Below are 115,343 nucleotides of genomic sequence, written 5' to 3'. Positions count from 1 at the left end.
CACCGTAACGAGCAACGTAAACCAGCGCAGCAGCGACTTGTTTTCCGAGGGGAAAAACAACAAGACGATCGCACCCACCACGGGCGTGAAGATCAGCGACGTCACCATGAAATTTGTCAGGTTATCCATACGTGTGCCTCAAGGGCAAAACATTAGCTGCTACCGAGCCAGGGAATAGGTCCAAAAACTCAGAATCAAAAACAACGCTACGGTACTGACAACGATCAGCATGACATACTGACGCAAACTTCCTGTCTGTAGCATCCGCAAGCTGCTGCCCAGTCGATAGGTCTGTCGCGAGAACCAGTTCACGAAACCATCGACACCACGGCGGTCGATCCAGTTATCGGAAAGCCGGGCAAAGCCCACTGCCAGCCACGCTGAACCATCGATCAGTCGGTCGATCACCTGTCGATCAAACCATGCCACACAGGCCGCCACCGCCAACGTCCCGCGAACGAAGACCGCCTGATAGACTTCATCGAAGTACCACTTATTCACTAGGACACGATACAGCGGATCGAACGAACGCCGCACGTCCGCTGGGTCCAAGGTCTTCCACAGATAAAACACCGATGCCAACAAGATGCCGCTGATCGCTGCTCCGAATGCCAAAACGCCAACCGGCCCTTTCACTGCGGCGACGTGACCTTTGGACTCTTCCGGCATCGTGACATCCCAGTGGCTGCCAACCATGTCTTGCCAGATACCTGCTGGCCGTGCCTGTTCGATCGTGCGGGAAAGCGTCGGCAGACCGACCCAATCATAGATCGGCCAGGCGACAACCACTGCTAGAATCGCCAGCAAGACGAGCGGTACCACCATCGTTTTAGGCGATTCGTGCGCGTGCTGGTGTTTGTGGTCAGAACGTGGCTCACCGAGAAACGTCAAGTACCACATTCGGAACATATAAAACGCTGTCAAACATGCTCCACCGCAAGCGGTCGCAAAGAAGAACGACCCCCAAACGGGATTGAGATACCGAAAGGAAAAGACCTGTTCCAGGATGGCGTCCTTCGAGTAGAAGCCACTCAGACCGATCGGCAGCCCTATGATCGAAGGGATTCCGATGCCGGAGATCGCCAGGCAGCCGACGAGCATCGTATACCCAGTCCACGGCATCTTGCGAATGAGTCCGCCCATGCGGGGCATTTCGTTGGTTTGCACTGCATGAATCACCGAGCCTGAGCACAGAAACAGCAAGCTTTTGAAACAGGCATGAGTTATCAAATGCATCACGCCAGCGGCCCAACCACCGACCCCCAGCGCCAACATCATGTAGCCCAACTGACTGACCGTCGAATAGGCAAGCACCCGTTTGATGTCGGTCGCGACCAAGGCAATCGTCGCTCCGAGGAATAACGTAATGCAGCCAACGCAGGCAATCACCAGCAAGACTTCTGGCAAGAAGATCGGATACGACCGGGCAACCAAGAACACGCCTGCTGCGACCATCGTGGCCGAGTGCACCAGAGCGGACACAGGCGTCGGACCTTCCATAGCATCAGGCAGCCAGACATGCAGCGGGAACTGAGCACTCTTGCCAACGCACCCACAGAAGATTCCGAGGCCGGCTACCATGAGCAGCGTATAGCCGTACTTCGTCGTGTCGCCATCAGCCGCACCATCGCGCCATGTTTCAATCGACGCATCGACCTTCGCCGTCAATTGCTCTTGGCTTAGCGGTTTACTTGAGGTCAGTGCGATCTCGTTGATTCGATCCGCAGCCGCCAGGCGGACCATGCCATCAGGCACCTCGAGTGCGTAGTGGTGTACTTCGCTCCGCATCTGCGAAAACACGCCATCACTCGAATCAGGCACATCGCCGAAATTGAGCGTTCCTAAGCTCGCCCACAAAGCCATCAGCCCGATCAGCATACCAAAGTCGCCGACTCGATTGACTATGAAGGCTTTATTGGCAGCGGTCGATGCGGACTGGCGTTCGACGTAGAAACCGATCAGAAACCAGGAGCAGAGCCCGACCAATTCCCAGAAGACAAACGTCATCAGGAAGTTTCCGGAAATCACCAGCCCCAGCATGCTAAAGCAGAACAGGGAAAACGCCTGAAAGAATCGAGCGTACCGACCAGGCCGATGCAGAGACTCGCCATCCGCCAGTAGCGCTTCGTTATCCACTACGTCATGCAGTTCTTCGTGCATGTAGCCGGTCGAGTAGAAATGAATGCAGGTAGCAATGAATGTCACCATGCAAAACATGAGGATCGTCAGCGCATCGATGTAGTAATTGATACTAACATCGGCTCCGGCGAAACTCGCGAGCGTGTAGCCGTTGCTCGTAATTACCGGTGGGGCGTGATGCTCGGCAACATGATGCAGGTCACCCATCGCGTGCGGGACAGGCGTCTGGTGAACAGCGAACCAGACACCAGCGGAGAAGAATGACAGGATCGTCGAGGCGAGAATCGCGCTGGTCGCAATCCATCCTGCAGGCTTCCCGCGATCACCCAGCCACCTACCGGCCAGGAGGATCACGCAGAACGACACCAACGGTAGCAAAACCGCGGTCGCCAGCAAGCTCGGGAGGTACGGCAGGAAAACTTCCATCAACCTTTCAGTTCATCTGCACGATCGACATCGATGGTCGCATGGTTGTTGTAAAAGTTCAGGGCAATCGCCAAAGCAACCGCCGCTTCTGCTGCCGCCAACACGATGACAAACAGCGCGATTAGATGTCCATCCAACCCCAGGTTCTCATCACGAAAGTAAGGACTCGCAAAGCCCACGAAGTTGACGATCGCTCCGTTGAGCACCAGTTCAATGCCCATCAAAATGCCCAAGGCATTCCGCTTGGTGGCCATACACACGATGCCGGTGACGAACAGAAATGCTCCGACCGCCAGGTAGTGCGATAATCCGATCGGTTCGCTCAGAAAGCTCATAGGTGGTCGCCTCCGTGATGATGCCGTTTCGCTCTGGCCAAGTACGCTGCCCCGACCAACACCACCAACAAATGCACCGAAATGATTTCAAAGGGAAGCAGGTAACCCGCCAATCCGGTTTCTTCACTTTCAATCTTGTCCGCCCGCACGCCGACCAGGGCCAAACCAATCTCTCCGGTTCGCTGCGGCATTCCTTCGCTGGCCTTCGCTGCCAACAGTTCCAGTTTGCGCCGCTGCTCTGGGGTAATCTCTTCTCCGCGATCTTGCTGACTCTTAAGCTCCTCTGCGAAAGCCAGCAACTGCTTATCGGCGACGGACTGATAATCTGAGCTTTGCCACTGTGGAATCAGAAAAACCAGTTGCACTAAAACGGCCAACAAGGTCCCGCCAACGAGCAAGCCCAGGATCCAGTCGCCTGCTTGGGTCCGCATTGTGATGAACGCCTTTTGCGCGGTGAGCATCACGCCGAATATCAACAGCACGACCGTTCCGCCCACGTAGATCATCAACTGCATAGCGCCGACGAAATAGGCTCCCGCGAGAAACAGCAAACCGCTGGTTGCCGCCAGGCTGACAATCAACGCGAATGCCATACGCACGATGTTGTTCGTCATCGCCACGATTACGGCAAATCCGCAAGCACACAACGAAATGACATAGAACATCACCGTGTGCCAGTTGATCGCCACTTCACTGGTCGCTGCGAGAAGGGGAGTCATTCAACGTCTCCTTCCTCGTCGGTGGAAGCCGAAAGCGACTCAAGGAGTGCATCGGCTTGCTTCTCGCCGGTTTTAAACCAGCCTTCGCGAACCAGTGACCGCTCTTGAGCCGGTAATAGATCGTTGAAGAAAGGAACGCCCAGTGCAGTCCAGAACATCACGCCCAATAAGCAGACGGCCGCGATCGGAACGCAGTACTTCAGACACATCGTGATCACCTGATCGACACGCAGGCGAGGAAACGTCCAACGCACCCACATCATGGCAATCACGCCGATAGATGCTTTTAATAAAAGGCAGAGAACACCAAACATATTGGCGATCGAGCTAAACCACCAGCAATTGCCGAGGTAGTCAGGGAACCAATCCATCAAGGCACTGAAGATGGGAATCGGGCCGTTCCACCCACCGAAGAACAGGATGGCGGCCAAAGCCGAAACCAGGATCATCGAGCCATACTCGGCCATGAAGAACAGGCTCCACCGCATACCGGAATACTCGGTGAGAAAACCGGCAACGAGTTCACTTTCAGCTTCGGCCAAGTCAAACGGGGCTCGATTCACGCTCGCAACGGCACAGGTGAAGTAAACCCAGAAGACGACGAAGATGAAAGGATCGTGGAAGATGAGCCAATTGGTAAACAAGCCACGCTGCTGATCACCGATGGCCACCAGGTCCATTGTTCCACAGATCATCAAGGGAACGATCACACAGATTCCCAGCGGCACTTCATAACTAACGACCTGGGCTGCCTGTCGCATGGCACCAAACAGTGACCACTTCGAACCGGATGAATAGCCTGCCAAGATCACGCCGAAGACTTCTAAGCCTAGAACAGCGATCAGGAAAAACAGGCCAATATTCAGATGCAAAGCCACCCAGCCGGAAGCGAAGGGGAGGGCCATGAACGCAGAAAAACTGGCAGCGAACGCCACGTAGGGAGCGAGCTTGAAGAGGATGGGATCAGCATCCTTCGGCATCAAGTCTTCCTTTGAGAGAAGCTTGATCCCGTCGGCCAGCGATTGAAGCCACCCAAATGCTCCGCCAGTGCGAGTTGGTCCCAGGCGATCTTGAATACGGCCAGAGACTTTTCGTTCAGCCCAGATGAATACGAACGCACCAAGAGCGATCACATTGACCAGCAAGAAAGCTTGAATCAGCGCGGCGACCGTGTACCCCAGGAATTCCCATCCTGCAGGAAACCAACCTGCGAAGAACTCTCCCACGTGCGCGCTTTCCTTGTGCGTAAAAAATCGGGGCAAAACACTGTCTTTTCCCGGTTCCTCATGATACCGGTCCAGGCCCCCGGCGAAAACTACTTAGCCGTCAATCTCGAACTTTCTCAGCGAGTCGCCGGCGAATCAGCGATCGATTTCCCCCATGACAATATCTAGCGATCCAACAATTGCCGGGATGTCGGCGATCAACCCGCCACGACAAAGCTCTTCCACCACGGAAAGATTACTGAAACAGCTGCTGCGAGCCCTGGCTCGGCGAGGAATCGAGTCGCCACCGTCGGAGACAACATAAAAACCCATCTGCCCCCGAGGACATTCCGTCTCGAGATAGGCCTCGCCTTGGGGCAATTTGGTCGCCAGCTTGATGGGCGTACCCCAGTCGCCGCTCGCCTTACGATAAAAGTCCATTCCCTGCCGGATCAGTTTGATAGCTTGAATCACCTCAAGCATCCGCACGTAGAAACGGTGCCAACAATCACCCAGCACGGCCTCATCTGGAACCGTCGGATAAACCTGGTCTTTGGGATAGCTGCCACTTTTCTCGACGATCACCTCGAATTCGTATCCCTCATACATCGATGTGTAGCGAGGCTCACCATCCCGACGCAGGTCGTGATCGACGCCGGAACCTCGTAGCACAGGCCCCGAGCAACCGTACGCAATTGCCATATCGGCCGACATGATTCCAATGCCTGTGGTTCGCTTGATGAAGATGGCATTGGTGGTCAGCAGCGTGTGATAGTCAGGAATCTGGGGCTCGAATTGATCCAGAAACTGGCTGCACTTATCAATCCAATCCGACGGCAAGTCCGCCGTCACGCCTCCTGGCGTGATATAGCTATAGGTAAGCCGCGCTCCGCAGACCCATTCCAACAGATCGAGAATCTTCTCTCGTTCGCGAAACGCATAGAGAAACGGACTAAACGTTCCAAGGTCTAATCCGTACGTCCCCATGCCTACCAAGTGACTAGCAATCCGGTTCAGTTCCGCGATCATCACGCGCGTGTGCCGAACTTTCTCAGGCAAGTCGTAGTTCAGCAGTTTCTCAACTGCCAGCGACCAACCGAGATTCATGTTCATACCGGCCAGGTAATCCATCCGATCGGTATAGGGAACAAATTGCCGCGGCGTGAGATTCTCGCCGATCTTCTCGGCACATCGGTGCAAGTACCCGATGTGTGGTACGGCTTCCGAAACAACCTCGCCATCGGTTCGCAACACGAGCCGCAGAACACCGTGGGTGCTCGGATGCTGCGGCCCCATGTTCACCAACATCTCGTCAGTGCGAACATCGAGTTCAATGATTTCGGAATGATTCGCGTTGGACATTCAACGGGCTTTCAACGAACTAGCGTCCACGGATTCCGTGATACTCGAGCGGCATTTCGTAGTCTTTGCGGAGAGGATGTCCGACCCAATCTTCCGGGCACAAGATCCTCCTCAGATTGTGATGCCCGACAAACAGCACGCCGGACAGGTCGTAAGCCTCGCGCTCGTGCCAATCGGCAGTTCTCCAAATGCTGGCAACCGAAGGGAGTTCCGGAATATTGCCTTCGACGTCATCCTTCCACCTTGGAAGCATCACTTTGATAACGCCGGTCGTCTTATGGCGAATACTGGAAACGTGATAAACGACTTCTAGGTGAGGTTGCCACTTTGCCTTGGCAGCTTTCTTCGGGTCTGTCTCACAATAGTCGACCACGCAAATCGAATTCAGGTAGTCGAACGCGATCGCAGGCTCCTCCTTGAGGTAACGGCACACTTCTACCAACCCAGCAGGTGAGACTTCGATCCAAGGATCGACATTTTCAAGATTCGCACCAGAAATCTTCTCTCCGAAACGCTGCTTGAGTTTCTCGATGAAGGTTTCGTCGATCATGCTTGCGTACTACTTTCCGGAACTATCACGGCGTTGTTGCCACTTGAGTCGAGTCTCGCCAGCTTGATTTAGATTTGGTGCGCGTGTGCGCATGCCCAGCCATCGATCGCACCCAATCGAGATCACCACGTTTCCAAACGTACGCAAACCCAACCATGAGGACTGCGAAAAAGACCATGATGTCCGCTACGCAGGTCCAAACTAATTTCGACGCGGCAGACTGGGCCTCGGCGTTACTTTGGGCAACGTCCTTCGATGCTAACAGCTGCTCATCACCGACCGGCAATCCGAGCTCGATCATCAGGCCTGCGTAACCAGGGCCGATCACACGTGTACCATCTTCCATCTCAACAATCGCAGGCGTTTCCGGCTTGGCCAGTTGAGTCGACTTCCCAAAGACAACGGCCCAAGGAAAAAAGAACGCCACTTCCACGTCGAAGATAATGAACAGCAACGCGACCACGTAGAAACGCAGATCGAACTGCACGAAGCTAGAACCGATGGTTGGTTCGCCGCACTCGTAAATCTCTAGCTTTTCCTCGTGCGGATTCTTCGGCCGCAGGATGCTTCCCAACAACAGGTTGATCAACACGAAACCGAAGCCTGCTACGGTGAACAGGATCAGATAGGCAACAATCGTGGTTGATAAGCTCATGGGCGATAGATGACTTGGAAGCGTGACCTACGATACGACCCAGCATTGCTGGCATGACCTCATTTAAGGGGCCACACGAAAACTATGCAACTAGTCCGATTGCTCGGACGGTCCGCCATGCACGGGACGAAGCACGGCTTTGGATTCGGCGACAGCCGTTGGATTCAACGTCGCTCGGCCCCAGGCAACATCAATCGGCAGGCGAGAGTAATCGACAAAGGCACCATCGCGGCTGTAAGAACTCAGGTCGAGTGTTCCCCCCATGAAGATACAGTCGACAGGGCAGGGCTCGACACACAAAGCACAGAACATGCACTTGGTGTAATCGATGGTGAAATGCGTCAGCTTGAAACCCTTGCCGTTCTCGACACGTTCTTTGCCGATGTAGATGCAGTCGACCGGGCAAGCCTTGGCACATTGATCACAACCAATGCAGGTCGTGACATCGAAGCGATGAAACCCTCGATAGCGGGGGGCCACTTGGGCGGGAAGTTCCGGATATTCGAAGTGCTCCGTAAATGTTTTTCGGCTTGGATCGTAAGTCGACTTCCAAACCCGGAGCGTCACTAAAAGGCCCTGAATGACCGTTGTGATTGCGCGAATCAGATTTTTCCACCAACTAAGCATGCCTTCCCTTTGCACGAATTCGGTTGGCTATCATTAGCTCGAAAGCGGCGTCGCTTTCCCTTACAGGACCTCAGTTTGCGTTAACGGTGAGCGACCTCATATTAACGACTCTCCCCCTCCTGACAAAGTGAGACCAAGTGGCCAATTAGCGGGGCAATCTACGCGAATATCAGGGACCTTAGATAACCTTGGTAGCCAAGGCAAATACTCCCGTTTTTTCGGCACATTCCTCGCGACTGGCTCCAGAATTCACTAAAGTCCGAGATTTGCTTGCTTGACGCGGCTAATTTAGCGCGTAGAGTGAAGTGAGAGTTTCCTCGCGCACAACAGGCTGTTCTTGTTGCGTTTGGGAGATTTTCGAGGATGTCGCTGTATTAGGTCGATTTGACTCGAACCTTTTGATTTCTGCTCAAGTCTACCGAAGGCTACAAGAAGGTTCAAGCATTCGACAAGGCAGTGCCGCCAAAATCATGAAAGAGTATTCCCCCTTGGCGGTTGCGTGGAGAGCATAAAATGCTGGTATTATCGAGGAAGAAAAACGAGAGCATTGTGATCAATAACGACATCACCATTGTCGTTGTTGAAATCCGTGGCGATAAGGTTCGACTTGGGGTCGAGGCCCCGAAGGAAGTACCTGTACACCGCCGCGAAGTTTACGATGCGATCAAACGCAATGAGAGCGGACAGTCGGCCACCGATGCGTCGACAAATTCTGAATAGTCGTTCGGATATTAATCTCGAAAACGCCTATCTCATTGAAACAACAAGCGTCAATTAAGTCCGCGAATTCATACCGTATTCTGCTGCGGTTGTCTGTTTCGAAGCTTTTCGGTTAGCCCTGAAAGGTTTTTCACTTCTCGGCGGCATACCCCCTTGAAGACATCGTGCGTCATTGGGTATATTTAAGCCCTTCAACAAACGGCCCCTTCGTCTAGTGGTCTAGGACACCGGCCTTTCACGCCGGTAACACGGGTTCGAGTCCCGTAGGGGTCACTTTAAAGCCTTTCGTCTTTTCGACGGAAGGCTTTTTTTGTGGACGTACCCAAGCCATGCCGTGGCGTGAAGCAAGAGCCTTCAACACGCAGCTGGCTTCCCAACACTTCCCTGGGTGAGTTGAACACTCGCTACGATTGCGGGTAGGCTTTCTTTCATCTACCGCCACGTACGCTAATAGCCAAGCAACATGACAAACTTACCTTACGACGCCGTACTCGTCCTCTCCTTCGGCGGCCCCGAGAAGCCGGACGATGTCATTCCTTTCCTCGAAAACGTGCTTCGCGGTCGCAATGTCCCCCGCGAGCGAATGCTGGAAGTCGCGGAGCACTATTATCACTTCGGCGGCAAAAGCCCCATCAACGATCAGAATCGAGCGTTGATCGAAGCCCTGAAGTCAGAACTGGCAGCCCACGACATTGCACTTCCTATTTACTGGGGAAATCGCAACTGGTATCCGCTGTTGCCAGATACCTTGAAGCAGATGCACGCTGACGGACACCGCAACGTGCTGGTCTTCGTGACCTCGATCTTCAGCTCCTACTCAGGCTGCCGCCAGTATCGCGAAGATATCCAGCGAGCACTCAAAGAGCTGAGCCTGGAAGAAGAGATGACGCTCGACAAGATCCGGACTTTCTATAATCATCCGGACTTTGTCGAGACGATGGCAGATCGAGTTCGTGATGCCATCAGCGAACTTCCTGAGGATGGCTCGGACCAGCGAAAAGTACTGTTCACAGCGCACAGCATTCCCAGCGCCATGGCGGTTAATTGCGCCTATGAGAAGCAGTTGCATGAAAGCTCGCGACTGATTTCCGAAGCGGTCGGAGTCGAAGACTGGTCGCTCGTTTATCAAAGTCGCAGTGGCCCTCCGCAACAACCATGGCTGGAACCAGACGTATGTGACGTTATTCAAGAGATCGCGGATCAAAAGTCGGCACGCCAAGTTGTGGTCGTTCCGGTCGGCTTTGTTTCCGATCACATGGAAGTTATCTATGATTTGGATGACGAAGCAGCCACACTTGCCGAGGAAGTTGGCATTGCGATGGCCCGCGCCAAGACTGCCGGGACCCATCCCAAGTTCGTTGGCATGATCCGCAAGCTGATCGAAGAACGCCTTGGCATCACTGACGAAAAGGAGGCGATCGGCAAGTTTGGCCCATCCCACGATGTCTGCCCGATCGACTGCTGCAAATACGAGCCGCGTCGACCGTCTCCTGTTCAACCTACTGAGTAAGCCTTTTGATGAAGCATCGGATTCTGATAACGGCCTTCGAGCCCTTCCTGCAGTACCCGACCAACGCATCGATGCAGATCCTTAGCCATTGGGCTGAGGATAGTCCCGGCTCGGAGCGAGTCGTGTTCACGACCGAAATACTGCCAGTCGACTATGAACTGGCCGAACCACGACTGGGTGACCTGCATGCTGATTCGTTCGACTTTGCCCTGCACCTGGGGCAGTCACCAAGGATCGATGAATATCAGCTCGAGATGGTGGCGCTCAACCTGAAGTCCGATCCCACGACACCGACTTCACCACTAAGTCCCCTCGGCCCGACCGCATTTACCAGTCAATTACCACTGGATACTTGGTGCCAGGACTTACGAGAGCACGACCTTCCTACCTCCGTGAGCTTTCACGCCGGGACCTATCTCTGCAATGCGACCTACTATTGGTCGACGGAAATCTATCGTCAACGCGGGCTGTCTGACCGTAGCCTGTTCGTCCATGTCCCACTAATCGACATGGAAGACACCAACGCCGAAAACCAAATACGCCGTGGATCGCGAATGCTGGCCCGGTTGGTACGTCTGATCGAGGGGCATCTTGACGTTAATCAAGCACCACTCGCCTGACGCGAGTGGATCTCCTGAAAGCCGCGGTAGGTCATAGAGGCCTTAAGACACGCGGTTCGAAAGCCTTCCGGGTAGGGAACTCCAGGCAGTGAGAAGACTTCCTCTTCCCCCTTGAAGAAGACAAGATCGGCGGATCGAAACCAGGCCTGGCCGGGCATTTGCCGCACTTCGATTTGATCGAACTGATCCAGCGCGATTTGCCGCTCCATGACGCCTTGAACGCCGCGCTCGACATTCACATGACGATTCGTAACTCGATACCGCGTTCCTACCACCGGGAGAACATTCCACAGATAGAGCGGAATCGCGATGGGGATCGAGAGCAACACGAAAAGGTTGCCAACGGTAAAGAACGAAACGCCTGCCTTCTTCTCGTACAAGCGACCGAGAAACTGCCCCATCGAGGTCGCAGAAACAGACGGCCAGACAATGAGTGCTGTCGACTCGCGTTCTGAACTTAATGAAAGCCCTGCGATGGCTTGTTTCATAAATGCGACCCCAACCTGGCGGCTGGCGAAACCAAAATTCTTATTCTTAGCCAGCCTGACCGTTCTCTGCCTGGGTGTGCATCTTACCGCTGCGGAATGCCTCGGCCATGGCCTTGGGAACCTCGGCTTCTGCAAAGACAAGCTTCGCGCGGTTCATCGCGACCTTGGCCTTGTTTTCCTGTTCCGATGCAATTGCCTCGGCACGCCGCTGCTCAGCTTTAGCCCGAGCCACACGCGTGTCCGCTTCGGCCTGGTCGTTTTGCAGACGAGCCCCGACGTTTTCGCCGACGTCGATATCGGCGATGTCGATCGAAACGATTTCGTATGCCGTATGAGCATCGAGACCACGTGCGAGCACTGCCCGGGTAATCACATCAGGATTCTCGAGCACATGGGTATGATGTTCCGACGAACCAATCGCGGAAATAATACTCTCGCCAACACGCGCGATCACGGTTTCTTCTGTGGCACCACCGATCAACTGTTCGAGCGAAGTTCGCACCGTCACCTTGGCACGAACGCGAAGCTCGACACCATTCTTGGCGATCGCGCTAAGCGTGCTCTTACCACTACGGCGAGGATCAGGGCACTCAATCACCTTGGGGAGCACGCTCGTCTTCACAGCGTCCACCACATCACGCCCGGCCAAGTCAATGGCGGCGGCGCGATCAAAGTCCAGGTCGATCCCGGCGCGCTGTGCCGCAATGATAGCGTGAATCACGTGCATCACATTACCGCCGGCCAGGTAGTGGGCCTCCAGCCGTTTGGTACTGATTCCACTGCGGCGGTCGATATCGAGGCCCGATTGCTTCGCCATAATCTTGGCTTTAACGATCAGCCGGCTGTTCACCTGACGCAAGCTCATGCCCACGAGGCTCCATAGCGAAACGTCGGCACTCGACATGTACGCTTGAAACCAGAGTTGGCCGTAGTTCAGCAAGACAATGAGAATCACAATGCCGAAAACGATCAGCATGAACGTCGCCAAAGCGTAGACGTACCACATGGATCCGCCTTCGTTGTCGAGTTGGGCAAACAGCAACAATGCGTCATTCATGGGTGGTATTCTCACTTGCAGACATTGCACAAGGGATGGAGCATCATCGAATCAGCTGACCGCAATCATAACGCATCCCTTAGCGCGACTCCAGCAATCACCAAGAAGTGCGATGGAATTTCGTCGCTAGGCACCAATGGCCTTAGCCGATGCTATCTTGCGTCCACGTTCCGTCCACAAAACGCCAAGTCTTGCCGGTAGGGTTCTCGTCTTGGAGTTCCCGCGGAAGGCGATTGGCTCGGACATTGTCGAAGCACTGCAGGGCCGCGAAACGATGAATCGAAGCCGGGATACCTACAGCAGTGAAGCCTGGATGCCCAGTCGCCGGGAAGGGACCACCGTGATTCATGGCGGCACTGACGGCTACCCCGGTCGGCATCTTATCGTTGATCAAACGACCGACCTTCGGACGCAAATGATGAGCGACTTGATCATAGGCAGGATCATCGCTACCGTCCGTATCCGAGTAGATCGTCCCGGTCAGATTGCCTTCCAATGAGTCGATCACCTCGCAGACTTCCGCCAGGTTCTTTGCCTTGACGAACAGGGAGCAGTTTCCGAAGGCCTCGGTTTGGAACGTTTCCGCGTTGGACAAGAACTTCTCGGCGCTGGTCGAAAGCAACGTGTTCGGACAGGTATATCCCTGCGATGAACCTTCGCCACTTCCACTCGCTTCAACATCCGCCCCGGCGTCGATCAGGACCTTCAGGTTTTGAGTCAGCCCTGCTTCAACACCTTTGGTCAGAAGCGTGCCGCTCGGAGCCTGGGCAAAGCCTGTCTTCACGGCTTCAACGAACTTGGTCGAGTGGTCATCTTCCAACAAAATGACCAGTCCGGGATTAGTGCAGAACTGACCGGCTGCCATCAGACAGCTCGTTTGGAATTCGCCGACGAGAGCATCGCCGCGTTCTGTCAATGCCCCTGGCAGGATCACGACCGGATTCACGCTCGACATTTCCAGGTAAATTGGCTTTCCAACCTTATCGGCAGCTTCCTTCAACTTCAGCCCAGCGGTCTTGCTGCCCGTGAAGCCGATCGCCCCGAGCCGAGGGTCGGCCACGAACTTCAAGCCATCTTCGTTGGCCATGTGATAGATCAACTGCACCGCAGCTGCCGGAAGTCCGGATTCGTCGGCGGCTTGCTGAGCAAGCTTCACAAGCTCGCGGGTGGTCCCTGGCTGAGCCGGGTTGGCCTTCACGATGACAGGATTACCAGCAGCGATGGCCGCAGCAAAGTCACCGCCAGAAGCACCACTGAATGCCAGCGGAAAGTTATTCGGGCCGAAGACAGCAACCGGACCGATACCTGCGAAGTACGAACGGATTCCACTTTTCGTATCTATCGTCGCCGCTCGCCAAGATCCATCGACGGCCGCAGCGGCGGCCAGGCGAAGCTGATTGATCGTTCGCGGCATCTCGACATCCAGCAGGCGAGGCGACACAGGCAAGCCACTTTCGGTGTTGGCCAGTTCGCAGATCGCTTGCTTGTTTTCGTCGAGTAGTTCCGCAAACCGATTCAGGAACAACTCCAGCTTCTCGACCGCCATTTGGCGCATTTCCTGAAACGCGCCGGCGGCGGCACTCAGCACCTGATCGACATCACTCCACGTGCTGATGGGATATTGTTCAGGTAGTGCCTGTTTGCTTGCGGGGTTCTCGGCTTGAAACGTTTCGTTATGCTCAGCGTCTCGCCATTTTCCGCCGATGAGAACCTTTTCTGCCGCCATGAAACCAATCACCTTTCCCGATGCGATACGGTCTATGTCACCCTTGAACAATCTCGCTGGTCAGGGTGCCAATACCTGAAATCTGTATGCTCACGATGTCTTGCGGCTGCAGAGTGAAATCATTGTCGGGAACAATTCCGGTTCCCGTCAGCAAAAATGCTCCGCGTGGGAAGTGCTGATCTCGGAAGAGATACTCGACCAGGCCTTCCAACGAGCGGGCCAATTGATCGAGGCTGGTATCTCCCTGAAAGACCTCGTTTCCAGCCCGGACGATACTCAACTGCACTTTCACCTGGGAAAGTTCTGAATGGTCCTTCCAATATTCGGAGGCCAGAACAACCCAAGGTCCTAATCCGCAACATTGGTCATAAACTTTTGCTTGCGGAAGATAAAGGGGGTTCTCTCCTTCGATGTCGCGACTGCTCATGTCGTTGCCGATCGTCACACCGACAATTTGCCCGCGAGAATTCAGAGCCAACGCGAATTCTGGCTCGGGAACATTCCACTTGGAATCTTTTCGAATTCGTAGTGTCTGCCCCGTTCCGGTAACTCGGCCAGGCGTCGCCTTGAAGAAAAGCTCGGGCCGATCCGACATGTACACCCGATCGTAGCAATCGGCCGCCGCTTCCGACTCTTCCATCCGCGCCGTTTGGCTTCGCTTGTAGGTTACACCGGCAGCCCAGACTTCCTGTTGATCGATGGGGGGCAGCAGGACCACTTGATCAAGAGCTACCGTATCCTGCGCGTTGTCAAGTAATGACTCGACCTTTTGCACAGGATCGTCCGCATCGAGAATCTCGAACAGGCTGGTCACATCCTGGCTGGAAAACTGGACGACTTCATTCTCACGCACCAAGCCAACCGCTGGGGTTCCGTGGGTTCCGATAAACTTTGCGAGGCGCATAGCTATTAATCTTTCGATGAATGGGGAGAATTCCTTTCGCCGCATTCTAACCCTCCAGGAGTAGCGAATGTAGATGACGGATAGCCCCGGGCCTGCTGCCCCGGAATTAAGCACAATAGGCGCGCATCCGTAGCATTGGTTATGAAGAAACCGTGCATTCCCCGCCTAGGACCAGGCACCTAGCGTCGCTAACTCTCGCTACAGTCAGTGCCTACGGCAGGTGGCCAAACTGTGACCACCTAAGGGTTTATGGTACGCGGCATGCAGTTTGCTTTTGTCTTTATGTCCGCGACTCAATGGTCACAGCCTCCTTTCCCGTTATCTGCACCATGGCTAATACGGCCACAGTTCCGCTTTTGCGAACTCCTTTGAGATAACCCCAACAAGGATCTTGCCGCCGTTGCCGTCGCGAGGAGCTATCTTGCGGCTGACGTGCGCACCGTTGCCGGCCGGTGATTTGGTTGTCGGGAGAGGGCACCTGGTTGCCGGATCGGCGCGGTGCGACGTAGCCTACCTTCGAGTCGACTCCGATTTCTTATCCCGAACCTTTCTACCCGGTTTGTGTATAATATTCGTAGCCGTTTTGTTGTCGACCAGAACGCTCTTTCCATTCAAACTCGTCGACTCGTCAGCGAAATAAGCTGGCCATCTCTATGACACAACCGTCGAAACTGCGTCGCCAGATTGCCCATCAGGCTGCGCGCATGCTGTACGACCGCCAGGAATCTGAGTACTACCACGCCAAGATGAAAGCAGCCCGTCGAGTCCAACGAGGCTGGGTCAAAGAAGCCGACCTTCCGACAAACGCCGAGATTCGCGACGAAGTGCAATCGATGGCGCGTATGTTCGAGGGGGACAACCGACTCGATAACTTGCTCACCATGCGGCTGGAAGCTCTTCGCATGATGAAAGTTCTCCAGCGTTTCCGTCCTAAGATCGTGGGAAGCGTTCTCACGGGGCATGTCCGCAAAGGGTCGGACATCGATCTGCATATTTTTAGTGACAGCATGTCGGCCGTAACCGCAACGCTGGAAGCCGAAGGAATACGCTACGACGTCCAGCGTAAGCACGTTAACAAACCTGGTGCCGCTGGCGTCTATACACACATCCACATTCGAGAAGAATATCCATTCGAGCTTACAGTTCGAGCCACGAAGGATGCCTCGGTCGTTTCCAAGAGTTCGATCACCGGCAAACCACAAGAGCGGATGACCATTGCCGAGTTCGAACAATTCCTGGCAGACACCTACAACGAGATTGAGTACGCCGAAGGACTCGCGGCGGTCGAGAACCAAGTCGATCGTTTCCTTCAGTACGAGGCACTGCTACTACCTCTGGAGAACGTCAAGCAAAGCCCCAAATGGCATCCTGAAGGAGACGCTCTTTACCATAGCCTCCAAGTCTTTGACCGAGCGCGCGACCACTTACCCTACGACGAAGAGTTCCTGCTGGCCGCGCTACTGCATGACGTGGGCAAGGGGATCGATCCTTACGATCACGTTCAAGCAGGCCTGGAAGCCCTCGGAGACGACATTACCCAGCGAACCCACTGGCTCATTGCCCATCACATGGAAGCTGCACTAGTCGTCGACGGTACGATTGGAGCCAGAGCGAAACGCCGCTTGAAAGAGTCGGAGGATTACGAAGAGCTAATCCTCCTAGCACGCTGCGACCGCGAGGGCCGGAAAGTTGGCGTTGAGACTTCGGAGCTCGAAGAAGCGATCGACTATCTGCGTCAGCTTTCCTACGAATGCGACGCCTGGTAGGCCGCTTTAGAAGGTAACCGGCTCGTCAATCCAATCCTTCAGCCCTGCGCAAGCACTCGACTTACGAAGCTTCCGCAGGGCAGCGATTTCGATTTGTCGGATTCGCTCACGCGTCAGTGAGAAAGCCTGGCTTACTTCTTCCAACGTTTGCGAACGACCATCCGGAATACCATATCGTCGGCAGAGGATCTCCTGCTCTCGTGGAGTCAGGACACTAAAGACGTTCGCTAATAGTTTTTGAACCGTCTCGCGATTACCTTCCGAGAGTCCGGAAAAGTCATCTTTGGCCGGCAGCATATCGGCGAATTCGTCGTCATCGTATGGCTTTGCATCAAGCGACATCGGCCCGCGCATCAACACATCGGCCTGCAGAACATCGCGTTCGGTTACCTTCGCTCGGCTCGCGGTCTCTTCGATCGTAGGATCGCGATTCTCTTCCTGACGGAACTGCGCCTTGGACGACTGAACGTTCTGGATCCGTTCCTGCATCCTTGCCGGCACGCGAATCAACTTCGCTTGGTCGGCAATGGCTTTTAGAATCGCCTGCCGAATCCACCACGTTCCGTAGGTAGCAAACTTGAAGCCGAGTGATTCATCGAATTTCTCGACCGCGCGAATCAGGCCGACATTTCCTTCCTGGATCAGATCCAGAAAACTCAATCCACGATTTCGATAGTTCTTGGCGATGGAGACCACCAGTCGCAAGTTCGCGGCGACGAGCTCTTTCTTAGCCCGCCCGTACACTTCATGAGCCTCGCAAACCTTCGGCCATTGAAACGCTAGAGTTCCTGGCGTCTCTTGATAAAGCTCGAATATCTCGAGTGCTTCCGGAGAGACCGGCATGTCGAACATCTGACCAGGCGCACTACCTGCCGGCAGATTAAGCGACTGAAGCAACTGCTCCACTTTGCGCTGCCAGTCTGGGAGAAACTTTTCTCGCAAGCCAAACGACTCGAGAAAACACGCCGTTGCATGACGGCGACGCATGAGGCGTTCAATCGCCCTTTCACGCCGCTGGGGTGTTTCCTCGTCAGTACGCATGGCCACAGAAATATCGTAGCGATTGCGGTGTGCGGACTCGGCAAGGTATTCGATGGCCTCACGGACCTTGCCTAGCAATTTGGCTTTCTGGCCCGGGCTACTGACAGTGACTTCCAAGGTACGATCCAGTCGCCGGTCGCCTTCTGCCACTTCCACAAGCAGATCACACACCATCTGTGTGACAATTCCACACCCGAACAATCGACGCAGGTAGCTGCGACGAGCCTGGGCGACATGCCGGGTCAGATGCCGCTCCTGCTCAATAGTCAGCCGAGGGATCTTTCCCATCTCGACGAGATAGGTACGAAGCGATTCAGAATCGGTGGCCGAACGCACTTCCGGTTCATCCGAGGAAGCTTCAGCAGACTTGGACCGAACTTTCGTCCGATTCAAAGCAAGCGAATCGGCAGTAGATGCGGAATCGGCATACGCGGACTCTTCCTGACTCTCCACGATGCTGCCGCTTCCCTCGTTCATCTTTGACGTTTCTCCCCTTCGGTTGGATAGACTGCCTGGATATTCGTCCGACGAACATCATTATCCAACGCGGTTTTCCGTAGTGTTGTGACAGGCAAGCTGGCGTGAGCTGCCACAACAACGTCATTCTACGCAGTCAGTCTCGCAAAGAAAGGTTTTTCACCCCCCGATATACCCAGATCACTACTTCCGCACGGCTTTCCGTACCAGATCCACGGGTAAACCCAGGAGCATACCCGAAGGGCTAGAGGTTTTCCGCTTCGACAATTAAGTAGAGCTCGTAGGCTGAGAGACCATCACGACCGACGTTCTCCATCCGCGGCGCGAGCGTTTCGTGCTTCTCTTTCAGTCGCATTAATTCACGACCTGCCAGCTGTCCGTTTCCGTCCCGATCAAATTCGCTGAGCAGCGACTTCGTTTGATCGTACGACTGAGGATTGAGAATCTTCTGTTCCCAATTCTTCAGCACAAGCTGAATCTGGTCTGACGAAAGTGCGAATTCCAGACGCGACACATTGCCATCGCGAGAACGGTCCAAGAGTGCATGCCACTGCACGAGCTGCTGCGAGAGCGGAGGAGTGCCCATCGTGGCAAAGCGAGCGTTGACAGGAAAATCTTCACGTGACCAGATACCGTCACCATTGGCATCCAACCGATACCAAGCCTTGCGAAGAGCTTCGCTGCCATTCCAACGAACTGACGCGACGGCCAAGTGGAACTCAGCAATCGAAATCTTCTGATTCATATCCTGATCGATCGCGATCAAGGCTTCTTCGCTTAGCGCGGGAACCGCACCTTCGGTCTGCATAAAGCGGAACCAGGATTGCTGGGCCTCGGAGTCAGAAACCTGACTATCCTGATTGAGATCTGCCCAAGTCGAAATCTCTTCGGCGACATCATCCCGCTTGAAATTCGTCAACTCGATACGATCCAACTCGGGATCTTCCTGAGGATCAAGATTGAAGACACTTCGAGCCAGCGAGCCAGGCCGTTTCATCGTCGATGGAGTCTTGGGATCTTCTCCTGGCTTCGTGCGGACATTGACCCGAATACCGATCGGACTTCGTGCCATTCCCGGGTCATCCATCGGGATAACTTCCATCGGCGGATTGTTCTGGCTGTTGGCCAGTTCGTCGACCGTGGGGAAGGGGGAGTGCTTCGGATCTTCAGGTGAATTATCGACAGCCGGCTTGATATCTGGTGTGGCCGGATTCCCAATTGGCTTCACATCGGAGGGAGCAACCGGATCGTTCTGGGCGATCATTGGATCGCTACCGGAACCGAACATTCCAACCTGATAAGCGATACCCAGGCCGGCCGCAATCAATAGGCAAGCCGCAACCGCAATCCAAGCCGATGCGTACGGAGAATCCTTCTGACGACGACGCTCGAGCATTGATCGATCGGACGAAGTTGCCAAGGTGACCTGAGAAGCAGCCGCCTCGTGCCCAGCCTGCCCCTCTTGCTGCTGACACTCTTCTTGTTGACGCTGTGCAATCTGGGAGAGAATATCCTGCGAGAAATCTCGTGGCAGCGGAATCTCGGGCATCGTGCGAACGGCGTTGACGGTTTCGATCAACTGGTGATACCGACTCCGCCACTCGGGGGACTTAGCCAGCAAAGACTCAATTTGCAAACGTTCTTCTTCTGAAACTTCCCCATCCAGGAAAGCCGAAAGAAGTTCGTCATTAAGTTGCAAATCCATGGGTCTGAGCCACCTAAACGGATGGAGCTATCAAACTAAATTTCCCTCAACCTGCTTCTATTTAAAGAGTTAGGTCGCGTGAAACGGTACCGCAACAATGTAAGAATCGTTGCCTGAAAACGTAGATGGCCTTGTAGCCACGAAAGTTCCCCAAATCCAGGTCAAAACTTCCGTCATTTTGAGGGATCTACGTGACAGCACTGAAATCGCGCGAACTACGCCAGCCCCCCAGCTTGCCTCTAACGTAAAGTCTCCAAGATCTCGCACAAGAACCAATGCAAGAATCCAAAGCACTTTTTCTTTCGTCTTACGTAATGGCACATACCCGGGGAATTCGACCCTACACCAATTTAGGGGAATTTTCTGGCAATTAGTTTGAACAGATTCGGTAGACGAAAGATAATGAGCTCGTCTTGATCACCCATCGGACGCCCATCCAGCGCCTCATCCCAACCGGAAGCCCCATGACTTTTCGGCCCCTAACTGCATTTCCATGCGCAGGGTTATGCTTCGTACTTGCCCTATTCACTTGGCTGCCTGAACTTGCCAGTGGCCAGGAAGAAGAAGCTCTCCAAATTCAGACGATCCCCGCACAAGGCCGCCCGGGAGGTTCGATGCGTGTTCGTGGTCCGCGTCCTTCCCCTAGCGGAGAACATCCCAAACCAGAAGAAGGCGAACCAGAGCCCCAAAACGGAGAGACCAAGCCCGACGAAAAGAAAGAGGACGCGAAACCTGGCGAAGCCCCCACCGAAGGCAACAAGGGACCGATCCAACGCAAAGATGAGCCAGATCAGCCTTCCGATCCCCAAGAGCTAAAAGTCCGTCCTGATGAGCGTGGGATGGTCCGGTTCAATTTCCGAGGCCAAGCTTGGCCCGACGTCTTAGACTGGCTGGCCGATATCTCGAATACCAGCCTGGATTGGCAGGAACTGCCTGGTGACTATCTCAACCTGACGACCCAGCGTGCTTACAGCGTCGATGAAGTCCGCGATCTTCTGAACGAACGCCTGATGACACGCGGCTACACCATTCTCCAACAGCGGGAAGGATTCGTCGTCGCCAAGCTGGAAGGCCTAAACCCTGCTCGCGTCCCGCGCGTGTATTCGGAAGACTTGCGTTATCGGGACGACCACGAATTCGTCAAGGTTTCCTTCCCGCTCAGCTGGCTCATAGCCGAAGATGCCGTGGAAGAATTGAAACCGATGCTGAGCAAACATGGTTCGATGTCGGCGCTGGCAACCTCGAACCGCTTGGAAGTCCTGGATGTGGTTTCCAACCTGCGCGAGATTCAGCATGTGCTGCAGGAAGAGCAGTCGTCCGAGGTTCGATCTTCCAAAGTCCACGAGTTCTTCCTTCGCTACACGCGCGCCGAAGATGTGGTGGCCCAGCTGCAATCGCTGCTGGGCATCAGTAAGCCGAGCGGTGGCGGGATGGCGATGAATCCGCAGATGATGCAGCAGATGCAACAAATGCAGCAGCAGATGATGCAGCAAATGCAACAGCAGCAGCCAGGCGGAAATAGCGGTGGTCGCCGACGTTCCAATTCTACGGACAATATTCACCTGGTCATCAACTCGCGACAAAACAGCATCATCGCGAATGCTCCGCCAGATAAGATTGTCGTCATCGCGGAAGCGGTGAAGATGTTCGACGTCCCGCCACAACCGGGTGCGACCATTGGTGCCAACTTCCAAAGGGTAAAAGTATTTCGGCTTGCCCAGTTAGATCCGAAAGCACTTCAATCCATGCTACTGCAAGCAGGTAATCTCGACCCCACAACGCAGCTAGTCGCCGACGACAAGAACAAAGCTCTGATCGCCTATGCAACGCCCGCCGACCAAATCACGATCGAAACGCTGATCAGCAAGCTGGACGGCACGGGCCGCCAATTCAAGGTGATTCGTCTGCGTCGACTTCAAGCCGACTACGTAGCCGGTTCGATCCAGTTCATGATGGGAAGCGAGGAAGAGGAAGACGACAGCAATTCACGCCGCGGATACTATTCGTTCTACAGCTACGGTCGCCAGCAAGAGGACACCAAGAGCAAGGACAAGTTCCGCGTCGATGCCGACGTCGTCAACAATCGCCTGTTGCTTTGGGCGAATGAGGTTGAGCTCGAGGCAGTTGAAAACCTGCTGGTCCAACTGGGCGAGATCCCCGCCGGTGGCGACTCGCAGCGAGGCCGATTACGCACACTTGATCTGGGCTCAAGCCAGTCAGCTCAAGAGTTAGTCAAGAAGCTGAAAGAAGTTTGGCCGCAAGTTTCTCCTGCCCCACTGAAAATCGAAGTCGCGGAACCGAAGAAGAAGCCTGAACCGGAGCCCACCAAGACCGAAGAGACCCAAGAAAAGAAACCGGATGCCGATAGCTCGGTAATGCATCAGCACGGTATTACCGTACCGGTCCACCTGGCGGTTGCCTCACAAAAAGAAGACGCCGCCTCTGACGAGCCAGTCTTGGAGGAAGTAGCAGCGGACGACAACCAGTTGGATGGGCTCTCGCAGGAAGAGCTTATGCGGAAGTACTTCCCGCAAGCCGCCGGTGCTGGCGAACAGAAGAAACCTGCTGCGGACCAACCCGTCGTCATTCAAGTGGACGAAAACGGCCGGATCACGTTGGCATCGGAGAACCCGGCAGTGCTCGATCTGTTGGAGGACGTCCTTCTCGAGATGACGCCACCTCCCAAAGACTACGAGGTATTTGAACTGAAACATGCACCGGCATTGTTTGTCTCTTGGAACCTGGAAGACTTCTTCGAGGAAGAAGAGGAAAAAGAGAGCAATTCCCGATCGCCTTGGTTTTGGGACTTCAACCAGCAGGATAAAAAAGATGACTCTCGGCGGCTGTCGCAGCGAGCACCGATCAAGTTCCTGGCAGACATCGACACGAATACAATTCTCGTTCAGAACGCGACCGCCGAGCAGCTAGAGACGGTTCGTGAATTGATCCAACTCTATGACAAGCCAGAGCCGGTTGTCGAAGAGTCAAAACGTCTCAACGCAACCTACGCAGTTCGTTACTCCCGGGCATCGGCCATCGCAGAATCGGTCAAGGAAGTCTTTCGCGATCTACTCTCGTCGAATGACAAATCGCTTCAGGCTCCTCCGCAACAATCAGGCGAACGCGGTCGCAATGAGGAGCGATCAGCGAGCGACTACATCTCTCGCAGCGGCTCCGCATTTCGCGGCAAGCTCTCGATTGGCGTTGATGACATTTCCAACACGCTGTTGATCTCCGCCGAAGGCGAGAGCCTGATGACGCTGGTGATGGACATGGTGAAGCGAATTGATGAGTCGGCGAAGCAGGTTTCCACGGTTCGCGTCGTCAACCTGAAGACAGGCGTTGGCGGAGACAAGTTTCGCGAGCTTCTCAACCGGTTGCTGGAAAAAGTCGATCCACAACAGCTTCAACAGCAGCAACAAATGCAAGACCAGAACGGCCAGCCTGGCGGTCCTCAGCCCAACCCAAACGGACAACGGGGACCACGCAACTGGCAGCAGAATCGCGGCCAATCTCAGGTCCTTGAGGTAGAAAACTAGAGCTCACGGCCTTCGGTTTTAGCAATCAGTTTTCGCACGTCATCGGGAATGACGATTGGCCGTTGATTCGCGTAGTCGAAGTACACGACGCCTGATTCACCATCCGCGACAGTGTTACCCTGTCCGGTGCTGTAGACGACGTGCTCGACCTTCATGCTCGTCCCGCCAAGCTTCACCATCCGGGCACCAATGAGCACCGTATCGGGATAACGAAGCTGCTTCCGATAATTGCAGTGCACTGAAGCCAGGATCGGCCCGCAACCGGTGGCTTCCATGATGGGATTCAGACCGGAGACCTCCAGGTAACGCACACGAGACGTCTCGAACCAGCGCAGATAGACCGTGTTGTTCACGTGCTGAAACGAGTCCATGTCTCCCCACTGCACGGGAACCTGGGCGACAGCAGCAAAATCTGCCAGCTCAGGGGGGAGGTCGCTTCGATCGATCATGCCTTCTCCGTTGGTCTCTGCGTTCCAATTTCTTCGAGCGAAAGACTAGTCCAGCCACGAACGTTCCGCCAAGCGGGCCGGGACATATTCTTCGGTCACGTAACTTACCCCTTGGCTGATCAGTGCTTCGACTTCCAACTTGAAGCCGTTGTCGAGCATCTTCTGGATTTCTTTTTGCCAGGTCTTCTTCTGCTCGAACCAGGGGTAGCTGGCGATCTGTTTGGCGCGTTTTCGATCCGAATCGTTCAGGGCGATCTGAACGCTGGGGGAAAGGTTGCAGCGTTCATAATCAATCGATCGCAGCCCGATGAACTTGGCATCGGGGACAGCCATACGCTTCGACTCGTAGGCCAGGTTGATCGAGCCTTGCTTGATAACGCTGTAGATGTAATACCCCCAAGGGTCATTATCGAGCACGCAATAGATTGGCAAGTTGAGCTCGTTGTTCAATCGCGAGAGCAGCCGCCGAACGCCACGCGATGGCTGCCCACCACCGTGCGTCAGGATACAGTTGTGCGTCTTCCAAAACTTGTCTTCGTTGAACCGCTGCCAGACCGTACCTTTTTCGACATGCAGGACGAAATCGGCTTCGCATTTCACGAACTCAATCGTTTCCGGCTCGACGATCGACGGAATCCCGTACCCACCGCTTCCCATGCGTGAGCAATCGATTTCATCCCCCTTATCACGGAGGACGATATTGCCGACCATGTCTCCCTTCTTTTGAGCGTACAAGTGCAGCTCTTCACGGAGCACGTTCAGCAACACTTCGACGTCTTCGATGATCGGGTCGCTCTCGGCCTGATCGGCAAAGGTTTCTTCCTTGGTACCGGCAATGGTGTGCTTGAGCAGATAGTAGAGACCTCGAATGCTGGTCGACTTGCCTTCGTCGATCAGCTTCTTGCAGCCACTGCCGACGAGCATCGTCTGCATATAGCTTTTGGCCTGATTCAGATTGAACAGTTGCCGCCCCGTTGTATTCTTGCCCATCTCGATAATACGCTGCGACTTGTTGTAGCGCACGTTCGAGAGACTGCGGGTCGGGATGTCCATCTTCGGATCGCGAACTCGCCCAGCAGCAGAGACCACACTGTCGGCCAGGCCCACCAATTGCTTCAGCGTGTGCTTATCCTTTTTCGATAGATCAACCTTCGCCTTGCTATCCGTCTTGGGTGCTACCTTTTTCTTGGGGGCTTTCTTCTTGGCCATCCGCTGCCGCCTGATCGTATAAAGTTACAGAGCTTAGAGAAAATATCCGTATCGCGAAGAATGGTACAGGATAACGCACTTTGAGCGATCCGAGAATGGGCTTCCCGGTTCAACTCAGTTGGCAGCCCGAAGTGCTTCGATCGGGTCGAGATCTGCCGCTCGGCTTGCAGGATACAGGCCGAAAATCACGCCAACGAGGACCGAAATCCCAAAAGCCAGAGGGATCGAAATTGGCACGATCTGGGGGCTCACGTCCCGAATAGAATCGGGCAACTGTGCTATCAATGCCGGGTCATACGTATTGGCCAGGAAGCGAGCCAATTCGACGGCTGGAATACAGAGTAGCCCGCCCAACACACCAGTGAGGCCACCGACGACCGAAAGAACAATCGTCTCGACCAGAAATTGTCGGATGATATCGCCCCGCTTCGCACCTAATGCCCGACGAATACCGATCTCGCGAGTACGTTCCGTCACCGTGGCCAGCATGATATTCATAATGCCGATACCGCCGACCAGCAGCGAGATGGCCGCGATCAGGCCCATAAAGACCATGAACATAAACTTTGTCTGCCGGGCCTGCTCCAGTAGCTCGAGCGGGACCACCACCGAGATGTCGCGTAGTGTATTGTGGTTCTCCAAGCTCTCGCGAACCAGGTCAGCCGTGTTCATGACCTGATCGGATTTGGCAATCTTCAATGTGACTTGGTTGAGCTCGACGATCTCGCTGGAGAACGTCCCCCCTTCGATCATCACGACATGATCGCCGATGCGTTGCCAGAGGGTGCTGATCGGAATGTAAACGTCCTTGTCGTATTGCTGCCCCGACAAGCTTCCGCCCACAGCAGCGGTCGCGGCCTTGGGTTTTAAAACACCGACCACGGTATAGATGTCGTCGTCGACGTGAATCGTCTTACCGACCGGCTTCTCAAAACCGAATAGCGAATCGGCGACTTCCGCAGCCAAGACGCAAACATTTGATTTATCCTGGACTTCCACGTCCGTCAGAAAGTGACCACGGCGTGGTTGCACTTCCAGGTGGTTCAATCGTGCGTAAGCTGGCGTACAGCCAACCAACCGACCATTGACCGAATTTGGACCGTGGCGGAACTGGCGTCTAATTTCACGAATGGGCGTTGCCGTCTCGACGGAATGAAGCGTTTCCTCCAGCAGTTTCCAGTCGTCTCGCTTCAGACCGTAAGTCAACGGACCACGTTGTTCCGCGATGGCCTCGGACGGGGGCTTCACAGTGCGAACGATGATGTTCTCGGCACCCAGTTTTTCGATTTGCTGTTGGGCTTTCGCACTGATCCCTTCGCTGATGGCCAGCAGCCAGATCACACTCGCTACGCCGATGAAAATACCAAGAATCGTCAGCAGCGACCGCATCGGATGCAGCAGCAAGCTTTTGATTCCAAGTTTCCAAATTCGTAGCCCAAGCATGGGACCAAATTCCTGTGCGTTACGCTAAGTTCAGTGCCGAAGTATCCATCGTACCGCGGGCGTTGGCCGAACGGCGATTCTCTACTATGTGATCCTCCTGAATCAGCCCGTCCATCAAGCGAATCGAACGTTTCGCATGATGCGAGACGTCATCTTCGTGGGTCACCAGAATAATCGTGCGTCCCTGATCGTTGAGGGTCTCGAACAACTGCAAGATCTCTTCGGTCGTTTTTGAATCCAAGTTACCGGTCGGTTCGTCGGCCAGGATGTAGTCAGGGTTATTGATCAGGCTGCGAGCGACGGCAACACGTTGCTGCTGTCCACCAGAAAGCTGAGTTGGCCGATGCCCCATGCGTTCGCCCAGGCCTACCATTCGAGCCAATTCCCGAGCACGCTTGTGGTCGGCTGAAGACACGCTACCTCGATAGAACAACGGAACTTCGATGTTCTCGATCACCGTCAGCTGCTGAATGAGATTATACGACTGGAAAACAAAACCGATCCGCGACGCTCGCAGCTGCGAGAGTTGATCGTCGGAAAGTTTGCTCGTGTCATTTCCCCCCAGAACGACCTGTCCGGATGAGGGTCGGTCCAGGCACCCCAACATATTCAGCAGCGTGCTTTTGCCACTACCGGATGTTCCCATGATGGATACATAGTCACCCTCAGGAACATCGAAGTTAATTCCTCGCAGTGCGTGAACGGTTTCGCCTTTGAGGTGGTAGATCTTCTTGAGGTCAACTACGCGCGTGGCGTAATTCACTGAGCGCCTCCCACTGGTTGCGGAGGCTGGTCTTCGGCAATCCTTACAGGGTCTTCCTCAAGAGCTTCTTCGGCATTGGTCGCCGCGATCAATTCGTGGCGTTCGATCTGACCGTCTCCGTCTTGATCGGCACTGGTGTACTTCTCGCCACCACTGGCAGCCAGTTCATCGGCAGACAAGATGCCGTCGTTGTTGGTGTCAAAGTTCTTTAGCACTCGGTCGACCAATTGTGTTTGCTCGCCTGAAGAATCCGTTTCGCCAGGGCTCTCTTCACGTGTCTCTTGTGCAGGCTTACCAGGACCTCGCCCCGGTGGTCCCTTCCGATTGCCACTACCTTTTGGCTTTGGATCAAGCTGCTCTGGAGAGAGTTCAGGCATCTCGACCGTATCGATCAAACGACGAGGGCTCATCGAAACATACTCACCCTCGCTCAGTCCATTCTTGACAACCACAAATCGATTATTGCTCGCTCCCAAGTCCACTTTTCTGGGTTCGACATCCTCGGCAGTCTTGCGAACCATGCAGAAGTATTCGTCACCGTGGGGGAATACTGACTGTACGGGCACCATTATGACATCGTCTTGACTATCGACGTGGATGGCACAGTTGGCCGTCAGACCAGGCTTGATTTGACGCGGCGTGCCATCGATGGTCACCACGGCAGCATAACGCTTGATCTGAGCACCGAATCGACTGATCGGTTCGGGATACTCGTTGACCTTCGTCACAGTGCCGGACAACTTCAAACCATCAAATGCATCGAGCGTGATCGTCGCTTTCATGCCGGGGTCGACCATGGCGACTCGCGATTCGTTAATCAGCACATGAACCTGCATGGCGCTGTAGTCAGGCAGGCGAATAATCGTCTGCCGTTCTCGCACCGATGTTCCTGGTTCGACAATGAATTCGGAAGCTTCGCGATTACCGCGTTCGTTGGCGTAGACCACCTGACCAGAAGCGGGAGCTGTGATCGTGCAGTTCTTGATCTGCTCTAAGAAGAAGTCGAGCCGCTTTTGCTCAATGGAGTTTCGCTCTTTGGCTGACTCTAAGTCTGCCTTGGCAACACCAATATTACTCTCGAGTTCCTTGATCTTCTTATGTTTGGTTTGCTCGATGAGCACCGACAGCTTGAGCTTCGCGTTGTCGAGTTCAATCTTCGCCTTATCGACGGCGAACTTATCCCCTTCCAATTGAAGCGAAGTCACAAACCCCTTGGCCGCCAGACGCGAACTATAGGCGTAGTATTCCTCGGCACGCCGGAGCGTTTCTTCGGCGAACTTAATTTCGGCTTCGAGTTCCTTCTTCTCTTGAACAAACAGTCCGTCGACGTATTCGGTCATGGCAATCTGAGCGGCTTCGAGTTCGTTCTGGGCCTTAGATAAACCGGCAACCGAACCACTCAAGTCGAGTCGCTGAAGCTTTGCCTCTTCTTCCAATGCCGACGAATCGAGTCGGACCAGAACATCACCAGGCTCGACCATCTTGCCTTCTTCGATCACCCATAGGATCTCGAAGCTGTTCAAATCGCGGTAGCCGCGCACGACCGACATCACATCGACGTTCCGGGCACTTTCGACTTCGCCTTTTTCCACTACATCGTGGACAAAGTTTCCGACCGCTACTTGATGGAACATTTCGTCTTCGACGATCGGTCCCTTTTTGCCGGCGGTGTAGAAGTAGATTCCAGCAGCCCCCGCAACGACGAGGCAAACAATAGCTGCCTTGGCGAAATATCCCCCTCTTGCCGATCGACGATATCGCGGCCGCGGAATAGGAGCACCTAGCGAACGTAGCAAACTAGACGGAAAGCTAGCCATGGATATTTCTCAACGAAGGTAGGATGCACGGACCTAACCATGGATTTCCGTGCATGAATCTTTAGAAGGAAGGGAGTATGCCAGGAAGGCACTTACTAGTTTACCAAACAATGAGCCGAGGATAACCTCAAAAACCGCTCCAATTCTCAATATCTGTACCTCCTAACCCATTGGTCAGAAGGTAGTTACCGAAAAACCGGAGTGCGATTCACCGCTCATATGGTATAGATCGACTCCCGAAGTACTTCACCCGGATGAAACCCCGAGAAGTCGCGGAAGATTCTGCGAATTCCAAAAAGATTGTTAAAACGGCTATCAGGCAGATAAGTAAACCGTGCCATAACAGCGATTTACGCAATCCCGCGCAGAGATGACACTTCGGGTAACTTTGAAAACACAGGCAATCAGCCTGAGGAATTCCGTCTGCTTGATGCCTATTTGGGGGGCTCTAATCGTAGATCGATCGCTTCGACCCTCGTTGGCTCGAGCTCTCCTACCGGAGGAGGCAGCTCGATGGGTTCGGCTCCGTCGACTTCCAGTTGTAACGAACCTGACGACTGGATCTCTTCCGGGACACCCGAGGAAAGATCGGAGGCCTCCGATAGTTCTGGAATCTCGTGTTCAAACTGCATCTCCTGCAGTTTCGCTTCCCAGTAGGTTCCGTCGACCGGGCCTGGATCAACCCAGACACCTCGCTCATCGAGCTGGATCGTTCCCATATCGACATCAAGACCACGCCGCAGAACTTCGTAGTTCACGCCCACGGAAAGGAAGTCGTTCTGTGCCGAGAGAAGACTGTCTAACGCGTTCAACAAGTCACGAGCCGTACTCGAGTCGAACTGCTGATTGTTCTGGTTGGGCTTGGCAGGTTCCTGCAAACGCAACTGCGTTCGTTCAACCTGCGAGATCGCCACTTGAACAGCTGCACGTCGCAACTCGAAGTTGATGCGATTCAAGTCAAGCGTTCGAATGGTATCGCGTAGCCCCTGGCTGATGAAGTCGCGGTATTGGTAATAGGCACGTCGGGTTCGTTGATACTGAATCTGAGCTTCCCGGTAGTTGTTGCGTTCCACCAGTCGTGTAAGTGGCGCGTCCCACTCAAGGCCGGCCCTTAGGCGACCATTGTCGCTGTTGAACTTGACTGGGTTATCTCCAAGGTTGCCGATTTCGCCGGTAAAGACAATGTCGAGATCGCTCATCAAATCGTTCGCGACAACTTGAATGTTTCGCCACGAGTCGACGTAGGCCGCTTGGGCATTCATCCAGTCGAGACGATAAACCCGTGCCACATCGAGTGCCGTATCCGAATCGATATCGACCGGCACCAGCGACACTGTTTCGGCTCGGGCACGAGCTTGAACCAGCGACAATCCCAACACGTCCGAGATAAGCGTCGTGATTTCATCCGGTACAGGATCAAACACGGCGATCTTCGCCTCACCGTACAACTGCTTGGGCTGCATGGCTGGGCCGCTTTCGATCAACTTGCCCACGTTCGCATTGATTTCGTCCAGGATCGTTGTGTGTTGGGCAAATCGAACTTTCAGATCGTCCAGCACGGCACGAAGCTGCGGAGGCAATTCCTCCAGACGGCGTGTACTAAGTACGCCCCCTGATACCGTTTCGTCCTGGACATTCTCGCTGTAACCCGCCAACTTCTCGGTAATCTCTTTCAGATCCTCGATACGAGTTGGCAGCGCTTCTTCCAGACGCGAAACATCTTGTTCGACCAATGGGAAGAAGTCTTCCTGAACCAGTTGCAGAATCACCTTCAACTGCTGGGTCAGCGTTTGTACCGCCTTCAGTCGTGCTTCGACTTCGTCGTCCCATACCAGCTCAGGCTCAAAAGGTACGTTCGGATCGATCTTTTCCGGATCCGGCAACACTTCCAAAATCGAGTTACCCACGGTGATCTGAATATCGTTCAGCTTATTGGTTACCGGAGTAAACGCAGGATCAATCAGGTTGAATTGGTCAAAGAAAGGATCTCGCTCTAGCTCGACATTCAGCTCAGGCGGCAGCCCCATGTCGATCTTGAACTGATCGAGCGAATTGGCCAGCTGTGTTTTGTTGGACAACAACGAGCTTTGCGTCTGAAACAGCGATTGTCGGGTAAGTTCCACCTGGAACGAGTCGATTCGGCCCGCCTCGAACAGTGCTTCAAGCTGAGCCAGGCTGCTTCGTAGCGAAGCAATGTTGCTTTCCTGGTTGCGAATCGTCTGTTGCCGTTGCAGCAATCCGTAGTAGCCGCCAACACCAAAGGATCCGTTGGGACCTGTGGATGGAAGCCCTCCACCAATGCGTGGCCCGGCTGTGAGTCCACGTCCGGCAACGATATCGAGATAAAACGACTGGTTGAATCGTTCCATGTCGCGAACGGCGGCAAGCAGGTTTCGTTCCTGCTGAGTAAGGTTCTCGAGCACCACCTTGCGGCCACCGCCACGCAGCAGCGGCTGAACAAGCGAGAAGTCAATCAAACTGTTGACCGAATCGGTGTTGGGTCCCGAGAACTCCCACATCATGCTGTTTGCGAAACCAACCACCAACTGGCCGCCGGTCGCGAAAAGCTTTTCCATCTGAATGCTGCGGGTATTCGCTTCGAGCAAACTCGACGAGTCACCGCCGCCGCGTTCTGGGCCGTCGGCTGTGTAGAAGACTTCATAACCGCCGAAAAACTGGGCATCGAATCGAAAACGCTCAAAGCTGACATCAAGTGCCGACAAGTAAAGGTCTTCGAGCTCTCGCTGGTAGGTGGGCGAATTGAGTCGTGCCAGTTCGACGGCACGATCGACGTTTAAAACCAGTTCCCCTCCTTCGTTCAACGGAAGGTAGGCCATCCAGTTCGGATTGGCGACTTCGTCGGTTACGCCTTCATTCTCCCAGCCCCAGTAGGCCGGCTTATGATCAACCACATGCATGAATTGATTGGACGCCGGGTCGTCCAACGGCATCGGAGGACAATCGGGGCTGAAGGGATCAAACATGCGCGACTGCGGATTCGGATCGATCGAGATCCGATCAAGATGCCACCGAGGATCGTTGTTCTTCTCGGAGACAAGATGGTACGCGTCGTCATCCGCCTGAACTCGGTAGAAGCCCGGCGAATGGCAACCAACGACAAACAGGGCACTCATCAACAGCGCCATGGCGACCCAGCACGAGGGAACTGGCGATGTCCGTAGGTTGGATGGATTTCGGTGAGGATTGATTCGCATGCTGACCCATCTCCCTATGCGGCGTGGGATTTGACAGGGGAAACCGACGTTGCCAACGCTTGGGTATTCAGGGAATCACCAAGCAAAGCGACCAATTGCCGAAAGCCTTCCAGCAGCGTTCGCGGATCGACGGGAAGCTGATCGAATTGCCAGGCATCGTGAAACCGAGGAAGGATGTCTTCGAGCCGTCGATTGCCTTCTTCGGTAAGCGTCCAAAACTGACGCCGCCGATCACGCTCATCGCGACTGGCTTCAATCCAACCCTCTTGCCGAAGCTGTTCGACCAGGTTGCTCAGCTGAGCCGGAGAAAGTCCCACTGTCTTGGCCAACTTGGACTGCGGCAGTGGCCGATCCAAGTTTTGCTGGCACAACACCAGGATGAAAAAGGCATTTTCGGAGAGAGAAAACGGCGAGACCACTTCCGCGATCGCAGCCCGCATGGTTTTCTCGCACGACGCCATTTCAATGGCCATACGAATCAATTCCACCGCCACATGTGGCGATGTTCGCTCCGAGTTTACCATGGGAAACTTCCCTGAGTTCAGCTGGGACGCCCACGCCTCACGATCGCTAAAATCGCTAAGGTCGCAGACGCGAAAAACCATTCGGTAGCGAATCATCCCGGGGAAGAATGTTCCGCTATCGATAAGGTTTCGACCGAAAACCGTTCGGACTTGAACGATTTTGCGGCTTGTAACGTCACCCAAACATGGCAAATAGGAGCTAAACTATTACTAACAATGGGCTTATAACCAAACCCCCTCCAATGATACCATTTGACTGCCCAAACCTCCCAATTTATGATCTCGGAGTCTTTTCTCTGGAATGCCATGGCAATTTCCGTGAAAAGTCCCGGGTCTGAAGTACAATACACGGATGGATTTGCGCGGACAGGTCAGGACTGACAGTTCAAAGAACGACTGGCCCGCATGCAAAACAGATCCAATCCTTGCCTTTTCTGTCCCTGTCACGATCGTCAACTCCCAGAACCTAAGCCCACATGACCGTTTTTTACATTGTCATTGCCGTGCTCGTTCTGCTGTTCGGGATCTTCTCGTACCTGAACGCGGCTAACTGGAATGTTCTGCATGTGTTGGGCCTGTTCCTAACCTTCGGGGCAGCATTCGCTTATTTGGTTTTGGCCGCCGCCGTGCTGCGAACCGAGTCAAGCTGGAAGAAGTTGGCCGAACAGAAAGATAAAGAACTCAGCCAAGCCGTTTCCCAAGTCGAACTCTTGGAATCAGGTCGGACCGTCAATCCGCAATCAGGTCGCCTGGAATCGGTCGATGATCCCACCGACAGCCTGGTTGGCGCCAAAGCGGAACTCAAGCGAATCATGTATGACCGTGGACGTCTGTGGCGAAACGTTGCCCGTGGCGCTATTAATAACAACCAAGTTGGTCTGACACTTCCTCCGGTCCAAGCGCCAGCGGCGACGAACCCAGCCGGCGGTGCCGCCCCGGCTCCAGCCCCTGCGTCCACGCAACGATCTTTGGCTCCGGACGACATCGTGTATGCGTTCGGCCAGATGAGTCATCCAGAAGATCCGACGCTAACCGTTCCGGCTTACTTCATTGGTGAATTCGTCGTTCGTACGATCCAAGACCAAAACCTGACCGTCGAATCGACGACCAAACTGGATCGAGCTCAGCAACAAACGCTGAATCTGCCGAACCAGTGGATGCTTTATGACAAGATGCCTGTCGACGATCATGAAGTCTTTGACAATATGGACGATGCCGAATTGGCCTCGCTTATTCGCGGTGCGTGCTCGCGGATGGGTCTGCCGCAGCCGATGCAGGACGAGGTGCTGACGAGCATTCAGCGCAATGGCGAGACCGCCGGAGCCGACGCCCCGGAAATTGCTGTGATGAGCAAAGTCACGTTCCAGCAAGATTACGAAGTGCCGGTCGACGCCCAGGCAAATACCGCTGGCGTTACCCAGGAATTTGAGCCTGCCTCTGGCCTAGCCGCGGCAGCGTTCCTGAAGCAAGGTGAGCCAACCAAGTTCAGCAAGGGTGACCAGGTCGTTCTGTCGACCTCGCGTGATCCAGGCAAGTCGCTTGTCGATCAAGGGATCGTTACTGTCGATGAGAAGGTCTACATCCGACCTCTGAATGACTTTGCCTTCCAGTTCCATGCGTATAAGGCTCAGGTCGAAGACATGCGGGACATGGCCTATACGCTGAACGAAGACATCAAGATGTTGACCGAAGCCGAAGGCATCGCCAAAGACGTCATCGCCTACCGCGAACAGGAAAAGTCCAAGCTCCAGGCCGACAAAGATAAGGTCGTCTACGAGCAGGAACAGATCGCTGAGTACAAGCAAAAGCTGCTCAACTTCCTGACCGAAACCCTGAAGGTGAATAGCCGCCTGTATCGCACGAATCAGACGCTGGTCGAAGAACTTCAGCGTGCCAGCGACGCCGTTTTGCGAAAGCTGGGCCAGGAAGAACTCGACAAGGCAGATCCTGATTCGCTGACGCTGGCCTTCTAAATTCGCCAGTTTCTCATTGCTCCACTGCTGTCGAGTCCTACGATTGACGTGTTTGGGCCGTTTCGTGCATGCCCCGAAATCGCGTTAAGCTATCAGTCTGTAGGACTTTGCAGCTTCTGGCTAAATCCATCCACAAGAAGCCGCACTGCACTTTTCTCATTGGCGCACCTAAGATAGTTTGATGGATGCATGGCCATTACCGTGCGTGTGCGTTACCTCGAAACCTTGTTTTGGTTGGGAAATGGGTCTCTACGATCGGGAATATTACCGCGAAAACGACGGACAAATGTCCTTCTCGATGGGAGGTCAGTCCGCCACGATGCTGCTGGTCTACATCAACGTGGGCGTTTTCCTAGTCGATTGGCTGCTTCAGCTTGACCTGGGACAATACTTCGGGGCTCACGTTGATACGCTCTACCGACCGCTGCTCTGGTTTCAGTATCTGACCTACGGCTTCCTCCACGATACCAAGACGATCTGGCATATCCTGTCGAACATGTTTGTCCTCTGGATGTTTGGTCGATTCGTCGAAGCTCGCTACGGCAAAGCCGAATTCCTGAAGATCTACGTCATCAGCATCGTCCTGTGCGGAATTATTTGGAACGCAGGGACGTTGGCGGCCTTTGGCGGCAAGATTCCGCTAATGGCCAACGGCGAAGCACTTCGCATGGTGGGTGCCTCCGGGGCGATCTCGACGATCATGGCCCTCTTTATCTGTCTGTATCCGAAGATGACGGTTTACCTGGGCTTCCTCATTCCGGTCCCAGCGTGGGTGGTTGGCGTGCTAATCTTGCTGTCCAATATTTTCGGGCAAGACGAAAGTGTCGCGTACTCGGCGCATCTGGCCGGGATTGGCTTCGGGCTTGCCTATTTCTTCAGTGGTATTCAACTGGGGCAATTCATCCCCAGCAAGTTGGCACTGCCGAAGTGGTCATTACGGTCTCGACCGAAACTACGGATTCATACCGAGGAAGAAGATTTCGATCCCTACAACGACTCGGACGAAGAGGCCGAACGTATTCTGGAAAAGGTGAATCAATCCGGAATGGAATCGCTTAACGAAGCCGAGCGCAAGAAACTGGAAGCCTACAGCCGTAGGATGCGGCAAAAACTAAGCTGACACCACTTCGATCGCACCGCTGGGAGCACGGATGCCTGCTGAGCGAAACAACTCGAAAACCCTCTTAGCGTTAGGCGTGATCTGCCTGCTCTCAGGCGTCGGTATCTACTTCACCTTCGGACGGAACGCCGATTCGACGCCTCCTTCGCTATCGATCGATTCCAGTACCGAAAAAACTCCCTCATCCGAGCCGATCTTGATCCCAAGCGGCACGTACCTGATTGGCTGTGATACGGGTCCACGTGATGCGCGACCGGCACGACGCATCCAGTTAATGCCGTTTCACATCGATCCCACCGAAGTCACCAACGCGATGTTTGCCAAGTTCGTTCAGGCAACCGGCTACCAAACTGACGCGAACCGCAAGGGATATAGTCTTTGCTTTGACAAACGTTCCCGCCAGTTTGTTCGCCAGGAAGGAGCAAACTGGCAACATCCTGATGGCCCCGATTCGTCAATTCTGGGCAAAGAGACCTTCCCGGTCATTCATGTCTCCTGGTACGACGCGAATGCCTACGCCAAGTGGGCTGGCAAGAGCTTGCCTACCGAGTTCCAGTGGGAAGCTGCTGCTCGCGGGCAGTCACTAAGTGGAGACTTTCCCTGGCCGCGCGGTACGAAGCAGGAAGCCCATCAACTGGGAAACCTCTGGCAAGGTGAATTTCCCCTGCATGATAAAGCCCTGGACGAGCATCACGGTATCGCACCGGTGGCCACTTTTCCGGCATCCCAGCACAATCTTTTTGACCTGGCTGGGAATGTGGCCGAATGGACTTCCAGCTATTACGCCGAAGACAGCTATGACCTGATCGGCGAAACCGATCCGACCGGCCCCAACCAGGGCGAGATGCGTGTCACCCGCGGCGGAAGCTGGCTCAGTTCCGACCAGACAGGCGTAAGCGAAGCAGCCGTCTGGTATCGCGGAAAACTGACGCCTGAGACAAGCACTAACTTTACCGGTTTTCGCTGCGTCTCGCGTAGCGAATAAGCTCGCTACAGCGACTCTTGTGACAATGCGGCCTCAGCGATCCGCAGATTATCAGCCATATGCTTCAGGTTGAGTCCACCCACAACAAGGCTCGTCACGCCGGTTTGATTGAGAACGAAAGGAATGGCCTGGTCGGCAGGCAGATGCCCCGAGGCAAGGCCCTTCTTCACCAAGACACCAATCTCGCGACGAGCGGCCTCCTCGATGACCGCGGCATGCGCGGCGTCTTCCGCACTGAACTCGACCATCAGCAGGTCGGCCCAGTCCAATGCCATCGTCGCCGCTTGGGGCGTTTTGCCTGAGAGTCCAATCGCTCGAATGTCTCCCGCCTCTTTCAAGGATTGAAGCGTCTGGACAACCGGCGTCTCTTTCAGCACCGCCACGTCATCATGCGGCGTGTGAATCAGCACTATGTCAAGCACATCACGCCGCAAGAGCCGTAAGCTGTTGGCCACGCTGGCCCGGACTGATGCTTCGTCAAAGACGTATCGCGACTCGCCATCCTCGAACAACTCGCCCACTTTGGTCGAAACGACAACCGGCGCATCGCGCCCGCTAAGCCAATTGCCAACTCGCTGTTCGCTAATGCCGTATGCGGGAGCCGTATCGAAGTGCTCGATCCCCAGGTCGATCAACCCATCCAGGAGATTGGCAACTTCCTCATCGCTGGGAAGGTCGTAGGGGCGAGGATACTTGATCTTCGCGTTGCGGCCGATCTTAAAGGCACCAAATCCGATTGGGCCTAGTTGGAAGCCAGTGTTTCCGAGGGGGCGTTTGAGCATTTCGTTGCTAGGCTGCTGCTGTCGACTGGGAAAGGGTCAGAGAGGTCCAGGCTTGCTCGCGATCCCACGGGGCTTTTGCCACCGCCGGACGAGCCCATGACGCCAGTTTATCGAGCTCTTCGGTATCCCGAGCCGGTACTGAACCGACGGTATTGGATAATCCTCGGATCAATTGCGGAACCAGCACTAGCTTCGTTGGCCAAGCTGTGAGGACATTGCCCTCTTTTTCAATGCGGAACGAGTCGGGACGTCCTCCCGTCATCGTGATTCCTTCGGCACGATCGACGCGATACGTTGCCCAGGATGCGTCTTCCAGTGAAAGACGAGGCATCGTTTCGAGTAGTTCTGTCCGCGCCAGAGCAATCAAGTCGTCGCGATCAATGCTGACGCCATCCTCGGCAATCTTACCACCAACCTGCCATACGACTTCACCATCGCTACGCTTGGCGGAAGTAATCGAGACGCGAGTCGTCGCACCGTCGACGCAGTGTCCGTAGAACTCTGGCAGTCCGCCGCGCACCATCACCATGTGTAGCGGTCGCGTTTGTTGTTTTCGTGAATCAAGGCCTGCCGCAGCACGCAGCGGAGCATTCCCTTTACCAGCCGAGAAGACATTCCAGTCGGCAATAACTTCGACCTGCTGACCGTCTGGCGAGTTCAGCACAATCGATTGGACTCGGCCATCGGACCCCAGACGAATTTCCGTTCCCTGATCCTCTGCGACCTGAACGATCTGTTTCTGATTGGTTTCAGCCAGATTTGCCAGCAGAGACTCACACGAGATGACCTGCTCGGCAACACTGAAAATTGATCCAGAGCATCCCTTGAGCAGGGCAGGGGCGTTGTGTGGGCTGACTGCTTGGGGAGTTACTTGAAGCCCCAAACGAGCGCCCCACATCCCCAGCTTAGACGATGCTGAATTAGTCCCCCACAGATAAAAGGACTGCGAGCGGATATCTGTCTGCGATAAGTTAGGCAGTGAATTGCCCTCGAGACATTTTCGCCAGATCGCAGGCATCTCGCGAGCTTCCCGTGCCGAAGCCGTCAGCAGTCCCTGAAGCGAATACTTCAAGCCACTGTGCAAGATCCCTTGGGCAGCAATGGTTTGTCCCGTACCCAGCGATTTCGATTCGACCAATAGCGCCGAACGCCCCTCGTGCCGCAATTGATCAAGCAGCCAAAGCCCAGTGGCTCCGCCACCAATAATCAATGCGTTGACGTGAACTTTTTCCATATTCCCTGTCCCCCAGTTCGATCCGACTGACTAGCAGGGGCAGTGTAGGAGTTTTGCCGTGAATGGGGCAATATCAGTGCTGGCCCGAAACGCCACGAAGTTCCCCCGAATCGAAAAGCATCTGGCGGCTCAAACGGTTAGAGATACATAACTTATGGTTCGACTTACTCCACCATGTGGGTTAGTTTAGATAGGTGGATCGCATCCGATCTTGTCGCCTTCAGCATTTAGGCGACTACCTCCAAACCTCATTGATTCGCCCATGATTCCACGTTATATCTAGGGATTCATGGGACTTTTCCCCTGAAATCATACGATCAAGTCAATCCGCCTGCCCTCTGCCTCCGACCTCCTCAGGATTCAGCGAATGCGTCACTTTGCTTTTGCGTTCACTTTCGCCCTGCTGCTTTCATTTGGCATCTCCGGTCCACTGCTAGCTCAATTTGAAGAAGACTTTCGCTCTGGCCTGATCACCACAATCCAGGGAAGCGATGGCTCGAATTGCGTTCGTATCGATCCCACGATCTCGTTCAACTGGCAGCGCGGAGCGCCGGACATCCGCGTCAGCGATGGCAAGTTCAGCGCACGCTGGGACGGACTGCTTTTGAGTCGCACCTCAGGCAACTACACGCTCTACGCCTATGTCTGCGGCAAGGTCCGGATTCAACTGGAAGGACAGATCGTTCTCGAGGCCAATACGAAAACGCCCCAGTGGGTCGCCGGCAAGCCACTGGCCATGAAGTTCGACTGGCATCCACTTCAAATCGATTTCGCCAAGACACAACCTGATGCCCAGCTGCGTTTGTTCTGGGCCGGCCCTGACTTTCCGCTGGAACCAATCTCCGCGGAGTATTTCTACCACGACATCGACAAGACAATCGAGCAGCCGTTTAATCGTGGTCGCGAACTGATCGCCGGTTACCGCTGCACGTCATGCCACGACGTTCAACAACAACCGCCTGCGGTGAAAGCTCCTTCGCTGGCGAAGCTGGATGGGAATCTTTCCGAGAGTTGGCTGCGAACCTGGCTGAGTAGCGACGAAAAAGAAACCGATACGCTGCGCAGGATGCCCCACTTCGATCTTTCCGACGACGATGTCAAAGCGGTTGCCGAGTACCTGATGTCGGAATCTCAGCCGCGCGGCAAAGCAAAGGACTTGCCGGTAAAGGGCTCGGCTGCCAGTGGCCAGAACCTGGTACTTAGCCTGGGATGCACCGCATGCCACAAGGTCGGAGAACTAGGTCGCGCCGATGTCATGGGTGGCCCTAATCTGACCGACATCGCGGTGAAACGCCCCAAGGAGTTCTTTGCCACCTGGCTTAAGGATCCGGCCAAGCTAAATCCGGATCATCGCATGCCGGTGTACGACCTGAATGATAAGCAGCGCGACGACATCACGGCCTTCCTGGTAACGCTTACCAAAGACAGGTCGATTGCGAAGACACCCGTACGAGGATTCAACGATCTGCTGGTACAGCGAGGGCGCGAGGTCGTTGCCGCCAACCGCTGTAACACGTGCCACACGCTTCCAGGCGATTCCAAACAAGCCAGCCACACACTTCAGGTAGCACTTGCCCCCGGCAACTTGTGGCAGGCCGGTTGCATGGATCAACCCAATCCCCAAAAAGGACAACCTGGTTATCGGCTGCCCAAAGAAGACCAGGAAGCCATCGCAACGTATATTCGGGAAGTATCTCGGGCCAAACACGCCAAGTCCGATACGCCTGACGCGGCCTGGGTTCTTACGAAAAACAACTGCTTCGCTTGTCATCCTCGTGGAACGAATTTGGGGCTAAATAAGACCGCAAAGGAAGTTACTGATGCGCATGCGAACCTGGCATCACAACTTCCCGCGATGGTGCCTCCTTCGCTCAACAGCATTGGCGACAAACTGCATGACGAAGCCCTCCTGGCAGCTATTCGGCGCAGCGAAGGAAACCATCGACCTTGGCTCAAAGTCCAGATGCCCAAGTTCCAGCTCTCGGCCGAAGAACAGCAAGCTCTAGTCAACTATTTCGTAACGCAGGATCGTATTCCGGATAACGCGCCGGCCTCGCTCGAAATCCCTGAACTGGAAGGCCTGGCGGCCACCGTCGCAGGGTCACGTCTGGTGACGACCGACGGTTTCGGCTGTACCAGTTGCCATCAGGTGGGCAAGATGATCCCGCCCAAGGCACCCCTGAATGCCAAGGGACCTGACCTGTCGATGCTGGGCAAGCGCATTCGCGAACCGTGGTTCTATCGCTGGGTTCACGATCCGGCTCGAATCGTTCCCCGCATGGAAATGCCCAGCGTCAAATTGCCTGTCCAAGGCGTTCTCGATAACAACGTCGATACCCAGCTCGCCGCCGTCTGGAAGGTGCTCAACACGCCTGACTTTACCCCACCCAAACCAGACCCTGTCCGTATCGTCCGGTTTAATGGTACACGCAGCGAAACCTCGCGTCCGATCGTACTGACCGACGTGATTAAGCTGAGCGACAAGGATGTCCTGGTCAAACCGCTGCTGGTTGGTCTGCCCAATCGCAACAACGTGCTTTATGACCTGGAGAGTGGGAAGTTACTGCAGTGGTGGGTCGGTGATGTCGCTCGTCAGCGCAGCGAAGGCAAGACCTGGCACTGGGAGATCGGTGCCCGAGGCCTCCTCACTGATGTCCGGCAACAGCCTGAAATTCGCCTGTTGGTCGATAAGAAAGATACCCCGCCTGAACCAGCTCGCGACGGTCAATTCATCACCCGATTCAATGAACTTCGCTACGAAGAAGACAAGTTGATCTGGTCCCATACGCTGCATTTTGTACACGGCTCGGACGAATACGCCATCGAAGTTGTGGAAACGTGGCAGCCAATCTGGACCGAAGACGGAAAGCCGATCAATGGCTTCCATCGCACGATGCAGTTCCAAAATGTTCCCGAAGGAGGAAGCATCGTCCTTCATCTTCCGCAGGAAACACTCGCAGGTGCCCTCCTCCGCGACCGCAACTCGATCGATGACCAACCGGCCCAGCGTTTCGAAGCGGGCAACATCTCCTTCGATATCAAAAAGCAACCCAACATCTTTTATGGCGACGACGCGACCGTTTGGCTGCGACCTGGCGAGAACCGCACGATTGACATGACGGTGCGGCTCGACCTGCCTGGCGAAACGCTTGCCGAGCAGCCTCCTGTTCCCGTTCGTAAGTCAAACGCTGTGTCCCTCGACATCGTCCCGGGATGGTCTGCGACACGTCTGCCCATCACGACCGAAATGATGCCCATCGCCATGGATTGGCAGCCGGATGGGGCCCTGATTGCCGGTTCACTCAAAGGCCGATTGTGGAAATTGATCGACACCGACGGCGATGGCCTGGAAGATACCTACTCGCAGTTCGGTGACGAATACGCAGCCCCTTACGGTATCAGGGCGTACGACAAGTACGTCGATGTGGTCAACAAGTACGCCCTGCTTCGTTTGTGGGATCAGGACGGAGACGGGGTGGTCGAGAAGGTAACCAACCTGTCTCACGGCTGGGGACATACCGACGACTATCACGACTGGGTCGTCGGCTTGCCACGCGATGAAGAAGGCAACTATTACCTGGCCATCCCTTGCCAGCAAGACAAACGCACGGCGGAAGCGGCCGCGTTGCGTGGGACTGTGCTCAAGTTAATTCCTGACACGCTCGATCCAGTCGAGCAATCATTCCGAATCGAGGAGCTTACGGCTGGCCATCGCTTCCCGATGGGCATCGCTCGTAACAACCGCGGCGAGCTGTATGTGACGGACAACCAAGGGAACTTCAATCCGTTCAACGAATTGAACCACATCGTGCCGGGCCAACGCTATGGCTTTATCAACGCCATCGATCGCAAGCCGGGATTCTCTCCGCCAGAGACACCTCCATCGATCGCCATTCCGCATCCTTGGACACGTAGCGTGAACGGTATCTGCTTCCTCGAGACCCCCAAGAAGGAACGCGAACGGCTGGGCTACGACCTATACGGCCCCTGGGAAGGAGACCTGATTGGCTGTGAATACGATACCCGCCGCTTGGTTCGCATAAGCCTGGAAGAGGTTGATGGCATCATGCAGGGTGCCGTCTATCCGATGACAGTCGATCCTCCGCAAGATGTCGAAAAAGGACTCCTTGGTCCAATCAGTTGCGCGGTCGCTCCAGACGGGGATGTCTATATCGGCAACATTCGTGACGCCGGCTGGGGTGGTGGGAACAACATTGGCTCGTTCACGAAACTGCGTCCCAAGTCGGTTCACCTGCCGCTTGGCATCGACGAAGTAACGGCGACGCCGGCGGGCTTCAAAGTTCGCTTCACCGACCAGGTCGATGCCACACGCGGCGGTTTGCCAACCAACTACACGGTGGCATCGTATACCCGCGTTTCGACTCCGGCCTACGGCGGCGACGACCAACAGCGTCGGCTGGAAAGCGTCCTGAAAGTCGACCTTTCCCAAGACCGGCTGGAAGCGACCATCACGCTGGAAGCTCCCCTTCGGGAAGGTTTCGTCTACGAGATCTTCCTAGACGACGAAATCGCCGGAGATCAAGGCAAGCTGTGGCCGAAGGAAGCCCACTATACGCTACGCAAACTGAAAGCGCCGTAGCCGCTTACTCCAAGTAGGTGTAACCACGCAGGCCCGATTCATAGAACTTCATGATCGTGCCTGCTTCCTTGGCCTCGATGGCCCCGCGTTTGATCGATTGCTCGACGCTGCGCTGCATCTGGCGGGTCAACTCTTCTTCGTTGAACTGCATGTAATGCAACACTTCCTGTACCGTATCACCCTTGATGATATGCGTGAAGGAAGGCTGGCCCTGGTCGTCCAGTTCGACGTGCACCGCATTCGTATCGCCGAATAAGTTATGCAGGTCGCCCAGCACTTCCTGATAGGCTCCGACGAGGAAGGCACCCATATAGTAGGGCTTACCGTCGTAGCGATGCAGTTGCAGGGTTCGCTTCACATGACGACGATCGATGAACTGGTCGATCTTGCCGTCACTGTCGCAGGTAATATCACCGATCACGGCATGCCGCTGTGGCTCTTCGTCCAGACGGTGAATCGGCATGATGGGGAACAACTGGTTAATCGCCCAGTTATCTGGCAATGACTGAAACAGCGAGAAGTTGCAGAAGTAGGTATCGCACAGCATCCGATCGAGGCCTTCGAATTCCTCCGGCACGTGATCCAGTTCGCTGATGAGCCCACGAATCTTGAAGCAGAGATTCCAGTACAACGTTTCGGCTTCGCTACGTTGCTCTAAGCTGAGGTTGCCGTTGCCGAACATCGACAAGGCCATATCGAGTGCCATCTGAGCATCATGGAAGCTTTCCAGGACAGTCCGTGGACCGACCGAGGCATACGCTTCTTTCAAGTCGCGCAATGGTGCCGGCGTATTTTCGTCGAATTCCTGCTTCAGTTCGCCCAGACCTTGCTCGGCAACACCAAGCGTGCCAAAGACCAACACACTGTGAAACGCCACGACCGCGCGCCCGCTTTCCGACAACAAGTGCGGATGGGGAACCCCAGCTTCATTGCAGATCGACTGAACGTGCGAGACCACGTCGCGAGCATATTCGTCCAACGTGTAATTCATACTGGAATGGAAGTCGGTTTGTGAACCGTCGTAGTCGACACCCAAACCACCACCGACATCCAGATACTTCAGGCCGGCGCCTCGCTTGACCAGGTCGACATAAATGCGAGCCGCTTCGATCAACGCCGCTTTCACGTAGCGGATGTTGCTCACCTGGCTTCCCTGGTGATAGTGCAACAGGTTGAAGCAGTCTTCCATACCGCGCGATTTGAGTTCGTCCAAGGCCCGCAGGACTTCCGTCACGGTCAGGCCGAACTTACTGTGATAGCCGCCACTGGCCGACCAACGTCCCTTTCCGCGGGAGGCAAGCTTCACACGGAAACCAATTTTCGGACGAACGCCGATCTCTTCGGCCGTCTTCAGAATGAGCCCAAGCTCGGTGTACTTCTCGACCACGGGGATGATCGTCCGGCCTAGCTTCTGGCCGTACATGGCGATCTCGATGTACTCTTCGTCCTTGAATCCGTTGCAGATGATCGGCGTGTTTTCATCCGTCATCGCAATCACGGCCAATAGCTCTGGCTTGCTACCGGCTTCCAGTCCGAAGCCATACGGTCGGCCATAGTCCAGGACTTCCTCCACCACGTGCCGCTGCTGGTTTACTTTGATCGGGTAGATGCACGAATACTTGTTTTGGTAGTCGTAGTCAGAGATGGCATTCGTAAATGCGTTGTTGATATCCTGCAACCGGTTCTGCAGGATCTCGCTAAAGCGCAGCAGGATCGGCAGGTCGATGCCACGGGCCTCGAGACGGTCGACCACGGTCTTCAGGTCAATCCCGCTCTCAGGAGTCTTCGACGGGTGGACCAACAGGTGCCCTTCGTCACTGACGCTGAAATAGCCTTTTCCCCACCGGTCAACTTCGTACAGATCGGTAGAATCGGCGGCGGTCCACCGGTTGCCATTCTCTTTCAGCATGAGTTCCACTCTCCTGGGGCGTGCAGAACAGTTTTGGGGCGCGTGGCGACTACCTTGGAAGAAACGTTTCTCCCTGTCGGTTGCAATCGTCCGCGACGAAAGAGATGATTTTAGAACATGAACCCGCCCCTACGGAAGGAACCTACGGATGAATCTGGAACTTCGCTGGCAAGAAAATACCTGGACCAGTTGCTTGCATGCCGCCCAGATTCTCGCCGGAAACCCTCCCTCAGGCGTTTCTGAAGATATTGTGAATACCGTAGCTCCAGCTGCCCGGCGTCTGGTAAGTGAACTTAAAACGGCCCAAGTCGCTCCCAAACTGTTCTGGAGACACGCTTTACCCCTTTCCGCGCAGCTGGATGGAAGAGTCGAGCTGGCCAAAGCGGTCCTTCGTAAAACACTCGGCCTGGAGGCCAGCGAATCGGGCTACGCAACGTCCATTGGTGGTGCCCTATCGGACCTCGCCAACGCTTATGCCGCGGCCGTTCCCAAAGCGGCAGAAGAACTCTCTCTGCGTCGTCGTCCTTTGCGAGAAGCTTGGGAGGCCCGCGGCCCTGGCCTGCTTCACTTTCTGCAACGAGTCCTGCCGGAAGAGTTCTTACCGGAAACGGCCGACGTGATCCTGGTGCTACCGATCAGTGGCGGCCGCGGGACAGCGCACCTGGCCTACAACAGTGTTCGCCTGGAAGGGATGCTCTACGACCCGAATCCACAACTCCCCGAGGTCGCGCGACTGGGCTGGCTGATTTCGCAGTTGAACCTCGATCTGCCCAAGTACAGCGAAGAGATCGATCCCGACCGCATCGGCATGATCGCGCGGCTGGCTACCTTGCCAGGCATCTTGTACGCAGCCGAAGAGGTCGAACTGGTAAGACCAGCAACGGTAACCCTGGCCGACGCATTCAAGCTATGGCAGGTCGCCCATGCCGGACACGAAGCCCTCGCAGAAATTGTTGGACAGTGGTGGCAGACCCAAGAGACCCGCCAGGCCCCCTGGCGGATCGCACTGATGGCCTTAGATCGAATGCTTGGTTAGTCGTTTAAGCAGGCTCGCGTTATTGGAACCAAACCGCAAATACCAAGAACCGTCCTTGGAACGTTCTGGAAAGGGTTCTGCCGGTCTCCTGCGAGACGACTTCTCCTTCTTCCAGGTACGGTAGCGCCGAGACCCCATGCGCCCAGCCGATCAAATCGAATTGGGTCGGCTCCGTAAATACGCTGCGCAGGTTAATTCCACGACCGTCATTGACGCGCCAGTGCGGAATCAGCTTTTTCCCTTCCAGCACCTCTTCGGCCTCATTCAGGAACTGGGCCCAGCCAGCGATCCGTTCCTCGTTGACCGTCAGGGGCGTCAGGCTCGTCTGCTTGGCATTCGGGATCCACTCGCGATCGTCATCCGTTTCCTGGGTGCAGTACTCCCACACCAAGCGGCTTTGCGAGATCATCGTCAACAGATGTTGCCGCGACACTTCCATCCGATCCGGCTCGACCAGTTCAAATTTCATCAGATGGATCGTCAGCACCGCATCGGCGATCTGATCCATGAAATCGTTCTGCCGTGCGGTTCGCAGCTGGGCCAGCGGTGACTCGACGCCTGAGAAAAAGATGGACGCCGTGTTCGTGAAGAACTCGCTCGTATCGTAGGCCAGGTACGCTTCCGCCATCGCACGCAGCAGGTGGGTATAACCGATCATCCAGTGGACATCGGCTTTGTCGAAGCCAATTTCAAATCGCTTCTGGTCTTCGTCCAGCTTGGCAGCCCGCCAGGCAACCGACGTGAAGACTTTCCAGAACGTTTCGCCGTCTTCCGCCTTGCCATCCCCGTTGAGGTCCATCCGCACCATGCCGACCGGCAGCTTCAGCTTAACCTCGGGATCGTCCACCTTGGCCAGTTCGGCCTCAGCGACCGCCAGATCATCGATGAACTGCTGAAGTACGGCTCGCCACTTCTCGTAGGTCAGCTCTTCCGGATCGGGATTCTTCGGCACCGGCATCCGCACGAAGGGAGCACGCGGGGCGTCCGGCCGCAGCCCGTAGCGGTACAAGTTCTGCGACAAGTTCTCCGCCGCGATCAGCACCGAGAAGATCCCCACGGCATACTGCGCCTCGGCATCTTTGGGTTTCTCCTCCACCCGAGCCTGCATCGCCGCTTTGCCTTCAGCCAGTTTTCCTTCAATCAAAAAACCTTCGACATCGGCGGCGGTGGTTTCGGCGAAAGCCTGAGCGGTGATCGCGACAAGAACGGCCAGCGTCAGAGAAATACGCATGAACATGGTGGGTATTCCTGGGATGAGGAGAAGTGAGAACCAGGGCTGTGAACTATGGGGACAGCGAGGCTGGTTTATAGGGAGTACTAGAGATAGACGCGAAAAGTTTGATCGAACTAGTCAAACTTTTTCGCCAAACCCAACTTTATAGTACCAGTCGATCGAGGAGGTCTTTTCTTCATCGGACGAAATCTGATTCAGCACTTTGTGTAAATTGGCATGGCTAGTACGCGCCATTTTTTCGTGCAAACGTTGCCCCAAGTAGCATTCCATCCAGCACACTTCGCGATCGGCAGAATCGATTTGCAACCTCAAATAGATTGGCACCACGGTCTGGTCCGAGATGAGATAGGCGCCACCTAACAGCTCAATTTCCCGATCCCCTCTTTTCCGAAACTCAACGGGTAGAATTCCGTCCAACGATTCCCATTGGAAATCTTCATGAATCTCCCTGATGACATGGGAAACGAAGCTCTCCAATGCACTCAATATAGGCCGACTATCGTCCGACTCAGGAACGACTTCATCGACATCCATTGTCTTGAGCAAATCGCTGAGACGTGCGCACAGTTCGTTTTCGACAGTATTGCTCACGACGGACTCCAGACAAACTGTACCAAAGTGCATTCTTACTTTCGTAGTGACGGGAGGGACCTCACGGTCAGATCAGGAGTGATGGTTTTTACTCAGATCAGCTTACCACGGTGTCCTTTGGAATCGATTCGAGTCGTTCCAGTCAAACTCCGTATACCACCTTACATCATTACACTCAAAATCACTCGACAGCCAATTGAATACAAGATTGCCCACGCCGCGCCCACTAAGGGAATTAGCTACAGGATGCCAAATGTGCCACCGAAGCTTTGGTTCTTTAATAGTGGAAAAGTAAACGTCGTGAAAGTCGTCGTCATACCACGCGAATGCAAATGCCGCACTGCTGCCAGACTCTTCAATTTCCCGAAATCTGAACTCACGCATGCCATCGACGTTGAGCGAAATGAGGTACTTCTGAAACTTTTTCGCAAGCCGGCTGGCGTTATCGCCCTCAGAGACAAATGTCACGTGGTTTCGATAGCACGGCACAATACCGGTCGGCGGAGCAACATCGCATAATTGACGTAGGTCAAGTTCAGCAAGCCTACGGAGAACGTCTGCATCGTCTCCTCGATATCGAATGCATTGGAGCTCTGCATTCCATGCCGCACCGATGGCATTGGTAATTTCTTCCGCCGTATTCGGTTGACGCTTCAAATAGCAATGGTTGTCGGAGTCGTATGCGAAGAGCCCTGGCGCCTCAACCATTGGCACATCACACGCTGTGCAGCAGCCATACTCGACATAGAACGGACCTTCGACGTTCTCTGGATGGGGCTTGATTGGCTCACTCATTTGCACGATTTACTCCCCAATAATCTTCACCAAGATCCGCTTCCGCCGTCGCCCATCAAACTCGTAGTAAAAAATATGCTCCCACGGCCCCAAGTGCAGCTTCCCTTTGGTAATCGCCACCACCACTTCCCGCCCCATAATTTGCCGTTTGTGATGCGCGTCGGCGTTGTCTTCGCCGGTACGGTTGTGCAGGTAGCCGCCGCTGGCCGGGTCGGTGCCGGGGTTGAAGGGAACCAGTTCTTCCAGCCAGCGATCGTAGTCCTGATGCAGTCCGCTTTCGTTATCGTTGATGAAGACGCTCGCCGTGATGTGCATGGCGTTCCCCAAACACACCGCGTTACACACTACCGTTTGTGGTCGAGGGTCAAACATCATCTCCTTCTTGCTCGTGGAGGAATCGTTCATGACTCCAATCCAGGTGGCTCAACTGAGTCAGTCTCACGTCCTTAGGAAACTCGCACCATGCCAAGACTCTGCACGAGATTTGTTTCCCGACGGCCGGGAAGCTGCCGGGAAACGTCAGCTTTTGATTTGGGGTAGTCTCGATAGCCTCGAAATGAATGATCTCCAGAAGCGCCGGGACTTCGGGCAACTCGTCCAGCGTGACCCAAACACCGTACTGTTGCTGGTTCTTGACGACTCCAGTCATTGGCGTCCCGGCAGGATAGGTAACTATCAGCTTGTCCCATTCGTCTTGCGTGAATTCATTGGTCAATTCGCTTGCTCCGAGGTAAATTCTTGTTGGGGTACTTCATCTAATCGTTTCGATGCAAGTGTTTCAAATCAGCGAGCATCCGCTCAAAGTCTTTCGCGCACAACTTGGCTAACTCGCTGGGCCGCATCCAGAAGGAAATCTGCTCCAGCTTGGACAGAAGTTCCTCGTCCTCTCCATTTGACAGTCTCTCTTCGGCCCACGCGTGATATCGTGGTGCTTCCCTCAGCCGAAAATACATCGGTCCATCTTTCCCCTGCTGAAACACGACTCTCACTCCCCAATGATCTTCACCAGCACCCGCTTCCGTCGTCGCCCGTCGAATTCGTAGTAAAAGATGTGCTCCCACGGTCCCAGGTGCAGCTTACCCTTAGTGATCGCTACCACCACCTCACGCCCCATGATCTGGCGTTTGTGATGCGCGTCGGCGTTGTCTTCGCCGGTACGGTTGTGCAGGTAGCCGCCGCTGGCCGGATCGGTGCCCGGGTTGAAGGGAACCAGTTCTTCCAACCAGCGATCGTAGTCCTGATGCAGTCCGCTTTCGTTATCGTTGATGAAGACGCTCGCCGTGATGTGCATGGCGTTGACCAGGACCATTCCTTCCCGAATGCCACTTGCGGCAACGCAGTCCTCTACGTCGCCATGGATGTCGACGATCATGCGCCGTTTGGGGACGTCCATCCAGAGTTCTTTGGTAAACGATTTCATCGCCGAAGCTTTCCTGAGGTGAGACTCGTAAGTGCTTTTGAGCGATTGTAGTCGATAGACGCAGCGCATGAAAAAAGGCTCGCCAGTGGCCGAGCCTTTTCGATAGTTCGTGATGCGTTTGCTGCCTTATGACGTCAGTTCAAAATCGAATGTGTTCTCACCAGGCTGCACGTCTGCCTCGAGTTCGCTTTGCGTGTTGTAACGAGCTGGAATTTTCGCCTTTCTCGATTTTGTAGGGCGTTTGAACTCGAGTGTGTCAGGATCTGCTTCCTCCGCGATGGGATCGTCTTCCTCTTCGCTTGGTGCAATTTCAACGCGATTGTGGCCGATCTTGGTCCCACGGGTATCGCGAATGTAGGTCAGCTCGTATTTGCCGTCAGCATCCGTGCGGCCACGGGCCGGACGGCCGCTGTCTGGTTGAAAGACGACGACAATGTTGCTGAGGGGCTTCCCGTCAAGCGTGATGGTTCCGCTTACCTGCCCCAGATCCGGCTGATCGCCAACTCCACCACAGCCAGGCAGCATCAATAACATCACCGATAAGGCCGCCGCCAGGCGACCGGCTTGCTTCGACTTCACTGGACGACTCCAAAATATGGCTTGTACGATATTAAGATTTCCGCTTGGAAACCGTGCCACTGCATGATTGGCGGCACGGTTTGTTTGTGACCAATTTTTCGGATTAGTAGTCGCCAAGGACTTCGCGACCATTGCGGGTGCTGAGTCCTTGATAGGTTGGCATGTCCATGTTTTCTGACATGAATCGAACGCTGCCGTCCCCCATGAGGAACTGAGCTCCGCCGGCGTGCCAGCTACCAGCGGCTTCTTCGGCACCACCGTTGATCGGATCGTTGCCTTCGGCGGCGATCAAGTATTCCGTCATCTCGGTAGGCGGATTGCCATCGGCCCCACCCGAGAACATGGCGTGTCGGTCGCAGCCGCCGCTGTAGTGGCCCATGACGTCGCCGCCTGTGTCGACGACTTCACTGACGAAGATCGTGCTGGACAGGCCGTCCTTCACATCTTCAAAGCGAATCTTACTGTCGACGAAGAAGACCCCATTGCCATTCATGCAGCCCCAAGCTTCCGACTTCATTTCAGCAAGGGTCGACACTCCGGTGCAGACGCAGTTGTCGTTACCGTTGCCGATCCGGGTACCCATGTTGCCGTTGTAATTGGATGGCTGGTCACCATCGCCATACTTCTGAGCACCGTTGCGGACGTCTGGCTGCGAGGGGCACCAGAAGACTTGAACGTCGGTTTCCAGAACAATCGTTGGCTTCCCAGAGCCTGTGCTGCCCGTTTCCTGGCCATATCCATCGGGACCGCTAACCGCGTCGAAAAGCGCCCCTTGTTCGAGAAACGGAAGGATGCTTGCCTGCCACGTCCAGCCGTGTCCGTAATACTTGGTACCAGCCGCATTCACGATCCCGTTATTGCCCAGGGGCAGGCGGTTGAATGTGCCATGATAGTTGTGGAGGGCCAGCCCGATCTGTTTCAGGTTGTTCTGGCACTGCATTCTTCGGGCTGCTTCGCGGGCTTGCTGCACAGCCGGCAACAGCAGGGCGATCAAAACGCCAATGATCGCGATTACTACCAACAGTTCCACCAGGGTGAAACCTTTTCGCGAAGACAACGCGCGATTTGTGCTTCGAAGACTCATCAGACTCACTTTTAATAAATTCACAAGTTATGACTTAACAACTACGCCACACTTTTCGGCGACCGCGATCGCTTACGTGACGATGGCGGCAATAGAGATGGAATGAGTCGAAAGCACAATCGCTTTTCCCACGGGCCCAGGACAATTCACCGAATCTACACATAGGTCGATTCCTGCCCTGGCACTATGGGGGTCAAGAATGCCGCATATGCGATAGTCTTTTGCGCAATACGGATATTAGGAGAAAGTGCGACTACTCTGTTATTTTTTGCCGATGTGGGCAGCCGCACGATTGAAGACGATTTGCCTGCCGCTTAGAGCCGTTTATCGCACGTTATGTCCGTGACTCAGAAAATCGTAGACGTGCAAGAAGACGCTAGTTCGTAGCGGGTTCAGTCCACTCGAGAACGGCTAGAATGCAACGATGATCGGATGCGACAGGCTCATCGAGTACGCGGCACTCGACGACTTTCCAGCCTTGCTTGGGACGAAGCAGGATGTAATCGATTTGCCGAGTTGGCTTGTCGCTGGGAATGGTGGGCAGGATCTCTTTGTTGGAGCGTGTCCAATCTTTTTCCAGCAGCGCCAGCGGTTTGCTCTCCGGGACAGCATTCAAGTCACCGGCCAGCAGAGCAGGGCGGTCGCCCCAGTCCTGGATCAACTGAGCAATCATCTTGCTGGACGCAATGCGTTCCTTCTCGTCCGGTCGATGGTCGAAATGCGTGTCCAAAAATTTCAGCGACTGCTTAAGGCCTGGCACCGTGATATCGGCCTCTAACACGCCTCGCTGCTCACCTTCGGCCAGCAAGGGAAGCGGATGATTGGACGCCGAGATGGAAGCGAACCTGGTCAAAATGGAGTTGCCGTAGCGACCACCTTGGAGGTTAATGTTTCCTCCAAACACGTGGTTCATCTTCAACAGCTTGGCAAGTTCAGCGGCCTGATCGACGTTATCGGTCCGCGTGGTGTTTTGATCGACTTCCTGCAGCGCAATGATGTCTGGCTCGGCATCACTTAGGACCTGTGCGATACGCTTCAGATCGAGCCTTCTGTCGGTTCCTTCACCGTGGTGAATGTTGTAGCTAACCACTCGGATCCGAATTGGCTCTGCCGCCGTAGCTACTGACGCAGCACAGAGCGTCAGTAGCACAAGTAGCGAGGTGAGAAACTTAGGCATTGGCTTACTTCACCGGCAGAAGAACAACGGCATCGGCAACCACGTAGCCGTCAACACCTTCGTTGGTCAGCGTCACGATCGTATCTCCGCTGAGCTCGAATTTACCGAGCGAAACGAAAACCTTGTCGACGCTTGGAGCCTTCTTCTGATTGATCGTTCCCGCGTAGACTTCCTTACCTTGCGTGGTAACCGTTACCGGCACGTTCGAGGCGCGATTGGGATTGGCAGAGTAGGCAACGCGAACGTCATACTTGCCCGCTTCGAGCTTCGCGACGCGGAAAGCAATGGACTTCTTGCCCTGACCTTTGTTTTCGTCGTGCACGTAGCCGGTGCCGACGTAACCCGAAATGGAACTACTGACAGGCCAATCGCCGGTTGTTTGTGCCTGGGTGTCGTCAATGACGACGCCTTCTAGCTTTTTGGGGTCGATCACCTGCTTCGGATAGGAAGGCTTGCGTTCCATTTCCAGAACCTGGCCATCCTTCAACAGCCGCTGGCTGAGTTCCGAATACTCAACGTCTTGAACGGCAATCTCTTGATCGATCGCCATGCATGCGGCCGTGGCAGCCGATTGGCCAAGGATCATGAAGACCGGTTCCATGCGGATCGAACCGTAGGCGATGTGCGAAGACGAAACACACACAGGCACCAGCAAGTTCGTGCAGTCTTCCTTTTTAGGGGTCACGCTGTCGTAGCTAATTGGGTAAGGGCCGCCGGGGCTGATCTGAATATCACCTTCGTTACGGACATGTCCCTTCTCGGTGACAATCCGCTGAACGTTATGCGAGTCCATATTGTACGAGCCCATACCAATGCTTTTCGGTGTCGGCACCTGGGCTCGCAGCATGGGTTCGCACATGACGACCGGGCCGATCATACGCCGGGCTTCTCGGACGTAAATCTGATGCGGCCAGTTGCCGTTGTCGACGAATTCATCCTTCGCCAATCCCCACTTGTTCATGCGATCTTGAATGTCCTGCGGAATGGACGGATCGTTGGCAATAAAGTAGAGCCAGCCCTTTTGATAGGTTTCGTGCTCTTGAATGATTTCCTTGCGGCGCTCGTACGAAGCTTCCGGATAGTCGTAATTCATCCCGATGTTATCGGTTGAGAACGCACCGTGATTGTTCGTGTCGGTTTTAAAATTCGGGGCCGGATCAAACTTATTGAAGACGCCCTTCCAACCACCTTTGAGGTACCGAGCCAAAAGTGCGTACTGTTTTGGGTCGTAACCTTCCGGCTTGGGGAACTTAACCTGATTATCTTTCGCCGTGGTCAGGCACATGCGGAAGCAGTAGGCCTGAATCTTGTTGTCACCGCTTCCATCGGGACCTGGCTTCTCGGCCGAAATGCGCGGCAACAATCCACTGGTCGGGTCGCCTTCGACGACGTAAGGGTCGGTTGGATATTCAAATTGATGGCTGTGAGCGCGTGCGACTTGAACGCCGTTGATCGTTTCGCCATACACATCGTTCGACTCGCGACCCACGTGATACGAAACACCAGCGGCGGCCATCAGATCGCCTTCATAGGTCGTATCGAGAAAGATCTTGCCGGTGTAGGTTTTCCCGTCGAGAGTCGTGATGCTGACGATCTTTCCGTCCACCTTCTTCACGCCATTCTCGCGATCGAGCCACTGGTCGCGGATGACAGGAATCTCGTACTCTTCGACCAGCTGCTCGAATACCTTCTCGGCGACATGCGGCTCGAAGACCCACATCGCGTTATCGTTGGCTCGATAGCGGCTGTATTGTTCCGGCTTTTGTTGACGCCAGGCGCTATCTTGGTCGTAATGCTTCTTGACCCGTTCGTAGAAGTCGAGCGATAGCCCACCGATGGCCTCTTTTCTTCCGCTGTCGGTCCAACCAAGTCCGCCGCTGGAAAGACCACCCAGGTGCTTATCTGGCGAAACGACAACCACGGTCTTCCCCATTTTCTTGGCTTGCACCGCAGCCGTAATGGCCGCAGAGGTTCCCCCGTAAATGACCACGTCATAATTTTGCGGGGCAGCAGAAAGGGAAGTCACCATGGTAGACAGCGCGATGGCGAACGCAAAAAGACATCGAATCACGGGAAGAACTCCAAAAAGGCAGGGGTTTTTGAGGTTCTAATATGGTAGCCCAAAGATAATGCCGATCAATCCGCCCAGAAGCTCGACCTGAGTTGCCTTATTCGCCAATAATCTGGCATTCCCAGTAACTGCCTCCTGGAAAGCAACAAAGCAGCAATAATCGAAGCTAATCCCTGGCAAGACTTGCCACCGGGACTCTTTCCATACGGTGCTCCCCGATTCGCCTGAGGCGAAACGCCAGTCAGCCCAAGCCAATCACCAATCGGATGCTTGGAAAATACCAACTTCCACAGTTCACGGATCATCACCTGCAGGAACTTCACGAAACGCTAACGATGTAGGTCGTTCGTAGAAAGTTGCCCGAATTTATACTTGAGTGGGTAGGTCGATTCTTCACCGCAATCGGTTCCCCAATCCATCATGTCAGAAACCAATTCCCCTTCGCTCGAGCAGCCACTTATTTCGGTCGTAATGGGTGTGTGGAATCCCCATCCACGTCACTTTCCCGAAGTGGTGGAAAGCATCCTCGCGCAGACGTATCAAAATCTGCAAATCATTTTGATTGAGGATCCTTCGGAACGTGATGGCCGTGAGATGATTCGCCACCTGCAAGACGATCGAATCATTCATATTCGGAACGAAGAACGCACGAGCCTCCCTGATCAGCTAAACAAAGGACTTGGTCTTGCCACGGCGGACTTAGTCGCCCGAGGGGATGCGGACGATATCTGGGAGCCCCATCGCGTTGCCACGCAAGCCAAGTGCTTTGAAATGGATCCCGATCTGGTCGTCCTTGGAAGCACCTTGAAGATCATTGACGACGACGGAAACCATTTGGGCTATCGCGACTATCCGCGAAAACACGAAGACATCATCCGCGCCCTCCGCCGGTATTGTCCCATTGCCCAACCAGTGGTCATGTTTAAACGAAAGATCGTCCTAGAGCTTGGCGGATACCTCAAAGACTTCTTTATCGAAGACTACGACCTTTGGTGCCGTCTGGCCAAAGCAGGGGCGAAGTTTGAAAACTATCCCGAACCACTGGTTCAATATCGCATTCATCCAGAAGGCATTAAGAGCACCAAGCTCAAGAAAACCTTAGACTCCACCATTCGTATCAAAGAAACCCACTTCCGCGGCCAATTAGCGGCCGCTGATCACATGCGAATACTGGCCGAACGCGGCCTGATGATGATGCCGAGCAAGTTCGTTCTCTGGCTGTTTGGACAAATGACCTTCAGCAAGGAACTTCCCTCGTCAACTTAGGCACGCTCCTGGGCCAATAATTGGCACGCTTTGTGCAACTGGATTAGGTGAATTCAACGAAACCTGTCCTGAAAGGAGCAACAACCATGGGTATTCTTTCTTGGATCGTATTCGGCCTGATTGCCGGAGCTTTGGCCAAGTTCCTCTTTCCGGGAGACGATCCAGGCGGCTGTATTGTCACCATCATCATTGGCATCGTTGGAGCCATGGTGGGTGGTTTCATCATGACCGGCCTGGGTTATGGCACCGTCACCGGATTCAATTTTTACAGCTTCTTTGTCGCGATATTAGGTTCGATGGTCGTTCTGGCCATCTACCGTGTTCTATTGGGTCGAAAAGCAGAGTAGCCGCTTCTACCCAAGAAAAGACAACAGCCTGGTGGATCAACACCAGGCTGTACTTCATATCAGTTCTTACAACTGAATCTGAGAAAGGTTCGGACTGCAGCAGCCCGACTGTTCATACAGCTCATCTTTCGCGTCAGCATTCATGACAACGAAGACTTCCCACTTATGCCCATCTGGATCAGCAACCCAAACCTTATCCTGCACGGCATAACAACAGGTCGTCGCTTCTTCCTGCATCACCTTATAGCCGGCTGCTTGAAAACGCTCGGCGGCGGCGTGCACTTCGGCAATCGACTTGACTTGGATACCAAAGTGAGCGGAACCTTGCTCGACTTGAAACGGTTGGTCGATCTCGTTCAATGAAAGATTCACCGACGGATCGGTTGGCTCGAACTTGGCGTACCGAGGCCGCACCTTACTGGGGGCAGTCCCCAAGAGCATTTCATAGAATTTCTGCGATGCTTCGAGACTCGACACATTCAAGGCGACATGAATGCGAAAGCTGCCTGGAAAATCAACTGCGGATTGCATCTTAGACTCCTAAATATTCACTAATCGTGGCCTTGATTTCGTCACGTACTCGACGAAACGTCGGCATCTTTTCTTCATTTGTTCCCTGGGCATCGGCCGGATCATCGAAAGGCCAATGCAGTGTCTGTTTCGCTTCCGGATAAATGGGGCAATCTTCCTTGGCGTTATCGCAAACGGTAACCACCAGATCAAAAGGCTGGTGCTGAAAGTCGCTGGCCGACTTGCTTTCGTAGCCACCAATATCGACACTCAACTCCTTCATCGCTTCAATCGCCAGGGGATGGACGTAGCCGGAAGGTTTCGAGCCGGCCGAATAGGCGTCCCATTCCCCCTTGCCAAGTTCCGCCCAAAGCGCTTCCGCCATTTGGGATCGGCACGAGTTGCCTGTGCACAAGATCAAAACACGTTTCATGACACTTCCTCTACCGCATGATGCTCCGCTACAGGTTCTGTATCGGAGTTGGTTTCAGTTTGAACGAATTGATAGGCAAACACGGCCAAGATTGCACCGGCAATCGTGGCCACGATGTAAATCCACAGATGTTCCAAGTGACCACTTACTAAAGCGGGCGCCATCGAGCGGGCCGGGTTCATTGAGGCCCCACAAATTGGCCCAGCGAACATCGCTTCTAAGCCAACCGTTGCCCCGATTGCGGCCCCTGCCATGATGCCTTTCTCCTTCGCTCCGGTCGCGACATTCAAAATAATGAACATCAACAGAAACGTAAGGATCACCTCCAGTACAAACGACTGCCACCAAACACCCGCCGGCAAAGTCGCACCGAGCGTGTCGTGCTCTAGAAACAAGACTCTTAGAGTGGCACTCGCTGCAATCGCACCCAGCAGTTGAGCAATGATATACGGGACAACTTCCTTGCCATCAAACTGGCGAGCCGTCCAAAAGCCAATCGTGACCGCTGGATTGAAGTGCGCTCCCGACACATCACCAAGAGCGTAAATCAATGCCATGACAATCATGCCGAACGTCAGGGCAATCCCCACATGCGTGATCGATTCCTGGGTCACGTCATTGACGACGATGGCGCCTGTTCCGGCGAAGACGAGGGCAAACGTACCGATGACTTCCGCCACATATCGTCTCACGTCGGACAGCCTCCATCACACGCAGAAGTTCGCTTGTCGACGTCTAACTGGACGACGGTTTCTAAACACCCAAAAAAACCATCCAGGCAGCCACAGGTGAGCTTGTAGAAGTTCGAGGTGCCCTCTCGCCGTGACTCAATCAGGCCGACTTCTTTGAGGATGGCCAAGTGCTTGGAAACGGTCGACTGATCGCAACCGACATTCTGCGTTAGCTCTTGCACGCACATTTCGCGCTGTCCCAGCAAATCGAGCATGAACAGCCTGCTAGGGTGAGCCATTGCTTTGGCTACCTTGGCACGCGCCTCGTACTGGGCGAGCGTTTTTACTACGAGTTTTGTTTCGATTTCATTCATGGCTTCATGGCTTCATGGCAATATAGCCATATTAAAGCTCGGCGACAATACGGGAACCGGCATGCCTGGACGTGAATAGATGTGAACTTTTCTCAGCTATCACATCCAACTCGGGCAATTAACTCGCAGTTTTCTGACAGAAAACAGATACGTTAGCCGCCCAGGAAGTGATAGCAGTCGATGAGAATATGGCGCGAATATATCAAGTTTAACGGCCAGGCATGCCGATCATTCCTAAGAAGACGAACGACAATCTATCCGTGCGCGCTGCATCCCACTCAGAACTATGACTGCATTCAACATCGAAGCTCTTTCCGAAGTCATCGCGGCCTGCGAAGCAACCGCTGTGGAAGCGTCGGATGCGTTTTCGAGGGCATTTGATCAAAAGATCCAGCTCAAGTTGGGTGAAGGGAGCGAACTTTCGGTCGATGCGGACTTAACCGACTGGAAAGTCCCCGGCCTGGCGATTGTCTTGAATGTCGAATCTGAGGCCGCATTGATCCTCATTTCCCAGTCCAGCGGTATACTGCCGGATTGGTATACCGATCCGGACCCAACCGGCGAAAGCAAGTTAGCGACACTCGGTCAGGAACTCGGCATGACGCTCTTGCCGGAAGAGTTCATGGCCATGGAGTTCCAAGTCCAAGCCACCGACGACCTGGCGACTGCCTGTCAAAACGGAGCACCGGGAGAAAGCCCAGCCAAGCTTTCCTTGCAGCTGGAAATCGACGGTACAGAACACGAAGCGTTGATGGTCTGGCCTTTAACCAAGCCCGCCGACGTTTTCCAAGCCGAGGCAACTCCGCCTGAGGCAGTCACTGAGGAAGTAAAGGAAGCCCCGGCTAAGCCTGCCGCCCCAGCACCATCCCCCAGTCCTCAGCCAACGGCGACTCGTCCACGCATTGGCAGCTACAGCGAACTGCCAAGCTTTGGTCGTAGCTTGCTGCAAATTGAAGTGCCGATCCGTGTGATCTTGGCGGCCAAGAAGATGAAGGTGAACGACATCGTGAACGTCGGCGTGGGGACGATCATTCAATTCGACAAGTCGTGCGAAGACACGCTCGATGTCGAGATCGGTCGTCAAAAGATCGCCGAGGGAGAAGCCGTGAAGATCGGAGACAAGTTCGGCGTGCGCGTCACCAGCATCACCATGCCGGAAGAGCGCTATATCGCTCTCAAAGCACGCAAACGAGTTCGCTAGCAATACCATCAGCGATAGCTATGACAGGATATCGCTGACTCTTCAGCCAAATCGCCGCACAGTCTGTACGGCTTCTCGCGATAAAGCTAACGCTACGCGTTCGGCGCAACCGATTCACTTCAAGGGTTTCCGATGCGTCATTTACGCGGAATGACGCGTCGCTTTTGGGTATCTAATCCGCGGGGATTCAACATGTTAGTCGTACTCAGCGATCTCCATCTCACCGACGATACAAGTTGCGAGACCCTCGATTCCGGGGCCTTTCGGATCTTCACGGAACGACTACAAGATCTAGCTGTGCGCGCCTCGTGGCGAAGTGATGGCCAGTACCGCCCCATTCCCAAAATCGATCTTGTTCTGCTGGGAGATGTCTTAGACATCATGCGTTCGTCACGGTGGCTCATCGATGGGCCGAAGCCATGGAACGCACAGCAATCAGGCGAATTCTGCAAACGCGTGAGCGCCGTTGTTTCTAGTATCCTCACCCGCAACCTTGAAACGACCGCTGTGCTGAAAGGGATCAGCACACGACAAGCCGTGCGTGTCCCTGGCATGTCCTCCGATGGCAAACCCGCTTTTGATGACGACTTGCAACCCGTCCCCGTTCGCATTCACTACATGGTGGGCAATGCAGACTGGCCATTGCACTTAGCGAATCCAGAAATGAACGAGGTTCGCGCCGCCATCGTCGATGCGATCGGACTCAACAACTCGCCGGAGCGCCCCTTCGCGCACGAGCCAGCCGAAGATACCGAATTGTTGGCCGCTTTCCGTCAACATCGCATGTTTGCGCGTCACGGTGATGTTTTCGACAACCTTAGCTACGCAGGCCACCGCGACCGAGCCAGCCTGGCAGACATCGTTCTCATCGAAGGACTCATGCGTTTTCGCTTCGAGATCCAACATGGCTTTGCCGAACAACTGCCGGCGTCTTGCCAGCTGGGACTGCAGGAATTGGATCACGTTCGTCCGTTGGTGATGGCTCCGGTATGTCTGAACCAAATGATGAAGATCTCTTGTCCCGTCACTTCGCTTCAGTACGAACTGAAGAACTGCTGGGACCGCGTGATTGCCCAGATGATGCCTCTGATCTACCAGCTCGACCGCGACAACTCATTCGGCGTGCGAGATCTGGAAGAGCTTGGGACGCTCTTGAAGTTCCGGTATCAAGATGAAGAGACCTGGGGGCAGCGCATCATGGCTTGGCTGCGTAAACAAGGTCAAACCAAATCACTCTCGAAGAAAGCGATGGAAGAGTGCGAGTTCCGCAATCGTCGCGCAAAACACATCGTCTTCGGTCACACACATAGCGACGAGACCGTTCCACTGGATGCCAGTTTCGCGGATGGCTACATGCTCAGCCAACTCTACTTCAACTGCGGAACTTGGCGTCGCGTTTACACGCCTACATGCGGCAACGGCGACTGGCGAGAATTCCTCCCCTCGGAGAAGATGACCTACCTGACTTTCTACCGAGACGATGAGCGCCAAGGAGCTCCGTACGAGGTCTGGAGCGGAATCCTCGGAACGGCACCGTCGCCCATTCGACGATTCCGCGTGGATGGCGCGCAAAACGTCATGGCTCCCAAAGCCAACCCGGTGTTCACCCCACCACTTCGATCACCCGGTAAATCATCGCCGCTGGGTGGTCATACAATACCCGCCCCCCCCTCTCCAGTCTATGAACCGCTAGGGGGTCCGTTGCGCAAATCGAACCAATCGATTCGTCCGCAACGATAACCTAACGTCCTTTGCGGAAACCCACACGGAAAGACGTGCCCGCATCCCCAATCAATCAAGTAGACTATCGCGTGGGGCAGCACGTTGGAGATTCTTCCTTCTTTTGGAGGTGTTAAACGGCATGTCGCAGGCGATCGTGGTTCAAACAACGACCGGTAGTTCTGCGGATGCTGAGAAGCTTGCCGAGATCATCATTCAGCACGCCCAAGGGGCATGTGTCCAGATTGTTGGTCCGATGACATCTGTCTATCAGTGGCAAGGCACCATCCAGAAAGAAGAAGAGTTTTTGGTCTCGATCAAGACGACGAGCCAAGTATTTTCCTCACTAGCCGAACTGATTCGCCAGCACCATTCATACGACGTTCCGGAGATCATTGCGATCCCCATCGTCGATGGGTCGAGCGAGTATTTAGAGTGGGTGGCCCAATCAGTAACTTAATTAGTAATAAGTCGATGTATCGGTTCCACGTTTCGGTGCATGCCCGCCCCCGATCCCTGCAGTTGGGTCCTTTGCTCAAAGCACGAGGACTACGACTACAGACTCTGTCGATATCACCCGTCGTTTTGGGTGAACCGATGGGATGCTCATTCGAGAGCGCGCAGTCCCGGCTGAATAATCTACCCCGCATGTTATTCGAGCCTGATGGATCATTCGTCTGGGCAGATGAAAACGAAAGTGGTGACACCTGGCAAGTCGATGGTGTCTTGTACGACCGCAATGGTCGTTTGCACTCGGCTGAGATCAAGGGGAACTGCTCGGAAGAAGCGTTTGATACGCTACTGAGCGCGATGGGCTGGCCCGGTACGGACCTCGTCTTTCAGCTTTCCAATGAAGCAGTCTTCATCGACGAAGGAGAGTTTCGTCGATTTGCCGCCTGCCCTGCCTGACTATCTACCCGCTACGTTATCGCGGTCCGAACAATTCCTGCAGGCCGCGATTGATTCCATCTTGCAGAGCTCCGCGGGCAGCATTGTCCAACATGCCCCGCATCATCTGTTCGATCACCTGGCTATCGATCTTCGGCTGCTGCATGGAACCTGAAATCGGCACGTTGAGCGCCGTACCTCGCATCGATGCCAACCAGGGAGCTTTCTGTACCCAGCTGTCTTGAATCGGAATAGCGGCCATCATCTGCATCTGTTGGTTCGCGTCGACCCAACCAGAGGTGATCACGCGAACATCTCCCGACTGAACGATTAAATTCTCGTGATACACGCGTCCCTTCACGACGCGGTAGCGAACCTGCTGCGGAGGTAGTGTAAGGAGCGACGCCGAACCTTGATCGATCGCGGCCGCTGGCTTTCCTTTCACGAGCGCCTCGACATTTCGAGCGAGCATCACGTATCCCTGGGCCAACGGGCCAGAACGCACCTCGGCTCCTTGAATGTGCAGCACACCGTTGGACTCGCCCTGGATCGGATCCTCGACGGGGAATAGCCCTCGTTCCACATCCAGCGAAAACCGTCCCTCCACGCGGGTTGCATCGGCCACAATCGGAGCAACGTACTGCAGCCACGTGCGACACATCTCCGGAGTGATGGCGACGTTCTCGATGACTCGCCCTGCGGGAACTTGCCACTGCATCGGCTTCGCGTTGACTAGCAATTGGGTGTTGAGCGCCAACTTCCCTCCACTAAGCTCAGGGCTATTCGCCGTCAGCTGGATGACGCCTTGTCGTAGTTGAGCATTCAAGGTCGACTCACCGGCCGGAATGCCGAAGAGGTTGGCTTGTTGCCAAGACACATCGCCAGCGGCTTCCCAGGCAGGTGAGATCGTCAATAAATTGCCGGCAGAGTTCGCGCCGCCCCACAGGGGACCATTCCATTGAAAGCGAGACGTACGTTGTCCTTGGATTTGAACTTGGGGGCCGATGATCGCGGCCACCAGTGGAGAAATCTTGGCCCAGTCGTACTCTGCCTGCCCTTGAATGGCAACGTTTCCGACCGACGACAACTGGCTTATGCCACCCTGGGCTGAAAGCTTCAAGGCGGAGCAGTTCAGTTTGCATTCGTGCAAGGCCAAGGCGTCTTCGTTGTGATTCAAACTCAGCGATTGCATATACGCCAGGTTGGCTTCACGCCAAGCGAGCGTCTGGCGGCTCACTGAGGCTGGCTGCATCTGCGGCTGAAGGGTTCCGTTCGGGCTAGTCCCTGGAACGACGAACTCCCAATTGGCAATCTGTCCGCTATTCTGGAGAACAATGCCATTGCTATCGCTGGAAAGCGTCATGGTACCGGACATCTCTCCGGCAACTTGGTTTTGACCCAGCCACTCTGGCGGAACGACCCAGTGCACACCGCGACTTAGATCGACGCGATAGGCCAGTTGCCCCGATGCCGTCTCGCCGCTCGCAAGCGGAACGTTGACTTCCGTCCCGCGAGCCGAGATCGTCGTGCCGACCACAGTGAACTGTTTGCTCGAAAAGTGCTGCGCCGCCCAATCGACCAAGGCACCGCCTTCCACGCGAAGCTTCTTCTCGTGAACTTGCGTCGCAGGCCCAGTCAATGAGAACTCATTCAGGTCGACGTTCACTCCTTCAATCAGCCATTGGTTGGTCCCCATGGCCAGCTTTGCCAGGACCATGCCATTACCGCCGACCTGAAATTCCTCGAAGCCAATCAGTCCGCGAAGCTGCATCCAGATCGGATCGACTGCCCCTTGCAACTGCAGCTTAAGTGGCCAGACCGTGTCCTCGCTCAAGATGACTGGCGCCGAAGTCTGGGCAGTAAGCGTTGTCGTACCGGCTTGCAGCGAGGCATTGGCCGACTCGATCTGCTGTAGTGCTGCGTTCTGCAAGACAATGTTCGATTGTACCTGCGTTTGTAGATTAGGCTCGGCGAAGATCATCTGCGAACCTTGCATCCACTTCACATTCGCCCCATTGGCCACAGCCGCAAGTCCGACTCGACCACCCCCCATGTTTTGGATTTGCAGCGATCCTTCGAGGGTGCCTGCGAACTGGTTCCCGTTCAAATCAACAAACCGCGAAAGGTCCGAAGCCAGGCGATTGCCATCGATGGAGAAGCGGACGTCCGTCTGAGGACCATTGGTTCTTCCATCGGCTGTCAAGAAGGATGACCGACAAGCGATCGCATCAAGCTGCAACTGGTCGCCAGGCATCGAAATGGCTGCCGACAGTTCCAACGGCTGCTGCCAATCAGCGTGTCGCCCATTTACGATCGCCACAATATTGGAAACAATCGCGGACGCTCGCACCGAGGAATTCCCTGCCTCGAAATGATTCGCCAGGTTCAGTGTGACACGCCCTTCCTGTAGCTGGACATCATCGCGTATCTGCAGCAGTTCCGGAAACGCATTGGCCAACCGAGCAATATCAATGGTGCCACGCAGTTCCCAAGGTTCATCTCCCAGGATCTGTCCAGTGGATGCATTCGGAGAAGATGTCGCCGTCAGGGTCGTCGGAATCCTTCCATTGATCAGCACTTGTCCCCAGTCAGTGGTCAGCGTGAATTGATTCGCCTGAGCATGGCTTCCGGCGAGACCAATTTCGCCGGTTGCCCGTAGGGTTCCATTGCTCCAGCCGGCGCCCCGCGCCGAGTTCAACGAACGCATCTGGATACCGCTGGCTTCCAGATTGCACAGAACCGATGGTCCCACTTGCGATGAAACAAGATCGACCTGCCCGTTGAGCTCTCCTTGGGCAAAGATCTGCTGCCCCATTCGTGTACCAACAAGCTCAGTAATACCTAGCGGAATCCCCTTTGTCACGACTGAAAACTTGGCGTCGCCGGAACCGGTAGGCAAAGCTCCCTTACCCTGCATGGCTCCAAGTTGATCACGATCCCGCAGGCTTGCGGAAAACGTACACGGGGCAGGAATATTGGCATCACGAAAGTCGACGTCGGCTGCCAGGTCTTCCAGGGTCCAAGTCCGCGAAGAATTCCCATCGGCTAAATGAACCGTTCCTTGGCGAACGACCAATCGAAACGTCCGCGGAGTAGACGCCTCTTGCCCATCGGCTTCCGAGGGCGCTTCCGCAACCGGCAACAGTTGTTCGAGATTGCTCTTTCCCTGCGATACGGTCACATGGACGACCGGCTGGTTGATTTCGATCGTCCCCAAATTCGCCGCATTGCCGATCAGCCCTAGCAGCGATTGGCTAACACGAATCGTAGGAATTTCCGCAACGGGAGCTCCTTCGGCATCGACGACTTCCACTCCGTTCAAAACGATGGGCGAGAACCAGCCCAGCGAGGCCGAGCTGACAGTAACCTTGCCGTTGAGATCAGAAGTCGCCTGGGCGACCCCCCACGACAAGAGTGGCGTTTGCGCCGCGATCGACGGCAGCATCACCACCAGGAAGATCAGAAACGTCATGACCACCAAGGGGCGCCACTTGCTCCAACTGCTGGTCGTTTCTGTCGAATCCGTTCGATCTTTTTTCATCGTTTTGACCTTAATGATTACGCTGCGCGCATACTTCCACGCGGTTTGTATCGCATTGCGGAATATCAAGCCAGAGCGACTTGCGAGCTAGCACTTCCCCGGGGCAAAACAGACTCAAGAACGGCGATGGCCCAGAAGTACACTTCTGGGCCATCGTGAAATACCTGCGATTCCTGTGACGGGACTAGGCGGCCCCGCGTTTTTCTTCCTGCTGATCGGCAATCGGCAGATTCTGCTGTTCCTCGGGCACACCCAACGCAGCCGCCACGCCAGGGGCGGTTCGGATGTGCAGATCGCGTTGTGGGAACGCAATTTCGATCTTGGCATCTCGGAACGCCAAATCGATCTGCGTATGCAGGTCGGTGATCACCATCAGGCGGTTCTCGAGGTTCGGCAGATATGCCCGCAAAATCAAGTTGAGCGTACTGTCGCCGAAGCCCTCGAACGTGGCGCTCGGGCCAGGATCCTTGAGGAGATACTGATTCTTGTCGGCGATCTCCAGCAGAATCTTCCGGGCAGCTTCCGTATCGGTACCATACGCCACGCCAACATTAATGACCACACGATTGACCGTGTCGGAAAGGGTCCAGTTCAACAGACGGCCGGTGATGAATTCCTTGTTGGGAACGACGTATTCCTTGCGATCCCAGTTGGTAATTGACGTGGCACGAATGCGAATTCGCGAGACGACGCCGGTCACGTCATGAATCGTCACGATATCTCCGACGCGAACCGGACGCTCGAACAGGATAATGATCCCGGCGACAAAGTTGGCAAACATTTCCTGCAAGCCAAACGCCAAACCAAACGTCAACGCGGTGGCCAACCATTGGATCTGCGACCACTGCAGGCCAACGCTCGAAAACGCCCAGATGACACCGACCATGACGATCGCATAACTGGTCAACGAAGTGATCGCATAGCGTATGGATGGCTCGAGCGGTAATCGTTGCAAGATGGTCATTTCCATCAAGCCAGGTATATCCCGCGCGAACACCAGCGTCAGCACCAGGATCAAGCCGGCAAACGCAAGTGTCAGGATCGTGATCTTCTTCGTGACCATTTTCTCGTCGGTCGATTCTTCGGCCACACTAGGAACATCTTCGCTGGCCGTGTTTTCCTTCGACTCCTTATCCGTTGCGGCCGGCGGCATGCCGGGCGTGGTTGGCATTTCGGCCTGAGCAACTTCTTCGGTAGGCGCGATCTCGTAGCCGTACTGGTCGAGCATTCGCAGGGCAGGCAAAACCTGTCCCCAGATCAGCCAGAACCCGACCAACGAAACGGTGAACATCCCAGTCGCCAACAGACGTTGCGTTTGAGCACTGTGAGCCGAAAGTTCTTCCTTGGCTTGTTCGGCCAGGATCGAATTCGAAAGCGAAGCGGCTGCCGAGTCGCCTGTTTGGGCAGCGGCGGCCGCGGCACGTTCACGAGCCTGAGCAATGCTCAACTTGCGACGAGCCAGCATGATCCAGCGCATCAGCGTCGCACGAATCAGCATCAGTCCCATCACACAGCAGAGCGTGGCAAAAAGACGCCACGATAGAACCTGAGCGGTGTAGTAATAGCCCCAGAATGCCAGGCCTGCCAACACCAGTGGTGCTGCAACAAAACCCCAGTACCAAACGTACTTCAGACGGTCTAACCAACCACCCTGGTTGTAAGCGAGGTATTCCTGGAAGACGCCAGTCGGATGCAGAATCCGCGCGAGAAACGCCGCCATGAACAACGCTTGAACGATAAAGCAAATACGTTCAATCGCATCGTGGCCATGCGTTGGATCGCTGGCGTAAAAGGTGGACGTGACAAAGGTCAGCGGTAAGAGTACCGGAATCAACCAGGTCATGCTCTTACCCAACAATCGCAGCGAGGACTCGGGCCATTTGAAGTGAGCTTCGCCCAGACCATCACCTCGGCACACATTTCGGAGTAGTTCCAGCGGGAACCACAGGACGGCCGTCCAGTACAGCCCGTTGCCTACCGCGATCGAGAACGTTTGGTCAGTCCCGGACGACATCAAACGCCAAGCCACAAACGCGATAAACGCAGGATTCACGCCTGCGAGGATCACCGAGTAGAAGATGGCATGCATCGTCGGCCAAAATGCGAAGTAGCCTGGTTTTTGCGCCAGTTCGCCCAGCGATCGCAGCTCGGTTCGCAAACGCCCTCGCTTGAGTACCAGGGCCACAAACAGCGAAACAACGACAATCCAGATCAACAAATTCCGTTTAACATCAGACCAAAGCACGCGCGAGACATCGATCCAAGTGGCCGGCGACAAGATCGACTTGTCCGAATCGTCGACTTGCAGTTCGGTAGCCAAGATGTTGCCGCTACGAATCCACAAGACACGTTTGTCGATGTAGTTCTGATAGGCAGCGATCTCGCTGACCGTTTGTTGTTCTTTCGTCTTGAGATCGATCAGCGTATCAAGGTACTTCGTGTTGTTCTTAATCAGCAGTCCGAGGAACTCTCGTTTCCGCTCGAAGAGCTCACGGGCAGCCAGCTCGAGCTGCTCGCGTTCCGATTCGTCTTGCAGGCGGGCCTCGTCCATGATGCGTTGTACCAGGACTTCCGGATTGGCCAGCTCTTCTCGTTCGTCGTCATATTCAAAGTGCTTGAACTGCGACTCATCGATCAAGGCCTGTCGGTCCGGCATCCCGGTGCGCCAGGGGGACATTTCGATAAGATCCGTCCGCTGCTTACGAAGCAATGCACCAATCGAGCTGGTCAGTCCCAGCTTCTCCACCTTCTCACGCGTCTCGTTGAACTGCTTTCGCAAGTTCCTCAGTTTTTGGTCGGCTTCGTTGGCCTCTTTCTCTGCCTCGGCCAGCTTCTTGGCAATGGCCTGAGATGTTTCTGCCAATTCTTGATTCCGTTCGGCGTACGTGCGCAGCACTGGCTGAACCATGATCAATTGTTCGCGTGCCTGACGAACCGCTTCCTGGGCAGCTTGCGCACGCTTCTTTTGCACCTGTTCGGCGATGGCCTTCATCGTTTGCTCTGCAAAAGCCAGACGCTGAGTCGCCAAGTCGCGCTCGAAGCGCACCAGATCCACTGCTTCCTCGGTGTCGTACTTGGCCAGTTCCGCTTCCGCGGCGACATACTGACGATAGAGCGAAATCCTGCGAGCCATCGCATCGGTCTTGATGGCCTGGGCAAGCAGTGGATGCTCGTCCTGAGGAATACCTTCAACGGTCTGTTTGATCTTGGCGAACTCTTTGGGAACTTCGACCATCCACTCGCGGATTTGCTTTCGTCGGTCAACTCGGCGCTTGGGCTCGGTTTCCGCTGCGATCCGATCCTTTTGAATGGCCGTATTGTCGAGTTCCTGCTTCGCCTGACGTTGCTCAAGTTCAGGAAGTGGGACATCGACGAACGACTCCGGCTTCAACTTCTTGATCTCTTCGAGGCTGCGTTTGATCACATCGAGCCGCTGCTGAATGGCTTCCGGCTGGGCCTCGGTGGCCATGGTCTTCGCCTTAGCGGCGAACTCGTGAGCTTCTTTTACTTTGGCAGCCGCGCTTTGGTAGAGCTCGATTGCCCGCTTCTTTTTCGCTTCGTCAAGGTTGGTGGCTTCTTCCGCTTCTCGGCGAAGCATTTCAACGCGTTCCAGCGAGAGCTCTTCCTCAGGTAGCGTTATTCCACCGGGCGCTGGCGCAGCACTGCCTGGGGCCTGAGGAACCATCGACTGTTGTTGGGGAGCGGCAAACGCACTGCCGGCCGGCTGGGTACTGGGCCCGAATGAAGGTTGATACTGCGTGGGAGCTGGTTGCTGTTGCGGCTGCGTGAACTGCGATGGCTGCTGGGCCATCCGCTGCGGCGGCGCATCATATTGGATGGGAACGGGCCCTTGGTAGGCGCCGGCAGGTGCATCGTTGCCGTCGACAGTGATCGGAATCGGACCGTAGCCAGATCCCCCTGGTTGCTGAGCCAAGCTCGTTTCCCAACCGACCAAAAGTACAAAGCCAGCCAGGACGACGCTCATCCCTGAGCGCTGCAATTGCAACATAATCTCTTTCCATTCCGCCCCAAGACACGGTCATTAGAAGATCGACCGCTATGAGCAAATAATCCTTACCTCACCACAGGCCAAGCAACGATTCCATCCATGCCTAGAGCCTGCGGGGCGTGTACGATAGAGATTGCCCCTAAGGCGGTCAATCGAGATCAATTCGCTTTCCCAGGACCGCCGGAAAAAGATCGTTCGCCCATGGTGCTAGCAGGGCGAACGAATGGTCACTTGGGGGTCCTAGCGGCCCATTTTCAGCCGATGGGCGGATCGCCGGAGCACCTCTTGCGTGAAGACGTCTCCCAGCACCACAGGGATCGTGCTCTTGTCCTTTGCGGCCACCAGGAAGAAGCAGTACAGCATCTCGTCCGTGGTCTCTTCCCCAAAGGTGACACGCTGAGGAGGCGAGCTGGGATTGGTCGGATTGTTTTCCGAGTTGTCGTAGCTAGCGACCACTTCAATCTTAGTCCCCGCCGGAAGTCGCATCGGATCTGCTAGCATGTACTCGTCTTGCCAGTTGAAATCCCATTGCGGCACATCGATCAGCACCTGGGACGTTCCATCGGGCATGTAAGCCGTGGCTTTCATCTGATGCCCCAGCAGGTGCATGTGCGGAATGCAACTGAGCAGCGTCACCTCGGCCGGCAACTTGTAGGACGCCGTCGCTTTGTAATTCCCCTCGCCCGGCGGAATGTCCAGGTCGAACGACGAGGTCCAAATGGCGAACGCTTCGTTCTTTGGCTTGTCGACGAAATAGATCCCAACCTTCGAGCGATCCTTCGTCGCTTTGCCGCTAGGGTGATAGTGAATCTGCATCACCAGATCGGCTCCCTTAGGCATCTTTCGTCCTAAACCATTGGGCAGGGGATGGGGACGCTTACCTGGCGACCAACCACCGATCGATCCCGAAGGTACGAACCCGGGACCGCCAAAGGTCGAATAGCCAGGTCCAGCTGCGGCCTTATCTTTGGCACGGGCCTTACCGCTACTGTCGAGGTAAAGAATCGAGTGGTGTACCACCGTGGCATCACCTGGCTTAAACTCGACCGTCGCGACAAGCTTGTCTTCTGGAATCTCGTAAGGAATGACAAAGTTGCGGAAGATATCCGAACCACCGGCCGGGACTTCAAAATCTTCTTGCATCTCGAGCACCAGGTCAGGCTCGCCCAAGATCCAATCGGACGCAAACGTCGGCGTTGGTGGCAGATCGGCTGGGTCTCCTTCGGCACGATCCGACTTAGCCCACGCTTTCAAGGTTTCAATTTCGCGATCGGTGAGCGTTCGTTGTCCCTCAAACTCGCCGTGAACCTGAGCCGCTTTCCAGGGAGGCATCAGCTTGGAATCGACCACGCGAGCAATTTGCCGGGCTCGCTTGGCCGCATCCATGTAGCTGGTCAGCGTGAAGGGTCCGACTTCTCCTTCGCGATGGCACACCACGCAGTTGGCATTCAAGATCGGTGCGATATCGCGATTGAAGGTGAGCTTCGCGTCCTCGGGGCTTGGTGTCGGAGGAAGCTCGTAGTAGCAGCCCACTGGCTTCGTTGCCGCTTCCAAGACCGGAAGCCCTGCGGCTACCTTCTCGACGGCTCGCTTCAACGTCTCTTCGGTTGCCTCCGGTTTTCGCGATCCCAACTGGAGAAAGCGGTCATCGATACGTCCCCGGTAGGACACTTCTCCATGGTGATCCAACACGAAGACTTCCGGCACGGTCGTAGGTTTCAGCGCTTTGCCGAGACTGGCATCTCGATCCAACAGGACGGGAAACTCGATTGAGAACTCTTTGACGATGCCGGCCACGTCCTGCGGAGTTTGTGTCACGTCCGCCCAGATACCCAGCAGCTGAATGTCTTTCTCGTTCTTACCCCACTCCTTATACAGGTCGTTCAAAACCGGAAAGTAGGTTCGCGACACGGGGCACTCGCCGGTCATGAAGACGAACACCCGCACTGCTTTGCGAGAGTTGGCCGCGATTTGATGCACATTCCCTTGGTGGTCTTGCCGGGTCACGTTGATCAACGTGGCGACCTCGGAAGCCGATGCTGCTTCATCAGCAAGAAGCCAACCGCTGGCACCAACAAGCAGAAAGCTGACGGACAAGATTCCGGAAAGAAACTTCACGATTGCCTACTCCTTAATAGAATCGCGGAACTTCGCAGAGCGATATCGGTAATGGTACGCTTTGACGTTCCGTTTTCCAGAAGCAATCAATCGCGCGGGGCTGTTCCTCTTCCAGACATACTCGCGCAGCCGTTAGCAAGTTTCCGGCTGCCACGAATTTTCGCGCGGAATATTTCTCAGGCGAATTTAGAACACCTGCGAAACTCTCGACTCAGCTTGGGCAAAAAGCCTTAGGAAGCCCGAGCTACTTCTGAAGCTGCGGGTCCAGCTCCAGCGTGTCCCCAACCTTCGCTTGCCACTTTTGGAGTGTGGCAAACAACTGCTGCTTCCGCTCGGCATAGGCAGGGTCGGCCGAAAGATCCTTCACCTCCGTCGGATCGTTGGTCAGGTCAAACAGCTTCACGCGATTCGCCTTGGGATAGACCATCAGCTTGAAACCATCTTCGGTGATCGATCGCTGCACATTGAGATAACAGTTGTAGATCGCATCGTACGATTCGGTCTTCTCACCGTGGATCAGCGGCAGCAGACTGCTGAACTCAACGTGATCTGGCTTGCTGATGCTGGCCAGTTCAAGCGTGGTGGGCATCACGTCTTGCAGGTAGACGGCCGCGTCATTCTTGCCTGGTTCAATACCAGGGCCGGAAACCAACAGTGGCACACGGATGCTGTGATCGTACGAGTTCTGCTTACCCATCAGCCCATGATGACCACAGGCCAGGCCATGGTCGGACGTGAAGAAGACGAACGTTTCGTCCGCTTTGCCTGTCTTTTCCAGGGCTTCGAGAATGCGACCGATCTGCTGGTCCATGTGCGTGATGATAGCAAAGTACTCTTGCCGATGAACCTGAACCGCATACTTGGTGCGAGGGAAGGGGGCTAGGTGCTCGTCTCGAAGAGTCGGCGGGCAGCCAATCTCTTTGCACTCGGGATACTCCGGCAGAAAATCTTGGGGCACTTCCACTTCATGGGCCGGGTACATGTCGACAAACTCTTTCGGTGACTGTCGCGGATCGTGCGGAGCGTTGAACGCGATGTACATAAAGAAAGGCTTCTCGTCCTTGGCGGCTTCTTCGAGGAAGCCCACCGCTTCGTCCCCGACGACTTCGCTCCAATGCTTGCCACCTTCCCAGAAGCCGCCAAACTTCTTATCCCATGGCTGCCACTGGGTGTCCTCGGAATTCTTCGGGCGGTCGTAGCCCTGAGGTGTTTGCTGCGGCATACCACCCCGGACATGACCCGTCACATCAAAGGCCTTGGCCGCATTGGCCGGCACATGCCACTTGCCGGTCATGTAGGTTCGATAGCCGGCCTTCTTCATATGCTCGGACCAGAATCGCCCGGCAGCTCGCTCTTTCTCAGAGGTCTTATAGATATCGTTGGCGTGCCAGACAAATCGCCCCGAATTGAGCATGGTCCGACTGGCGACGCACACGGCCCCACTCCAGGAACCCTGGTTGTAGGCATGGGTGAACGATACCGACCGCTTAGCCAACTCGTCCAAGCTCGGCGTCTGGGCTTGGGTCATCCCGACATAGCCAGGCGTTTCATAGCTTTGATCATCCGAAAAAAGAAACAGAATATTCGGCTTCTTCGTTTCGTCGGCCTGGGCCAGGGAAACAACGGCAAGAGCAAGGAACGGAACCAAGGAAAGGATTCGGATCACGAGAAGAACTCCGCAGGAGTGACAATGGCAGGAAAGTAGCGCGTAGCCCTAGCATAATCCATTCGCAGCCACGCTTCCACGAGCGCATAAAGAAGCACGTCCCCGCGACCGAGAACGTGCTTCTGCAAGAGGACTTACCGCCACTGGGACGTGGGGGAGTTACTGGGCGGCAACTTCCTCTTTCGCCAGCTTATGATCCAAGCTCCACGGCCCCGAGCCGACCGCCATGATGAATAGCATGGTGCCCATCATCGAGAGATTCTTCATGAAGTGGATCATCTGCCCCTGGACGACATCCCCTTCCATGGTCCAAAAATCATGAAAGAAGTAGGTTGCTAAGACCAGAAACGTAAACAGCAAGACAGCCCCAACCCGAGCATAAAACCCAAGCAGGATCGACAGCCCGCCCACAATCAGAAACACAATCGCTCCGGCCAGCATGACCTGAGGAGCCGGCACGCCTTCCGAGGCCATGTACTGAGCCACGCCACTGAACTGCGGGATCTTGTTGCCAACCGCACTCATCAAAAAGATGGTGACGATAAACAACCGCCCGACCACCGTGAGTAGACCTTGAACTATCGGATTCATACTGCTGACTTTCCTCTTGATTTCTCTTAGGAATGGAACTTGCCGTCGAATCAGGCGAGATCGAAAAGCATGATCTCGGCATCCTCATCGGCTTCGATTTTCAACATTCGTTCTTCACTCACGGCGGCACCATCGCTGGTGGCAAGTGACTGCCCGTTGAGCGTTACCTTGCCGCGTAATACCTGCAGCCACGCATGCCGTGACTCGTCCAGGGGATGCTCGACAACCGCGCCGGCGTCGAGCTTGCTGAGGAAGACCTTCGCGTCCTGATGAATCATGAGCGAACCATCTTCCGCGTCCGGTGAAGCGACAACCCGGAGCCGATTGCTGAGTTGCTCGTCGGGAAATCGCTTCTGTTCGTAGCTAGGCGTATGGCCTTTCCGATCGGGGAAAAGCCAGATCTGATAAAGGTGGACCGGCTCGTCCGCGGACGGATTGAACTCGCTATGGGTGATCCCGGTCCCGGCGGTCATGCGTTGGAATTCGCCAGGACGCAGGACCTCGCCGTTGCCCATCGAGTCCTTGTGCTCTAAGGCACCTTCCAGCACATAGGTGACAATTTCCATGTCGTTGTGCGGATGGGTACCGAAGCCTTGGCCCGGGGCCACGCGATCTTCGTTCATCACACGCAGGGAACGGAATTGCACATGATCGCGATCAACGTACCCTGCGAAGGAAAACGTGTGGTACGTATCGAGCCAACCGTGATTTGCATGACCGCGATCGTTCGCTTTTCGGACATTGATCATGACTGGGTTCCTTTACTTGGCGAGGTAGCCGCCATCGACCGGCAGGCTGACACCGTTGGTAAACGTGGCCGCATCCGAGGCAAGGTAAGCCACCGCCTGGGCAATCTCCTCAGACGTTGCCAAACGATTCATCGGATGCTGTTCCGCTAGGGCCTTGCGGCTCTCAGCACCTTCTTTGCCGGCGAAGCGATCGATCATGTCGGTGGCCGTCGCCCCGGGAGCTACCGCGTTGATGCGAATTCCTTGCTGGGCATATTCCAGAGCAGCCGTCTTGGTGGCACCTTCGACCGCATGTTTCGAGGCGATGTAGATGCTCGCTCCTGGCATTGCGATGTGCCCTACGATACTGGACGTGTTGACGATCACGCCGCCCCCTTGCTTGAGCATCTGCTCGATCTCGTACTTCATGCTGAGAAACACACCCAGCACGTTGATGTCGAACACCTTGCGGTAGTCGTCGACGGTGAAGTCGGTCACCATGCCGGTTGTCTCGACGCCAGCGTTGTTGAACGCAATGTCGATGCGTCCGTACTTTTCAACGGTTTGCGTGACCAAGGCTTTCACTTCGTCTTCGCTGGTCACATCGGCCTTCACGAAAACGGCTTCCCCTCCGGCAGACTTGATTCGATCGACGACCGCGCTGCCCAACTGATCGCGCCGCCCGGCGACGACTACTTTGGCCCCTTGCCGCGCGAACAGCATGGCACTGGCCTCACCAATCCCTGAAGTCCCGCCAGTAATCAGTACGACCTTGTCTTGAAAACTCATTTCACCAACTCCCTGAGAAATAACGCCAGGTGAATTATTTATATGTCAACTAATGCACTAAAAAAACAGATGCCTACTCTTGCTCGCGGGTTACAGCTTCGCGTGATTTTTCTAACAAGCCAATCAACTGCTGCAGCTCTTTCTGGCTAAGATGGCCGATCAACCGCTTGTGCATATCCATCAGGGGCTCGTCGATCTTAGACAGGATAGCGAGAGCCTTGTCCGTAATGTCCACGTACACGACGCGACGATCTTTCTCACACCGGACGCGGCTCACCAGGTCCTGCTTCTCTAATCGATCGATAAGTCCGGTGATCGCAGGAACGACCTGAATCAGTCGGCCTGCGATCTCCAACGAAGGCAACGGTTTTCCTTCCCCACGCAGAATCCGCAGCACGTTGTACTGCGATCCGGTCAGACCATACTCACGTAGCAAACGCCCCAGACGATTATGAAACAGGTCACTGGTCCTCAATATATTGAGGATGGCTTCCTGTTCCTTCGATTCGAAGGGATCGCGCTTCTTGAGTTCGTCTTTGAGTCCAAGTGGGGTCATTTTTTTCTCCGTCTGCTTTTACTTTACATGTAAACCATTAAGCAGGCAAGGGCGATCCAGAAGAAATTTCTTCGCATACGATTTTGCGCCCTGAGATGTGGCTCAATCGCCTGTCAGTACTTCCCTTTCAACACCACCGTGCAACGCAGATCCTTTTTTGCGAAATCTATTTATTTTCCCACTTTCCTCGGCTTCCCTGTCACCAACCGGGGTTTAACATCAATACGTCTGATGGACTAAAGGCCCCTCTGGAATACTATCCCTGCGGATTCGGACATCCGCCGCTTCCAACGGCTCCGGAACTCCCTCCTATATCCTTCGACGCCTGTCTATCACGTCTCAATTTCGCTCGCTTCGTAACAACCACTCCCCACGTTTTTCTTCCTAATTCCTATTTGTTAGAGGGTTTGTATGCGCACTTTTGTGTATCGACGCGGTGGATTTACACTGGTCGAACTTCTGGTTGTTATTGCCATTATCGGTGTTTTGATCGCCCTTTTGCTTCCTGCTGTGCAACAGGCTCGTGAAGCCGCACGACGCATGCAGTGCACCAATCACCTGAAGCAACTTGGGTTGGCGCTGCACAATCACCACGATACGTACCTTCGCTTTCCACCAGGCGGTGCCCAGGACCAGCCTCCGTTTGGAACCGCCACGGCAAACAATACAACCTGGGGAAGTTCGTGGCTCGTCTACATTTTGCCGTTCGTTGAAGAAAACACCATTTACGACCAATGGCAATTCTATGGGTCGTCTGGCGTGTTCAACTCCAACAACAATGCCGTGGTCAAGGGAATTGAAATGGACAAGTACCGCTGTCCATCTTCTCCTCTCCCTGGATTTTCTCGATCTAACAGCGGCAACTCCGCCTCGGTCACCTACGTGGGCATTAGCGGTGCGGTAGACGGGATCATTCCTGGCTACACCGAAAGTCGAATCACGCACAACGCCCGTGGCGGTATGCACAGCGCCGGCGGAATGTTTTTCGCCAGCAGTAAGATCAAGTTCTCTGACTTAACCGACGGTACCAGCAATACCATGGCCGCCAGCGAACATGGCAACTGGCTCACCGATACCTCCAACAACAAGCAGGACTGGCGTGCCAGCCAGCCATGGAGTTGGACCATTGGCTGCAAGAGCTCAGACTCGCCACCAAATATGACCTACAACGGCGACAATCGCCCGTTCAACATCACAACGGTTCGTTACACCATCAACCGCACTACAGGTTGGACCGACGACGAGGACACCACGGGTGTTGGCAACGATGGTGGTGCGAACATTCCTCTCAACTCGACCCATCCTGGCGGCGTGAATGTTCTCTTGGGGGATGGCTCAGTGCGATTCATCGCCGAGACCATTCAGCTCGAAACCTTGGGACGTCTCGCTACGCGTGACGACGGTCAAGTCGTCGGCGAATACTAAGCCTTCGCCATCGGCGCGATGCTGACTCTTATTCAGCGTTTTCCTGGCGACTAGCCCAGTAGCTAGTCGCCTTGCGCGCCGAACTTGCCCTTTCCCGAAATAAGCTCTCATTATCTTGCTAGGAATCCTATATACATGGTTACTCGATTTTCACTTTGTTTTCTCCTGGTTGGCCTCTTGCTCTCGTTGGGTTGTACGGCTCAAAGCAACGAGCCTCAGCGACTACCTGTCAGCGGAAGTGTTAGCCTCGACGGCAAGCCGCTCGATAAAGGGGTGATCTACTTCAAAACCGTATCCAAAGGTTCCGTGGACGCGTTGGATATCGTCGCGGGGAAATTCTCAGGAGAAGTCGAACCCGGCGAACGACGCGTTGAGATTTCTGCCTTTCGAACAGCATCGGGAGGTACGCCCGGTATGGACGCAGGCGAAGTGAATTACATCCCGGCGAAGTACAACAACAAGAGCACTCTGAAAGCGAATGTGACCCAGGGACAAGCCAACGAGTTCGACTTCGCGGTAACGTCCAAGTAGTCACAGACCAACGAAAATTGCCAACGAACGAGCGGGCCTGCGCAGAATTACTCTTCGCAGGCCCATTTTCGTGGATGATTCCCCAAAAGTCGCATTCCCAGCGTACCAAAACGCGTCATTTTTATTCCTAATTATGTGGGCACGGGTGTAGTATGTTACACTAATGAGACTGTAGATTCTGATTCTACGGACACCAATCCTGCCACCTTCCTAATCCGATACAGATCCTCGCATGAAAAGCATTTTCTCGGCCGCATTGACGGTCCTGTTCTGTTTCTTGTCTTCCTCTTTATTGGCTGCTGACTTGCTTGTCGAAGCCGAAAGCTTTACCGACCACGGTGGCTGGAAACTCGACACACAGTTCATCAACGAAATGGGATCGCCTTACTTGTTGGCCCATGGCCTGGGTAAGCCAGTCGACGCCGCCAAGACGGAAGTCACCTTCCCAGAAACCGGCCGCTACCGCGTCTTTGTTCGCACCAAAGACTGGGTGGGCCAGTGGAATGCCCCAGGGGCCCCCGGCAAGTTTCAAGTCGCGATCGATGGTAAGCCACTCGAAGAAACCTTTGGCACCGAGAGCGCCGAGTGGTTCTGGCATGATGGCGGCCTGGTCGACATCGACAAGAAGGACGTCACCCTCAGCATCCAGGATCTGACCGGCTTCGACGGTCGCTGCGACGCGATCTATTTCACGACCGACGTGAACACCACACCACCTTCCAGCAAGAGCCAACTGGCCAAGTGGCGTAAGGACCTGCTGGGCATCACCGAAGACATCAAGACGGAAGGTCCCTATGACCTGGTTGTGATCGGCGGTGGCTACTCCGGCATGGGTGCCGCAATCAGTGCCGCGCGCATGGGCTGCAAGGTCGCGTTGATTCAAAACCGCCCAGTGCTAGGGGGCAACGGCAGTAGCGAAGTTCGCGTTTGGGCGATGGGTAACATCCGTCGTGGTAAGTACCCACGAATTGGCGAGATCGTCGAAGAGTTCGCCGACAAAGCGAAGAAGTCGCCAGGCACCTACGAGGAATTCGGGGACGAAAAGAAGGAAGAGATCGTTCGTGCCGAAGAGAACATCGACCTGTTCCTGAATCACCACGCCAACGATCTGGAAATGAAGGATGGCAAGATCGCGTCGATCACGGCATTCGATACCCGTTCCAGCCAGGTTCGCAAGTTCGAAGGCAACCTGTTCTGCGATGCCACCGGTCACGGCACCATCGGCGCCTTGGCAGGTGCCCTGTACGACCAAACCGACAAGGGCCGCATGGGTATGAGCAACATGTGGCGTTGGGATGAAGCCGACCAGGAAACGACCTTCCCGGAAACGCCTTGGGCTTTGGACCTGACCATGAAAGACTTCCCTTATCCACGTGATCATCATGGTCAGTGGTTCTGGGAAAGTGGTTTCGACAAAGACCCGATCCAAGGTGCCGAGTCGATCCGCGACTGGAATCTGCGTGCCGTGTATGGTGCCTTCAATGCGATGAAGAACCGAGACGGGGCCTCGAAGCACAAGAATGCCGAACTGACCTGGCTGGCCTACGTTGGCGGTCCTCGTGAGTCGCGTCGGCTGATTGGCGACGTGATCCTGACCGAGGACGACATCGTGGCCAAGCGAGACTTCAAAGATGGCTGCGTGCCGAGCACTTGGTCGATCGACCTGCACTACCCCAAGAAGGAATTCGCGGACAAGTTTCCCGACAACCCGTTCATCTCGATCGCCGTACACGATCGTCGAGTCGACCGCTCGTATGGCTATCCGGTTCCTTACCGCTGCTTCTACTCGAAGAACGTCCCGAACCTGTTCATGGCCGGTCGCTGCATCAGCGTGACCCACGAAGCGTTGGGTACCGTGCGCGTGATGAAGACCTGCGGCATGATGGGCGAAGTGGTCGGCAAGGCCGCTTCTCTCTGCAAGCTGTATGATTGCTCGCCGCGTCAGGTCTACGAAGAACATTGGGACGAAATGGACCAACTGCTCAACCTGCCAGGCCAGGCACGTCGTGCCACCGTCGATGCCGAAATCGAAATGCCAGCCACGCTGCTGCCATCGTCACCGTATGGTCCTCCATCGGGACTGAACCCAACGAAGATGGCCGGCATTGTCATTGACGATCGTCAAGCCGAGAAGACCGGCAAGTGGACCGAAGGCACCGGCCTGAAGGGCTACGTGAATCACGGTTACCTCTATTCCGGAGAGAAAGGCGCCAAGGTTCGTTTCCCGATCAAGATCGAGAAGGCCGGCAAATACGACGTTCGTTACGCGTACCAGCCGCACGAAAATCGAAGTGCCAATGCCAATGTCACCGTAGCTGCCGGTGGCTCGCGTGACACGACGGTCATCAACATGAAAGAACAACCGCCGATCGACGGGGGCTTTTACTCGCTGGGTATCTTTACGCTCGAGCCAGGCAAAGAGTCGTACGTGGAAGTCGAATCACGCGGCGATGGAAATATCCATGCCGATGCGATCCAGTTGATTCCTGTCGCTGGTAACTAACGCAATTTAAATGGCGGAAGAAACTCCAGCAGCCAACGTTCCACCCAAGAAACGCAGGTCCCTCGGCCTGCGTTTCCTTCTGCATGGGTATCGGTTCGCACTGATCGCGGCGATCGCGCTGTTGGTACGTCTTCATAGCCAAAGCGAAAGCCTGGCAGCGCTCGATCCTGTCGAAATATCGCTTGGCAAAGTCCAAGGCTTCCTCCCCGAAGCGGCCTCCCTAACGGCTGCTGCCGATCGGGAAGGAGCCTACATCCAAAACTCCGATGGCAAGCGAATCGGCTGGGCGGTCACCACTTTGCCCACAGCCAACAACATCATTGGCTTCTCAGGCCCCACCAATTCACTGGTGGTCGTCGATGCCAACAATACGATCCGCGGCATCGAAATCCTTTCCAGCAAAGACACGCCAGAACATCTCGCGGCCGTTGAAAAAGCAACCTGGTTCTTAAAGCAGTTTGTCGATAAGTCTCCCGAAGACCTCGGCGGCCAGACGAAGCTCGACGCCGTGTCAGGTGCCACCCTGACCAGCCTGGCGATCATCGAGTCGGTCACTAAAACGCTAGGCAGCGATCCCCCCAACTACCGCTTTCCCAAAGAGATCGCGTTCGAAGAAGTTGCCGAGATCCTGCCTAAGGCGAAACAGCTGGTCGCGAAACAGTCGCCCCGCGGCTGGCTCGAGGTCCTCAACGACAATGGAACAATCATCGGTACCGTCTGGCGCACAAGTCCCCAGGCCGATCAGCACATTGGCTACCAAGGACCGTCCGACGTGCTGGTAGTCCTGGATACCGAAGGAAAGCTGAAAGCGGTCGCCCTGCGGGAAAGTTACGACAACGATCCTTACGTACGTTACGTTCGCGAAGACTGGTCCTTTCCCGAGTACCTGGCCGGCTACGATCTCGATCAGTTGGCCAAGCTTGATATGAAGCAGGCCGAGATCGAAGGTGTTTCCGGGGCGACCATGACCAGTCAGTCGGCCACGCAAGCGGTTGGTATCGCGGCCGCGGCCTATCAGCGCGAGATACAGGCCGAGCAAAAACCACAACTAGCCGCGACGCCGATCTCGTTCACCTGGCGTGATGCGGCCACGCTGCTGGTGATTGTCGCGGCGCTGGCCATTGCGTTCACCGATCTGCGCGGCAAGAAGTGGGTGCAGTTTGGCTTTGGGTTTATCGTGATTGCCTATCTCGGCTTCTTCGCGGGCGACATTCTTTCCATGGCACTCTTTGTCGGCTGGGCCAGCCACTCGGTTCCGTGGCAGAAGTGCATCGGCCTGGTGGCTGTGGCAATTGCAGCATTTGCCGTTCCCCTCTTCAGCAAGAAGCAGGTCTATTGCAACCATCTTTGCCCTCATGGTGCCGCCCAGATGATGATCTTGCGGTTCTCGAAGTGGAACTGGAAGGTGCCCAAGAAGCTTCGCCTGGTCCTATCGGCAGTGCCTGCGGTGCTGCTGGCCGTTTGTATCCTCATCGCGTTCTCGATCATCGATGGCAACCTGGCGGCATTGGAACCCTTTGATGCGTACGTGCCCACCATTTCCGGCTGGGCTTCGCTTTCGATCGCTATCGGAGGGCTCATTTTTTCTGCGTTCGTCCCGATGGGCTTCTGCCGGTATGCCTGCCCAACTGGGGCGGTCATCTCGCATGTGCGCTGGAATGCATCGAGCGATAAGTGGAGCGTTCGCGACAGCGTTGCCACCCTTTTGCTGGGTTTGGCCGTGATTTGCTTTTGGCTGTAGAGCAGTCGTCGAAGTTCGCGGAGTATGCTTCTATAATAGGACACACGTCCCCTGGCACTTTTCTCCGCCCAGACTAATCACGAACCGTAAGCGGCATTGTTATGGACCAGAAAAAGATGGGCCCCTATCGCCTGGAAGCCACAATTGGCAGTGGTGGCATGGGGACCGTGTATCGTGGCATCGACGAACGAACCGGCGACAAGGCTGCGATCAAAGTTCTGCCCAGCAACATGTCCCACAACGAGGGGCTGCGCGAGCGTTTCCAACGCGAGATCGAAACGCTGCTCCAGTTGAAGCACCCCAACATCGTGCGTCTGTTCGGATTTGGCGAAGAAGATGGCGAGCTGTTTTATGCCATGGAATTGGTCGACGGTCGCAGCCTGGCCGAGGTGATCGTCAAAACGCCGATCAAAAGCTGGCGTACGGTGGTGAAGTATAGCCTGGCGATCGCAGCTGGTCTTCGCCAAGCCCATGACATGGGAATCGTCCACCGCGACATCAAGCCCGCCAATGTCTTGATCACCCGCGACGACAAAGTGAAAATCCTCGACTTCGGAATCGCCCGGCTCTTTGGCGCAACAGGAGTCACCATGGCCGGTGGTATCGTGGGCACGGCCGACTACATGGCTCCTGAACAGGCTTTCGGCGAAGGGGTAACCCCCAAGGCCGACCTCTACAGTCTGGGTGCGCTCATGTACGCGATGCTCGCACGGCAGCCGCCATTTCGTGGCAATACGGTGACCGAAATCCTCGACAAGCTGCGGTACAACGAGCCTGTTCCCATTGATCGTCTTGTGGAAACACTCCCCAACGACTTGAGCCAACTGATCACGCAGCTATTGGATAAGAATCCGGAGAACCGTGTTCCGACGGCTCGTGCTCTTTGCCGCCGTTTGGAAGCTCTCTTAGAACTTCCCGAAGAGACCGACTTCGACCTGAACTTGGCCGATCACTCGACGAAGAAGCCCTCGGCTCCCGAGGATGAATACCAATTAAAAGACGGTGGCGGAGACGAAGCCCCTACACTTGATCCTCAGGCACGCAAGCTGGCCGAAGCCCCTACCATGCAGCTGACCGGCGATGGTGGGTCACACGAGCCGCAAGCCAAGAGCCAAGACGGAGGCACCGAGGCCCCGGCAACAATTGTTAGTCAGCGAGCTAAAAAACCGGAATCTCAAACCCGCTTCACCACCGTTGCCGAGCAGCGTCAGAGGACTTCTGAAGAAGAGTCACGCCGCGAAAAGAGCTCCGCATGGATCAACTACATTCAAATCGGCGGCCTGCTGGTAGCGCTCGGTGTGGTCGTAGCCGTGATGATGATTGCTCCGAAGAAGCCAACCGCCGACCAGGTCTATCAATCGATCGAGGACGGTGCGAATGAAGGAGACTTGGCCGAAATTTCCGACGAGATGGACGACTTCCTGGAACGCTTCCCGGAAGATCCTCGCTCCGAAAATGTCGCCCAGCTCAAAGAAGAATTGAATCTCCGTCGACAAGAGAATCGCTACCGCCTGGCTGCGGCCTTCGGAGGGGTCAACCAAGGTTTGCATCCTGTCGAACAAATCTATTTGGATGCGATGAAAACCAACGAACTCGATCCGCAAGGTGCACGCAACAAACTGCAAGGCCTGATCCTGGCCTACGGCCCATCCGGTTCGCAGCAAGGTGATATTGCCCGCTGCCTGGTTTTGGCAGAGCGACGCCTGAAACAATTGAATTCGGCCCTCGCAAGCAAGAGCAAACAACAAACGGTATCGATTCGCGAGCGTCTCCAATACGCGGACGAAATTGCTTCGGACGATCCCATCAAGGCTGAGCGAATCTATCGGGGCGTGATCCAACTGCTCGAAGGCGAATCGTGGGGTACTAATCTGCTTAACGATGCCCAGATGCGACTTAATAACCTGAAGTCCAGATAGAGATGAACAAGGCCCGTGATTGGACTCGCGGCGAGGCTGTTCTATCATAAAGGAGTCTCCCCCGCCGTTCCCGCCGATTGATTCTCCCTGCCAAACTACGGAATCGACCAATGACGCTGCTTCGTTTTGCGCCGCTCTGGCTCGTCGTGTTATTTGCTGTTCCTGCCTCTGCCGCGCAGTGGTACGTCGCCCCTAATGGAAGTGATGAGGCCGCCGGTACCCAGGCAGCTCCGTTTGCCACGCTCGCCAAGGCCCGCGATGCGATCCGCAGCCACGCCACCGACGAAGCCCACACTGTCTGGGTTGCCGACGGCACGTATCCACTTGCTTCGCCGTTTGTTCTCACTCCGGAAGATAGCGGCACCCAAGACCATCCGATCGTTTACCGAGCCATGGAAGGGGCTTCGCCGATCTTCTCTGGTGGAAGCGTTGTTACTGGTTGGCAGCAACAAGGAAAAACCTGGCAGGCCGTTTTGCCCGAAGAGCTTCATAGCCCTCTTCCCGAGCAGCTGATCGCCGGCCAACAGCCGACCACGCTGGCCCGCGAGCCTGACGAAGGTCTTTTCACCCTGACCGGCGTGACCGAAGAAGCTCCGGAAAAGGGTCCCGCCAAGCAGACGCTTCGCCTGACCGGCAAAGACTATGCGGCCACGCTCGCAAACGTGATGCCTGAAGAATTGCCTCAGGTCCAGTTCTTAGCTTTCCACAAATGGGACAACACTCGGCGTCACGTAGACGAGCTTCTGTTCGAGCAGCATGCGATGGTGACCTCAGGGCGAAAGATGAAGGGGCACAATCCGCTTAACGAGAAAACCCAGATCCGCATCGAAAACTACTCCGCGGCGCTCGATACGCCCGGTGAATGGCACGCATCGGCCGACGGTGTGATTCGTTACATGCCGCGCAAAGGGGAAGACCTCTCGAAGATTCAAATGATTATCCCGCGTCTCGAGCAACTATTGATCGTGCGTGGCCAACCGGATGCGGATGAATTTGTGGAGCACGTCGAACTTCGTGGCCTGCGATTTTTACACGCTCGCTGGACAACGCCTAAGAGTGGCTTCGAGCCCAGTCAGGCCGCTTCCCCTATCGAAGCAGCCGCGCTGATTGATGGTGCCCGACATTTGACGATCGCCGACTGTGAGATCGGCCACGTGGGCATCTATGGCCTCTGGTTTCGCCGCGGCTGTCAGCACTGCACGCTCGAACGAAGTTGGATCCACGACACGGGTGCCGGTGGCGTCCGTATCGGGGAAACGGCCATGCGGCGCGATCCCAAGCAGCAGACCAGTCATATCACCATCGACAACAACATCCTGAACCGCGGTGGGCGAATCTTCCCCTGTGCCGTTGGTCTCTGGATTGGACAAAGTCCTGATAATCGCGTCACCCACAACGAAATCGCCGACTATTTCTACACCGGTATTTCTGTCGGTTGGCGATGGGGTTACGGCGAAAGCTTCACCAAACGCAATACGATTGCCAAGAATCATGTTCATCACCTTGGCTACGGCGTGCTGAGCGACATGGGCGGCATTTACACGCTCGGACCTTCCGAAGGAACCGTCGTCCGGGGCAACATCTTCCATGACATCCACGCCTACAGCTATGGCGGCTGGGGACTCTACACCGACGAAGGAAGTAGCGGGATTCTATTTGAGAACAATCTCGTCTATCGCACCAAGACCGGCGGCTTCCACCAGCACTATGGCAAAGACAATATCGTTCGGAATAACATCCTGGCATTCGCGCTGCTTTATCAATTACAGGCTACCCGCGTCGAACCGCATCGCTCGTTCGTCCTGGATCGCAACATTGTCTTTTACGACCAAGGGGAACTACTGCACGGGCGGTGGAGCCAGGTAAAGCACGACAGCTCGAACAATTGTTACTTCAACGCTTCTGGCAAGCCGGTAACGTTTGAAGGAAAATCGCTCGAAGAGTGGCAAGCTCAAGGCCACGAGACTGGATCGATCATCGCCGATCCCAAGTTTGCTGATGCCGAGAAGTTCGACTTCACGATCTCCGAAGACTCACCGGTCTACAAGCTAGGCTTCCGCGCGTTCAAGACAGACGACGTCGGCGTTTATGGAGATCAGCAGTGGATCGACAAAGCGAAGAGCTTCGAGTACCTGCCTGTCCGACCCGAGTAGAGGAAACTTAAAATTGGCCAGCGGTGCACTGCACTGGCCGCATCGTTTCCACAGAAGAGGTTCCCTTAGGCAACTTCTGCCAGCAGTTCGACTTCCGGGAAATCAACTTCCGTCCCGGCGACGTGGTTGAAGAAATTGGTGAAGAAGTTCAAAGCCACCAGGCCAACCACTTCGGTGATTTCTTCGTCACTCAGATCCGCAGCTTTTGCGGCGTTGAACTGATCGTCGCTGATGAAACCCTTGGTTTCGGTAATCGCGTCGGTCAGGTTCAGCACGGCTTGCAGCTTGGGATCGGCCGCTTCACCCTGTCGGACTTTCACGGTCTCTTCTTCAGTGTAGCCAACCATCTTACCGACGGTCGTATGAGCCGAGACGCAGTACTGGCATTGGTTCTTTTCACCAACTCGCAAGGCGACTGCTTCGCGGGCCTTGGCCGACAGTTGGGAGTGTCCCATCGCGCCGGAAAAGCCGAGGTACGCTTCCAAAACCGATGTCGAGTTGGCCATCGTCGCGACGATGTTGATGTGCTTGCCGAGCTTCTTCTTCGCAGCATCGAGCAGCTCGCGTTGTTTGCCTTGGGCACTTTCCAATGCAATGGGTTGCAGGCGAGGCATGAGGTGTTCTCCTTGTGTGTGGTTGTCAGTAATTCAACGTAACTGACCACTTCGATACCGCTTGGATATGAAGAGTTACACAAGAGAAAACTGATTCTCAAGAATTCATCCCAGGCGTAATCTACTTCACGTAAACGCCTGCGGTGATGGCATAGCGAAGGCCGGCACAGTACGGAATGCCGGGATCGATGTCGATGACCTTACGAGGCGGCCCCAAGATGGCCTCTTCGAAACGACACTTCCAAACCTGGCTCGCATTGATGCCGGGAAAGGCCTGACCGTCTTGCAGCTTCGGACCATGCTCGAAGACTTCTAGAGCCTTCTCGTAAACGATCTGCTGAATCTCGCGCCAGTCCAATCCACGGAAGTGACATTGAAAGTCAGGCCAACCCAAGACGCCCAACCCCAAGCTATCGACGATCATGTCGCGCGATTCATCATCACGTCGTTCGCCATAGCCAATCACTCGCGACACGCGAACGTTGAAAGCCCCAGGTGCCTTCCAGGGTTTGGCCGCCACGTCGTGCAGACCATCCAGGAACTTCTTCGGCTCGAGAAACTGTTCGGTCGCTTCCCAGTAAATGGCATCGCAAGGAATTGCTTCAATGATGCTGGCCACCAGGAACTGCATCATCTGCAAGCGTTCCAGCGGTCGCATATTCGACGCGGTCTGATCCAGCACGACCAATTGATGCTCGCACTCGCCGACCGCTTCTTCCGCATCATCCCAGAGCCAAGACTGTTCCAGCGCCGGCAGGAAGGGCGTCAGGTCACCTGGGTACTCGATCTCTTCTTCCCGAATACTCCAGGTTGCACCGACCGACTTACCGCCGATGTTCGCGACATGCTTGGGATGACGAAAGTCGAGACGCTCCGAATCTCGCTTCCCATCGCGCGGCGCAAACCCATCCGACCTCTTCTGCATATTGTCCAGGATGAGGCCCTTGGGAACGTCCGGTTTCGCCTTGTAGAACAATCGGACGCGATAGTCGCGCGAGTCAGCATTGTCGTCGAGCACGAATTCTCCTTGTGCTTCATGGCAACCAATCAGTGCACCTAACCACGTAGGTGCACTTTAGTATAGTCAGCCGGCGAACCCAACACTCACTGCTTGACGTACTTTATTTTGCCCATTTCGGCTTCCGTATCGCCGGTCACCTGAGACAACGTAAAGACAAAACCGTCTTCGGTCGGCACCGTGGTCAACGTGAAGTTCATCGGCCCGGCGGGCGAGCTGCACGTACCTTTTTCGGTCATCACGCCGGTCTTCTCGTCGAGCTGTCCTTCAGTGTGCAGGATGTGGGTCGACATGTTGTCGATCCAGATGCCCACAAACTTCTGCGCGGCGTTGTCGTAGCCCATGATGCCGAAGCCATTCATCGGCTGGCCGTCGTAGGTACTTTGGAAATGCTGCGTCACAAAACGCCCACCCAGAATTGGCTTGAACTCGGCCGTTCCTTCATCCACGGACTCTTCGTCCTTGCCCGGGACAATCCAGTGGGAGGTCGTCTTATATTTGCCGACCATCGCCTGAAGATGCTCGTGCGGTTTCCCTGGTGCGCCGAGCTTGGCCATCATCTCCTGCATCGCGGCCGAGTCCAAATTGCCCGAGCCAGGCGTTGCCGGCTCGTCGGCAACCGCGGTCGAAACCAATCCGATCAAAAAAAAGATCCCCATCATTTTGCTAGCAACTTGCATCAATCTAACTCCTATTTATGCCCCCCGAGTGAACGTTATGTGACCACACATGAGCTGATTTTATCGCAGCAAGGTCACCCTAATCACGCTCTTTTCCCAAACTTCATCTCCGACGCGACGCATAGGGCGATGTTGATCCCCTTAGTCATTTCCCCCGCTAGAATTGACTAGTTTAACCGTAGGCTTTGGCTCTTTTGTTTTTTGCACTTTCCGCGAAAAGAATTGATTGACGACTCACAGAATCCGGCATAAAACCACAATTGAACGGACGCAAACGGATTGCAGGATTCGCAAAATTTATTTCGGAGGGGCGCCAGCTTATCATTTCCTCTCACCGCTAAGGAGGATGCCATGCCCGACCTGCAACGATTGACGGATGCCGCAGTAACGAAACTTCTTACCGAGCACGCCCTCCTGCACGATCTTCTTGAAGAAGCAGATCGGATTGCGGCAGAGGGAGATTCGGTGGAACCTTTGGTTCTAGGTCTGCAAGAATTACGCGACATGATGCATGACCAGTTTGCCAAGGAAGAATGCGGCGGTTACTTGCAAGACACCATCAGTATCGCTCCGCGTTACTCGTCGGAATGCGAGCAGCTACGGCTCGATCATCGCTTGCTACTGAGCGACATCGACGCGATGCTTGATGATTTGCATCACAGCCCCACGGAGACCCTGGCCACATTCCACGTCCGCTTTCGCGATTTCACCACCCGCTTTTTGAACCACGAGCACCACGAGAACGCCGTCGTTCAGAAGGCCCTGGAAGAAGACATCGGCGTTGGCGACTAAACAGCCCCGAACAACATCCCATCTCATTTTCTAGTCATGGCCACCGAGGTCTCCGCGGTTGGCCATTTTTTATGAGTAGCACGACCAATCGCGGTAGCCGTCGCTTGAACTTGCGAAAAACCGCGGCATTTCGTCCCTATCCGTAGCTGCCAAGCCCCAGTAAAATCAACCGATTCCCCTCGATACTTTGTTTCCCACTGGGCGTTAGCGCGAATTTTGATGAACGATAGTCAGGCATCGACGGTCACGCGGCCGGAACTTCTTGCTCCGGCAGGCGATTGGGACTGTGCCCGTGCGGCCATTGCCAATGGTGCCGACGCGATCTACTTCGGCCTGGAAACCGGCTTCAACGCCCGGGCCCGAGCCAAGAACTTCTCGCTCAACGACCTGCCCCAGCTGATGGAAATGCTGCACTGGCACGGGGTGCGAGGGTACACCACGGTCAACACGCTGACCTTCAGTGACGAGTTGGCCACCATCGAGCCCATCATCCGCCGCATTGCCGAAGCCGGCACCGATGCCGTGTTGGTGCAAGACTTGGGCCTGGTTGGGCTGATCCGCCGCACCGCTCCGGAGCTACCGATCCATGCTTCGACCCAAATGACGCTGACCAGTGCCGAGTGCATTGCCGAGATCGAAGAGACCGGCATCGAGCGTGTTGTGCTCGCTCGCGAACTTTCGGTCAACGAGATCGCCAAGATCCATGAAAAGACGCAGATGCCGCTGGAAGCGTTCGTGCATGGAGCGCTTTGCGTTGCTTACAGCGGACAATGTCTGACCAGCGAATCGCTAGGCGGACGCAGTGCGAATCGCGGCCAGTGTGCCCAAGCGTGTCGCTTACCGTACGAGTTGGTCTGCGATGGAGCCGACATCGACCTGGGTGATCAGAAGTATCTTTTGAGCCCGCAAGACTTGGCCGCGTTCGCGTTGGTGCCAGAGCTACTCGAAGCCGGTGTGGTCTCCTTCAAGATCGAAGGGCGCCTGAAGACACCGGAGTACGTCGCCAACATCACACGTCACTATCGTCAGGCCATCGACGCCGCCCTCGCTGGCAAACCGGTGACCTTCACCCCACGGCAGGTCGAAGAGATGGAGCTCTCCTTCTCGCGCGGCTTCTCGCCTGGATGGCTGCATGGCTGCGATCATAAGATGCTTGTGCCAGCGACCAGCAGTGCCAAACGCGGTGTCTTGGTTGCCGAAGTAATCTCGGTTGACGATCGCCGCAAGCGGGTCAAGCTGGAACTGCACGGCCGACTGAAAGCCGGCGACGGTATCGTCTTCCAGGGAGATCGTGCCGCCGGGAAAGAGCAGGGGGGACGCGTCTTCACCGTCAGCCAACGCGGACGCCGCGTTACCGGCGAAGCGACCAGTGGCGTGGTCGAAGTCGACTTTCCCCGCGGCTCGGTCGACTTTCAATACATCACCCCAGGCCTCAAAGTTTGGAAGAGTGACGACCCCGCCCTCACGCGTGAACTCCGCAAGACCTACAGCGGCGAACTGCATGGCCGCGACATCCCGCTGACGATCAACGTCTCGGCCCGCGTCGGACAGCCGCTGCGTGTGTTCGTGACGAGCGAATCGCTCGGCAAGATCGAACTACAAACGGAAGCCCCGCTCGAGGAAGCCCGCAAGCACGCGCTCAGCGAATCGTTACTTCAAAAACAATTCGCTCGGCTAGGCGGCAGTGGTTACGCGTTGGAATCGCTTTCCGCCAAGATCGCCGGAACACCGATGGTTCCGCTCAGCGTGCTCGGTAAGCTGCGCAAAGAGATGACTGCCCAGCTGGACGAAGCTCGAAAGCAGATGGCGACCCGCGGACGCACGATCGAGCACGACCTGGTTCTTTCCCAGATGCAGTCCGAAGTGGACACGGCCGCGGCGGAAACTGGCGAGCCGAAGCTGATCGTGCTGACGCGCTCGATGCACCAACTGGAAGCCGCCACGAGCCTAGGCATCGAAACCGTTTACGCCGACTTCCAAGATATCCGAGAGTACAAACAGGCCGTGCCCTTGGCACACGAGGCCGGCGCGAAGATCTTCCTGGTGACCCCACGCATCCAGAAGCCTGGCGAGATGGGGATCTTCAAGGCGCTTTCCAAACACGGTGCCGATGGCTACGTCGTGCGAAATCTGTCCGGGCTGAAGTTCTTTGCCGAACTAGGGGCGACCTGCATCGCAGACTTCTCGTTCAATGCGGCCAACGAGTTGACCGTTGACTGGCTACGCAAGCATGGGGCCAGCCGCGTCACGCCATCGTACGACCTGAATCGTGATCAACTGTTGGTGATGGCCCAGCACTGCGCGGCCGGGCACCTGGAATTAGTGATTCACCAGCACATGCCGATGTTCCACATGGAGCACTGCGTCTTCTGCAGCGTCCTTTCCCCCGGCACAAACAAGACCAACTGCGGGCGACCCTGCGACGAGCACGAAGTGAAACTACGTGATCGCGTCGGAGCCGAACACCCGCTGGTCGCGGATGTTGGTTGTCGCAATACGCTGTTCAACAAGACGCCTCAAAGCGGCGCGGAAATCGTTCAGCCGATGCTGGAGCTGGGCGTACGCAACTTCCGCATCGAACTGTTGAACGATGACCCACCCAGCGAGATCACTCGTATCATCCAGTTGTATCGTGACCTGCTGCAAGGCAAGATCGGCGGCGAAGAGGTGTGGCAGCAGCTCAAGGCCTTGAACCGGGTTGGGGTCACACGCGGCACGCTGGAACACGATCGCGATCCTCTAGCCATTATCTAACTGCCGGTCATGTCACCACGTCTGAGCGAGTGCCACGAACTGATCGTCGCCACGTCGAACCCGCACAAGGTTCGCGAGTTGACCAGGCTGCTTCAGCCGCTCGGGCTTCCGGTCCTTCCCCTTCCTCAGGATGCGGATCTTCAGCCGGTCGTCGAAGATGGTCAGACGCTGCTGGAAAATGCCCGCAAGAAGGCCAGTGGCTATGCTCGCCAGCTTCAGCGGTGGGTAATCGCCGACGATACGGGCCTGGAAGTTGACGCCCTGGCCGGAGCCCCCGGCGTGCGTTCGGCCCGCTATGCCGGCGACGATGCGAGCATGGCCATGAACCTGGCACTTTTGATCGAACATATGCTCGACGTTCCCGATGATAAGCGTGCGGCACGGTTCGTCTGTCATCTATGTGTCGCCGCCCCTGACGGCAGCGTCATCATCGAAGGGGCAGGGGAGTGCCGCGGTCGAATCGGCCGGCAACCGATCGGTGAATTCGGGTTCGGCTACGACTCGGTCTTCCTCTTGGCGGGCAAGGACCACACGCTGGCCGAACTCGATGAAGAGCACACCGCCCAGGCAGGCCACCGCGGGAACGCCGCGCGATCGCTTATCGCCGCCTGGCAGGCTTCTTAGCGGGTTCCCACCAACTGCCGCAGTGCGAAGATGATGTACCGGCGACGTTTGTCGGAGAGCATGCTACCGAAATTGATGTCTCCGTTATCGCGGTAAAGCGTGATCTGCTTCGAGCGATTCTTGCCACTCGACAGTGTCTCGTCGATTCGTCGCACTTCCGACCAGCGAAAACGAGTCGTCCAGCCAAGTGGGCCGACTCCCAAAAAGATACTGCCGGCGTCGTGATCCATTTCGTCGGTCTTGATGACCGTTCGGCCAATCACGCTCAAAACGGCAAACGATCCGAACAGCAAAGTCCCCAGAACAAAGGGAATGCCAAAGAGCGAACGAATCGGATCGAACTTGCCTTCGGCGATTTGCGAACCGTAGATGCCGCCGAGACTAAAGCCCGACCAAACGCACATGAACGGCACCAGGAAGAAGGCCGACGCGTTGCGTGTCGTCGATGCGATACGCCACCCCATGCCGTAGTTATCGTACGAAACACCGAAGGGAGGATCGTTGACGTTGAACGACTCACCTGCGTCGCTGACCCAGCCGGCGTTCTCGTAGACTTCCGGCTCTGGCTGCGGTTCGAGCAGCCGCGAAATCTTGAACGCTTCGTTGCAGTCGTGGCAAATCGCGAGATCGTTATCGACGTTCATCTGCCGCGTCGACAGGTAAACATCACAGTTGGGACATTTCAGCTTCAAAGGTTCTATCCGACCGGCATTGCCAGTTCTTCGTTCTCAGGTTCTTGGTCCGCTTCCGGCGGCTGCGATGTGAGCAGTACGACATACTCAGGAAATAGCGTGGTGAACTCGTCGATGGCGACGATCGCTTCCCGGCACGACTCAGACCGAGCCAGAAGGACGGCTGCGACAAAGGTCAGCAGTACCGCGCCCACGGCGGCCAACCAGATGTACCAGACCAGGAAGAAGAAGGCGAACAACACGCCCACCAACCCCAGCATGGCCGCTTTGCTCAATAGCTGCTGCCAATGCAGTACGCGGTAGCGACTCGTCCCCATCCGCTGCATCAGCCACGTACGGCTGAACGCCGGTGGGATATTCGTTCGATAGACGTTTCCTTGGTAAATGCCATCCGGAATCTCTAAATTTCCACACATATCGGGAAATTCTTCCAGCAGCGGGTTGTGCTCGCGGTACATGAACTCGAGCCCGCCAAAGTAGGTATCCCCCTTCACGAAGACGTCCGGGTAGTGCTCTTCTTCTTCCAGAAAACTACGCAGATCGGCCGGCGGGTCTTCGTCGACATAGACGCTCACGGAGAAGTCCCCCTCTCCGTCGCACAGAAACCAGATGATCTTTCCCTCTTCGCGCATGGTTTCCGCAAACGAGAACGGGTCGTTCTCGAGCATTGTGTCCGCTTCTTCAGGCAGGTTCCCCGGCCAAAACATGACCATGTTTCCGCCGTCGGTTCCGCCACTTCCCGTGTAGTGCGCCATCAGGTGCTATCACTGCTGTCAAATCGAGTCTCAGAATGCATTTGTCATACTTTATCACAACTAGCAAGGCTAGGGAGAACCACCTTATGGCACCGATGGTGGGGCTGGGCGATCCCGGGGTTCGTCTTGTCTCGTTTTGGCAATTTCGTTAAGAACGCCATCCGATCTGCGCAATCAGCCGCCGGATCGGCTTGACGAGACACCCAGGAACCATGCGGCCTCCCATGAAGATCGTGCAACTTATATCCGGAGTCGGCGTTAACGGCGCCGTGATCCAGTGCCTCCGCCTGGCGGAAGGGCTCGCGAAACGTGGGCACGATGTCACCCTGGTCGGCGAATGGGATTCCTGGATTCAAAGCCAACTTCCTGGCACCAATGTCAAATTCCGATTCTCCGATCTACGACGCTGGCCTTTTCATGACCTGAAAGCGATGGCCCAGTGGATCGAACAGCAAGACATCGACATTGTCCATACGCACAACACCCGAGGTCAGATCTTCGGCACGCTGCTGAAGATGTTCACCAAGGTCCCGGTCGTGGCGACCGCCCATCACACGAAACTTCACGCCTATTGGATGATGAAGGATTTCGTGATCGCAAATTCAGATCATACCCGGGGCATCGAAATCAACTGGAATCGTGTCCGGCCTCGAAACATCGAGACAGTGCGGGCCCTGATCGACCACACTCCGATCCCAAGAAACGCAGAAGTACTTCGTGATCGCTGGCGTGAGGAAAACGGATTCACCCAAAACGACAAGGTGATCGGGATCGTCGGGGACGTTTGCCCGCGAAAGAATCACCTGCTGCTGGTCAAAGCCATGCCGGAAATCTTGCGGCGAGTCCCCAATGCCAAAGTAGCCGTCATTGGCAACCGTTGTCCACGCTACATGCCGAAGATCGATGCCCGGCTCAATGAGCTCGGCCTGCGAGACCATTTCCACTTTATCGACTTTCAATTCGATATCCCCAATATGATGCGGGCTATTGATCTGCTGGTGGCCTGTCCTACGCAGGAAGCATTCGGCCTGACACCTCCCGAAGCGATGGCCGCGTTCAAACCGGTTGTCGCCACACGCGTCGGTGGGCTCATCGAAAGTGTTGTCGACGGCGAGACCGGTTACCTGGTCCCTAGCAAGAATGCCGCTGCGTTGTCAGCGGCTGTTGCCAAAGTGCTGGAAAACGACGACTTGGCCGAGCAGATGGGTGTTGCCGGACGAGCTCGATTCCTCGAGATGTTCGACAACTATCGCAATGTGATCCGTCACGAAGAGATCTACACGGATGTCGCCCGGCGAGTCCTTCGCCGCGAAGTTTCCAAGCCTGTCTCGCTTCCCAAACGCACGCCGGCCTCGCTACCCACCGCCGGCGTACCGCCGATGGTCTATCACCGCTAATGCATCCCTCGTATTGCTTCTCCGTCTGAGTAGGGGAACAATAAAAGAGATGAAGTCTCGCGTGATCGCGATCCCCACTCGCCGGCGCGAAAACTCACCTCATCTATAGCCCCAGCAAGGTAGGTTCGCCATGAATGCCCCAACGAATGTCGATCTATTCTCCGGCGCGATCGCTCGTCTCGACAAAGCGTTTCAGTTTGCCGACATCGATGCCGAAGCGCTCGAACGCCTGAAACATCCCAAGCAGATCCTGCAAGTCTCAGTCCCTGTCCGCATGGACGATGGTTCGCTGAAGGTATTCAACGGCTACCGTGTTCGCCACGACGATACGCGTGGCCCAACCAAAGGCGGTCTGCGTTACTCCCCAGCTGTCGATATCTCGGAAGTCAAAGCGCTCGCGTTCTGGATGACCTTCAAGTGTGCCGTGATGAACATTCCTTACGGCGGCGCCAAAGGGGGCATCTGCGTGAACCCCAAAGAGCTTTCGCGGATGGAACTCGAGCGACTCTCGCGTGGGTTCATCGAACAGATCGCCGACTTCATCGGCCCCGAGACCGACATCCCTGCCCCGGACATGTACACCAATGCCATGATCATGGGCTGGATGATGGATGAGTACTCGAAGATCCATCGTCGCCGCACGCCTGGGGTGATCACCGGTAAGCCGATTCCGCTGGGCGGTAGCCAAGGCCGCGAAGACGCGACCGGACGTGGGGCTTACTACTGCATCAAGGAACTCGAAAAGAAGCGTGACTGGGTTCCCAAGAACACGCGTGTCGCGGTGCAAGGTTTCGGTAACGCCGGTCAATCGATTGCTCACCTGCTGCATGCCGACGGATACCAGGTGGTGGCCGTCAGTGATTCACGCGGCGGATGCTACAAGCCGGATGGATTCGATGTTCCCAGCTTGATTCAGATCAAGAACGAATCGCGGCGACTACAGGCCGTCTACTGCACCGGTTCGGTTTGCCAGGCGATCCAAGCCGATACGATTACCAATGAAGAGCTCTTGGAGTTGGATGTCGACATTCTCATTCCAGCCGCGCTGGAAAACGTGATCACCGTCTCCAACGCCGACAAGATCAAAGCCCCGGTAATTATCGAAGTGGCCAATGGTCCAGTCACCGGCGAAGCGGACGAGATCCTGAACGAAAAGGAAAAGCTGGTTGTCCCTGACATCCTGGCCAATGCCGGCGGTGTAACAGTCAGCTACTTCGAGTGGGTTCAGAATCAACAAGGGTTCTACTGGAGCCTGGATGAAGTCCAGCAAAAGCTGCACGCGATGATGGTCCAGGAATTCAACCACGTGTACGACTGGATGGTCGAAAAGAAGATCGATATGCGAACGGCCGCCTATGCGGTCGCCCTGTCGAGAATCGGTGCCGCGATCTCTTCGCTGGGTACCGTCCAGTATTTCTCTGACAACGATTCGTAAAATTGTACATTTAACAGGTTGGCGGGAAATCCTTCGTCGTTCAGAATAGAGGCACCCCTGGTTTGCCTCGATAGTCCCTGAACGTCCGAAGGATACTGCATGTCGCTGCTTCGCTTGGTCGCCGTCGCGTTGGTCGCCCTGGTTGCGCTCCCTGATTCCCTTTTCGCCCAGGAGAACTCGGCGGCCGAACAGCTTCATCAGCTGTTTGCCGAAGACTGGGAGTGGCGACTGAATAACTACCCCACGATGGGTACGTCGATCGGTGACCCGCGCGGTAACGACAAATGGACCGACTATTCCCAGGCCGCGATCGACGAGCGGAACAAGCACCCGCACCAGCTTCTGAAGAAACTGCAGGAGATTGACGCCAGTCAGCTGACCGGGCAAGACCTGCTGTCGTACGAGCTGTTCGAATACAACGTTCGCCGCCAGATTGAAGGGCAGAAGTATCCGACCGAGCGTTTCGCGATCGATCAGTTGGGCGGTCCTCAGTTCGACCTGGCCTACACGGCCGAACAAATGCCGTTCAAAACGGTAAAGGACTACGAGAACTACATCGCCCGGCTCAACAGCTACCCCAAGTACCTGGAGCAAAACACGGCGCTGCTGCGAAAGGGAATTGAAACGCGTTGGGTGCAGCCGCCTGGGCCGCTGCGTAGTATCCCCAAACAGATCAGCGGCCAGGTCTTGGCCGACGCAACCGACAGTCCCTTGTTCAAGCCGTTCAACGACTTTCCGGATTCGATTTCCGAGGAAGAACAAGACCGACTGACGAAGCTCGGCAAAGCAGCAATCGCCAGCAGCGTCTTCCCGGCCATGCTGAAGCTGAAGACGTTCATCGAAGACGAATACCTACCCCAGGGCGCTGAGATCATCGGCGCCGCTGCGCTGCCCGATGGCCGGGATTACTACGCCTACAAGTGCCGCAACTCGACGACTACCGATCTGACGCCGCAAGAGATCCACGAGATCGGCATGAGCGAGGTAAAGCGGATCCGTGGCGAAATGGAAAAGGTAATTCGCGAGTCTGGCTTCGAGGGAAGCTTTGAAGAGTTCATCCACTTCCTCAAGACCGACCCGCAGTTCTATTACACTGAAGCAGACGACCTGCTGATCGGGTATCGCGACATCGCCAAGCGCGTCGATGCCGAGCTGCCGAAGCTGTTCGTCGAACTGCCGCGTCTGCCTTACGGCGTCCGGGCATTCCCTGATTATGAAGCCCCGAACCAGACGTCGGCTCGCTACTACCCAGGCTCAGCGGAAGCTGCCCGAGCGGGGTTCTTCATGGCCAATACCTACGCGCTCGATAGCCGACCGAAGTACGAGATGGAAGCCCTCACGCTGCACGAAGCCTGCCCTGGCCATCACCTGCAGATTGCCCGAGCCCAAGAGCTGACCGACCTTCCCAAGTTCCGCCGCGAGGGACACTACACGGCATTCGTCGAAGGATGGGCGCTGTATGCGGAGTCGCTCGGCGAAGAGATGGGCTTCTACCAGACTCCGTACGACAAGTTCGGCCAGCTGACCTTCGAGATGTGGCGGGCCTGCCGGCTGGTCGTCGATACCGGCATGCACAACATGGGCTGGAGCCGCGCGCAAGCGATCAAGTTTTTCAAGGAAAACAGCGGCAAGAGCGACCTGGAAGTCGCCGTCGAAATCGACCGCTATATCGTCTGGCCCGGTCAGGCATTGGCCTACAAGATCGGCGAACTGAAGATCAAAGAGCTGCGAGCCAAGGCCGAGCAGCAGCTGGGAGATGACTTCGATCTGCGTAAGTTCCATAACGCCGTTCTGGACAACGGGGCGATTCCGCTGCCGGTTCTCGAGCGTCTGATCGACCGCTGGATTGCCGAGCAAAAAACAGCGAAAGCGAGTTAAGTCCTAGAAATTGCTGCGGTTTAGGCGTTTAGCGCGATGATCATGCCTACCCCCGCAGCATTTTTATGGACCTCACGAATCTACTTCTGCTCAACGCTGGCGTCATCGCAGGGTGCATGGTTTCCCTGTGGCTGCTCAGCCTATGGTTGAAGGATGCCAGTATCGTCGACCTCTTCTGGGGATTCGGCTTTGTGGTGATCTCGTGGGTCTCGCTGCTGAACGCTCCCGCCCCAACGTCTGCTGCCTGGGTGACAACCATTCTGGTCACCCTCTGGGGCTGCCGATTGGCCGGCTACCTCAGCTGGCGAAACATCGGCAAGGGAGAAGACTCTCGCTACACCGAGATGCGAGAGAAGCCCGGGCGGAACTTCGCCCTTTTCAGCCTGGTTGTCATCTTCGGGCTGCAAGGGACGATCATGTGGATTGTCTCCCTTCCCTTGCAGGTCATCCCAACGCTCGACGCGAGCTTCACGACGCTCACGCCCATTGGCCTGCTGCTGTGGCTGGTCGGCGTCAGTTTTGAGGCCATCGGCGACTATCAGCTTGCCCGCTTCAAGAGCAATCCCCAGAACCTAGGCAAGGTGTTGGATCAAGGGCTGTGGCATTACACGCGGCATCCCAACTATTTCGGCGACTTTCTCGTCTGGTGTGGTTACTACGTGCTGGCGATCTCGTTCGATGCGTCGGCCTGGTGGACGATCATTGGCCCGGCACTGATGACCTTCTGCTTGCTGTGGTTCTCTGGTGTAGCCCATCTTGAGAAACGCATCCAAACGCGTCGGCCCGAGTACGCCGACTATATCCGGCGAACGAGTAGTTTCTTTCCGTGGCCACCGGCGCCGAAAGAAGAAACCAACAGCTACTCGTCCCATTCCCACTCCGCTACGTCTTAGAAAGCGTGCCATGAATCGTCAACGGATCGCAGTCATCGGGGGTGGTATCAGCGGCAATCTGGCTGCTCGCCTGCTGCATAACGATCATGACATTACGCTATTCGAGGCCGCCAGCTATCCAGGCGGGCACAGTAATACGGTCACTTGCCTGATCGACGACCATTCCTATGACGTCGATACCGGGTTCATGGTCTTCAATGACCGAACCTATCCTAATTTCTGTCGCCTGCTGGATATGCTGGAGGTCGATGCTCAAGACAGTGATATGAGCTTCAGCGTTCGCTGTGAAAAGACGGACCTCGAATACCAAGGCAGTAGTCTCCGCGGGCTGTTTCCCAGTTGGAAGAACATAATCTCGCTCAACTACTGGAATATGCTGCGGGACATCTTGCGGTTCAATCGCCTGGGGACTGAAGCCGTCCAGCAGTCCACGATCGGCGAAGGGGAAACGATGGGCCAGTTTCTCGATCGCTGTCGTGTCGGCACGATGTTTCGGGAAAAGTACCTCCTGCCGATGGCCGCCGCGATCTGGTCGGCCGAGCCGCAGCAAATCCTCGACTTCCCGGCCCAGTTCTTCCTCGGCTTCTGCGACAACCACGGCCTGATGGCCATCAGGAATCGCCCCCAGTGGAAAACGATCATCGGCGGATCGAAGCAGTACGTCCGGAAGCTCATCGAGCCGCTAGGAGATCGCGTCCGCTTGAACTCGCCGGTCAAACGCGTTCTACGTGACGGTGAGCGAGTGACTGTGATCACCAAGGACGATCAGGCGGAAAAGTTCGACCAGGTGATCTTCGCCACGCATGCCGACCAAACGCTGAAGATGCTCGACCAGCCCACCGAGCAGGAACGAGAGATCCTCGGTCACTTCCCCTATCAACCAAACGACGCCGTCCTGCATACCGACACGCGGCTGCTGCCCAAGCACCGTCACGCGTGGGCCAGTTGGAACTACCTGCTGCCTGATAACCATCGGTCGACCACGGCCAGCGTGACCTACGACCTTTCTCGCTTGCAGAACGTCCCTTCGCCAACGCCAATCCTGTTGAGCTTGAACATCACCGACCGGATTGATCCCGACAAAATCCTGCAGCAGATCAGCTACGATCACCCCGCGTTCAACCGTCACTCGTATTCCGCCCAGAAGCGTCTGCCGGAAATTCAGGGTCAGCGGCAAACGTACTTCTGTGGTGCCTGGTGTGGATATGGTTTCCACGAGGATGGTGTGAAGAGTGCCTTGGCCGTTGCCGCTTACTTTGGAAAGAACTTGGACGAATGCACAGTTGCTTGTACGAAGGAACGGTCTCCCACACACGCTATGGGCCCGTCAAGCATCAGTTTGACTACCGCCTAACGATGGCCTACTTCGACCTTGCCGAACTCGACCAGGTGGTCGGCCCTGGCAAAGTCTTGTCGGATCATCGCCGCGCCGCCATCTCGTTTCCGCGTGATGTCCACCTGCGCGAGCAGTCAGGCTCACTCGAGCAGCGTGTCAGGTCGCTCGTAACGCAAAAGCTAGGCACGTGTCCCCAGGGGCCGATCCGGTTGCTCACGCAATTGCGATACTTCGGACACTACTTCAGCCCGCTGAATATCTTCTTCCTGTACGACTCGCCCGAAAGCGACTTCCCGGCAATCATCCTCGCCGAGGTCAACAACATTCCCTGGGGCGAGCAGCAGGTCTACCTGCTTCAGCCGCAGTGGAGCGAAGCCGATCAGGCCTGGATCTGCGAGCACCCCAAAGAGATGCATGTCTCGCCGTTCATGCCGATGAATCACACCTACCGCTGGTCGTTTCGCTCGGTCGGTGAGCACCTGGCTGTGGGTCTCGAGAATTATGAAGAGGGGCGTCCTGTTTTTTATGCTGGGATGTCTTTGGAAAAAAAGCCGTTAGCTCAGCGCACCATTCAACGGTTTCTATGGCGACTGCCTGCAATGAGCCTGAAAGTCGTTGCCGCAATCTACTATGAAGCTTGGAAACTTTGGTGGAAACGATGTCCCATATATCCTCACCCGCAGAGTCAGCACGCAGCCCACGTTCCTGTGCAAGTGACCGAACCGGCCTAGTCGAACTGGCGATCGAGCATCCTGCGCTGCGGCTACGCAAGGCACTCCCCCAAGTTTCCGCAGGCCTTCACTGCTACGTCGCGCGGCAATGCCGCAAGATCCTGCATCGCACGCTCTCGAAGATCGAAGCAGGGCACGTGCTCATCATCGATCCGCTGGGCCAGGTTCAGTTCGGCCCCAGCCACGATGTCGAACTGCGGGCGGTCGTGCGTATCGACGACCTACGCGTCTATCGACACATGATGCTGGGAGGAACGCTCGCTGCGGCGGAAGCGTACCTGGAAGGGAAGTGGGTCTGTAGCGACCTGACCGCGCTACTGCGGATCATGGCGCGTAATCTCGATCGTTTGAAAGGGGTTGAACGTCATTCGTCGTTCTGGCTGGCACCGTGGCGCAATCTACAGCAGTGGCAAACGCGAAACTCCAAGGAAGGAAGCCGCAATAATATCGCGGCGCACTACGACCTGAGCAACGAATTCTTCCAGTTGATGCTCGACCCAACGATGATGTACTCCTCTGGTATTTACGAGCGGGAAGACGCGACCTTGGAAGAGGCATCCATTGCCAAGCTCGATCGCATCTGCCGCAAACTCAACATTCAGCCAGGAAGTCGCGTACTGGAGATCGGAACGGGCTGGGGTGGCTTCGCCGAGTATGCCGCCAAGCACTATGGCTGCCACGTTACAACGACCACCATCTCGCAGCAGCAGTTTAATTATGCGTGCCGCCGAATCGAAGATGCGGGCCTTCAGGACCGTGTCACGCTACTCAAGCAAGACTATCGCGATCTGACCGGTACCTACGATCATGTTGTCAGTATCGAAATGATCGAAGCGGTCGGCCGCGACTATCTCGACACCTATTTCGAGAAGTGCGGGTCGCTGTTGAAGCCGGACGGAACGATGGCCTTGCAAGTGATTACGATTCCCGATGAACGCGTCGCAAGCTACTCGCGGGGGATCGACTTTATTCAACGCTATATCTTCCCCGGCGGTTTTCTGCCGTCGTACCACCTGATGGCAAGCTCGATCGCCAAGAAGACCGACCTGCGGATCGTGCATGCGGAAGATTTCGGTAGTCACTACGCTCGCACCCTGGCCGCCTGGCGAGAGAACTTCTTCGAGAATCTGCCCCGCATTCGCGCCCTGGGTATGGACGATTACTTCCTTCGCATGTGGGAGTACTACCTGGCCTACTGCGAAGCCGGCTTTGATGAACGCCAGATCGGCGTCAGCCAGCTGGTCATGGCCCGGCCTAAGTTCCGCGGCGACTCCATCCTCGGCAAGCTTTAATCCACTATTTCTAGTCCCCTCTCCCTTGCAGGGAGAGGGCTAGGGTGAGGGTTTCTAGAGCGACCTTCACCAGTCATCGCCAACTTCGATTTAGGCACCGATAAGAACCCCGTTCGCACATGCAGTTCACAGGACGCGACATGCCCCCTCACCCTAACCCTCTCCCCCGAGGACGGTGGAGAGGGGACCGGATGTGCTAATCCACCACCGTGTGAATGTCTTCATCCGGCTTCAGGCCACGCAGCTGCCGCCATAGCCAGCGGATCTCGTTGCGGGCAAAGACAAAGTAGATGATCACGCCGACGATGATTTCTTCGGCCAGAGTCAATGCGTCCGGCAGGTAGTAGTCCAACAAGCCGGCAAGGTAGACGACTGCTCCCATCAAGATCGAAGCCGCCAGAGCCGGCGTTAGCTGGCTGAATGTTTTCCCGACAGGGACTCCGGTACTCTTAAAGCAGAACGCCAGATACGGTCCGCATACGGCAACGGTCGCCAGCATGACCAGGCCTGCCAAGTCGATCGTAAACAGTTCGGCGTCATTTTTCCCGGCAAAGAAGTACGCGGCGCCGCATGCCCCGGACAGAATCACCAAGTTGCCGAAGGCTCCGACCGCCAATAGGTCGGCCCGACCAGCGGCACTCATCAAGCTTCCCGAGATATTGATCCAGCTCTGGGCGACAATCATCAAGCCCATGATCGAGAGGATATCTCCGGCCTGAATCCAATCTCTTCCCCCCAGCACTGGCATCAGTTCGTCTCCGACGATCAGCATCCCGATCGAACAGGGAGCCAACATGATGCCAACCATACGGTAGAACGAAGCCGTCAAGGCAGCGAACGATTCGGGATTCCCTTTTGCCTGCGACAATGCCGGCAACATGGCCGAAGTCACCGGCGAGGTCAGCAAATAGACCGGGCGAATCATCTGGTTGTAGGCCTGGGTGTAATAGCCGATCCATTGCTGCCCCTCGGCACTCGAACCAAAGACGGCCCCCAAAACGATCTTGTCCAGGTTTTGACCCACCGCAAAGAAAACGCCGCCCAGCGTGTAGTACCCGCTGAAGTTGAGCAGCTGCTTCATTTCCGACAGCGGAGCACACTTGCCAGGTCGCCATGGTTCGATCGCCCAGAAGCCGATATTCAGCACCACCAGTTCGCTATACTGCTGGACGACCAAGGCCCAGATGCCCCAGCCACTATACGCCGCGACGATCGCCAAGATGCCGCTCACGATCAAGGAAAGAACTCGCACGATCGTTAACCGGCCGAAGTGCAGTTTCTTCTCGGCCAGCGATTTATGTTGCGAATAGCTGTTGTACAGCAAGGCCGTGCCTGACAGGGCGATGCCCACCATCGTTAACCGCTCGGCTTGAAACCACATCGCCAGAAGTGGCGAGAGCCCGATCAGGATGATCGTCAGAATGACGCCGGTAATCACCTGGTACCAGAACAGCGTCGAGGCTTCTTCGTTGGTCAGCCCCTTTTTCTGCACCGTCGCAATATCCATCCCCAGCGACCCGAACGAGCGAATCAGCAGCATGATGGGCATGAACATCCCCAGCAACCCGAATTCGGCCGGAGAAACCAGGCGATACAATTCGGCGATGACGACCAGCGAGATGACTTGCCCGGCGATCTGACCAATCATGGTCAACCGCGTTGCCCGCTGCGTCTTGCGCATCAGGTCGGGGTCGATAGGCGATGCCGCGTTCTCGGGCGTGGGGGCATCATTCATATAGCGAAGGCGAGCTGATAGGTGGTGTGAAACTTAATATCGGATAGCACACCACAGGGCCCGGATGCCATCTTTCCAACCGATCTTCTTTCCCTCTTCAAAGGTGCGAGGGTAATAGCGGATCGGAACTTCGCGAATTCGCAGCCCCTTGCGGCGGGACAGCTTAGCCGTGATTTCCGGCTCGACGCCAAAGCGTTTCTCGCGAAGCGTGGGCGCGATCTCTTGAATAACCTCGCGGCGGAACACCTTGTAACAGGTTTCCATATCGGTGAGCAGTAGATTGGTGAACAAGTTCGACCACATGGTCACCATCTTGTTGGCCAGGTAATGCCGCACGCGGGGAACATTCCGCTGACCGGTGATAAAGCGGCTACCGTAAACGGCGTCGACCCCTTCGCAGATGATCGGCTGCAGCAGAGCGCGGTAATCGTTGGGTGTGTATTCCAAATCGGCGTCCTGAATGATCACCGCATCGCCGGTCGCTTCCTTGAAACCGGTCGCCAGGGCAGCCCCTTTGCCTTGATTCTTCTCGTGCAGAATGATCTTCAGGTCGGTCTGATCGCGGAGCGTTTCCAGCAATTCTCGCGTTCCGTCGGTGCTGCCATCGTCGACCAAAATGATTTCGCACTTGAAACCGCATTGGCGAACTGCTGCAATAACTTGTTGCAGCGAGTTGACTTCATTGAAAATGGGCACCACGACCGAAAGCAGAAAGTCGCGAGGAATCTCGTAAATCGACAGCCGATAGCATGCCGCTTCACCCAAAAGCTGGTGCAGCAACTCCACCCGGCGCGATTCGTCCGTAGAGATCTCCAAGAAGGTCCGCTCCAGAAGCGACAAGACGTCCTGATCGTTTTCAGAATGAATACTCATTGGTTTTGGCAATTCCGGGAAGAAAAAAACCCGAACCCGGAAGGGGCCACGTTGACCAACCAAGTCCGCGTACAAGTATAGAGCACATCTCAGAAAAAACGAACCTTGGAGACCCGCAGCTATGATCGCTCCTTACGTTGTTGCCGCCCTACAAATGGACTCGGGAGCGGAAAAATCGGTGAATTTGGAACAAGCGGAATCAATGATCACGGATGCGGCCCAGGAAGGGGCCCAATTGGTGGTACTTCCTGAGCTGTTTCCTTACCTCGGAAAAGTTTCTCAGCTGCGTGAAAACGCCGAAACGATGGACGGAAAGGTCCTGCAAACCATGCGTGGCCTGGCCATCAAGAACGAGCTGGTGCTGTGTGCCGGCAGCGTGGCCATCGCCGCTAGTGACGACCCCAGCAAGGTGATGAACCGAAGCATTCTATTCGGTCCGCATGGCCAAGTTTTGTCCACCTACGACAAGATCCACTGCTTCGATATCAACCTGCCGGAGGTGAAAGTGGTCGAGTCCGACTACGTGCGGGCAGGCAGTCAATTGTCGGTCGCGGCAACGCCGCTGGGGCATATCGGCCAGGCCATCTGCTACGATTTGCGGTTCCCCGAGATTTTCCGTCGCCTGACCGAAGACGGAATGCAGGTCTGTGTGCTGCCTGCCGCGTTTACGGACAAGACTGGCGAGGCGCATTGGGAAGTTTTAGCGCGGGCACGTGCGATTGAAAATCAAATTTATGTTATCGCCGCGAATCAATGCGGGATGTATGGCGACACGATCAAGTGTCACGGAAATTCTTTGATTATCGATCCCTGGGGAAAGGTGCTCGCCCGTGGCGATCGCGATAAGCAAGGCATCATCTACGCCGAAATCGATCTCGCCGCCCAGCGTAAAATACGTGCGGAATTACCGGCCCTTTCGCATCGCCGAATGGCTTAGTCGGCCTGTGAATCGACTTTCACACTATCTGCCATGTGAGCGCCAATAACGAAATAACACCTAACGACTCACTAAATAATTACTCACTCTTTGATTTCGACTTTCACGCTTTGCGTTTTTTGAGCACAAGCCTTGACAACGAAATGCAAACGATTTTTTGCGATGAAATTCAAGCCAGAATCACAATGTGAAAAAAAGATTACGATGGTTGCTTGACAACTCCGCTTCGCTTCGCAAAATTAGTCCCTATGTTGATTGGAACCAAGGGACGCGATTAGCGTCTTTAACACCTCTCTCCTCCTCCAAATCCCGTGTCACTTGTTGCAAATTGGTCTTTCTGACCTTTGGTTCCTGGCTCGCGAATATAGGAAATCCTTAGGGACTTCTGCGCGCCTGGAAAAGTGCAGCAACGCCACGCGGTTTCGACGGCAAGTGTGCAAGCCGTAGCGGAGAACGAGAGGGATATGAGTGCGTGCGAGAGATATTGCTTTCCGGCAAAGGGAATTGTCACACATAGGTTGGCAACACTCTCCGCTAAAAAGTTTGAAGGGCGACGACTGAATGGACCGACGTGCGACAAGCTTCCGAGCTTGTTTATGGAGATCCCTTCATGCTTTTTGGCGTCCTGATCAACATGTTATTCACACCTGTTCGTCTGACGTTTCCTCGAGCCGCTCGCAGAGCAACTGACTTGTGCCCACCATTTTGATTGCCCTGGGCGCGAATCTCGGAGATCTGGGCGAAACCCTGACGCAGGCCGTTGACCAACTCGCTTCCGATCCAGAGTTTACGTTGGAAGCACGAAGCGAACTGTTGATCACCAAACCGGTCGGTGGTCCCAGCGGGCAACCCGATTATCTCAATTCGGCGGCGAAATTTTCTACCTCTCTCTCGCCCGAGCAAGTTCATCAGAAGCTGATCGATATCGAGCAAAGCCATGGCCGCGTTCGCATCCAACGCTGGGGTGCTCGGAAGCTTGACATTGACTTGCTTCTCTATGACCGGCAGATCATCAAAACACCGCAGCTTACCATCCCGCATCCGCGCATGAGCTTCCGACGTTTCGTCATGCAGCCTGCTGCGGAAGTTGCGACCGAGATGCTTCACCCCGAGCTCGACACGACGATAGGGCAGCTGTGGGAGCATCTCTCGGGTGCTCCACCGGTGGTTGAGATCGCCGCATTGCCGGGACCTGCGGTCGGCGACTTGCTCGCTGCGACTGAAAAAGAACTAAGCGACCCAAAACATTCGCTTGCGAACGAATTGCTGCCGCTTCCCAAGTCACGAGACGAATTGGTGACTTCGCTGCAGAATTTAACCAAGCAGCAGTTGGAGCATCGTAGCCTCCCCCCTGGCTCGAGCGTCCGCGTTCTTCCCTGGTGGTTCGGTATCGCCGAGGTCCTGGGCGGGACCATTTCCAGCATCCCACCAGGCACATCACCAGCACGGCTGACGGTCTATTGGAATCGCCCGGAAGATACCTACGGCGACGTCGAAGCAGGTTGGTGGTCGCCTGAAGAAAGAAACGGCCTTCAAGCTGCGTTAGCTGAGGCCGTTCGTCAAAAGGTTCATGCGCCGCGTCTTTGGTTGGAAGGCAACGACCTTAAGTCGGCCGTCACTGAATTGACTGCGGCGATTCAAGCCATGCAGGGCTAGTCGATCTACTCCGAGTGATGCTCGGTGAGAAATTGATCGGCGGCTTCTTTCCTTTCGCTGGGCACCATAATGCGGATCGCCAGCACGCCGGTCAGGCCGCCCTGATGGTCGTTGTCCAGGGTGCACGGAATACCTTCTTCCTGAAGCGCGTTTTGAATGATCGTCGCTTCCTCGTGACTCTGGCACGTACGGACAGGCACAAAATCCATATCTTCCATAAAACCGGTACTCCCACTCATGAAGTCAAACTCAAGGGTTGCGGACTCCCACAAAAGGGACGCGCTTATTAGGCAATTGTAACCTAGTCTTCGAGTGAAAACCCAAACCATTCTTAGTGATTCTTAGGGCGTTAGGATCAACAATATGTCTAGCCGCAAACTGAAAACCGTGATTCTCGACGACGATGCTGGTATCGTTCGCTTGGTGAAAACCATCCTTCGCGGAGCTTTTGGCAACGAACTTGACATAATCGACTTCACCGACGCCTACGAGGCCCAAAGCTGGATCGGTTCCAACTGCTGCGATCTGCTGATCAGCGATATCGAGATGCCGCAGATCAGTGGCCAGGATATGCTGGTCTTCGCCAAACAGCGAAATGCCTGGACTCAGGTTGTCTTCCTGACCGGTCAGTCGAGCTGGATGCATGTGACGCAAGCAGTCGAAAATGGAGCCTCCGACTTCCTGCTCAAACCGATCCAACGAGCTGAATTGTGCAACATCGTTCAGCAGCACATCGAACGTGCCGCTCGCTGGCGGACGGCCTTGTTCCCGAAGCAAATCGCCTCGGCCGGAGCTTAGTTCTGACGGCCCTGGGTCACTAAAACCGAAACGATCGCTATCACCCGAAGAGGTGATGGCGATATTTCTTGCTTGCGCCAAGACAGTTGGCTGCGCGGACCTTTTCGGTGGGGTAACGTTTCATGGCGAAATTCGAACTCAATTTCGCTCTGGTGCGCATGTCGTGATGGATGACATGTCCCGACACACTCCCCACCCAAAAAATGCAGGAAGCGAATCTCGTGGTCCGCTGGAAGCCGACATTTGCCGCCCTTTGCGCTGCGATCCTGTTGATTCAGTTCGCATCCGGCTGCGCGCTCTGCCGCAAGGGTCGCTGGCGCGATCCTCAAATGGTCGCTCCTTGTCCGGAAGCCAACCCGAAGTCGCAGTATCCGTTTGGTATCTGGTGGAACTCTTGCGAAGTCACCGCGATCGAGTCGACCGACCTCGATGCCGACTCACTGGCCGACGCCCGGCCAGCTACCGAAGTCGCTTCTTCCTTCATTCAACTGTGCGCCTTCGAAGAGGAAATTGACGCTCCCGAAGGTTACCAGGACGTTTCGACCAACCTGGGTGAAGCGGTCGTCGGTCGTCCTCTGAAGCGCATGTCGAACATGCCCAACCTGTTGGATCACGGTGGCGAACGTATCGAAACGCCAACCTACCCGGTGACGGGTCCTGAGGTCGTCGGCGAGCCGACCAATATCGGCCCCGAGTTCTTTCAAAGCGAACTGGGCGAAGGGGAAGTGCTCTACATGCCTGAGATGCAAGGCATCGTCGAGACATCGATACCAGAAACCGAATCCGCCGATATCCAACTACGACAAGCCGAGTCGTATTACGCAATGGCGGTCGATGCCGATAAACAGCTCGATGAATCGGCGATGAACATGTATCTCGATGCGGCCATCGCGGCCTATCGCTACATGCAAACCGTCCCGCCGCAACCGAAAACGACCCCAGGCACCGAAAGGGCGTGGCAGGTCTATCACTCGTCGATCGCACGCTTGATGTTCATTGCCGATAAGGCGGGCTACATCGATAAAAAGTGCGGCATCAAGCTACCCGTTAATGGTGGCTACAAGATCGTCGAATTCGAATACGTCAACTTCCAGCGCACGGCCGACGACTTCGATCGCTGGCACGTCGTGGGGGACTACCAGTCGCGTTACCTGCTGACCAAGCACCGCTCGCCGGGGCTCGGCGTGCCAATGGTCTGCATCCGCGAAAAGAAGAAGGCCGACAAGTGGTTCCCGAAGGAAGTTCCGTTTTCGGTCACCGGCATTCTACGACCTGAAGCGGAAATGAATCTGTACGACGCAACCGTCGAAGCAGCGATCCCCAGCGGTACGCATGTGGAACAGGTCGTCGCTAAGCTTGAACTGTACGACCCACGTACCTCAGGCGATGTCGAATTCAATTGCCGCCAGATTCCACTGGCCAAAGACACGACCGCTCCTTACGCTTACTTGCTCAGCGAAACACGCGGCGAGTCGAAGCTACAGGCCATGCACCCTTACCGGAACATGGACGAGCAAGGACTGTTCATTCTCGAACCGCATCGCAAAGGCAAGATCCCCGTCATCTTTGTCCATGGTCTCTTCTCGGCTCCTTATACCTGGGCTGGAATTGCCAACGAGATCGACGGCAACCCTGACTTAGCATCGCGTTACGAAGTTTGGGCGTTTCACCATCCCAGCGGTGCTCCGTTCATGGAGTCAGCCTCCGTGCTGCGTGATCAGCTCAATCAGATCATTATGGAAATGGACCCCAGCGGGTTCGATCGTGACCTCCGCAATGTCGTCCTCGTGGGGCACAGCATGGGAGGCCTCATCGCGAAGCTGCAAGTGACCGACAGTGGCAACACGCTGTGGGAACACATCGCCTTCCAGCCGATGAGTACCCTGGATGCTCCGCCAAAAATGCAGCAGTACCTGCGCGATCAGTTTTACTTCACCCACTCGCCCCATGTTGGTCGTGTGGTTTTCATCGGCACGCCTCATCAAGGCACCACGCATCTGTCCGCCAAGACAGGTCACGTATCGTCGGTGCTGGTCCATCAAGATCCCTGCTTGAAGGATGCCCATAAGCAACTGCTTGAAGACAACCCGGCCGCGTTCCGCAAAGAGTTCCGCCACCGCATACCGATCAGTCTCGATTTGATCAGACCCGATAGCTTGCTGCTAACCGGCATCTATCGCTTGCCGATTCAACCGGACATTCCCAGCCACACGATCTTAGGCAATGGCTGGTGGTCGCCGCACGATGGGCAAAGCGACAGCGTGGTTCCTGTCTCCAGCGCTCGACTGCCAGGCGTGCAAACCGAGATCATGGTGAACTCGCTGCATACCCATCTAAACCGCGACGCGGGAACGGTTTGCGAAGTGCTGCGAATCCTCCGCGTGCATGGAACCCGGCCTGCATTCGCCGGACAAAATGTGCCGATTCGTTAGCCTGCCGAATTGCCAGAGAAATCTGCGATTCATTCTTAAAAAGAAGCCTGCGGAAAACCTCAAATTGCCGCTTCCCCTAGCTCGTGGCATCGCTGGCTTAACGTTCAAAATTTTTACGCTCTTGTCTGATTCGCCCCAATATGTCGGAAACGGCCCAACTCGAAATGGCCGTCAAAGGTTTTAACGCGGCGACGCTCACGCTTATAATCCGAGGATTCGAGTTACCACTGTACGGCCCACAGAGGCCTTAAGGGGACCTCGAACAACCTACCTCGCTTCGCTGGCACTTCCCCACACCCGTATGCCTCGCACCCTTTTCGAAATCAGGAACACCATGATTCGACCAATGAGTACGGCAGCCTTGCTGCTGGGTCTGTGCGTTTCGCTCTTCGCGTCATCTTCCGCCGATGCCGCCCAGCTTGAACTGAAGAAGGGCGACAAGATTGTCTACATCGGCAACACGCTGGCCGAACGGATGCAATACTTCCCTCACTTCGAGACGCGTCTTCAGGCACGCTTCCCCGAGCTGAACCTGGTCGTCCGTGACCTTGGCTGGTCGGCCGACGAACTGACCCTGCGTCCTCGCAGCAAAGACTTCTACGATCACGGCACGCGTCTGGAAGACCACAAGCCCGACGTCATTATGGCGTTCTTCGGCTTCAACGAATCGTTCGCCGGTGCCAAGGGTCTCGACAAGTTCGAGAAGGACCTGGAGAAGTTCATCGCCGATACCAAGAAGAGCCAGTACGACGGCAAGTCGCCAACGCTCGTTCTCGTTTCTCCGATCCCGCACGAAGACCTTCACTCGCGGTACCTGCCCACGGGCGAAAAGAACAACGAAAACATCGCCATGTACGCCGAGGCCATGCACAAGCTGGCCGACAAGCACGATGTGGTTTACGTCGATGTCTTCGCCCCGATGCTTGAGCCCATGGCTGGCGAAACCGATCTGACAATCAACGGCATCCACCTGAACGACCAAGGCTATCAGCTGTTTGGTAAGGTTCTCGATGAAGGTCTCTTCGGTCCTGCTCCGCAGTACAAGACCGACTTGGCCACGCTTTACCCCGAGGTGAAAGAGAAGGACCTACAGTTCTTCTACGATCACCGCGCGGTCAACGGCTTCTACATTTATGGTGGTCGTAAGAATCCATTTGGTGTGGTCAACTTCCCGGCCGAGTTCGCCAAGCTGCGCAAGATGATCGAAAACCGCGATCAGCGCATCTGGAAAGTGGCTAACGGCGAAAGCGTGCCTGAGCAAGTCGACGACAGCAACACCGGCGACTTCACCTCGATCGAAACGAACGTGAATCGTCCGGTCGACATCTTCGACCCCGCGGCCGAAGCCAAGACCTTCTCGCTGCCTGAGGGTTACGAAATCAACCTGTTCGCCTCGGAAGTGGAATTCCCCGACCTGGAGAACCCGGTTCAATTGGCCTTCGATGCCAAGGGACGCCTGTGGGTCACCACCATGGAAAGCTATCCGATGTACCTGCCCGGTACGCCACCGGACGACAAGGTGCTGATCCTGGAAGACACTGACGGCGACGGCGAGGCCGACAAGCAAATCGTGTTTGCCGATGGTCTGCACGTGCCGACCGGTATCGAAATCGGTGACGGGGGTGCCTACGTTGCCCAGCAGCCGAACCTGATGTTCCTGAAGGACACCGACGGCGACGACAAGGCCGACGAGCGAACGCTTGTGCTGCACGGCTTCGATTCGGCCGACTCGCATCACTCGATCAGTGCATTCACGTGGGGTCCAGGCGGTGCGTTGTACTTCCAGGAAGGCACTTTCCATCACTCGCAAGTCGAAACGCCTTACGGTCCGGAACGCGTCGCTAACGCTGGTATCTTCCGTTACGAACCCCTGACCGAGAAGCTCGATATCTTTGTCTCCTATGGCTTTGCCAACCCATGGGGTCACACGTTTGACGACTGGGGACAAAACTACGTGGCCGACGCCTCCGGTGGTGCCAACTACTTCGGTGCGGCATTCAGTGGTGACGTGGTTTATCCGCAGAAGCATGGCCGCATGAATCAGTTCCTCAAGAAGCAGTGGCGTCCGACCGCTGGTTGCGAAATCGTTTCCAGCCGCAACTTCCCCGAGTCGGCCCAAGGCAACTACTTGTTGAACAACTGCATCGGGTTCCAAGGGATTCTGCAGTACAAGGTCAAGGACGAAGGAAGCGGTTTCCATGCCGACCCCGTCGACCCGCTGTTGGTCTCGAAGGACACCAGCTTCCGCCCGGTCGATATCCAGTTTGGCCCCGATGGTGCTCTGTACATCGTCGACTGGTACAACCCGCTGGTCGGTCACATGCAGCACTCGCTGCGTGACCCTAAACGTGATAAGCACCATGGTCGTATCTGGCGTATTCGTTACACGGGTAACGATCTGGTGAAAGCTCCGAAGATCGCTGGTGCCTCGGTGGCCGAGCTACTGGACCTCTTGAAGGAACCAGAATATCGCACCCGCTACCGCGTTCGTCGTGAACTTCGCAGTCACGACGGCAAGGAAGTTTCCGAAGCTTTGGAAGCATGGATGGCTGGTCTCGACAAAAACGACGAGAACTACAACCACCACTTGCTGGAAGCCCTGTGGGTCAAGCAGAACTTGGACCTGGTCGACGCCGACCTGCTCAAGCGGATGCTAACCGATAGCGACTTCCGTGCTCGTGCGGCCGCGACCCGCGTGCTGTGCTACTGGCGCGATCGCGTTCCCGGTTCGCTCGATCTGTTGGAAACCCAGGTCAACGAC

At 55.5% G+C, this 115,343-nt stretch carries 92 protein-coding genes and 1 tRNA gene (2 of these 93 running past the window's edge); 38 read left to right on the top strand and 55 right to left on the bottom strand.

Annotation, left to right across the window (positions count from 1 at the left end):
- The 9 genes from PSR63_RS15045 to PSR63_RS15005 form a co-directional block, all read right to left on the bottom strand.
- Window positions 1–129 carry the beginning of a complex I subunit 4 family protein gene (locus PSR63_RS15045; RefSeq protein WP_274326495.1) on the bottom strand. Its footprint begins 1,632 nt before the window's first position, so only the first 129 of its 1,761 coding nucleotides appear in the window; the start codon lies at window positions 127–129; the stop codon falls past the left edge of the window.
- A gap of 30 nt (window positions 130–159) precedes the next feature.
- Window positions 160–2,565, bottom strand: a complete 2,406-nt coding sequence (nuoL, locus tag PSR63_RS15040; protein ID WP_274326494.1) for an NADH-quinone oxidoreductase subunit L — start codon at window positions 2,563–2,565, stop codon at window positions 160–162.
- Window positions 2,565–2,900, bottom strand: a complete 336-nt coding sequence (gene nuoK, locus PSR63_RS15035; protein ID WP_274326493.1) for an NADH-quinone oxidoreductase subunit NuoK — start codon at window positions 2,898–2,900, stop codon at window positions 2,565–2,567. The genes nuoL and nuoK overlap by 1 nt, the downstream gene beginning before the upstream one ends.
- Entirely contained in the window at window positions 2,897–3,619 is a 723-nt protein-coding gene (locus tag PSR63_RS15030; RefSeq protein ID WP_274326492.1) for an NADH-quinone oxidoreductase subunit J family protein, read from the bottom strand. The genes nuoK and PSR63_RS15030 overlap by 4 nt, the downstream gene beginning before the upstream one ends.
- Window positions 3,616–4,845 carry an NADH-quinone oxidoreductase subunit NuoH gene (nuoH, locus tag PSR63_RS15025; protein WP_274326491.1) on the bottom strand — a complete coding sequence of 410 codons (1,230 nt, stop codon included), beginning with the start codon at window positions 4,843–4,845 and terminating at the stop codon, window positions 3,616–3,618. The genes PSR63_RS15030 and nuoH overlap by 4 nt, the downstream gene beginning before the upstream one ends.
- 135 nt (window positions 4,846–4,980) lie before the next feature.
- A complete protein-coding gene (locus PSR63_RS15020; RefSeq protein ID WP_274326490.1) occupies window positions 4,981–6,186 on the bottom strand; it encodes an NADH-quinone oxidoreductase subunit D in 1,206 nt (401 codons plus the stop codon).
- 19 nt (window positions 6,187–6,205) lie between these two features.
- Window positions 6,206–6,736 carry an NADH-quinone oxidoreductase subunit C gene (locus PSR63_RS15015; protein ID WP_274326489.1) on the bottom strand — a complete coding sequence of 177 codons (531 nt, stop codon included), beginning with the start codon at window positions 6,734–6,736 and terminating at the stop codon, window positions 6,206–6,208.
- Window positions 6,737–6,761: 25 nt separating this feature from the next.
- Window positions 6,762–7,391 (bottom strand): NADH-quinone oxidoreductase subunit A, encoded by a 630-nt coding sequence (locus PSR63_RS15010; RefSeq protein WP_274326488.1) that lies wholly within the window; start codon window positions 7,389–7,391, stop codon window positions 6,762–6,764.
- A gap of 90 nt (window positions 7,392–7,481) precedes the next feature.
- Entirely contained in the window at window positions 7,482–8,018 is a 537-nt protein-coding gene (locus PSR63_RS15005) for an NADH-quinone oxidoreductase subunit I (protein ID WP_274326487.1), read from the bottom strand.
- Window positions 8,019–8,531: 513 nt separating this feature from the next.
- On the opposite strand from PSR63_RS15005, the gene csrA reads away from it, so the two are divergent.
- The 4 genes from csrA to PSR63_RS14985 all read left to right on the top strand — a co-directional run bounded on the left by csrA (window position 8,532) and on the right by PSR63_RS14985 (window position 10,868).
- Window positions 8,532–8,738, top strand: a complete 207-nt coding sequence (csrA, locus tag PSR63_RS15000; RefSeq protein WP_274326486.1) for a carbon storage regulator CsrA — start codon at window positions 8,532–8,534, stop codon at window positions 8,736–8,738.
- 200 nt (window positions 8,739–8,938) lie between these two features.
- Window positions 8,939–9,011, top strand: a tRNA-Glu gene (locus PSR63_RS14995).
- Window positions 9,012–9,201: 190 nt separating this feature from the next.
- A complete protein-coding gene (locus PSR63_RS14990) occupies window positions 9,202–10,248 on the top strand; it encodes a ferrochelatase (protein WP_274326485.1) in 1,047 nt (348 codons plus the stop codon).
- Window positions 10,249–10,256: 8 nt separating this feature from the next.
- Window positions 10,257–10,868 carry a pyroglutamyl-peptidase I family protein gene (locus PSR63_RS14985; protein WP_274326484.1) on the top strand — a complete coding sequence of 204 codons (612 nt, stop codon included), beginning with the start codon at window positions 10,257–10,259 and terminating at the stop codon, window positions 10,866–10,868.
- Here the strand turns inward: PSR63_RS14985 and PSR63_RS14980 are convergent.
- The 4 genes from PSR63_RS14980 to PSR63_RS14965 form a co-directional block, all read right to left on the bottom strand.
- The gene (locus PSR63_RS14980) at window positions 10,850–11,356 is read right to left on the bottom strand and encodes a PH domain-containing protein (protein ID WP_274326483.1); all 507 of its coding nucleotides are present in this window, start codon (window positions 11,354–11,356) and stop codon (window positions 10,850–10,852) included. The two genes, PSR63_RS14985 and PSR63_RS14980, sit on opposite strands and share 19 nt — an antisense overlap.
- 46 nt (window positions 11,357–11,402) lie before the next feature.
- Window positions 11,403–12,362, bottom strand: coding sequence for a flotillin-like protein FloA (floA, locus tag PSR63_RS14975; protein WP_196782451.1), 960 nt, complete (start codon window positions 12,360–12,362; stop codon window positions 11,403–11,405).
- 193 nt (window positions 12,363–12,555) lie between these two features.
- Window positions 12,556–14,139, bottom strand: a complete 1,584-nt coding sequence (locus PSR63_RS14970; RefSeq protein WP_274326482.1) for an aldehyde dehydrogenase (NADP(+)) — start codon at window positions 14,137–14,139, stop codon at window positions 12,556–12,558.
- Between the two features lie 37 nt (window positions 14,140–14,176).
- Window positions 14,177–15,043 carry a fumarylacetoacetate hydrolase family protein gene (locus PSR63_RS14965; RefSeq protein WP_274326481.1) on the bottom strand — a complete coding sequence of 289 codons (867 nt, stop codon included), beginning with the start codon at window positions 15,041–15,043 and terminating at the stop codon, window positions 14,177–14,179.
- Window positions 15,044–15,696: 653 nt separating this feature from the next.
- Here PSR63_RS14965 and PSR63_RS14960 point away from each other — a divergent pair.
- Window positions 15,697–16,809 (top strand): HD domain-containing protein, encoded by a 1,113-nt coding sequence (locus PSR63_RS14960; protein WP_274326480.1) that lies wholly within the window; start codon window positions 15,697–15,699, stop codon window positions 16,807–16,809.
- A 6-nt stretch (window positions 16,810–16,815) separates the two neighbouring features.
- Here the strand turns inward: PSR63_RS14960 and PSR63_RS14955 are convergent, their stop codons facing one another.
- The gene (locus PSR63_RS14955; RefSeq protein WP_274326479.1) at window positions 16,816–18,327 is read right to left on the bottom strand and encodes an RNA polymerase sigma factor RpoD/SigA; all 1,512 of its coding nucleotides are present in this window, start codon (window positions 18,325–18,327) and stop codon (window positions 16,816–16,818) included.
- A gap of 244 nt (window positions 18,328–18,571) precedes the next feature.
- On the bottom strand, window positions 18,572–20,032 hold the full coding sequence (locus tag PSR63_RS14950) for a hypothetical protein (protein WP_274326478.1): 1,461 nt from the start codon (window positions 20,030–20,032) through the stop codon (window positions 18,572–18,574).
- Window positions 20,033–20,646: 614 nt separating this feature from the next.
- Here PSR63_RS14950 and PSR63_RS14945 point away from each other — a divergent pair.
- Window positions 20,647–23,571 carry a secretin N-terminal domain-containing protein gene (locus tag PSR63_RS14945; protein WP_274326477.1) on the top strand — a complete coding sequence of 975 codons (2,925 nt, stop codon included), beginning with the start codon at window positions 20,647–20,649 and terminating at the stop codon, window positions 23,569–23,571.
- Here PSR63_RS14945 and PSR63_RS14940 read toward each other — a convergent pair.
- The 7 genes from PSR63_RS14940 to PSR63_RS14910 all read right to left on the bottom strand — a co-directional run bounded on the left by PSR63_RS14940 (window position 23,568) and on the right by PSR63_RS14910 (window position 32,991).
- Entirely contained in the window at window positions 23,568–24,020 is a 453-nt protein-coding gene (locus PSR63_RS14940; protein WP_274326476.1) for an acyl-CoA thioesterase, read from the bottom strand. The genes PSR63_RS14945 and PSR63_RS14940 overlap by 4 nt on opposite strands.
- A gap of 45 nt (window positions 24,021–24,065) precedes the next feature.
- A complete protein-coding gene (locus PSR63_RS14935; RefSeq protein WP_274326475.1) occupies window positions 24,066–25,229 on the bottom strand; it encodes a DNA topoisomerase IV subunit A in 1,164 nt (387 codons plus the stop codon).
- A gap of 114 nt (window positions 25,230–25,343) precedes the next feature.
- Entirely contained in the window at window positions 25,344–26,672 is a 1,329-nt protein-coding gene (locus PSR63_RS14930) for an ABC transporter permease (RefSeq protein ID WP_274326474.1), read from the bottom strand.
- Window positions 26,673–26,691: 19 nt separating this feature from the next.
- Window positions 26,692–27,435 carry an ABC transporter ATP-binding protein gene (locus PSR63_RS14925; protein WP_274326473.1) on the bottom strand — a complete coding sequence of 248 codons (744 nt, stop codon included), beginning with the start codon at window positions 27,433–27,435 and terminating at the stop codon, window positions 26,692–26,694.
- Complete coding sequence (locus PSR63_RS14920; protein ID WP_274326472.1) at window positions 27,432–29,252, bottom strand: efflux RND transporter periplasmic adaptor subunit; 1,821 nt, start codon at window positions 29,250–29,252, stop codon at window positions 27,432–27,434. The genes PSR63_RS14925 and PSR63_RS14920 overlap by 4 nt, the downstream gene beginning before the upstream one ends.
- Before the next feature lie 434 nt (window positions 29,253–29,686).
- Entirely contained in the window at window positions 29,687–32,467 is a 2,781-nt protein-coding gene (locus PSR63_RS14915) for a TolC family protein (protein ID WP_274326471.1), read from the bottom strand.
- 14 nt (window positions 32,468–32,481) lie between these two features.
- Complete coding sequence (locus tag PSR63_RS14910; protein WP_274326470.1) at window positions 32,482–32,991, bottom strand: MarR family transcriptional regulator; 510 nt, start codon at window positions 32,989–32,991, stop codon at window positions 32,482–32,484.
- Between the two features lie 476 nt (window positions 32,992–33,467).
- On the opposite strand from PSR63_RS14910, the gene PSR63_RS14905 reads away from it, so the two are divergent.
- The 3 genes from PSR63_RS14905 to PSR63_RS14895 all read left to right on the top strand — a co-directional run bounded on the left by PSR63_RS14905 (window position 33,468) and on the right by PSR63_RS14895 (window position 37,069).
- Window positions 33,468–34,964, top strand: coding sequence for a hypothetical protein (locus tag PSR63_RS14905; protein WP_274326469.1), 1,497 nt, complete (start codon window positions 33,468–33,470; stop codon window positions 34,962–34,964).
- A gap of 286 nt (window positions 34,965–35,250) precedes the next feature.
- Window positions 35,251–36,084, top strand: a complete 834-nt coding sequence (locus PSR63_RS14900) for a rhomboid family intramembrane serine protease (RefSeq protein ID WP_274326468.1) — start codon at window positions 35,251–35,253, stop codon at window positions 36,082–36,084.
- Between the two features lie 31 nt (window positions 36,085–36,115).
- A complete protein-coding gene (locus PSR63_RS14895; protein WP_274326467.1) occupies window positions 36,116–37,069 on the top strand; it encodes a formylglycine-generating enzyme family protein in 954 nt (317 codons plus the stop codon).
- Window positions 37,070–37,074: 5 nt separating this feature from the next.
- On the opposite strand, the gene PSR63_RS14890 is transcribed toward PSR63_RS14895, so the two are convergent.
- Together PSR63_RS14890 and PSR63_RS14885 are read right to left on the bottom strand one after the other, a co-directional pair.
- On the bottom strand, window positions 37,075–37,851 hold the full coding sequence (locus PSR63_RS14890) for an aldo/keto reductase (RefSeq protein WP_274326466.1): 777 nt from the start codon (window positions 37,849–37,851) through the stop codon (window positions 37,075–37,077).
- A gap of 7 nt (window positions 37,852–37,858) precedes the next feature.
- Window positions 37,859–39,085, bottom strand: a complete 1,227-nt coding sequence (locus tag PSR63_RS14885) for an FAD-dependent oxidoreductase (RefSeq protein WP_274326465.1) — start codon at window positions 39,083–39,085, stop codon at window positions 37,859–37,861.
- A 367-nt stretch (window positions 39,086–39,452) separates the two neighbouring features.
- Between PSR63_RS14885 and PSR63_RS14880 the strand changes: the two genes are divergently transcribed.
- The gene (locus PSR63_RS14880) at window positions 39,453–43,685 is read left to right on the top strand and encodes a c-type cytochrome (protein WP_274326464.1); all 4,233 of its coding nucleotides are present in this window, start codon (window positions 39,453–39,455) and stop codon (window positions 43,683–43,685) included.
- 4 nt (window positions 43,686–43,689) lie between these two features.
- On the opposite strand, the gene speA is transcribed toward PSR63_RS14880, so the two are convergent.
- On the bottom strand, window positions 43,690–45,594 hold the full coding sequence (gene speA, locus PSR63_RS14875) for a biosynthetic arginine decarboxylase (protein ID WP_274326463.1): 1,905 nt from the start codon (window positions 45,592–45,594) through the stop codon (window positions 43,690–43,692).
- A gap of 148 nt (window positions 45,595–45,742) precedes the next feature.
- Here speA and PSR63_RS14870 point away from each other — a divergent pair, with 148 nt between their 5' ends.
- The gene (locus tag PSR63_RS14870) at window positions 45,743–46,630 is read left to right on the top strand and encodes a hypothetical protein (protein WP_274326462.1); all 888 of its coding nucleotides are present in this window, start codon (window positions 45,743–45,745) and stop codon (window positions 46,628–46,630) included.
- Window positions 46,631–46,649: 19 nt separating this feature from the next.
- Here PSR63_RS14870 and PSR63_RS14865 read toward each other — a convergent pair whose 3' ends face one another.
- The 10 genes from PSR63_RS14865 to PSR63_RS14820 all read right to left on the bottom strand — a co-directional run bounded on the left by PSR63_RS14865 (window position 46,650) and on the right by PSR63_RS14820 (window position 55,581).
- On the bottom strand, window positions 46,650–47,867 hold the full coding sequence (locus PSR63_RS14865) for a hypothetical protein (RefSeq protein WP_274326461.1): 1,218 nt from the start codon (window positions 47,865–47,867) through the stop codon (window positions 46,650–46,652).
- A 114-nt stretch (window positions 47,868–47,981) separates the two neighbouring features.
- Window positions 47,982–48,455 (bottom strand): hypothetical protein, encoded by a 474-nt coding sequence (locus tag PSR63_RS14860; RefSeq protein WP_274326460.1) that lies wholly within the window; start codon window positions 48,453–48,455, stop codon window positions 47,982–47,984.
- Between the two features lie 102 nt (window positions 48,456–48,557).
- A complete protein-coding gene (locus tag PSR63_RS14855; RefSeq protein WP_274326459.1) occupies window positions 48,558–49,250 on the bottom strand; it encodes a ferredoxin in 693 nt (230 codons plus the stop codon).
- A gap of 9 nt (window positions 49,251–49,259) precedes the next feature.
- Entirely contained in the window at window positions 49,260–49,655 is a 396-nt protein-coding gene (locus tag PSR63_RS14850) for a secondary thiamine-phosphate synthase enzyme YjbQ (protein ID WP_274326458.1), read from the bottom strand.
- On the bottom strand, window positions 49,615–49,965 hold the full coding sequence (locus tag PSR63_RS14845) for a hypothetical protein (protein ID WP_274326457.1): 351 nt from the start codon (window positions 49,963–49,965) through the stop codon (window positions 49,615–49,617). The genes PSR63_RS14850 and PSR63_RS14845 overlap by 41 nt, the downstream gene beginning before the upstream one ends.
- 270 nt (window positions 49,966–50,235) lie before the next feature.
- The gene (locus PSR63_RS14840) at window positions 50,236–50,670 is read right to left on the bottom strand and encodes a secondary thiamine-phosphate synthase enzyme YjbQ (protein WP_274326456.1); all 435 of its coding nucleotides are present in this window, start codon (window positions 50,668–50,670) and stop codon (window positions 50,236–50,238) included.
- A 126-nt stretch (window positions 50,671–50,796) separates the two neighbouring features.
- On the bottom strand, window positions 50,797–51,249 hold the full coding sequence (locus PSR63_RS14835; RefSeq protein WP_274326455.1) for a carboxypeptidase-like regulatory domain-containing protein: 453 nt from the start codon (window positions 51,247–51,249) through the stop codon (window positions 50,797–50,799).
- A gap of 103 nt (window positions 51,250–51,352) precedes the next feature.
- On the bottom strand, window positions 51,353–52,333 hold the full coding sequence (locus tag PSR63_RS14830; RefSeq protein ID WP_274326454.1) for a DUF1559 domain-containing protein: 981 nt from the start codon (window positions 52,331–52,333) through the stop codon (window positions 51,353–51,355).
- A 376-nt stretch (window positions 52,334–52,709) separates the two neighbouring features.
- Window positions 52,710–53,510 (bottom strand): endonuclease/exonuclease/phosphatase family protein, encoded by an 801-nt coding sequence (locus PSR63_RS14825; protein WP_274326453.1) that lies wholly within the window; start codon window positions 53,508–53,510, stop codon window positions 52,710–52,712.
- Between the two features lie 4 nt (window positions 53,511–53,514).
- Window positions 53,515–55,581, bottom strand: coding sequence for an FAD-dependent oxidoreductase (locus tag PSR63_RS14820; protein WP_338000647.1), 2,067 nt, complete (start codon window positions 55,579–55,581; stop codon window positions 53,515–53,517).
- A gap of 420 nt (window positions 55,582–56,001) precedes the next feature.
- Here PSR63_RS14820 and PSR63_RS14815 point away from each other — a divergent pair, with 420 nt between their 5' ends.
- Window positions 56,002–56,847 carry a glycosyltransferase gene (locus tag PSR63_RS14815; RefSeq protein WP_274326452.1) on the top strand — a complete coding sequence of 282 codons (846 nt, stop codon included), beginning with the start codon at window positions 56,002–56,004 and terminating at the stop codon, window positions 56,845–56,847.
- An 86-nt stretch (window positions 56,848–56,933) separates the two neighbouring features.
- Window positions 56,934–57,194: a GlsB/YeaQ/YmgE family stress response membrane protein gene (locus PSR63_RS14810; RefSeq protein ID WP_274326451.1), complete on the top strand. Its 261-nt coding sequence runs from the start codon at window positions 56,934–56,936 to the stop codon at window positions 57,192–57,194.
- Window positions 57,195–57,260: 66 nt separating this feature from the next.
- Here the strand turns inward: PSR63_RS14810 and PSR63_RS14805 are convergent, their stop codons facing one another.
- Genes PSR63_RS14805 through PSR63_RS14790 form a run of 4 tightly spaced genes read right to left on the bottom strand, consistent with a single transcriptional unit; the run spans window position 57,261 to window position 59,182 of the window.
- Window positions 57,261–57,725, bottom strand: a complete 465-nt coding sequence (locus PSR63_RS14805; RefSeq protein ID WP_274326450.1) for an ArsI/CadI family heavy metal resistance metalloenzyme — start codon at window positions 57,723–57,725, stop codon at window positions 57,261–57,263.
- 1 nt (window position 57,726) lies between these two features.
- Window positions 57,727–58,137, bottom strand: coding sequence for an arsenate reductase ArsC (locus PSR63_RS14800; protein WP_274326449.1), 411 nt, complete (start codon window positions 58,135–58,137; stop codon window positions 57,727–57,729).
- The gene (locus PSR63_RS14795) at window positions 58,134–58,829 is read right to left on the bottom strand and encodes an MIP/aquaporin family protein (RefSeq protein WP_274326448.1); all 696 of its coding nucleotides are present in this window, start codon (window positions 58,827–58,829) and stop codon (window positions 58,134–58,136) included. The genes PSR63_RS14800 and PSR63_RS14795 overlap by 4 nt, the downstream gene beginning before the upstream one ends.
- Window positions 58,826–59,182 (bottom strand): ArsR/SmtB family transcription factor, encoded by a 357-nt coding sequence (locus PSR63_RS14790; RefSeq protein ID WP_274326447.1) that lies wholly within the window; start codon window positions 59,180–59,182, stop codon window positions 58,826–58,828. Before PSR63_RS14790 ends, PSR63_RS14795 begins: the two co-directional genes overlap by 4 nt.
- Before the next feature lie 286 nt (window positions 59,183–59,468).
- On the opposite strand from PSR63_RS14790, the gene PSR63_RS14785 reads away from it, so the two are divergent.
- The 4 genes from PSR63_RS14785 to PSR63_RS14770 all read left to right on the top strand — a co-directional run bounded on the left by PSR63_RS14785 (window position 59,469) and on the right by PSR63_RS14770 (window position 63,011).
- Complete coding sequence (locus tag PSR63_RS14785) at window positions 59,469–60,383, top strand: FliM/FliN family flagellar motor switch protein (RefSeq protein ID WP_274326446.1); 915 nt, start codon at window positions 59,469–59,471, stop codon at window positions 60,381–60,383.
- Between the two features lie 192 nt (window positions 60,384–60,575).
- On the top strand, window positions 60,576–62,123 hold the full coding sequence (locus tag PSR63_RS14780) for a hypothetical protein (protein ID WP_274326445.1): 1,548 nt from the start codon (window positions 60,576–60,578) through the stop codon (window positions 62,121–62,123).
- Window positions 62,124–62,244: 121 nt separating this feature from the next.
- Window positions 62,245–62,562 (top strand): divalent-cation tolerance protein CutA, encoded by a 318-nt coding sequence (gene cutA, locus PSR63_RS14775; RefSeq protein ID WP_274326444.1) that lies wholly within the window; start codon window positions 62,245–62,247, stop codon window positions 62,560–62,562.
- Between the two features lie 188 nt (window positions 62,563–62,750).
- A complete protein-coding gene (locus tag PSR63_RS14770; protein WP_274326443.1) occupies window positions 62,751–63,011 on the top strand; it encodes a hypothetical protein in 261 nt (86 codons plus the stop codon).
- Between the two features lie 16 nt (window positions 63,012–63,027).
- Here PSR63_RS14770 and PSR63_RS14765 read toward each other — a convergent pair whose 3' ends face one another.
- From PSR63_RS14765 to PSR63_RS14730, 8 genes are all read right to left on the bottom strand, one after another.
- Window positions 63,028–66,531: a hypothetical protein gene (locus tag PSR63_RS14765; RefSeq protein ID WP_274326442.1), complete on the bottom strand. Its 3,504-nt coding sequence runs from the start codon at window positions 66,529–66,531 to the stop codon at window positions 63,028–63,030.
- A 184-nt stretch (window positions 66,532–66,715) separates the two neighbouring features.
- The gene (locus PSR63_RS14760; RefSeq protein ID WP_274326441.1) at window positions 66,716–70,540 is read right to left on the bottom strand and encodes a mechanosensitive ion channel domain-containing protein; all 3,825 of its coding nucleotides are present in this window, start codon (window positions 70,538–70,540) and stop codon (window positions 66,716–66,718) included.
- 240 nt (window positions 70,541–70,780) lie between these two features.
- A complete protein-coding gene (locus PSR63_RS14755; RefSeq protein WP_274326440.1) occupies window positions 70,781–72,658 on the bottom strand; it encodes a redoxin domain-containing protein in 1,878 nt (625 codons plus the stop codon).
- Between the two features lie 244 nt (window positions 72,659–72,902).
- A complete protein-coding gene (locus PSR63_RS14750; RefSeq protein ID WP_274326439.1) occupies window positions 72,903–74,324 on the bottom strand; it encodes a sulfatase-like hydrolase/transferase in 1,422 nt (473 codons plus the stop codon).
- A 159-nt stretch (window positions 74,325–74,483) separates the two neighbouring features.
- Entirely contained in the window at window positions 74,484–74,915 is a 432-nt protein-coding gene (locus PSR63_RS14745) for a DoxX family protein (protein ID WP_274326438.1), read from the bottom strand.
- 50 nt (window positions 74,916–74,965) lie between these two features.
- Window positions 74,966–75,664, bottom strand: a complete 699-nt coding sequence (locus PSR63_RS14740) for a pirin family protein (protein ID WP_274326437.1) — start codon at window positions 75,662–75,664, stop codon at window positions 74,966–74,968.
- A 12-nt stretch (window positions 75,665–75,676) separates the two neighbouring features.
- Complete coding sequence (locus PSR63_RS14735; RefSeq protein ID WP_274326436.1) at window positions 75,677–76,432, bottom strand: glucose 1-dehydrogenase; 756 nt, start codon at window positions 76,430–76,432, stop codon at window positions 75,677–75,679.
- Window positions 76,433–76,505: 73 nt separating this feature from the next.
- On the bottom strand, window positions 76,506–76,988 hold the full coding sequence (locus PSR63_RS14730) for a MarR family winged helix-turn-helix transcriptional regulator (protein WP_274326435.1): 483 nt from the start codon (window positions 76,986–76,988) through the stop codon (window positions 76,506–76,508).
- A gap of 411 nt (window positions 76,989–77,399) precedes the next feature.
- Here PSR63_RS14730 and PSR63_RS14725 point away from each other — a divergent pair, with 411 nt between their 5' ends.
- The 6 genes from PSR63_RS14725 to PSR63_RS14700 all read left to right on the top strand — a co-directional run bounded on the left by PSR63_RS14725 (window position 77,400) and on the right by PSR63_RS14700 (window position 87,260).
- A complete protein-coding gene (locus PSR63_RS14725; RefSeq protein WP_274326434.1) occupies window positions 77,400–78,413 on the top strand; it encodes a DUF1559 domain-containing protein in 1,014 nt (337 codons plus the stop codon).
- Between the two features lie 135 nt (window positions 78,414–78,548).
- Window positions 78,549–78,944, top strand: a complete 396-nt coding sequence (locus PSR63_RS14720) for a hypothetical protein (protein WP_274326433.1) — start codon at window positions 78,549–78,551, stop codon at window positions 78,942–78,944.
- Window positions 78,945–79,176: 232 nt separating this feature from the next.
- Window positions 79,177–81,447, top strand: a complete 2,271-nt coding sequence (locus tag PSR63_RS14715) for an FAD-dependent oxidoreductase (RefSeq protein WP_274326432.1) — start codon at window positions 79,177–79,179, stop codon at window positions 81,445–81,447.
- Between the two features lie 10 nt (window positions 81,448–81,457).
- Window positions 81,458–83,188: an FMN-binding protein gene (locus PSR63_RS14710; protein WP_274326431.1), complete on the top strand. Its 1,731-nt coding sequence runs from the start codon at window positions 81,458–81,460 to the stop codon at window positions 83,186–83,188.
- Between the two features lie 101 nt (window positions 83,189–83,289).
- Window positions 83,290–85,107 (top strand): serine/threonine-protein kinase, encoded by a 1,818-nt coding sequence (locus PSR63_RS14705; protein ID WP_274326430.1) that lies wholly within the window; start codon window positions 83,290–83,292, stop codon window positions 85,105–85,107.
- A 110-nt stretch (window positions 85,108–85,217) separates the two neighbouring features.
- Window positions 85,218–87,260: a right-handed parallel beta-helix repeat-containing protein gene (locus PSR63_RS14700; RefSeq protein WP_274326429.1), complete on the top strand. Its 2,043-nt coding sequence runs from the start codon at window positions 85,218–85,220 to the stop codon at window positions 87,258–87,260.
- A gap of 65 nt (window positions 87,261–87,325) precedes the next feature.
- Here the strand turns inward: PSR63_RS14700 and PSR63_RS14695 are convergent, their stop codons facing one another.
- The 3 genes from PSR63_RS14695 to PSR63_RS14685 form a co-directional block, all read right to left on the bottom strand.
- Window positions 87,326–87,874: a carboxymuconolactone decarboxylase family protein gene (locus PSR63_RS14695; RefSeq protein WP_274326428.1), complete on the bottom strand. Its 549-nt coding sequence runs from the start codon at window positions 87,872–87,874 to the stop codon at window positions 87,326–87,328.
- A 121-nt stretch (window positions 87,875–87,995) separates the two neighbouring features.
- Complete coding sequence (locus PSR63_RS14690; RefSeq protein ID WP_274326427.1) at window positions 87,996–88,892, bottom strand: DUF4261 domain-containing protein; 897 nt, start codon at window positions 88,890–88,892, stop codon at window positions 87,996–87,998.
- A gap of 86 nt (window positions 88,893–88,978) precedes the next feature.
- The gene (locus PSR63_RS14685; RefSeq protein ID WP_274326426.1) at window positions 88,979–89,572 is read right to left on the bottom strand and encodes a DUF1579 family protein; all 594 of its coding nucleotides are present in this window, start codon (window positions 89,570–89,572) and stop codon (window positions 88,979–88,981) included.
- A 351-nt stretch (window positions 89,573–89,923) separates the two neighbouring features.
- Here PSR63_RS14685 and PSR63_RS14680 point away from each other — a divergent pair, with 351 nt between their 5' ends.
- The 3 genes from PSR63_RS14680 to rdgB all read left to right on the top strand — a co-directional run bounded on the left by PSR63_RS14680 (window position 89,924) and on the right by rdgB (window position 93,742).
- The gene (locus PSR63_RS14680) at window positions 89,924–90,364 is read left to right on the top strand and encodes a hypothetical protein (protein WP_274326425.1); all 441 of its coding nucleotides are present in this window, start codon (window positions 89,924–89,926) and stop codon (window positions 90,362–90,364) included.
- 219 nt (window positions 90,365–90,583) lie between these two features.
- Window positions 90,584–93,118: a DUF3656 domain-containing U32 family peptidase gene (locus tag PSR63_RS14675; RefSeq protein ID WP_274326424.1), complete on the top strand. Its 2,535-nt coding sequence runs from the start codon at window positions 90,584–90,586 to the stop codon at window positions 93,116–93,118.
- A 9-nt stretch (window positions 93,119–93,127) separates the two neighbouring features.
- On the top strand, window positions 93,128–93,742 hold the full coding sequence (gene rdgB, locus PSR63_RS14670; protein WP_274326423.1) for an RdgB/HAM1 family non-canonical purine NTP pyrophosphatase: 615 nt from the start codon (window positions 93,128–93,130) through the stop codon (window positions 93,740–93,742).
- Here the strand turns inward: rdgB and PSR63_RS14665 are convergent.
- Window positions 93,739–94,434: a hypothetical protein gene (locus PSR63_RS14665; protein ID WP_274326421.1), complete on the bottom strand. Its 696-nt coding sequence runs from the start codon at window positions 94,432–94,434 to the stop codon at window positions 93,739–93,741. The two genes, rdgB and PSR63_RS14665, sit on opposite strands and share 4 nt — an antisense overlap.
- Before the next feature lie 5 nt (window positions 94,435–94,439).
- Entirely contained in the window at window positions 94,440–95,189 is a 750-nt protein-coding gene (locus PSR63_RS14660) for a phage holin family protein (RefSeq protein ID WP_274326420.1), read from the bottom strand.
- Between the two features lie 224 nt (window positions 95,190–95,413).
- On the opposite strand from PSR63_RS14660, the gene PSR63_RS14655 reads away from it, so the two are divergent.
- The 7 genes from PSR63_RS14655 (at window position 95,414) to PSR63_RS14625 (ending at window position 104,151) form a co-directional block, all read left to right on the top strand.
- Window positions 95,414–96,586, top strand: a complete 1,173-nt coding sequence (locus tag PSR63_RS14655) for a glycosyltransferase family 4 protein (protein ID WP_274334195.1) — start codon at window positions 95,414–95,416, stop codon at window positions 96,584–96,586.
- A gap of 130 nt (window positions 96,587–96,716) precedes the next feature.
- Window positions 96,717–98,021 (top strand): Glu/Leu/Phe/Val family dehydrogenase, encoded by a 1,305-nt coding sequence (locus tag PSR63_RS14650; RefSeq protein WP_274334194.1) that lies wholly within the window; start codon window positions 96,717–96,719, stop codon window positions 98,019–98,021.
- A 99-nt stretch (window positions 98,022–98,120) separates the two neighbouring features.
- Window positions 98,121–99,899 carry a DUF885 domain-containing protein gene (locus PSR63_RS14645; RefSeq protein ID WP_274334193.1) on the top strand — a complete coding sequence of 593 codons (1,779 nt, stop codon included), beginning with the start codon at window positions 98,121–98,123 and terminating at the stop codon, window positions 99,897–99,899.
- Between the two features lie 65 nt (window positions 99,900–99,964).
- Window positions 99,965–100,792, top strand: a complete 828-nt coding sequence (locus tag PSR63_RS14640) for a DUF1295 domain-containing protein (protein ID WP_274334192.1) — start codon at window positions 99,965–99,967, stop codon at window positions 100,790–100,792.
- Window positions 100,793–100,802: 10 nt separating this feature from the next.
- Entirely contained in the window at window positions 100,803–102,146 is a 1,344-nt protein-coding gene (locus tag PSR63_RS14635; protein ID WP_274334191.1) for an NAD(P)/FAD-dependent oxidoreductase, read from the top strand.
- Window positions 102,068–102,859 carry a DUF1365 domain-containing protein gene (locus PSR63_RS14630; protein ID WP_274334190.1) on the top strand — a complete coding sequence of 264 codons (792 nt, stop codon included), beginning with the start codon at window positions 102,068–102,070 and terminating at the stop codon, window positions 102,857–102,859. The genes PSR63_RS14635 and PSR63_RS14630 overlap by 79 nt, the downstream gene beginning before the upstream one ends.
- A complete protein-coding gene (locus PSR63_RS14625; RefSeq protein ID WP_274334189.1) occupies window positions 102,787–104,151 on the top strand; it encodes an SAM-dependent methyltransferase in 1,365 nt (454 codons plus the stop codon). The genes PSR63_RS14630 and PSR63_RS14625 overlap by 73 nt, the downstream gene beginning before the upstream one ends.
- A gap of 196 nt (window positions 104,152–104,347) precedes the next feature.
- Here PSR63_RS14625 and PSR63_RS14620 read toward each other — a convergent pair whose 3' ends face one another.
- Together PSR63_RS14620 and PSR63_RS14615 are read right to left on the bottom strand one after the other, a co-directional pair.
- Window positions 104,348–105,886, bottom strand: a complete 1,539-nt coding sequence (locus tag PSR63_RS14620; RefSeq protein ID WP_274334188.1) for a lipopolysaccharide biosynthesis protein — start codon at window positions 105,884–105,886, stop codon at window positions 104,348–104,350.
- Between the two features lie 33 nt (window positions 105,887–105,919).
- The gene (locus PSR63_RS14615) at window positions 105,920–106,759 is read right to left on the bottom strand and encodes a glycosyltransferase family 2 protein (RefSeq protein ID WP_274334187.1); all 840 of its coding nucleotides are present in this window, start codon (window positions 106,757–106,759) and stop codon (window positions 105,920–105,922) included.
- A gap of 121 nt (window positions 106,760–106,880) precedes the next feature.
- On the opposite strand from PSR63_RS14615, the gene PSR63_RS14610 reads away from it, so the two are divergent.
- Both PSR63_RS14610 and folK read left to right on the top strand, forming a co-directional pair.
- Complete coding sequence (locus PSR63_RS14610; protein ID WP_274334186.1) at window positions 106,881–107,696, top strand: carbon-nitrogen hydrolase family protein; 816 nt, start codon at window positions 106,881–106,883, stop codon at window positions 107,694–107,696.
- A gap of 693 nt (window positions 107,697–108,389) precedes the next feature.
- Window positions 108,390–109,352: a 2-amino-4-hydroxy-6-hydroxymethyldihydropteridine diphosphokinase gene (gene folK, locus PSR63_RS14605; RefSeq protein ID WP_274334185.1), complete on the top strand. Its 963-nt coding sequence runs from the start codon at window positions 108,390–108,392 to the stop codon at window positions 109,350–109,352.
- 5 nt (window positions 109,353–109,357) lie between these two features.
- Here the strand turns inward: folK and PSR63_RS14600 are convergent, their stop codons facing one another.
- Window positions 109,358–109,570 (bottom strand): putative signal transducing protein, encoded by a 213-nt coding sequence (locus PSR63_RS14600; RefSeq protein WP_274334184.1) that lies wholly within the window; start codon window positions 109,568–109,570, stop codon window positions 109,358–109,360.
- A gap of 145 nt (window positions 109,571–109,715) precedes the next feature.
- Between PSR63_RS14600 and PSR63_RS14595 the strand changes: the two genes are divergently transcribed.
- The 3 genes from PSR63_RS14595 to PSR63_RS14585 form a co-directional block, all read left to right on the top strand.
- Complete coding sequence (locus tag PSR63_RS14595) at window positions 109,716–110,150, top strand: response regulator (protein WP_274334183.1); 435 nt, start codon at window positions 109,716–109,718, stop codon at window positions 110,148–110,150.
- A 221-nt stretch (window positions 110,151–110,371) separates the two neighbouring features.
- A complete protein-coding gene (locus PSR63_RS14590) occupies window positions 110,372–112,582 on the top strand; it encodes an esterase/lipase family protein (RefSeq protein ID WP_274334182.1) in 2,211 nt (736 codons plus the stop codon).
- Window positions 112,583–112,916: 334 nt separating this feature from the next.
- Window positions 112,917–115,343 carry the 5' portion of a PVC-type heme-binding CxxCH protein gene (locus PSR63_RS14585; RefSeq protein WP_274334181.1) on the top strand. Its footprint extends 177 nt past the window's final position, so the window shows 2,427 of its 2,604 coding nt (coding positions 1–2,427); it begins with the start codon at window positions 112,917–112,919; the stop codon falls past the right edge of the window.

Source organism: Bremerella sp. P1, from assembly GCF_028748185.1.
GTDB lineage: Bacteria > Planctomycetota > Planctomycetia > Pirellulales > Pirellulaceae > Bremerella.
Note: the sequence above shows the minus strand (reverse complement) of the source record. Positions and strands in the feature narration are given on the sequence as shown.

Coding starts and splice junctions, on each gene's coding strand:
- nuoL (WP_274326494.1), bottom strand. CDS start 2,565: ATGGAAGTTTTCCTGCCGTACCTCCCGAGCTTGCTGGCGACCGCGGTT.
- nuoK (WP_274326493.1), bottom strand. CDS start 2,900: ATGAGCTTTCTGAGCGAACCGATCGGATTATCGCACTACCTGGCGGTC.
- PSR63_RS15030 (WP_274326492.1), bottom strand. CDS start 3,619: ATGACTCCCCTTCTCGCAGCGACCAGTGAAGTGGCGATCAACTGGCAC.
- PSR63_RS15020 (WP_274326490.1), bottom strand. CDS start 6,186: ATGTCCAACGCGAATCATTCCGAAATCATTGAACTCGATGTTCGCACT.
- PSR63_RS15015 (WP_274326489.1), bottom strand. CDS start 6,736: ATGATCGACGAAACCTTCATCGAGAAACTCAAGCAGCGTTTCGGAGAG.
- PSR63_RS15010 (WP_274326488.1), bottom strand. CDS start 7,391: ATGAGCTTATCAACCACGATTGTTGCCTATCTGATCCTGTTCACCGTA.
- PSR63_RS15005 (WP_274326487.1), bottom strand. CDS start 8,018: ATGCTTAGTTGGTGGAAAAATCTGATTCGCGCAATCACAACGGTCATT.
- csrA (WP_274326486.1), top strand. CDS start 8,532: ATGCTGGTATTATCGAGGAAGAAAAACGAGAGCATTGTGATCAATAAC.
- PSR63_RS14990 (WP_274326485.1), top strand. CDS start 9,202: ATGACAAACTTACCTTACGACGCCGTACTCGTCCTCTCCTTCGGCGGC.
- PSR63_RS14985 (WP_274326484.1), top strand. CDS start 10,257: ATGAAGCATCGGATTCTGATAACGGCCTTCGAGCCCTTCCTGCAGTAC.
- PSR63_RS14980 (WP_274326483.1), bottom strand. CDS start 11,356: ATGAAACAAGCCATCGCAGGGCTTTCATTAAGTTCAGAACGCGAGTCG.
- floA (WP_196782451.1), bottom strand. CDS start 12,362: ATGTGGTACGTCTACGCTTTGGCGACGTTCATGCTGATCGTTTTCGGC.
- PSR63_RS14970 (WP_274326482.1), bottom strand. CDS start 14,139: ATGGCGGCAGAAAAGGTTCTCATCGGCGGAAAATGGCGAGACGCTGAG.
- PSR63_RS14965 (WP_274326481.1), bottom strand. CDS start 15,043: ATGCGCCTCGCAAAGTTTATCGGAACCCACGGAACCCCAGCGGTTGGC.
- PSR63_RS14960 (WP_274326480.1), top strand. CDS start 15,697: ATGACACAACCGTCGAAACTGCGTCGCCAGATTGCCCATCAGGCTGCG.
- PSR63_RS14955 (WP_274326479.1), bottom strand. CDS start 18,327: ATGAACGAGGGAAGCGGCAGCATCGTGGAGAGTCAGGAAGAGTCCGCG.
- PSR63_RS14950 (WP_274326478.1), bottom strand. CDS start 20,032: ATGGATTTGCAACTTAATGACGAACTTCTTTCGGCTTTCCTGGATGGG.
- PSR63_RS14945 (WP_274326477.1), top strand. CDS start 20,647: ATGCGTGTTCGTGGTCCGCGTCCTTCCCCTAGCGGAGAACATCCCAAA.
- PSR63_RS14940 (WP_274326476.1), bottom strand. CDS start 24,020: ATGATCGATCGAAGCGACCTCCCCCCTGAGCTGGCAGATTTTGCTGCT.
- PSR63_RS14935 (WP_274326475.1), bottom strand. CDS start 25,229: ATGGCCAAGAAGAAAGCCCCCAAGAAAAAGGTAGCACCCAAGACGGAT.
- PSR63_RS14930 (WP_274326474.1), bottom strand. CDS start 26,672: ATGCTTGGGCTACGAATTTGGAAACTTGGAATCAAAAGCTTGCTGCTG.
- PSR63_RS14920 (WP_274326472.1), bottom strand. CDS start 29,252: ATGGCTAGCTTTCCGTCTAGTTTGCTACGTTCGCTAGGTGCTCCTATT.
- PSR63_RS14915 (WP_274326471.1), bottom strand. CDS start 32,467: ATGCGAATCAATCCTCACCGAAATCCATCCAACCTACGGACATCGCCA.
- PSR63_RS14910 (WP_274326470.1), bottom strand. CDS start 32,991: ATGGTAAACTCGGAGCGAACATCGCCACATGTGGCGGTGGAATTGATT.
- PSR63_RS14905 (WP_274326469.1), top strand. CDS start 33,468: ATGACCGTTTTTTACATTGTCATTGCCGTGCTCGTTCTGCTGTTCGGG.
- PSR63_RS14900 (WP_274326468.1), top strand. CDS start 35,251: ATGTCCTTCTCGATGGGAGGTCAGTCCGCCACGATGCTGCTGGTCTAC.
- PSR63_RS14895 (WP_274326467.1), top strand. CDS start 36,116: ATGCCTGCTGAGCGAAACAACTCGAAAACCCTCTTAGCGTTAGGCGTG.
- PSR63_RS14890 (WP_274326466.1), bottom strand. CDS start 37,851: ATGCTCAAACGCCCCCTCGGAAACACTGGCTTCCAACTAGGCCCAATC.
- PSR63_RS14885 (WP_274326465.1), bottom strand. CDS start 39,085: ATGGAAAAAGTTCACGTCAACGCATTGATTATTGGTGGCGGAGCCACT.
- PSR63_RS14880 (WP_274326464.1), top strand. CDS start 39,453: ATGCGTCACTTTGCTTTTGCGTTCACTTTCGCCCTGCTGCTTTCATTT.
- speA (WP_274326463.1), bottom strand. CDS start 45,594: ATGCTGAAAGAGAATGGCAACCGGTGGACCGCCGCCGATTCTACCGAT.
- PSR63_RS14870 (WP_274326462.1), top strand. CDS start 45,743: ATGAATCTGGAACTTCGCTGGCAAGAAAATACCTGGACCAGTTGCTTG.
- PSR63_RS14865 (WP_274326461.1), bottom strand. CDS start 47,867: ATGTTCATGCGTATTTCTCTGACGCTGGCCGTTCTTGTCGCGATCACC.
- PSR63_RS14855 (WP_274326459.1), bottom strand. CDS start 49,250: ATGAGTGAGCCAATCAAGCCCCATCCAGAGAACGTCGAAGGTCCGTTC.
- PSR63_RS14850 (WP_274326458.1), bottom strand. CDS start 49,655: ATGAACGATTCCTCCACGAGCAAGAAGGAGATGATGTTTGACCCTCGA.
- PSR63_RS14840 (WP_274326456.1), bottom strand. CDS start 50,670: ATGAAATCGTTTACCAAAGAACTCTGGATGGACGTCCCCAAACGGCGC.
- PSR63_RS14830 (WP_274326454.1), bottom strand. CDS start 52,333: ATGAGTCTTCGAAGCACAAATCGCGCGTTGTCTTCGCGAAAAGGTTTC.
- PSR63_RS14825 (WP_274326453.1), bottom strand. CDS start 53,510: ATGCCTAAGTTTCTCACCTCGCTACTTGTGCTACTGACGCTCTGTGCT.
- PSR63_RS14815 (WP_274326452.1), top strand. CDS start 56,002: ATGTCAGAAACCAATTCCCCTTCGCTCGAGCAGCCACTTATTTCGGTC.
- PSR63_RS14810 (WP_274326451.1), top strand. CDS start 56,934: ATGGGTATTCTTTCTTGGATCGTATTCGGCCTGATTGCCGGAGCTTTG.
- PSR63_RS14805 (WP_274326450.1), bottom strand. CDS start 57,725: ATGCAATCCGCAGTTGATTTTCCAGGCAGCTTTCGCATTCATGTCGCC.
- PSR63_RS14800 (WP_274326449.1), bottom strand. CDS start 58,137: ATGAAACGTGTTTTGATCTTGTGCACAGGCAACTCGTGCCGATCCCAA.
- PSR63_RS14790 (WP_274326447.1), bottom strand. CDS start 59,182: ATGAATGAAATCGAAACAAAACTCGTAGTAAAAACGCTCGCCCAGTAC.
- PSR63_RS14785 (WP_274326446.1), top strand. CDS start 59,469: ATGACTGCATTCAACATCGAAGCTCTTTCCGAAGTCATCGCGGCCTGC.
- PSR63_RS14780 (WP_274326445.1), top strand. CDS start 60,576: ATGTTAGTCGTACTCAGCGATCTCCATCTCACCGACGATACAAGTTGC.
- cutA (WP_274326444.1), top strand. CDS start 62,245: ATGTCGCAGGCGATCGTGGTTCAAACAACGACCGGTAGTTCTGCGGAT.
- PSR63_RS14770 (WP_274326443.1), top strand. CDS start 62,751: ATGTTATTCGAGCCTGATGGATCATTCGTCTGGGCAGATGAAAACGAA.
- PSR63_RS14765 (WP_274326442.1), bottom strand. CDS start 66,531: ATGAAAAAAGATCGAACGGATTCGACAGAAACGACCAGCAGTTGGAGC.
- PSR63_RS14760 (WP_274326441.1), bottom strand. CDS start 70,540: ATGTTGCAATTGCAGCGCTCAGGGATGAGCGTCGTCCTGGCTGGCTTT.
- PSR63_RS14745 (WP_274326438.1), bottom strand. CDS start 74,915: ATGAATCCGATAGTTCAAGGTCTACTCACGGTGGTCGGGCGGTTGTTT.
- PSR63_RS14740 (WP_274326437.1), bottom strand. CDS start 75,664: ATGATCAATGTCCGAAAAGCGAACGATCGCGGTCATGCAAATCACGGT.
- PSR63_RS14735 (WP_274326436.1), bottom strand. CDS start 76,432: ATGAGTTTTCAAGACAAGGTCGTACTGATTACTGGCGGGACTTCAGGG.
- PSR63_RS14730 (WP_274326435.1), bottom strand. CDS start 76,988: ATGACCCCACTTGGACTCAAAGACGAACTCAAGAAGCGCGATCCCTTC.
- PSR63_RS14725 (WP_274326434.1), top strand. CDS start 77,400: ATGCGCACTTTTGTGTATCGACGCGGTGGATTTACACTGGTCGAACTT.
- PSR63_RS14720 (WP_274326433.1), top strand. CDS start 78,549: ATGGTTACTCGATTTTCACTTTGTTTTCTCCTGGTTGGCCTCTTGCTC.
- PSR63_RS14715 (WP_274326432.1), top strand. CDS start 79,177: ATGAAAAGCATTTTCTCGGCCGCATTGACGGTCCTGTTCTGTTTCTTG.
- PSR63_RS14710 (WP_274326431.1), top strand. CDS start 81,458: ATGGCGGAAGAAACTCCAGCAGCCAACGTTCCACCCAAGAAACGCAGG.
- PSR63_RS14705 (WP_274326430.1), top strand. CDS start 83,290: ATGGACCAGAAAAAGATGGGCCCCTATCGCCTGGAAGCCACAATTGGC.
- PSR63_RS14700 (WP_274326429.1), top strand. CDS start 85,218: ATGACGCTGCTTCGTTTTGCGCCGCTCTGGCTCGTCGTGTTATTTGCT.
- PSR63_RS14695 (WP_274326428.1), bottom strand. CDS start 87,874: ATGCCTCGCCTGCAACCCATTGCATTGGAAAGTGCCCAAGGCAAACAA.
- PSR63_RS14685 (WP_274326426.1), bottom strand. CDS start 89,572: ATGCAAGTTGCTAGCAAAATGATGGGGATCTTTTTTTTGATCGGATTG.
- PSR63_RS14680 (WP_274326425.1), top strand. CDS start 89,924: ATGCCCGACCTGCAACGATTGACGGATGCCGCAGTAACGAAACTTCTT.
- PSR63_RS14675 (WP_274326424.1), top strand. CDS start 90,584: ATGAACGATAGTCAGGCATCGACGGTCACGCGGCCGGAACTTCTTGCT.
- rdgB (WP_274326423.1), top strand. CDS start 93,128: ATGTCACCACGTCTGAGCGAGTGCCACGAACTGATCGTCGCCACGTCG.
- PSR63_RS14660 (WP_274326420.1), bottom strand. CDS start 95,189: ATGGCGCACTACACGGGAAGTGGCGGAACCGACGGCGGAAACATGGTC.
- PSR63_RS14655 (WP_274334195.1), top strand. CDS start 95,414: ATGAAGATCGTGCAACTTATATCCGGAGTCGGCGTTAACGGCGCCGTG.
- PSR63_RS14650 (WP_274334194.1), top strand. CDS start 96,717: ATGAATGCCCCAACGAATGTCGATCTATTCTCCGGCGCGATCGCTCGT.
- PSR63_RS14645 (WP_274334193.1), top strand. CDS start 98,121: ATGTCGCTGCTTCGCTTGGTCGCCGTCGCGTTGGTCGCCCTGGTTGCG.
- PSR63_RS14640 (WP_274334192.1), top strand. CDS start 99,965: ATGGACCTCACGAATCTACTTCTGCTCAACGCTGGCGTCATCGCAGGG.
- PSR63_RS14635 (WP_274334191.1), top strand. CDS start 100,803: ATGAATCGTCAACGGATCGCAGTCATCGGGGGTGGTATCAGCGGCAAT.
- PSR63_RS14630 (WP_274334190.1), top strand. CDS start 102,068: ATGCACAGTTGCTTGTACGAAGGAACGGTCTCCCACACACGCTATGGG.
- PSR63_RS14625 (WP_274334189.1), top strand. CDS start 102,787: ATGTCCCATATATCCTCACCCGCAGAGTCAGCACGCAGCCCACGTTCC.
- PSR63_RS14620 (WP_274334188.1), bottom strand. CDS start 105,886: ATGAATGATGCCCCCACGCCCGAGAACGCGGCATCGCCTATCGACCCC.
- PSR63_RS14615 (WP_274334187.1), bottom strand. CDS start 106,759: ATGAGTATTCATTCTGAAAACGATCAGGACGTCTTGTCGCTTCTGGAG.
- PSR63_RS14610 (WP_274334186.1), top strand. CDS start 106,881: ATGATCGCTCCTTACGTTGTTGCCGCCCTACAAATGGACTCGGGAGCG.
- PSR63_RS14600 (WP_274334184.1), bottom strand. CDS start 109,570: ATGGAAGATATGGATTTTGTGCCTGTCCGTACGTGCCAGAGTCACGAG.
- PSR63_RS14595 (WP_274334183.1), top strand. CDS start 109,716: ATGTCTAGCCGCAAACTGAAAACCGTGATTCTCGACGACGATGCTGGT.